Annotated in this window: 107 protein-coding genes (1 of these 107 only partly in view); 41 read left to right on the forward strand and 66 right to left on the reverse strand. The window is 61.1% G+C overall.

All coding sequences use genetic code 11. The features are described 5' to 3' along the window. From ACF8MC_RS21135 to fkpA, 9 genes are all read right to left on the reverse strand, one after another. Positions 1-347: GTP-binding protein (locus ACF8MC_RS21135; RefSeq protein ID WP_040232596.1), on the reverse strand; the 347-nt coding region annotated here is incomplete at its 3' end. A gap of 70 nt (positions 348-417) precedes the next feature. After that, a complete protein-coding gene (gene fusA, locus ACF8MC_RS21140; RefSeq protein WP_033636256.1) occupies positions 418-2,532 on the reverse strand; it encodes an elongation factor G in 2,115 nt (704 codons plus the stop codon). 93 nt (positions 2,533-2,625) lie between these two features. Then, positions 2,626-3,096, reverse strand: a complete 471-nt coding sequence (gene rpsG, locus ACF8MC_RS21145) for a 30S ribosomal protein S7 (RefSeq protein ID WP_004956203.1) — start codon at positions 3,094-3,096, stop codon at positions 2,626-2,628. A gap of 96 nt (positions 3,097-3,192) precedes the next feature. After that, positions 3,193-3,567 (reverse strand): 30S ribosomal protein S12, encoded by a 375-nt coding sequence (gene rpsL / locus ACF8MC_RS21150; protein WP_004930426.1) that lies wholly within the window; start codon positions 3,565-3,567, stop codon positions 3,193-3,195. Positions 3,568-3,710: 143 nt separating this feature from the next. Beyond that, positions 3,711-3,998, reverse strand: coding sequence for a sulfurtransferase complex subunit TusB (tusB, locus tag ACF8MC_RS21155; protein WP_033636257.1), 288 nt, complete (start codon positions 3,996-3,998; stop codon positions 3,711-3,713). A gap of 9 nt (positions 3,999-4,007) precedes the next feature. Continuing rightward, entirely contained in the window at positions 4,008-4,367 is a 360-nt protein-coding gene (gene tusC / locus ACF8MC_RS21160) for a sulfurtransferase complex subunit TusC (RefSeq protein WP_033636258.1), read from the reverse strand. 7 nt (positions 4,368-4,374) lie between these two features. Beyond that, positions 4,375-4,764 (reverse strand): sulfurtransferase complex subunit TusD, encoded by a 390-nt coding sequence (gene tusD / locus ACF8MC_RS21165; protein WP_049206072.1) that lies wholly within the window; start codon positions 4,762-4,764, stop codon positions 4,375-4,377. After that, positions 4,764-5,486 carry a transcriptional regulator gene (locus ACF8MC_RS21170; protein WP_004930418.1) on the reverse strand — a complete coding sequence of 241 codons (723 nt, stop codon included), beginning with the start codon at positions 5,484-5,486 and terminating at the stop codon, positions 4,764-4,766. The genes tusD and ACF8MC_RS21170 overlap by 1 nt, the downstream gene beginning before the upstream one ends. Before the next feature lie 373 nt (positions 5,487-5,859). Continuing rightward, the gene (gene fkpA / locus ACF8MC_RS21175) at positions 5,860-6,699 is read right to left on the reverse strand and encodes an FKBP-type peptidyl-prolyl cis-trans isomerase (RefSeq protein ID WP_016930330.1); all 840 of its coding nucleotides are present in this window, start codon (positions 6,697-6,699) and stop codon (positions 5,860-5,862) included. A 356-nt stretch (positions 6,700-7,055) separates the two neighbouring features. Here fkpA and ACF8MC_RS21180 point away from each other — a divergent pair, with 356 nt between their 5' ends. After that, positions 7,056-7,283 (forward strand): SlyX family protein, encoded by a 228-nt coding sequence (locus ACF8MC_RS21180; protein ID WP_004930414.1) that lies wholly within the window; start codon positions 7,056-7,058, stop codon positions 7,281-7,283. 15 nt (positions 7,284-7,298) lie between these two features. Here ACF8MC_RS21180 and ACF8MC_RS21185 read toward each other — a convergent pair whose 3' ends face one another. From ACF8MC_RS21185 to kefG, 7 genes are all read right to left on the reverse strand, one after another. Next, positions 7,299-8,471, reverse strand: coding sequence for a MalY/PatB family protein (locus ACF8MC_RS21185; RefSeq protein WP_164105695.1), 1,173 nt, complete (start codon positions 8,469-8,471; stop codon positions 7,299-7,301). Between the two features lies 1 nt (position 8,472). Further along, the gene (gene nhaC, locus ACF8MC_RS21190) at positions 8,473-9,912 is read right to left on the reverse strand and encodes a Na+/H+ antiporter NhaC (RefSeq protein ID WP_060439492.1); all 1,440 of its coding nucleotides are present in this window, start codon (positions 9,910-9,912) and stop codon (positions 8,473-8,475) included. Between the two features lie 122 nt (positions 9,913-10,034). Beyond that, positions 10,035-11,063: a LacI family DNA-binding transcriptional regulator gene (locus tag ACF8MC_RS21195; RefSeq protein WP_033654874.1), complete on the reverse strand. Its 1,029-nt coding sequence runs from the start codon at positions 11,061-11,063 to the stop codon at positions 10,035-10,037. Between the two features lie 92 nt (positions 11,064-11,155). Then, positions 11,156-11,743: a peptidylprolyl isomerase gene (slyD, locus tag ACF8MC_RS21200; protein WP_033654873.1), complete on the reverse strand. Its 588-nt coding sequence runs from the start codon at positions 11,741-11,743 to the stop codon at positions 11,156-11,158. A gap of 112 nt (positions 11,744-11,855) precedes the next feature. Then, complete coding sequence (locus tag ACF8MC_RS21205) at positions 11,856-12,059, reverse strand: YheV family putative zinc ribbon protein (RefSeq protein WP_015379274.1); 204 nt, start codon at positions 12,057-12,059, stop codon at positions 11,856-11,858. A gap of 14 nt (positions 12,060-12,073) precedes the next feature. Next, the gene (gene kefB, locus ACF8MC_RS21210) at positions 12,074-13,882 is read right to left on the reverse strand and encodes a glutathione-regulated potassium-efflux system protein KefB (protein WP_060423678.1); all 1,809 of its coding nucleotides are present in this window, start codon (positions 13,880-13,882) and stop codon (positions 12,074-12,076) included. Positions 13,883-13,884: 2 nt separating this feature from the next. Further along, the gene (gene kefG, locus ACF8MC_RS21215; protein WP_025159909.1) at positions 13,885-14,436 is read right to left on the reverse strand and encodes a glutathione-regulated potassium-efflux system ancillary protein KefG; all 552 of its coding nucleotides are present in this window, start codon (positions 14,434-14,436) and stop codon (positions 13,885-13,887) included. A gap of 129 nt (positions 14,437-14,565) precedes the next feature. On the opposite strand from kefG, the gene ACF8MC_RS21220 reads away from it, so the two are divergent. Then, complete coding sequence (locus ACF8MC_RS21220; RefSeq protein WP_033649301.1) at positions 14,566-16,479, forward strand: ABC transporter ATP-binding protein; 1,914 nt, start codon at positions 14,566-14,568, stop codon at positions 16,477-16,479. 3 nt (positions 16,480-16,482) lie between these two features. Here ACF8MC_RS21220 and tauD read toward each other — a convergent pair whose 3' ends face one another. The 6 genes from tauD to ACF8MC_RS21250 all read right to left on the reverse strand — a co-directional run bounded on the left by tauD (position 16,483) and on the right by ACF8MC_RS21250 (position 21,443). Beyond that, positions 16,483-17,331 (reverse strand): taurine dioxygenase, encoded by an 849-nt coding sequence (gene tauD / locus ACF8MC_RS21225; protein ID WP_033654872.1) that lies wholly within the window; start codon positions 17,329-17,331, stop codon positions 16,483-16,485. After that, entirely contained in the window at positions 17,328-18,164 is an 837-nt protein-coding gene (gene tauC / locus ACF8MC_RS21230; RefSeq protein ID WP_033631937.1) for a taurine ABC transporter permease TauC, read from the reverse strand. Before tauC ends, tauD begins: the two co-directional genes overlap by 4 nt. Beyond that, the gene (gene tauB, locus ACF8MC_RS21235; protein WP_041036970.1) at positions 18,161-18,928 is read right to left on the reverse strand and encodes a taurine ABC transporter ATP-binding subunit; all 768 of its coding nucleotides are present in this window, start codon (positions 18,926-18,928) and stop codon (positions 18,161-18,163) included. Before tauB ends, tauC begins: the two co-directional genes overlap by 4 nt. A gap of 9 nt (positions 18,929-18,937) precedes the next feature. Beyond that, entirely contained in the window at positions 18,938-19,933 is a 996-nt protein-coding gene (gene tauA, locus ACF8MC_RS21240) for a taurine ABC transporter substrate-binding protein (protein ID WP_033649304.1), read from the reverse strand. Positions 19,934-20,047: 114 nt separating this feature from the next. Continuing rightward, positions 20,048-20,830 (reverse strand): PhzF family phenazine biosynthesis protein, encoded by a 783-nt coding sequence (locus tag ACF8MC_RS21245; protein WP_033654869.1) that lies wholly within the window; start codon positions 20,828-20,830, stop codon positions 20,048-20,050. Positions 20,831-20,840: 10 nt separating this feature from the next. Continuing rightward, positions 20,841-21,443 carry a LysE family translocator gene (locus tag ACF8MC_RS21250; RefSeq protein WP_039569226.1) on the reverse strand — a complete coding sequence of 201 codons (603 nt, stop codon included), beginning with the start codon at positions 21,441-21,443 and terminating at the stop codon, positions 20,841-20,843. Positions 21,444-21,561: 118 nt separating this feature from the next. On the opposite strand from ACF8MC_RS21250, the gene ACF8MC_RS21255 reads away from it, so the two are divergent. The 3 genes from ACF8MC_RS21255 (at position 21,562) to ACF8MC_RS21265 (ending at position 23,793) form a co-directional block, all read left to right on the forward strand. Beyond that, positions 21,562-22,542, forward strand: coding sequence for a hydrolase (locus ACF8MC_RS21255; RefSeq protein ID WP_161765172.1), 981 nt, complete (start codon positions 21,562-21,564; stop codon positions 22,540-22,542). After that, entirely contained in the window at positions 22,539-22,772 is a 234-nt protein-coding gene (locus tag ACF8MC_RS21260) for a YheU family protein (RefSeq protein ID WP_004930376.1), read from the forward strand. The genes ACF8MC_RS21255 and ACF8MC_RS21260 overlap by 4 nt, the downstream gene beginning before the upstream one ends. 151 nt (positions 22,773-22,923) lie before the next feature. Next, positions 22,924-23,793 (forward strand): phosphoribulokinase, encoded by an 870-nt coding sequence (locus ACF8MC_RS21265; RefSeq protein WP_004930374.1) that lies wholly within the window; start codon positions 22,924-22,926, stop codon positions 23,791-23,793. A gap of 38 nt (positions 23,794-23,831) precedes the next feature. On the opposite strand, the gene ACF8MC_RS21270 is transcribed toward ACF8MC_RS21265, so the two are convergent. Beyond that, positions 23,832-24,239, reverse strand: a complete 408-nt coding sequence (locus ACF8MC_RS21270) for an OsmC family protein (RefSeq protein ID WP_033654867.1) — start codon at positions 24,237-24,239, stop codon at positions 23,832-23,834. 382 nt (positions 24,240-24,621) lie between these two features. Between ACF8MC_RS21270 and crp the strand changes: the two genes are divergently transcribed. Next, complete coding sequence (crp, locus tag ACF8MC_RS21275; RefSeq protein WP_004090925.1) at positions 24,622-25,254, forward strand: cAMP-activated global transcriptional regulator CRP; 633 nt, start codon at positions 24,622-24,624, stop codon at positions 25,252-25,254. 50 nt (positions 25,255-25,304) lie between these two features. Further along, positions 25,305-27,383 (forward strand): YccS/YhfK family putative transporter, encoded by a 2,079-nt coding sequence (locus tag ACF8MC_RS21280; RefSeq protein ID WP_164105696.1) that lies wholly within the window; start codon positions 25,305-25,307, stop codon positions 27,381-27,383. Between the two features lie 40 nt (positions 27,384-27,423). Here ACF8MC_RS21280 and ACF8MC_RS21285 read toward each other — a convergent pair whose 3' ends face one another. The 3 genes from ACF8MC_RS21285 to ACF8MC_RS21295 all read right to left on the reverse strand — a co-directional run bounded on the left by ACF8MC_RS21285 (position 27,424) and on the right by ACF8MC_RS21295 (position 30,947). Further along, positions 27,424-28,641: an aspartate aminotransferase family protein gene (locus ACF8MC_RS21285; protein WP_164105698.1), complete on the reverse strand. Its 1,218-nt coding sequence runs from the start codon at positions 28,639-28,641 to the stop codon at positions 27,424-27,426. 131 nt (positions 28,642-28,772) lie between these two features. Next, positions 28,773-29,348: an aminodeoxychorismate synthase component II gene (locus ACF8MC_RS21290; protein WP_161765167.1), complete on the reverse strand. Its 576-nt coding sequence runs from the start codon at positions 29,346-29,348 to the stop codon at positions 28,773-28,775. Positions 29,349-29,420: 72 nt separating this feature from the next. Beyond that, positions 29,421-30,947, reverse strand: coding sequence for a helicase HerA-like domain-containing protein (locus ACF8MC_RS21295; protein WP_039569209.1), 1,527 nt, complete (start codon positions 30,945-30,947; stop codon positions 29,421-29,423). A gap of 210 nt (positions 30,948-31,157) precedes the next feature. On the opposite strand from ACF8MC_RS21295, the gene ACF8MC_RS21300 reads away from it, so the two are divergent. Continuing rightward, the gene (locus tag ACF8MC_RS21300) at positions 31,158-31,427 is read left to right on the forward strand and encodes a hypothetical protein (RefSeq protein ID WP_033654862.1); all 270 of its coding nucleotides are present in this window, start codon (positions 31,158-31,160) and stop codon (positions 31,425-31,427) included. A gap of 17 nt (positions 31,428-31,444) precedes the next feature. Beyond that, positions 31,445-31,765 (forward strand): type II toxin-antitoxin system RelE/ParE family toxin, encoded by a 321-nt coding sequence (locus ACF8MC_RS21305; protein WP_239506372.1) that lies wholly within the window; start codon positions 31,445-31,447, stop codon positions 31,763-31,765. On the opposite strand, the gene btsR is transcribed toward ACF8MC_RS21305, so the two are convergent. The 3 genes from btsR to ppiA all read right to left on the reverse strand — a co-directional run bounded on the left by btsR (position 31,723) and on the right by ppiA (position 34,859). Further along, positions 31,723-32,448 (reverse strand): two-component system response regulator BtsR, encoded by a 726-nt coding sequence (gene btsR, locus ACF8MC_RS21310; protein WP_164105700.1) that lies wholly within the window; start codon positions 32,446-32,448, stop codon positions 31,723-31,725. The two genes, ACF8MC_RS21305 and btsR, sit on opposite strands and share 43 nt — an antisense overlap. Then, positions 32,448-34,133 carry a sensor histidine kinase gene (locus tag ACF8MC_RS21315; RefSeq protein ID WP_033636285.1) on the reverse strand — a complete coding sequence of 562 codons (1,686 nt, stop codon included), beginning with the start codon at positions 34,131-34,133 and terminating at the stop codon, positions 32,448-32,450. Before ACF8MC_RS21315 ends, btsR begins: the two co-directional genes overlap by 1 nt. 156 nt (positions 34,134-34,289) lie before the next feature. Beyond that, positions 34,290-34,859: a peptidylprolyl isomerase A gene (ppiA, locus tag ACF8MC_RS21320; protein WP_033636286.1), complete on the reverse strand. Its 570-nt coding sequence runs from the start codon at positions 34,857-34,859 to the stop codon at positions 34,290-34,292. 353 nt (positions 34,860-35,212) lie between these two features. Here ppiA and ACF8MC_RS21325 point away from each other — a divergent pair, with 353 nt between their 5' ends. From ACF8MC_RS21325 to tsgA, 4 genes are all read left to right on the forward strand, one after another. Next, positions 35,213-35,551 (forward strand): PTS lactose/cellobiose transporter subunit IIA, encoded by a 339-nt coding sequence (locus ACF8MC_RS21325; RefSeq protein WP_047571717.1) that lies wholly within the window; start codon positions 35,213-35,215, stop codon positions 35,549-35,551. Then, positions 35,548-36,855 (forward strand): 6-phospho-beta-glucosidase, encoded by a 1,308-nt coding sequence (locus ACF8MC_RS21330; RefSeq protein WP_164105702.1) that lies wholly within the window; start codon positions 35,548-35,550, stop codon positions 36,853-36,855. Before ACF8MC_RS21325 ends, ACF8MC_RS21330 begins: the two co-directional genes overlap by 4 nt. Before the next feature lie 73 nt (positions 36,856-36,928). Continuing rightward, the gene (locus ACF8MC_RS21335; protein ID WP_039569200.1) at positions 36,929-37,909 is read left to right on the forward strand and encodes a LacI family DNA-binding transcriptional regulator; all 981 of its coding nucleotides are present in this window, start codon (positions 36,929-36,931) and stop codon (positions 37,907-37,909) included. A 191-nt stretch (positions 37,910-38,100) separates the two neighbouring features. Continuing rightward, positions 38,101-39,285 carry an MFS transporter TsgA gene (tsgA, locus tag ACF8MC_RS21340; protein ID WP_033636290.1) on the forward strand — a complete coding sequence of 395 codons (1,185 nt, stop codon included), beginning with the start codon at positions 38,101-38,103 and terminating at the stop codon, positions 39,283-39,285. Between the two features lie 54 nt (positions 39,286-39,339). Here the strand turns inward: tsgA and ACF8MC_RS21345 are convergent, their stop codons facing one another. Then, a complete protein-coding gene (locus ACF8MC_RS21345) occupies positions 39,340-40,608 on the reverse strand; it encodes a cytosine deaminase (RefSeq protein WP_275429423.1) in 1,269 nt (422 codons plus the stop codon). Positions 40,609-40,911: 303 nt separating this feature from the next. Here ACF8MC_RS21345 and nirB point away from each other — a divergent pair, with 303 nt between their 5' ends. From nirB to cysG, 4 genes are read left to right on the forward strand one after another with little or no spacing between them, the layout of a single operon-like run. Beyond that, positions 40,912-43,461 (forward strand): nitrite reductase large subunit NirB, encoded by a 2,550-nt coding sequence (gene nirB, locus ACF8MC_RS21350; protein WP_164105706.1) that lies wholly within the window; start codon positions 40,912-40,914, stop codon positions 43,459-43,461. Beyond that, positions 43,458-43,784, forward strand: coding sequence for a nitrite reductase small subunit NirD (gene nirD, locus ACF8MC_RS21355; protein WP_038878129.1), 327 nt, complete (start codon positions 43,458-43,460; stop codon positions 43,782-43,784). The genes nirB and nirD overlap by 4 nt, the downstream gene beginning before the upstream one ends. A gap of 16 nt (positions 43,785-43,800) precedes the next feature. Next, positions 43,801-44,601, forward strand: coding sequence for a nitrite transporter NirC (nirC, locus tag ACF8MC_RS21360; protein ID WP_033636294.1), 801 nt, complete (start codon positions 43,801-43,803; stop codon positions 44,599-44,601). A gap of 50 nt (positions 44,602-44,651) precedes the next feature. Further along, a complete protein-coding gene (gene cysG / locus ACF8MC_RS21365) occupies positions 44,652-46,055 on the forward strand; it encodes a siroheme synthase CysG (RefSeq protein ID WP_033636295.1) in 1,404 nt (467 codons plus the stop codon). 51 nt (positions 46,056-46,106) lie between these two features. On the opposite strand, the gene trpS is transcribed toward cysG, so the two are convergent. The 12 genes from trpS to pilM form a co-directional block, all read right to left on the reverse strand. Continuing rightward, positions 46,107-47,114 (reverse strand): tryptophan--tRNA ligase, encoded by a 1,008-nt coding sequence (trpS, locus tag ACF8MC_RS21370; RefSeq protein ID WP_025304534.1) that lies wholly within the window; start codon positions 47,112-47,114, stop codon positions 46,107-46,109. A gap of 2 nt (positions 47,115-47,116) precedes the next feature. Next, positions 47,117-47,815 carry a phosphoglycolate phosphatase gene (locus ACF8MC_RS21375; protein WP_015379295.1) on the reverse strand — a complete coding sequence of 233 codons (699 nt, stop codon included), beginning with the start codon at positions 47,813-47,815 and terminating at the stop codon, positions 47,117-47,119. After that, positions 47,808-48,485, reverse strand: a complete 678-nt coding sequence (rpe, locus tag ACF8MC_RS21380) for a ribulose-phosphate 3-epimerase (RefSeq protein ID WP_004930320.1) — start codon at positions 48,483-48,485, stop codon at positions 47,808-47,810. Before rpe ends, ACF8MC_RS21375 begins: the two co-directional genes overlap by 8 nt. Before the next feature lie 51 nt (positions 48,486-48,536). Then, entirely contained in the window at positions 48,537-49,349 is an 813-nt protein-coding gene (gene dam / locus ACF8MC_RS21385) for an adenine-specific DNA-methyltransferase (protein ID WP_004930319.1), read from the reverse strand. Positions 49,350-49,433: 84 nt separating this feature from the next. After that, positions 49,434-50,444, reverse strand: coding sequence for an SPOR domain-containing protein (locus tag ACF8MC_RS21390; RefSeq protein WP_033636298.1), 1,011 nt, complete (start codon positions 50,442-50,444; stop codon positions 49,434-49,436). Positions 50,445-50,600: 156 nt separating this feature from the next. After that, a complete protein-coding gene (aroB, locus tag ACF8MC_RS21395) occupies positions 50,601-51,701 on the reverse strand; it encodes a 3-dehydroquinate synthase (RefSeq protein ID WP_033636299.1) in 1,101 nt (366 codons plus the stop codon). 106 nt (positions 51,702-51,807) lie between these two features. After that, positions 51,808-52,329, reverse strand: a complete 522-nt coding sequence (gene aroK / locus ACF8MC_RS21400) for a shikimate kinase AroK (protein ID WP_004391482.1) — start codon at positions 52,327-52,329, stop codon at positions 51,808-51,810. Positions 52,330-52,678: 349 nt separating this feature from the next. After that, positions 52,679-53,923 carry a DNA uptake porin HofQ gene (hofQ, locus tag ACF8MC_RS21405; protein ID WP_080298851.1) on the reverse strand — a complete coding sequence of 415 codons (1,245 nt, stop codon included), beginning with the start codon at positions 53,921-53,923 and terminating at the stop codon, positions 52,679-52,681. Continuing rightward, positions 53,920-54,282 carry a HofP DNA utilization family protein gene (locus tag ACF8MC_RS21410; RefSeq protein WP_039569179.1) on the reverse strand — a complete coding sequence of 121 codons (363 nt, stop codon included), beginning with the start codon at positions 54,280-54,282 and terminating at the stop codon, positions 53,920-53,922. Before ACF8MC_RS21410 ends, hofQ begins: the two co-directional genes overlap by 4 nt. Further along, the gene (locus ACF8MC_RS21415; protein WP_039569176.1) at positions 54,275-54,769 is read right to left on the reverse strand and encodes a hypothetical protein; all 495 of its coding nucleotides are present in this window, start codon (positions 54,767-54,769) and stop codon (positions 54,275-54,277) included. Before ACF8MC_RS21415 ends, ACF8MC_RS21410 begins: the two co-directional genes overlap by 8 nt. Then, on the reverse strand, positions 54,762-55,301 hold the full coding sequence (locus ACF8MC_RS21420) for a PilN domain-containing protein (protein WP_041037015.1): 540 nt from the start codon (positions 55,299-55,301) through the stop codon (positions 54,762-54,764). Before ACF8MC_RS21420 ends, ACF8MC_RS21415 begins: the two co-directional genes overlap by 8 nt. After that, positions 55,301-56,134 (reverse strand): type IV pilus biogenesis protein PilM, encoded by an 834-nt coding sequence (gene pilM / locus ACF8MC_RS21425; RefSeq protein ID WP_033649326.1) that lies wholly within the window; start codon positions 56,132-56,134, stop codon positions 55,301-55,303. The genes ACF8MC_RS21420 and pilM overlap by 1 nt, the downstream gene beginning before the upstream one ends. Positions 56,135-56,255: 121 nt before the next feature. Between pilM and mrcA the strand changes: the two genes are divergently transcribed. After that, positions 56,256-58,814 carry a peptidoglycan glycosyltransferase/peptidoglycan DD-transpeptidase MrcA gene (gene mrcA, locus ACF8MC_RS21430; protein ID WP_033654851.1) on the forward strand — a complete coding sequence of 853 codons (2,559 nt, stop codon included), beginning with the start codon at positions 56,256-56,258 and terminating at the stop codon, positions 58,812-58,814. Positions 58,815-58,865: 51 nt separating this feature from the next. On the opposite strand, the gene nudE is transcribed toward mrcA, so the two are convergent. Then, positions 58,866-59,420, reverse strand: coding sequence for an ADP compounds hydrolase NudE (gene nudE, locus ACF8MC_RS21435; RefSeq protein WP_033636306.1), 555 nt, complete (start codon positions 59,418-59,420; stop codon positions 58,866-58,868). 444 nt (positions 59,421-59,864) lie between these two features. Here nudE and ACF8MC_RS21440 point away from each other — a divergent pair, with 444 nt between their 5' ends. From ACF8MC_RS21440 to ACF8MC_RS21470, 7 genes are all read left to right on the forward strand, one after another. Continuing rightward, positions 59,865-62,000 (forward strand): intracellular growth attenuator family protein, encoded by a 2,136-nt coding sequence (locus ACF8MC_RS21440; protein ID WP_033649328.1) that lies wholly within the window; start codon positions 59,865-59,867, stop codon positions 61,998-62,000. 98 nt (positions 62,001-62,098) lie between these two features. Continuing rightward, on the forward strand, positions 62,099-62,779 hold the full coding sequence (gene yrfG, locus ACF8MC_RS21445; protein WP_033636308.1) for a GMP/IMP nucleotidase: 681 nt from the start codon (positions 62,099-62,101) through the stop codon (positions 62,777-62,779). Then, positions 62,776-63,183, forward strand: coding sequence for a ribosome-associated heat shock protein Hsp15 (gene hslR, locus ACF8MC_RS21450; protein WP_033636309.1), 408 nt, complete (start codon positions 62,776-62,778; stop codon positions 63,181-63,183). The genes yrfG and hslR overlap by 4 nt, the downstream gene beginning before the upstream one ends. Positions 63,184-63,208: 25 nt before the next feature. Continuing rightward, positions 63,209-64,087, forward strand: a complete 879-nt coding sequence (gene hslO, locus ACF8MC_RS21455; protein ID WP_033636310.1) for an Hsp33 family molecular chaperone HslO — start codon at positions 63,209-63,211, stop codon at positions 64,085-64,087. 195 nt (positions 64,088-64,282) lie between these two features. After that, a complete protein-coding gene (gene pckA / locus ACF8MC_RS21460) occupies positions 64,283-65,902 on the forward strand; it encodes a phosphoenolpyruvate carboxykinase (ATP) (protein WP_015379308.1) in 1,620 nt (539 codons plus the stop codon). Positions 65,903-66,028: 126 nt separating this feature from the next. Next, positions 66,029-66,292, forward strand: a complete 264-nt coding sequence (locus tag ACF8MC_RS21465; protein ID WP_004930730.1) for a plasmid stability protein — start codon at positions 66,029-66,031, stop codon at positions 66,290-66,292. Further along, on the forward strand, positions 66,289-66,768 hold the full coding sequence (locus ACF8MC_RS21470; RefSeq protein ID WP_033636311.1) for a type II toxin-antitoxin system VapC family toxin: 480 nt from the start codon (positions 66,289-66,291) through the stop codon (positions 66,766-66,768). The genes ACF8MC_RS21465 and ACF8MC_RS21470 overlap by 4 nt, the downstream gene beginning before the upstream one ends. A gap of 34 nt (positions 66,769-66,802) precedes the next feature. Here the strand turns inward: ACF8MC_RS21470 and envZ are convergent, their stop codons facing one another. The 4 genes from envZ to cbpA form a co-directional block, all read right to left on the reverse strand. Next, positions 66,803-68,173, reverse strand: a complete 1,371-nt coding sequence (gene envZ, locus ACF8MC_RS21475; protein WP_033636312.1) for a two-component system sensor histidine kinase EnvZ — start codon at positions 68,171-68,173, stop codon at positions 66,803-66,805. Beyond that, on the reverse strand, positions 68,170-68,889 hold the full coding sequence (ompR, locus tag ACF8MC_RS21480; protein WP_004709363.1) for a two-component system response regulator OmpR: 720 nt from the start codon (positions 68,887-68,889) through the stop codon (positions 68,170-68,172). Before ompR ends, envZ begins: the two co-directional genes overlap by 4 nt. Before the next feature lie 257 nt (positions 68,890-69,146). Beyond that, positions 69,147-69,452 (reverse strand): chaperone modulator CbpM, encoded by a 306-nt coding sequence (locus ACF8MC_RS21485; protein WP_033636313.1) that lies wholly within the window; start codon positions 69,450-69,452, stop codon positions 69,147-69,149. A gap of 5 nt (positions 69,453-69,457) precedes the next feature. Beyond that, the gene (gene cbpA / locus ACF8MC_RS21490; protein WP_033636314.1) at positions 69,458-70,420 is read right to left on the reverse strand and encodes a curved DNA-binding protein; all 963 of its coding nucleotides are present in this window, start codon (positions 70,418-70,420) and stop codon (positions 69,458-69,460) included. A gap of 230 nt (positions 70,421-70,650) precedes the next feature. On the opposite strand from cbpA, the gene greB reads away from it, so the two are divergent. The 5 genes from greB (at position 70,651) to ACF8MC_RS21515 (ending at position 77,076) form a co-directional block, all read left to right on the forward strand. Beyond that, positions 70,651-71,124 (forward strand): transcription elongation factor GreB, encoded by a 474-nt coding sequence (gene greB, locus ACF8MC_RS21495; protein WP_033636315.1) that lies wholly within the window; start codon positions 70,651-70,653, stop codon positions 71,122-71,124. 157 nt (positions 71,125-71,281) lie between these two features. Continuing rightward, positions 71,282-73,615 (forward strand): Tex family protein, encoded by a 2,334-nt coding sequence (locus tag ACF8MC_RS21500; protein ID WP_033649332.1) that lies wholly within the window; start codon positions 71,282-71,284, stop codon positions 73,613-73,615. A 609-nt stretch (positions 73,616-74,224) separates the two neighbouring features. Beyond that, positions 74,225-74,449, forward strand: coding sequence for a ferrous iron transporter A (feoA, locus tag ACF8MC_RS21505; RefSeq protein WP_025304553.1), 225 nt, complete (start codon positions 74,225-74,227; stop codon positions 74,447-74,449). A 72-nt stretch (positions 74,450-74,521) separates the two neighbouring features. Continuing rightward, on the forward strand, positions 74,522-76,837 hold the full coding sequence (gene feoB / locus ACF8MC_RS21510; protein WP_033655250.1) for a Fe(2+) transporter permease subunit FeoB: 2,316 nt from the start codon (positions 74,522-74,524) through the stop codon (positions 76,835-76,837). Beyond that, positions 76,837-77,076, forward strand: coding sequence for a FeoC-like transcriptional regulator (locus ACF8MC_RS21515; RefSeq protein WP_041037028.1), 240 nt, complete (start codon positions 76,837-76,839; stop codon positions 77,074-77,076). The genes feoB and ACF8MC_RS21515 overlap by 1 nt, the downstream gene beginning before the upstream one ends. 43 nt (positions 77,077-77,119) lie before the next feature. Here the strand turns inward: ACF8MC_RS21515 and ACF8MC_RS21520 are convergent, their stop codons facing one another. Both ACF8MC_RS21520 and bioH read right to left on the reverse strand, forming a co-directional pair. Further along, on the reverse strand, positions 77,120-77,404 hold the full coding sequence (locus ACF8MC_RS21520; protein WP_004930765.1) for a YdgH/BhsA/McbA-like domain containing protein: 285 nt from the start codon (positions 77,402-77,404) through the stop codon (positions 77,120-77,122). A gap of 270 nt (positions 77,405-77,674) precedes the next feature. Beyond that, a complete protein-coding gene (gene bioH, locus ACF8MC_RS21525; protein WP_039569141.1) occupies positions 77,675-78,445 on the reverse strand; it encodes a pimeloyl-ACP methyl ester esterase BioH in 771 nt (256 codons plus the stop codon). A 40-nt stretch (positions 78,446-78,485) separates the two neighbouring features. On the opposite strand from bioH, the gene gntX reads away from it, so the two are divergent. Further along, complete coding sequence (gene gntX / locus ACF8MC_RS21530) at positions 78,486-79,169, forward strand: DNA utilization protein GntX (protein WP_164105708.1); 684 nt, start codon at positions 78,486-78,488, stop codon at positions 79,167-79,169. Between the two features lie 58 nt (positions 79,170-79,227). Next, positions 79,228-79,803, forward strand: a complete 576-nt coding sequence (gene nfuA, locus ACF8MC_RS21535; RefSeq protein WP_004930777.1) for a Fe-S biogenesis protein NfuA — start codon at positions 79,228-79,230, stop codon at positions 79,801-79,803. A gap of 70 nt (positions 79,804-79,873) precedes the next feature. Here nfuA and malQ read toward each other — a convergent pair whose 3' ends face one another. Both malQ and malP read right to left on the reverse strand, forming a co-directional pair. After that, positions 79,874-81,964 (reverse strand): 4-alpha-glucanotransferase, encoded by a 2,091-nt coding sequence (gene malQ / locus ACF8MC_RS21540; RefSeq protein WP_060437058.1) that lies wholly within the window; start codon positions 81,962-81,964, stop codon positions 79,874-79,876. 9 nt (positions 81,965-81,973) lie between these two features. Further along, positions 81,974-84,379 carry a maltodextrin phosphorylase gene (gene malP, locus ACF8MC_RS21545; protein WP_164105710.1) on the reverse strand — a complete coding sequence of 802 codons (2,406 nt, stop codon included), beginning with the start codon at positions 84,377-84,379 and terminating at the stop codon, positions 81,974-81,976. Between the two features lie 460 nt (positions 84,380-84,839). On the opposite strand from malP, the gene malT reads away from it, so the two are divergent. Beyond that, a complete protein-coding gene (malT, locus tag ACF8MC_RS21550) occupies positions 84,840-87,554 on the forward strand; it encodes an HTH-type transcriptional regulator MalT (RefSeq protein WP_033649340.1) in 2,715 nt (904 codons plus the stop codon). A 3-nt stretch (positions 87,555-87,557) separates the two neighbouring features. Here malT and ACF8MC_RS21555 read toward each other — a convergent pair whose 3' ends face one another. The 6 genes from ACF8MC_RS21555 to ulaA are packed head-to-tail and all read right to left on the reverse strand — an operon-like array spanning position 87,558 to position 91,984. Then, the gene (locus ACF8MC_RS21555; RefSeq protein ID WP_033649394.1) at positions 87,558-88,244 is read right to left on the reverse strand and encodes an L-ribulose-5-phosphate 4-epimerase; all 687 of its coding nucleotides are present in this window, start codon (positions 88,242-88,244) and stop codon (positions 87,558-87,560) included. Further along, positions 88,195-89,103: an L-ribulose-5-phosphate 3-epimerase gene (locus ACF8MC_RS21560; protein WP_060443804.1), complete on the reverse strand. Its 909-nt coding sequence runs from the start codon at positions 89,101-89,103 to the stop codon at positions 88,195-88,197. Before ACF8MC_RS21560 ends, ACF8MC_RS21555 begins: the two co-directional genes overlap by 50 nt. Before the next feature lie 9 nt (positions 89,104-89,112). Beyond that, complete coding sequence (locus ACF8MC_RS21565; RefSeq protein WP_033649343.1) at positions 89,113-89,769, reverse strand: 3-keto-L-gulonate-6-phosphate decarboxylase UlaD; 657 nt, start codon at positions 89,767-89,769, stop codon at positions 89,113-89,115. A 16-nt stretch (positions 89,770-89,785) separates the two neighbouring features. Continuing rightward, positions 89,786-90,253, reverse strand: a complete 468-nt coding sequence (ulaC, locus tag ACF8MC_RS21570) for a PTS ascorbate transporter subunit IIA (RefSeq protein ID WP_033636326.1) — start codon at positions 90,251-90,253, stop codon at positions 89,786-89,788. A 10-nt stretch (positions 90,254-90,263) separates the two neighbouring features. Then, positions 90,264-90,572 carry a PTS ascorbate transporter subunit IIB gene (ulaB, locus tag ACF8MC_RS21575; RefSeq protein ID WP_033636327.1) on the reverse strand — a complete coding sequence of 103 codons (309 nt, stop codon included), beginning with the start codon at positions 90,570-90,572 and terminating at the stop codon, positions 90,264-90,266. A gap of 14 nt (positions 90,573-90,586) precedes the next feature. Further along, the gene (ulaA, locus tag ACF8MC_RS21580; RefSeq protein WP_060437061.1) at positions 90,587-91,984 is read right to left on the reverse strand and encodes a PTS ascorbate transporter subunit IIC; all 1,398 of its coding nucleotides are present in this window, start codon (positions 91,982-91,984) and stop codon (positions 90,587-90,589) included. Between the two features lie 354 nt (positions 91,985-92,338). On the opposite strand from ulaA, the gene ulaG reads away from it, so the two are divergent. The 6 genes from ulaG (at position 92,339) to glpD (ending at position 98,255) form a co-directional block, all read left to right on the forward strand. Next, positions 92,339-93,403 (forward strand): L-ascorbate 6-phosphate lactonase, encoded by a 1,065-nt coding sequence (ulaG, locus tag ACF8MC_RS21585; RefSeq protein ID WP_039569257.1) that lies wholly within the window; start codon positions 92,339-92,341, stop codon positions 93,401-93,403. A gap of 112 nt (positions 93,404-93,515) precedes the next feature. Further along, positions 93,516-94,271 (forward strand): HTH-type transcriptional regulator UlaR, encoded by a 756-nt coding sequence (gene ulaR, locus ACF8MC_RS21590; protein WP_033636329.1) that lies wholly within the window; start codon positions 93,516-93,518, stop codon positions 94,269-94,271. 84 nt (positions 94,272-94,355) lie between these two features. Continuing rightward, entirely contained in the window at positions 94,356-94,682 is a 327-nt protein-coding gene (gene glpE, locus ACF8MC_RS21595; RefSeq protein WP_019455180.1) for a thiosulfate sulfurtransferase GlpE, read from the forward strand. 171 nt (positions 94,683-94,853) lie between these two features. Continuing rightward, on the forward strand, positions 94,854-95,690 hold the full coding sequence (gene glpG / locus ACF8MC_RS21600; RefSeq protein ID WP_039569119.1) for a rhomboid family intramembrane serine protease GlpG: 837 nt from the start codon (positions 94,854-94,856) through the stop codon (positions 95,688-95,690). Between the two features lie 50 nt (positions 95,691-95,740). Further along, complete coding sequence (locus tag ACF8MC_RS21605) at positions 95,741-96,499, forward strand: DeoR/GlpR family transcriptional regulator (protein ID WP_004930797.1); 759 nt, start codon at positions 95,741-95,743, stop codon at positions 96,497-96,499. A gap of 247 nt (positions 96,500-96,746) precedes the next feature. After that, entirely contained in the window at positions 96,747-98,255 is a 1,509-nt protein-coding gene (gene glpD, locus ACF8MC_RS21610) for a glycerol-3-phosphate dehydrogenase (RefSeq protein WP_164105577.1), read from the forward strand. A gap of 62 nt (positions 98,256-98,317) precedes the next feature. Here the strand turns inward: glpD and glgP are convergent, their stop codons facing one another. From glgP to asd, 6 genes are all read right to left on the reverse strand, one after another. After that, on the reverse strand, positions 98,318-100,765 hold the full coding sequence (gene glgP, locus ACF8MC_RS21615; RefSeq protein ID WP_033636332.1) for a glycogen phosphorylase: 2,448 nt from the start codon (positions 100,763-100,765) through the stop codon (positions 98,318-98,320). Positions 100,766-100,906: 141 nt separating this feature from the next. Beyond that, complete coding sequence (gene glgA / locus ACF8MC_RS21620; RefSeq protein ID WP_164105579.1) at positions 100,907-102,337, reverse strand: glycogen synthase GlgA; 1,431 nt, start codon at positions 102,335-102,337, stop codon at positions 100,907-100,909. Positions 102,338-102,472: 135 nt separating this feature from the next. Next, positions 102,473-103,750, reverse strand: a complete 1,278-nt coding sequence (glgC, locus tag ACF8MC_RS21625; RefSeq protein ID WP_033636334.1) for a glucose-1-phosphate adenylyltransferase — start codon at positions 103,748-103,750, stop codon at positions 102,473-102,475. 15 nt (positions 103,751-103,765) lie between these two features. Beyond that, the gene (gene glgX / locus ACF8MC_RS21630) at positions 103,766-105,748 is read right to left on the reverse strand and encodes a glycogen debranching protein GlgX (protein WP_060420149.1); all 1,983 of its coding nucleotides are present in this window, start codon (positions 105,746-105,748) and stop codon (positions 103,766-103,768) included. Beyond that, entirely contained in the window at positions 105,745-107,931 is a 2,187-nt protein-coding gene (glgB, locus tag ACF8MC_RS21635) for a 1,4-alpha-glucan branching protein GlgB (protein ID WP_047570194.1), read from the reverse strand. Before glgB ends, glgX begins: the two co-directional genes overlap by 4 nt. Positions 107,932-108,373: 442 nt before the next feature. Next, complete coding sequence (gene asd / locus ACF8MC_RS21640; RefSeq protein WP_033636337.1) at positions 108,374-109,477, reverse strand: aspartate-semialdehyde dehydrogenase; 1,104 nt, start codon at positions 109,475-109,477, stop codon at positions 108,374-108,376. A gap of 193 nt (positions 109,478-109,670) precedes the next feature. On the opposite strand from asd, the gene ACF8MC_RS21645 reads away from it, so the two are divergent. Further along, positions 109,671-110,264, forward strand: coding sequence for a YhgN family NAAT transporter (locus ACF8MC_RS21645; RefSeq protein ID WP_033654449.1), 594 nt, complete (start codon positions 109,671-109,673; stop codon positions 110,262-110,264). 30 nt (positions 110,265-110,294) lie between these two features. On the opposite strand, the gene gntK is transcribed toward ACF8MC_RS21645, so the two are convergent. From gntK to gntR, 3 genes are all read right to left on the reverse strand, one after another. Beyond that, on the reverse strand, positions 110,295-110,822 hold the full coding sequence (gene gntK, locus ACF8MC_RS21650; protein WP_033636338.1) for a gluconokinase: 528 nt from the start codon (positions 110,820-110,822) through the stop codon (positions 110,295-110,297). Between the two features lie 101 nt (positions 110,823-110,923). After that, positions 110,924-112,240: a gluconate transporter gene (gene gntT, locus ACF8MC_RS21655; RefSeq protein WP_033636339.1), complete on the reverse strand. Its 1,317-nt coding sequence runs from the start codon at positions 112,238-112,240 to the stop codon at positions 110,924-110,926. Positions 112,241-112,580: 340 nt separating this feature from the next. Continuing rightward, positions 112,581-113,576 (reverse strand): gluconate operon transcriptional repressor GntR, encoded by a 996-nt coding sequence (gntR, locus tag ACF8MC_RS21660; RefSeq protein WP_004930833.1) that lies wholly within the window; start codon positions 113,574-113,576, stop codon positions 112,581-112,583. A gap of 224 nt (positions 113,577-113,800) precedes the next feature. On the opposite strand from gntR, the gene yhfZ reads away from it, so the two are divergent. Beyond that, positions 113,801-114,516: the 5' portion of a GntR family transcriptional regulator YhfZ gene (gene yhfZ / locus ACF8MC_RS21665; RefSeq protein WP_164105581.1), read on the forward strand. The gene runs 196 nt beyond the window's last position; the window shows 716 of its 912 coding nt (coding positions 1-716); it begins with the start codon at positions 113,801-113,803; its stop codon lies beyond the right edge, outside the window.

Consider the following 114,516-nt stretch of genomic DNA (forward strand, 5'->3'; position numbering starts at 1 on the left):
GTCTGAGGCATTGGGCCGTCAGTCGCAGCAACTACCAGGATCGCGCCGTCCATCTGAGCAGCACCGGTGATCATGTTTTTCACGTAGTCGGCGTGCCCTGGGCAGTCAACGTGCGCGTAGTGACGAGTCGGGGTGTCATACTCAACGTGAGAGGTGTTGATGGTGATACCACGAGCTTTTTCTTCTGGCGCGTTATCGATCTGATCGAAAGCACGTGCAGAACCGCCGTAGGTTTTAGCCAGAACGGTGGTGATCGCTGCAGTCAGGGTAGTTTTACCGTGGTCAACGTGGCCGATAGTACCAACGTTAACGTGCGGTTTTGTACGTTCAAATTTTTCTTTAGACACGGCTATATTCCTTACTATAGCGCTCTCCCCTTCTGGAGAGAGCACGGGACTTTGGTTTTAACCCTGCGGCTTATTTGCCACGGGCTTCGATTACGGCCTGAGCGACGTTGTTCGGTGCATCATCATACTTCAGGAATTCCATGGTGTATGATGCGCGACCTTTAGTCAGAGAACGCAGCTGAGTTGCGTAGCCGAACATTTCGGACAACGGTACTTCAGCGTGGATCTTAACGCCAGTCACTTCAGATTCCTGACCGCGCAGCATGCCGCGACGACGGCTCAAGTCACCGATAACGTCACCGGTGTTCTCTTCTGGAGTCTCAACTTCAACCTTCATGATAGGCTCAAGCAGAACTGGTTTCGCTTTCTTAAAGCCTTCTTTAAAGGCGATAGACGCGGCCAGTTTAAACGCCAGTTCAGAGGAGTCAACGTCGTGGTAAGAACCGAAGTGCAGACGAATACCCATGTCTACTACCGGGTAACCAGCCAACGGACCAGACTTCAGCTGCTCCTGGATGCCTTTATCAACGGCAGGGATGTATTCGCCAGGAATTACGCCGCCTTTGATGTCGTTGATGAACTCGTAACCTTTCGGGTTAGAGCCCGGCTCCAGTGGGTACATGTCGATCACAACGTGACCGTACTGACCGCGACCACCAGACTGCTTGGCGTGCTTACCTTCAACATCGGTAATCTTCGCGCGAATCGCTTCGCGGTAAGCTACCTGAGGTTTGCCCACGTTAGCTTCAACGTTGAATTCACGCTTCATGCGGTCAACGATGATGTCGAGGTGCAGTTCACCCATACCGGCGATGATGGTCTGGTTAGACTCTTCGTCAGTCCATACGCGGAATGACGGGTCTTCTTTAGCCAGACGGCCCAGAGCCAGACCCATTTTTTCCTGGTCAGCTTTGGTTTTCGGTTCAACGGCGATAGAGATTACCGGCTCAGGGAATTCCATACGCTCCAGGATGATTGGAGAGTCTGGATCACACAGGGTGTCCCCGGTGGTCACGTCTTTCAGACCGATCGCAGCGGCGATGTCGCCTGCGCGAACTTCTTTGATCTCTTCACGCTTGTTAGCGTGCATCTGAACGATACGGCCGAAACGCTCGCGCGCAGACTTAACGGAGTTCAGCACGGTGTCGCCGGAGTTAACAACGCCGGAGTACACGCGGAAGAAGGTCAAGTTACCCACGAACGGGTCGGTAGCGATTTTGAACGCCAGAGCAGAGAACGGCTCGTCATCACTTGCGTGACGCTCAGCCGGAGTGTCTTTACCGTCGTCCAGGATACCGTTGATCGCAGGAACGTCAGTTGGTGCCGGCAGGTATTCGATTACCGCATCCAGCATCGCCTGCACGCCTTTGTTCTTGAACGCAGAACCGCAGGTAACCAGGATGATTTCGTTGTTCAGCACGCGCTGACGCAGAGCAGTTTTGATTTCTTCCTCGGTCAGCTCTTCGCCGCCCAAGTATTTTTCCATCAGCTCTTCGGAAGCTTCCGCAGCGGACTCGATCAGGTTCTGGCGCCATTCTTCAGCCAGATCCATCATGTCAGCCGGGACGTCTTCGTATTCGAAGGTTACGCCTGCGTCTTCTTCGTTCCAGTTGATCGCCTTCATTTTCACCAGGTCGATAACGCCAGTGAATTTGTCTTCTGCGCCGATAGCCAGCTGCAGAGGAACAGGGTTGGCGCCCAGACGAGATTTGATCTGGCCTACAACTTTCAGGAAGTTAGCGCCCATACGGTCCATTTTGTTAACGAACGCGATACGTGGCACTTTGTATTTGTTAGCCTGACGCCATACGGTTTCAGACTGTGGCTGAACACCACCAACAGCACAGTAAACCATTACCGCGCCATCCAGCACACGCATGGAACGTTCTACTTCGATGGTGAAGTCAACGTGCCCTGGGGTGTCGATGATGTTTACGCGATGCGGTTCGAACTGCTTGGCCATACCAGACCAGAAGGCAGTAGTCGCTGCAGAAGTGATGGTAATACCACGCTCCTGCTCCTGTTCCATCCAGTCCATGGTGGCAGCGCCGTCATGAACTTCACCGATTTTGTGGTTTACACCGGTGTAGAACAGAATACGTTCGGTAGTGGTGGTTTTACCGGCGTCGATGTGAGCACTGATACCGATGTTGCGGTAGCGTGCAATGGGTGTTGTACGAGCCATTTGATTCCTCTATTCCTAGGGCGTTCAAGTTCAGTTAACCCAAGCGGGCCGATTTGACGCGCCCGCTTGGTTAGCATGACTACAGCCGGGTGATTACCAGCGGTAGTGGGCGAACGCCTTGTTGGCTTCGGCCATACGGTGAACGTCTTCACGCTTCTTAACAGCAGAACCTTTGTTCTCTGCTGCGTCAGACAGCTCGTTCGCCAGGCGCAGAGCCATGGATTTATCACCGCGTTTACGTGCAGCATCAACGATCCAACGCATTGCCAGAGCATTACGGCGAACCGGGCGGACTTCAACTGGTACCTGATAAGTAGAACCGCCAACGCGACGCGACTTAACTTCTACAGTCGGGCGAACGTTGTCGAGAGCGACTTCGAAAGCTTCCAGGTGATCTTTACCAGAACGCTGAGCCAGGGTCTCCAGCGCGGTATAGACGATTGCTTCTGCAGTAGATTTTTTACCGTCTACCATCAGGATATTTACAAATTTGGCCAGCAGCTCAGATCCGAACTTAGGATCTGGCAGGATTTTACGTTGGCCGATTACGCGACGACGTGGCATGGAAATACTCCGTTGTTAATTCAGGATTGTCCAAAACTCTACGAGTTTATTTTGACATTAAAGTTAAAACGTTTGGCCTTACTTAACGGAGAACCATTAAGCCTTTGGCTTCTTCACGCCGTACTTGGAACGAGCTTGCTTACGGTCTTTAACACCGGAGCAGTCAAGTGCACCACGGACGGTGTGGTAACGCACACCTGGCAGGTCTTTTACACGACCGCCACGGATCAGGATTACGGAGTGTTCCTGCAGGTTGTGGCCTTCGCCACCGATGTAGGAAGTCACTTCGAAACCGTTGGTCAAACGCACACGGCAAACTTTACGCAGTGCGGAGTTTGGTTTTTTCGGGGTAGTGGTGTATACGCGGGTGCATACGCCACGTTTCTGCGGGCAGGCTTCCAGCGCTGGAACGTTGCTTTTAGCAGCCTTCACAGAGCGTGGTTTGCGAACCAGCTGGTTAATTGTTGCCATTAAAAAAGCTCCTGGTTTTTGCTTCGTACTAGCTTCGTAAACATGTGATAAATCCCCTCGTATGCACTATTGGCAAAGTACGAGGACGCAGAATTTTAGGGCTGACCAGTATGGGTGTCAAGAAATATACAACATCACTCTCATTACCAGGCCATTTGGCTGCGGTGTTGTTCGGTTAATTCAACGAAGTGATTATAGCCGACGACAGTGATTTTGTGCGAAAAATGACCGACCAATCCCCGGGCTTCCAGGTCGTCCTGCAGCGCATAAAGGGATATGGGGGCGGCGAGCAGCGATTCAAGATGGGCGCTGCCGGCAAGGCCTGCAAGCACGCCGTCCTGCAGCAGCAGCAGCGCGTCACCCTCCGCCGTCAGGCGCAGCAGCGCAGGCAAGTCACATTGGTTTGGCGAGTGGCTCAGGGTATACAGCATCAGAGGATCCTAAAACGTCATCACGGCGTCGTAGCCGGCCAGTTCGCGGCGCAGTTCGTCCGGCGCCAGCACCTCGGCATCCAGCACCCAATCGGTCACCTGGCTCAGCCCACGCTCCTGCAGCGAAGCCTGGCACAGATAGCACCGCTCCACGTCATACAGCGGCAGCACGCCGAAGGTGGCGATGTAATTGCGCGCCAAAATCTTTTCCGGTTGCTGGCCCGGCAACAGCTGCAATACGCCGTCGCCGACAAAAAACACCCCCAAATCTTCACTGAGCGCCGACGTGGCGAGCAGCGCATCCAGCCCTTCCCTGCCGCCGGCGCCGCCGTGCGGCCCGTGGGTGAAAACAAAAGCGACTCGTTTCATCATATCCTCAGAACTGCACCAGACGGTCGCAACTCAGCGACGCTTCGGCCAGGGAACCCAGCCCGCTCAGGGTAAAGCCAGGCTGCAGGTTGGCGCTTGCCAGCCCCTGTTGCGCCGCCTCCTTCTCGTCGGTGACCCCACGGCGCAACGCGGCGGCTACGCAGACGTTGAGCGCTACGCCGTGTTGCTGCGCCAGTTGCGTCCAACCGCGCACCAGGTCGAACTCGTCGCTGGCGGGCGCGGTCAGCTGGTTGGCGTTCAGCACGCCCTCACGGTAGAAAAAGACGCTGGAAAGCCGGTGCCCTTTCGCCAACAAAGCCTGAGCGAACTGATAGGCGCTGCTGGCCTGCTGCGTGCCGTAAGCCGGGCCGGTGACCAACAGGCAATAATCGAGCATCAACGGTCGCTTCCCAACAGATCGCCGCTCTTGAACTGGCGGATGTACAGATACACGGTGTGTTTGGAGATGTTCAGGCGATCCGCCACCTGGTTGATCGCATCCTTGATGTCGAAGATGCCTTTCTCATAGAGGTTGAGCACCACCTGGCGGTTCTTGGCGTTATTGGACACCGAGCGGTCGGCGTTCACCTCTTCGATGGTGAACTCCAGCGTCTGCGCCACCAGATCGTCGACGGAAGACGCAAAATTCACCGACGACGGCACGTCCTGCGTGGCCGGCGGCATAAAGGTCTGCATGATCTGCGAAAACGGTACGTCGAGGTTCATGTTGATGCACAGCAAGCCGATCACCCGCTGCTCGCGATTGCGAATGGCGATGGTCACCGACTTCATCAACACGCCGCTCTTGGCGCGGGTAAAGTAGGCTTTCGACACGCTGCTGTCGTCGCCGGCCATGTCGTGCAGCATGCGCAGCGCCAGATCGGTGATCGGCGAGCCGATTTTACGCCCGGTATGTTCACCGTTGGCGATGCGTACCGCTGAGCTGTTCAGGTCTTCCAGCGCGTGCAGTACGATCTCGCAGTGGCCGCCGATCAACATCGCCAGCCCGTCGACCACCGCTTCATAGGATTTCAGGATTTCATGATCCGTTTGAGTAAACGGACGTTCATTCAGCAAATCAAGTTCGCTGGCTTCGCTGGATAAAAGCGAATTCGACATCGAAGATACCACCCTCATAGATCGCCTGTGCCAGGGGGCGCAGCTAAAACCGCTCGAACCGGATCGCTGCCGTCGTCGGCACGCCGCAGCGCGGCCGGCTGAGAGCGCCATCAAACGGCACGATGACATCCGCGGGCGAGGTGGCCGGGAACAATTTTAGGTACACGCCCTAAGGGGCAGACGCATGACTGATAAGTCAGAATTATTAGTCTAGCAAAGCGGCCGGAGCAAAGTCCTTGCGTTTGCGCGTGGTATTGACGTTAAGCCCGATGCCCGGCAGGCGTCAAGCGTTCAATGGAGAGAGAGGCGGCGGCTGCCGAAATGAAAACCGCCGCGGAGGGCATCCGCGGCGGTGGCAAACAAAGCGGCGATGTTATTTCGCTTTGGCGTCTGCTTTCGCGTCCGCCGGTTTTTCGGCTTTAGCGTCGGCTTTCGGCGCCGCTTTCACGTCCAGCAGCTCAACGTCGAAGACCAGCGTGGAGTTAGCCGGGATGCCCGGAACGCCGGTTTTGCCGTAGGCCAGCGCCGGTGGGATCACCAGCTTGATTTTGCCGCCTTTCTTGATGTGCTTCAGGCCTTCGGTCCAGCCTGGGATCACGCCGTCCAGACGGAACGACAGCGGCTCGCCGCGGGTGTAGGAGTTATCGAACTCGGTACCGTCGGTCAGGGTGCCTTTGTAGTTCACCACCACGGTGTCGCTGTCTTTCGGCGCTTCACCCGCGCCCGGCTTCTCTACCTGGTACAGCAGGCCGGATTCGGTTTTCTTCACGCCTTTTTCTTTAGCGAAGCTATCGCGGTACTTGGCGCCTTTGGTTTCGTTGTCCTTGGCGTCCTGCTCCATCTTCGCCTGAGCGGAAGCCTTCACGCGCGCTTCGAAGCCCTGCAGGGTCTTCTCGATGTCGGCGTCGTTCAGCTTGCTCTTGTTGGCGAACGCGTCCTGAACGCCGGCAATCAGCTGATCTTTGTCCAGCTTGATGCCCAGCTTCTCTTGCTCTTTCAGAGAGTTGTCCATGTAACGGCCGAGAGAGGCGCCCAGTGCGTAGGCCGCTTGCTCGTCGTCGTTTTTGAACTTGCCGGTGCTCGGTGCTGCTGCCGCGTCCGCTGGTTTAGCGGCTTCTGCCGGTTTGGCGGCATCGGCTGCCATGACCTGGGTCGCATTCAGAGCAAAAGCCATGGTGGTTGCCAGAAGCGTGACTTTAAACAAAGATTTCATCCATTTCTCCAGTGTCTGAAGCAATGCCCCAAACAATCATTAGGTAAGATAACCGGGCTACTATAGCTGCCTGAAACAAAACAAAACAGTCGCACAGGTAACCAATCGAGTCAAAGTGTGACTCCAGCTTTGCCAAGAAGTTTCCCCCTGCGTGCTACTCCCATGATAAATCAGATTTTTCTTGCGGAATATTCGGCCAGGCTCGCAAAAAACGGCAGATCGAGCGTGCAACTTTTCAGCACTTTACACTGTCGATCGCAACGTTGCGCGCCGTCTGGAGAAATAGCGCGAGCAAACCCGGCGCCAGCTGTTACCATAGCGCCGAATCAGGATTTTATCGCGTCAGAGGTAGCCTCATGCACAACGCCGACATTCAACGCCTGCTACAGCGGCTTGAAGAACTGGAAAGCCGCCAGGCCTTCCAAGAGCTCACCATCGAAGAGCTCAACCAGACCGTCATTCAGCATCAAATGGAAATGCTGAAGATGCGCGAACACCTGCGCATGTTGACCGACAAGCTGCGCTCGACCCAAACCTCAATGATCGCCTCGCAATCGGAAGAAACCCCTCCGCCGCACTATTGAGGGCTCGCTATGCGGTTATTTCAGGCGTGCCAACCCTTCGACGGCACGCTCGAGATACCGGCGCGGGCACCCCAGGTTGATGCGGATAAAACCGCGCCCCTGCGGGCCGAAACCGCTGCCCATCGACGGCGCCAGCTTCGCCACCGCCACCAGCGCCTGCTGCAAGTCTGTATCGCTCAAACCCAGCGAGCGGCAATCCAGCCAGGCGAGATAGGTCCCTTCAGCCTGGGTCATCGCGCACCAGGGCGCGGCGGCCGCCAGCGCCTGCTCAAACCAACGCCGATTCTCCGCCAGGTAGTCGAGCAGCTCATCAAGCCAGGCAGCGCCCCGTTGATAGGCCGCGGTCGCCGCCGTCATCGACAGCGCGTTGAATACATCCAGCCCGTGGGCGTTCAGCCGATCGACAAACGCCTGCCGAAGCCGGGCGTTGGGGATCAGGAAATTCGAAATGCGCAGCGAGGAAAGGCCGAACGTTTTGCTGGCGGACGTCGCCGCAATCACCCGCTCGCGATATTCCTCGCCCAGATGCAACACCGACGTAAACGTCTCGCCGGGCAGCAGCAGGTCGGCCCAAATTTCATCGGAGATCACCGTAACGTCGTGGGCGTGGCAGAGCGCCATGAGCCGCTCCAGTTCATCGCGGCGCCAGCAACGGCCGGTTGGATTGTGCGGGTTGCACAGCAATAACAGCGGCGGTTTACGCTGCGCCAGGCAGGCGGCCAGCTGGTCGAAATCGATCCGGTATCCCTGCGGGGTTTCCCGCAGCGGGTTTTCAATCACCTCTCTGCCGTTCATGGTGACTATCTTGGCGAACGAGCCATAATACGGCCCCTGCACCACCACCCCGTCCCCCGGCTTGCTGAGCAGTTGGATCAGCATCGCCAGCCCCGGCACCACCCCTTCAATCGACGTGAACCACTCGCGCCGCAGCGGCAAGCCGTGCCGCTTGGCAAACCAGTCGATCGCTGCCTCATAGTAAGCGTCGTCGCGTTCGCTGTAGCCAAAGACGCCGTGGTCCACCCGCTGATGCAGCGCCTGCTGCACCTCTGGCGGGCACGGAAAGTCGAAATCGGACACCCACATCGGCAACAGTTCGCTGCCGTCCAGTTGCAGATAGCGGTCGATGAAGTCCCACTTCACGGAGCCGGTGTTGTGGCGATCGATGATGGCGTTGAAATGACTCGTCATGTCAGGCTTCCTTACTCTGCAAGTCGTTCTGAGGTTGGAGTTTGGCGATACCGAAGCCGGTGAACCCATAAATCAGGGCGAACACCACCGCGGCATAACATTGGATCGCCCACGGCAGCAGATCGAGGGTGCTGACCCCCAGCGTGGTGGCCATGTAAATGCCGGCGGCCGTCCACGGGATCAGCGGTTCGATGACGGTGCCCGCATCTTCGACGGTGCGCGACAGATTTTTGTTGTCCAGCCCCATGCGTCGATAGGCCCCTTTGAACAGCTCCGCCGGAATCAGCAGCGCCAGCTTGCCGTCGCTGGTCGCGCCGGTCACCAGGATAGTGGTGGCAACGGTGGCGGCGATCAGCTGGCCGGTGGTGTGCACCACTTTCAGCAGCCGGCTGATGATCACCGTCAGCGCGCCGGTCAGCGTCAGAGCGCCGGCGAAGGAAAAGGCGCAGAACACCAGCAGGATCGTACTCATCATCGAGAACATGCCACCGCGGTTCAGCAGGCGCGGCACATCGGCGACGATACCCTCGACGTTGTGGCCCTGAGCGGCAAACATCGACAGATTGAAACCGTCCATCAACGCATTCAGCCCCTGCTGCAGGCTAAAACCCTGCAGCGCGACGCCGATGGCGATCGCCAGCGCGCAGGCGGCCAGCATGACGGGGATCACCGGCCGTTTGGTCACCGCGCCCCACAGCACCAGCACCGGCGGCAGGATCAGCAGCAGATTGAAGTGGTACAGCCCCTCGAGCGCGCCGACGATTTCGGTCACTTTTTCCGGCGTTGCCACGCTGCCCACCGCACCGGTGTGGCCGGCGATCAGGTACACCACGGCGGCCAGGATGAAGCTCGGCAACGTCGTGTACATCAGATGCTGGATATGGCTGTAGAGATCGGTATCCGCGACGATGGCCGCGAAGTTGGTCGAATCGGACAACGGCGAAATTTTGTCGCCGAAGTAAGCGCCGGACACCACCGCCCCGGCCGCGGCGGCCAGCGGCACGTCCAGACCGGCGGCCACGCCCATCAGCGCCACGCCCACGGTGCCGGCCGCTCCCCAAGAAGTGCCGGTGCACACCGAGATCACGCTGGTGATGAAGAATGCGGCGATCAGAATGTATTGCGGGCTGATCAGCTTCAGCCCCCAGTACACCATGTAAGGGATTGTGCCGCTGATCATCCAGGTGCCGATCAGGCCACCCACGCAGATCAGGATCAGGATAACCGGCATCGCCTTCGCCAGCTTGGCCACGATGGCCTCGATGATGTCGTCCCAGCGGTAGCCTTGCCACCAGGCCAAGGCGGCGGCGATGGCGGCGGAAACCAGCAGCAGCGGTTCAATGCGCAGGCCAAACTGACCATAGCCGATGATGAGCAGCAACAGCATGGCCACAATCGGCAGCGTCGCCAACCCAAGGTTGAGCGTTTTCTTATTATCCATATACGGCTCCTGTTGAAGATGGGGTACTGCAACAGCGTAATGGCTTCGATAATCGGAGGATGTGAGCGCAGGCAATCGGCCATGTAATCGGTTTCATGAGGTAGCGTTGTGTGAGCCGTCTCTCATTCGCCGCGCTTGCTTTGCGCATGCGCCTCACCGTCGGTTACGGAGTCTCGCAGGATAAGTTCGGCCGAAAAGCGGTTGTTCTGCGGCGCAACGTCGCTGCCGCTGTGGATCTGCAGCGCTAGGCGCGCAGCGCGTCGGGCCATTTTCTCGATCGGGTAATGCACGGTGGTCAACGAAGGATGGAGATATTTCGCCAGGGCAATGTCGTCAAAGCCGACGATCGACAGCGCCTGGGGCAGTTGAACTTGCCGTTGATGGCAGGTGCGCATCATGCCGGCGGCCATCACGTCGTTGAACGTCACTGCAGCGGTGAAGCGTTGGTCGCTGGCCAGAACGCGCTCGGCCGCCAGTTCGCCCCCTCGCTCGTTGAAGGGCACGCTGATGATCCAGCTGCCGGGCACCTCAATGCCGGCGGCGGCCATGGCCTGGCGGTAACCCGCTAGCCGCTGCGCGCGATCGTCGATCGGCAGATCCGCCGTCACGCAGGCAATTCTTCGATGCCCCTGGCGTATGAGCAGCTCGGTCGCCGTCTGCGCCGCATTGGCGTTGTCGAGCCAGATGCAACGGTTGGCGATGGCGGGCAGATAACGATTGATCAGCACCAGCGCGGGCGTATGGGCGGCGTAGCGCAGCAGCGCCTCCTCCCCCATGCGCGTGACGTGCGCCACGATGGCTTCACATCCCTGATTGATGAGAAAATCGAGGCCGCTTTTTTCCAGCTCGGCCTGATGCCCGCCGCTGCATAACATCAACCGCACGCCGGCCTGCCGCGTGATGTCTTCCACGCCCCGCGCCAGACGCGAGAAAAACGGATCGTCGAGATTGCCGGTCAGCAATCCCAGCATATTGCCGCTTCTTTTCGCCAGCGCCAGCGCGGCGGCGTTGCGGTGGTAGTTAAACTCGCGCATCGCTTTCTCGACGCGTTCGCGGGTCACCGGTTCAACGTAGGCGGTATTATTGATCACCCGGCTGACGGTGGCCGTGGAAACGCCGGCGCGCCGCGCCACGTCTTTCATGGTGGCCATGGCATGTCCTGTTGTGCCGTTCGGCGCCCGGTGCGCCGCGCATAAAAAAGGGCAGCCGATGGCCGCCCTCTTGTCTCGTCACTGCGATCTGCTTAGTGGCAGCCGCAGCCGCCGTTACCGCAACCGCCTTTACCGTGGTCGTGACCATGGTCGTGATCGTGGCTGTGGCCGTGACCGCCGCAGCAGCCGTCACCGTGTTCGTGGTGATGGTCGTGCTCGCCGTGTACGTGACCGTGCGCCAGTTCTTCTGCGGTCGCTTCGCGGATCGCGACAACTTCCACGTTGAAGTTCAGGTTTTGGCCGGCCAGCATGTGGTTGCCGTCAACCACCACGTGGTCGCCGTCAACTTCGGTGATTTCAACCGGTACCGGGCCCTGATCGGTGTCAGCCAGGAAACGCATGCCGACCTGCAGTTCATCAACGCCCATGAAGACGTCTTTCGGTACGCGCTGCACCAGGTTTTCGTCGTAGTTGCCGTACGCGTCGTTCGCGCCGACGTGAACGTCAAAACGATCGCCAACGTCGTGGCCTTCGAGTGCTTTTTCCAGACCTGCGATCAGAGAACCATGCCCGTGCAGATAGTCCAGCGGTGCGCTCACCGGAGACTCATCAACCAAAACACCGTCTTCTGTACGTACTTGGTAAGCCAGGCTGACCACCAAGTCTTTTGCTACTTTCATGATATCTCCTACCGTTGGCTACTAGGACGCGCACCGTTATCGGGATGCGCGCCTTTTCCGGACAGATTGTAACGGAAATCTGCCTCGCTGTACCCTCCGGGATAAAAAAACGCTACTTCGGCTGGAAAATGCCGATCACCTGCTCTTGCGGGCGAACGTGTTTTTCCACCTGTTGTTCGGTCTGGCGCTGATGGTGGCCGCACTTGACGCACTCCACCACCTCCACCTGATCCTCCCGCCATACCGCCAGCGTATCCATGGCGCTGCAGCTCGGGCACACCGCCCCGGCGATAAATCTCTTACGTGTTGCAGACATCGTTATGCTCCCGCTTATTCGTATTCGTCCCAGCCGTCGAACTGGCGACTTTCTTTTTGCATTTCGCGATGGAACAGCTCTTCCAGCTCGCGCCGCGCCTCTTTCACGCGGGAAATTTGCGCCACGTCGCCCTGATGCGGCGGCATCAGTTCACGCAGCATGCGCATATCCAGGCGGCGGAAATGCTGCTGGGCGCGGAAGGCCTGATGCGGGTGCATGCCCAACTCCATCAGCGCTTTGCGCCCCAGTTCCAGCGCGCTGGAGAAGGTCTCGCGGCTGAACTGCTTCACGCCCGCCTGCAGCAACTCATGCGCCTCCACGCGGCCGCGCGCCCGCGCCAGAATGCTCAGATTCGGGAAGTGCTGCTGGCACAGCCGCACGATCTCCATGGTGTCTTCCGGCTCATTGCAGGTGATCACGATCGACTTGGCCTTCTCGGCGCCCGCCGCGCGCAGCAGCTCCAGCTCGGTGGCGTCGCCGTAATAAACCTGGTAACCGTAACGCCGCAGCACGCCGACGGCGCTGACATCGCGCTCCAGTACGGTAATGCGCATTTTGTTGGCCATCAACAGGCGGCCGATCACCTGGCCGAAACGCCCGAAGCCGACGATGATCACCTGCGGATCGTCGTCCTCTACGTACGGCGTTTCCTCTTCTTCGCCCTTGGCGTTATAGCGACGCGCCAAAATGCGGTCGATGGCCTGCATCAGCAGCGGCGTGGTCATCATCGACAGCGTCACCACCACCAGCAGCAAGGAGAGTTGATCCGGCTGCAGCACCTTTTGCGCGCCCGCCGCAGAAAACAGCACGAAGGCGAACTCGCCGCCCTGGCTGAGCACCCCGGCGAACTGCAGGCGCACCGAACTGCGCAGGCCAAACAGACGCGACACCCCGTAGAGCACGCCGGATTTGATCGCCACCAGCGCCAGCACGCCGATCAACACCTCGGCCAGATTGGTGTAGAGCACGCCGATATTCAACACCATGCCCACCGAGATAAAGAACAGCCCCAGCAGCAGCCCTTTAAACGGCTCGATGGAAATCTCCAGTTCGTGGCGGTATTCGCTCTCCGCCAGCAGCACCCCGGCGATGAAGGTGCCGAGCGCCATCGACAGGCCAAGCGTCTCCATAAACAGCGCCGAGCCGAGCACCAGCAACAGCGCCGCGGCGGTGAAGATCTCGCGCACGCCGGAAGCGGCGATATAGCGGAACAGCGGCCGCAGCAGGAAGCGGCCGCCGATCAGCATGCCGCCGAACGCCGCCACCTTGAGCGCGATCTTCGCCCAGTCGTCGCTGGTTCCGCCGGCGCCGGCCAGAATGGGGATCAGCGCCAACGCCGGGATCACCGCCATATCCTGGAACAGCAGCACCGAGAAGCCGAGCTGCCCCCCTTCGTTGCGGTTCATGCCCTTCTCGCGCATCAGCTGCAGCGCCATGGCGGTGGAAGACATCGCCAGGCCGATACCGCCGATCACCGCCGCCTGCCAGGCGAAGTGCGTCAGATACAGCAACGCGCCCAGCACCGCCGCGGTGATCAACACCTGGCCGGCGCCGGCGCCGAAGATCGAGCGCCGCAGCTCCCACAGCTTGCTGGGGTTCAGCTCCAGGCCGATGATGAACATCAGGAACACCACGCCCAGCTCGGAGAAATGCAGGATCTCGTCGACGTCGCGAATGAAGCCCAATCCCCAGGGGCCGATGGCGATGCCGGCGATCAGATAGCCCAGCACCGCGCCGATCCCCAGGCGACGGGCGATCGGCACCGTCACCACCGCGGCGAACAGGAACAGCAAAATGGCGGTCAGTAAGGTCGATCCTTCCATCGTCACCGCCCTCCGTGCGGCAGCGGGTGGCTCAGCCACTCGCCGTAGGCGTCCGCATGGCTGCGCAGCACCTCCGGCTTCTGCCGCCGCGCCCAATAGACCACGAACGGCGTCAGCCAATGCATATGGCACATCCCGGCGGTCAACTCGAACGGCCGCAGGATATCTTCCATCGGATAGTGGTTATAACCGCCGGTGCGGTAGGCGCCTTCCGGCTCACCGGTGGTGATCACCGAGCGCCAGTATTTACCCGCCAGCGCATTGCCGCCCACCCCGCTGGCGAAGCCGCGCGACAGCACGCGATCCAGCCACTCCTTCAGCAGCGCCGGGCAGCTGTAAGTATACAGCGGGTGCTGAAACACGATGACCTGATGCTCACGCAGCAGCTGTTGTTCGTGATGGATATCGATAAAAAAATCGGGATAGTGCGCGTAGAGATCGTGCACGGTGACATGTTCCAACTGCTGCGCCGGTCGAAGCAAAACCCGGTTCGCCACCGAGTCATGAGATTCCGGATGGGCATACAGCAGCAAGACCTTGGGCGGCTGCGACATCATTCCCCTCCAAAGCGTCGTCAGGGTAGCGGTTTTCCGTTACCATGCATCGCAAAGACAAAAACAGCGCGCGGTGCGCGTTCTGTTACCTTAATGATAATTTAACATACTCTGAACATACGGCGCTTTATGATTGTATTCTCCTCGCTACAAATCCGACGCGGCATCCGCGTCCTGCTGGACAACGCCACGGCGACGGTTAATCCAGGTCAGAAGGTCGGCCTGGTGGGCAAAAACGGCTGCGGCAAATCCACGCTGCTGTCGCTGCTGAAGGGCGAGATCGCGGCGGATGGCGGCAGCTTTACCTTCCCCGGCAACTGGGCGCTGGCCTGGGTCAACCAGGAGACGCCGGCGCTGGACGTGCCGGCGATCGAGTATGTTATCGACGGCGACCGCGAGTTTCGCCAGCTCGAAGCCGAATTGCAGGCGGCCAACGACCGCAACGACGGCCACGCCATCGCTACCCTGCACGGCAAGCTGGACGCCATCGACGCCTGGACCATCCGTTCCCGCGCCGCCAGCCTGCTGCACGGCCTCGGCTTCTCCAACGAACAGCTGCAAAGCCCGGTGCGCGACTTTTCCGGCGGCTGGCGCATGCGCCTCAACCTGGCGCAGGCGCTGGTGTGCCGTTCCGATCTGCTGCTGCTCGACGAACCGACCAACCACCTGGATCTCGATGCGGTGATCTGGCTGGAGCGCTGGCTGAAAAGCTATCCCGGCACGCTGGTGCTGATCTCGCACGACCGCGACTTCCTCGATCCGATCGTCGACAAGATCCTGCATATCGAACAGCAGACGATCAATGAGTACACCGGCAACTATTCGTCGTTCGAACGCCAGCGCGCCACCAAGCTGGCGCAGCAACAGTCGCTGTATCAGCATCAGCAAGAGAAAGTGGCGCACCTGCAAAGCTATATCGACCGTTTCCGCGCGCAGGCCACCAAGGCCAAGCAGGCGCAGAGCCGCATCAAGATGCTGGAGCGCATGGAGCTGATCGCCCCGGCGCACGTCGACAACCCGTTCACCTTCAGCTTCCGTCCGCCGGAAAGCCTGCCGAACCCGCTGCTGCGCATGGACAAAGTCAGCGCCGGGTATGGCGATAAAGTGATCCTGAAGTCAATCAAGCTGAACCTGGTGCCCGGCTCGCGCATTGGCCTGCTCGGCCGCAACGGCGCCGGTAAATCCACGCTGATCAAACTGCTGGCCGGCACCCTGGAGCCGCTGAGCGGCGAGATTGGCCTGGCGAAAGGCATCAAGCTGGGTTACTTCGCCCAGCACCAGCTGGAATTCCTGCGCGCCGACGAATCGCCGCTGCAGCACCTGAGCCGCATCGCACCACGGGTGCTGGAACAGCAGCTGCGCGACTATCTGGGCGGCTTCGGTTTCCAGGGCGACAAGGTCAGCGAAGTGACCGAACGCTTCTCCGGCGGCGAGAAGGCGCGGCTGGTGCTGGCGCTGATCGTCTGGCAGCGCCCTAACCTGCTGCTGCTCGATGAACCGACCAACCACCTGGATCTCGACATGCGCCAGGCGCTGACCGAGGCGCTGATCGATTTCGAAGGCGCGTTGGTGGTGGTCTCGCACGACCGTCACCTGCTGCGCTCCACCACCGACGATCTGTACCTGGTGCACGACGGCCAGGTCGAGCCTTTCGAGGGCGATCTCGACGACTACCAGCAGTGGCTTGTCGACCTGCAGCGCCAGGAAAGCCAGCAGGACACGCCGGAAAAAGAGAGCGGCGGCAACAGCGCGCAGGCGCGCAAGGATCAAAAACGCCGCGAGGCGGAGTTCCGTACGCAGACCCAACCGCTGCGCAAGCAGATCGCCAAGCTGGAACAGCAGATGGAAAAACTGGGCGCCGAACTGGCGGCGGTGGAGGAACAGCTGGCGGATCCCGCGCTGTACGACATCAGCCGCAAGGCCGAGTTAACCGACTGCCTGCAAAAGCAAAGCCAGGCCAAATCCGCGCTGGAAGAGACGGAGATGACCTGGCTGGATGCGCAGGAACAGCTGGAGCAGTTAACGCAGGCGTTCGAAGCCTAAGCCTTAGGCCTTGTAAAAAGGCCTATCCCCCAGAATGGTCGCGCGGTGCATGATGCGCCGCTGCGGCAGATAATCCGCGTTGGCGTAGTGCTGCGTCACGCGGTTATCCCAGATCGCCACGTCATTTTCCTGCCAGCGCCAGCGCACCTGAAACTCCGGTTTGGTGATGTGAGCAAACAGGAAGTTCAGCAAAGCGTCGCTCTCTTTCGGCGCCAGATCGACGATCCGCGTGGTAAACCCTTCATTGACGAACAGCGCCTGCCGGCCGCTGACCGGGTGGGTGCGCACCACCGGATGCAGCAGCGGCGGGTTTTTCTGCACCGCCTGTTGCCAGCGCTGATGCTCCTCTACACTGCCGCGATGTTTGTGTTCCGGGAACGACTTGGTGAAGTCATGCTCCGCACGCAGCCCCGCCAACAGCGTTCTGAACGGCGCCGACAGCGCCTCGTAGGCCGCGATGCCGCTGGCCCACAGCGTATCGCCGCCGGTGGAAGGCAAGGTCTTGGCCGCCAGGATCGCCCCCAGCGGCGGGTTGTCGATAAAGGTCACGTCGGTGTGCCAGTTATCGTTGTCCGGCGGGTTGTCGTCGTGGGTATCGAGCACGATGATCTCTTCCACGTCGGTGGCGTGCGGATAGACCGGATGGATATGCAGATCGCCGAAGCGGCCGGCCAGATCGCGCTGCTGCAGCGGGGTGATCGGCTGATTGCGGAAGAACAGCACCTGATGCTTCAGCAAGGCGTGATAAAGCTGCTCAAACTGGCCGTCGCCCAGCGGCCGGGCCAACTCGACGTTTTCCACCAGCGCCCCGATGTAAGGCCCCAGCGGGGTGATATTCAGACGTTCGTTCATTGCTGTACTCCATGCCACGGGGTCAATCGGCGCTGCAGGGCACGCAGCCCCAGCTCCAGCCCAAATGCAATCACCGCAATCACGCCGATGCCGGCCAACACCACGTCGGTCGCCAGAAACTCACCGGCGGATTGCACCATAAATCCCAGGCCGCGCGTGGCGGCGATCAGTTCGGCGGCCACCAGCGTCGACCAGCCGACGCCCAGCCCGATGCGAATACCGGTCAGGATCTCCGGCAGCGCGCTCGGTAGCACCACGAAACGCAGCACCTGCCAACGCGTGGCGCCCAACGCCCGGGCGGCACGCACCCTCACCTGCGCCACGCTGCGCACGCCGGCCACGGCAGACAGCGTCACCGGCGCGAAGATCGCCAGATAAATCAGTAAGATCTTTGAGGTTTCGCCGATGCCGAACCAAATCACCATCAGCGGCAGATAGGCCAGCGGCGGCACCGGGCGATAGATTTCAATCAGCGGATCGAGAATGCCGCGCACCGTGTCGTTCAGCCCCATGGCGATGCCCACCGGGATGCCGACGATCACCGCCGCCAACAGCGCTACCAGAATGCGCCCCAGGCTGGCCGCCAGGTGTTGCCACAGCGTGGCGTCCATAAAGCCTTGCGGGCTGGCGATGGTGATCAGCTGGTGCAGCACCTGCTGCGGCGCCGGCAAAAACAGCGGGCTGATCAGCTGCAGCGCCGTCACGCCCCACCAGACGATCAACACCGTCAACAGCGTGGCGCCGCTCAGCCAAACGTTGCGCGGCACGCTGAAACGGCGCGCCGCTTTGCCCTGCGGCTGCGCCGCGGCCTTCAGAGTGGAATGCAGGCTCATAGCAAGGCCTCGCGCTGTTGGAAAACTTTGCCCAGCACGTATTCGCGCTGCGCGATAAATTCAGGATCGGACTTGATGGCGCGGCAGGCTTCGCCTTCGGCATAGCGTTGGCCGAAGTTCAGCGACAGCCGCTCCACCACCTGCCCCGGCCCCGGCGACAGCAGCAACAGCTCGCTGGCGAGGAACACCGCCTCTTCGATATCGTGGGTGATCAGCAGCACCTGTTTGCCGGTATCGCGCCAAATGGTCAGCAACAGCTCCTGCATTTGCTCGCGGGTGAACGCGTCCAGGGCGCCGAACGGCTCGTCCAACAACAACAGCCGCGGATCGGCGGCCAGGGCGCGGGCGATGCCGACGCGTTGGCGCATGCCGCCGGAAAGCTGCCAGATAAAGTGCTGTTCATAGCCCGCCAGCCCCACGCGCTGCAGCATCTGCTCCGCCACCTGGCGGCGCTGCGCCTTGCCGACGCCGGCCAGCTGCAGGCCGAACTCGACGTTGTCCACCACGTTGCGCCACGGCAGTAAACCCTCATGCTGGAACACCACGCCCCGTTCGGCGCTCGGGCCGTGAACGGGCGTTCCATCCAGCGTGATGCTGCCAGCTGAAGGCTCGATAAACCCGGCGATCAAATTCAGCAGCGTGGTCTTGCCGCAGCCCGACGGGCCGAGCACCACCACCAGTTGCCCGGCGGCAATCTGGAACGACACGTCACGCAGCGCGGGCCGCCCCTGATACTCTGCTGAAAGATGATTGACGTTTAGCATCCTGCTTCCTTACGACTGCGGCGCAGCCTGCACCTGTTTCACAAAACGGTCGGTCACGTAAGCGCTGTAGTCGCTGTCGACCTGCGGGATCTTGCCCTGCTGCTTGAGGAATTCGGCGGTATCGCGGATCGCCTTGTCCACCGGCTGGCCGAGCTGGGCAACCTGATCCGCCACCGGCAGATAACGGTTTCCCTTCACCAGCTCCGGCACCTGCGCTTCCGGCACCCCGCTCAGGCGCGCCAGCGTGCTGAGATGGCTCGGATCTTTCAGCCACTGCTCCGGCGCCGCCAGGTAGGCCTTTTGCGCCTGCAGGGCGCTGGCGGCAAAGGCGGTCACCACGTCGGGATGTTTCTCGGCAAAGTCTTTGCGCACCACCCACACGTCCAGCGTCGGCGAGCCCCATTCGCCCACCTGCGCGGAGTCGGTCAACACCTTGCCCTGTTTGGCCAGTTCGTTGACCACCGGCGCCCAGACGTAAGCGCCGTCGATGTCGCCGCGCTGCCAGGCGGCGGCGATGGCCGGCGGCTGCAGATTGAGGATCTTCACCTGCTCAGGCTTGATGCCCCAATGCTTGAGCGAGGCCAGCAGGCTGTAATGGGTGGTGGAGATAAACGGCACCGCAATGCGCTTGCCGATCAGATCCTGCGGGCTTTTGATGTCATTTTTCACCACCAGCGCTTCGGAGCTGCCGAGCTGCGAGGCGATGAGGAACACTTCGATGGGGAGTTTCTGGCTGGCGGCCACCGCCAGCGGGCTGGAGCCGATATTGCCGATCTGCACGTCGCCGGAGGCCAGCGCACGCAGCACGCTGGAGCCGCTGTCGAACTTACGCCAGTCGACGGTCGCGCCGGACCGTTTGGCGAAGCTGTTTTCCGCCTGCGCCACCTTGGCCGGCTCCGCCGACGTCTGGTACGCCACGGTCACGTCCACCGCGTAGGCGCTGGCTGCGCTGAGCGCCAGCGCCAACAGCGCCGCGTTGCGTAAGGAAAAGAGTTTGCCCGCCATGTTCCGCTCCGTTGATAAAAATCTGTTCAGTTGCTGACAGTTTTATCTGAGCGGTGACGGGCGATAAAAGAATAAAAAAGTCTTCTTTATTACCCTGCGTAATATAAACGCGGATTACAGCGCGATCGTCCCGTGCAGGAACACGTGAGCATAGCCGCCGAGCAGCGTACGATCCCCTTGCAGTTCGCAGAACAGTTCGCCGCCGCGTGCCGAGACCTGCTGCGCCTGCAGCCGATGGCGGCCGAGACGCGCCGTCCAGTAAGGCATCAGCGTGCAGTGCGCGGAGCCGGTAACCGGATCTTCACCGCCGTCGAGCGTGAAATAGCGCGAAACGAAGTCCACGGTGTCACCCGGCGCAGTGACGATCACCGCACGCCCGGCCAGCGCGATCAGCGCCGGGATGTCCGGCCGCAGCGCACGCACCTGCGCCTCGTTTTCCAGCACCACCATCAGCGCTTTCGCCTGCCACACCTCCTGCGGCTGCACGCCCAGCAGCGCCGCGAGGCCCGCCGGTTCAGCCACCTTCTGCGGCGGCCGAGCGGGGAAGTCGAGCACCAGCCGTTCCCCGTCCTGCGCATCGCGCTTGACGAACAGTTCGCCGCCGGCCGAGCGGAAGCGAATATCCTGCAGCGCCGGGTTAACCACGCTGAACATCACATGCGCCGCCGCCAGGGTGCCGTGGCCGCAGAGATCGACCTCGCGCTGCGGGGTAAACCAGCGGATGGCGGTCATGTCGCCGTCATCCCAGACAAAGCTGGTTTCCGGCAGGCCGATCTCGTTGGCGATCGCCTGCAGCCGCGCCGCCGGCAGCGGCTGTGTCAGCAGGCAAACCCCGGCCGGGTTGCCGCGCAGCCCTTCGCCGGTAAAGGCAACCACGTGATAATAATTTTCCGCCATCGTTCGCTCCTTAATGCCAGATCAGTAACACACAGGCTGCGGTCAACAACCCCATGGAAACGTTGAAGATAACCCAGGCCTTTTTGCTGCGCAGCAGGCGGCCGATCAGGGTGCCGAACGCCAGCCAGATAATGCCGGCGACGATGTTGACCGCCAAAATGCCCAACGCGATCGCCGCAATGGACCCGTTGTACTTATCGCCCGCCAGGCTGAAGCTGGCCACCGCCCCCAGCGCCATCAGCCAGGCTTTCGGGTTGAGGAACTGCAGCAGCCAGCCCTGATACAGCCGCACCGGCTGCGGCGGCGCCACGTCGGTTTCCAGTTTTTCATAGGCGGCGGTGGCGACTTTCCACGCCAGCCACAGCAGGTACAGGCTGCCGAGGATTTTCAGGATCAGGTGCAGCGACGGATAAACCAGGATCAGGCTGCCGACGCCGAAGGCCACCAGCAGCAAAATGCTTTGCATGCCGAGCATGATGCCGATCATCAGCCACAGCGAACGCATAAAGCCGAAGTTGGCGCCGGAAGTGGTCAGCAGCAGGTTATTGGGGCCGGGCGTGATGGCGGCGACCCACAGGAAGCCCAGCATCGAAAGGAATAAACTCGGTTCCATGGCACGGGTGCTCCTCACCCAAGGCGCTTTTTTGCAGTATCATTGTTAATTCTTGGTATTGAAGCTAACAGTGCGCTAGGGATCTCACAATAGCCGCCCACAACATTTTACTCAGCCTATGCCTAACACCTTTCGCCCTCTGACCGGGGCCAGTAACCCGCACCTGCAAACGCTGTTGCCGCGGTTGGTGCGCCGCCGCGTATTATTGAAACCGCATTGGCAGCGGCTGGAATTGCCCGACGGCGATTTCGTCGATCTCGCCTGGAGCGAGGATCCGGCGCAGGCGCGCGACAAACCGCGTGCGGTGCTGTTCCACGGCCTGGAGGGCAGCTTCTACAGCCCCTACGCGCATGGCCTGCTCAACGCCTGGCGCGAGCGCGGCTGGCTCGGCGTGGTGATGCACTTTCGCGGCTGCAGCGGCGTGCCCAATCGCAAGCAGCGCATCTACCACTCCGGTGAAACCGAAGACGCGCGCTTCTTCCTGCGCTGGCTGCGCGACCGCTACGGCGAGGTGCCGACCGCGGCGGTCGGCGTTTCGCTCGGCGGCAACATGCTGGCCTGCTATCTGGCGCAGCACGGCGCCGACAGCCTGCTGCAGGCGGCGGTGGTGGTCTCGGCGCCGCTGATGCTGGAGCCCTGCGCCTACCGCATGGAGCAAGGCTTTTCCCGCGTTTATCAGCGCTACCTGCTGGGGCAGCTGAAACAAAACGCCACCCGCAAGCTGTTGCACTACCCGGACACCCTGCCGCTCAAGCTGTCCCAACTCAACGGTCTGCGGCGCATCCGCGAATTCGACGACGCCATCACCTCGCGCATTCACGGCTTCAGTGACGCCACCGACTATTATCGCCGCTGCAGCGCCCTGCCGCTGTTGCCGGCTGTCCAAACGCCGCTGCTGATCATCCATGCGAAGGACGATCCCTTCATGACCCCTGAGGTGATCCCCGACGTCGCCGGCCTGCCGCGCAATATCGAATATCAGCTGACCGAGTTCGGCGGCCACGTCGGCTTCGTCGGCGGCACGCTGAAAAAACCATACATGTGGCTGGAGCATCGCATTCCGGCCTGGCTTTCCCCTTATCTGGACATCCCGACGTGATCATTCCCTGGCAAGAACTGGCAACCGACACCCTCAACAGCCTGATCGAATCTTTTGTACTGCGCGAAGGCACCGATTACGGCGAGCACGAACGCTCGCTGGAACAGAAGGTGGAGGACGTGCGCCGCCAGCTGAAAAACGGCGAAGTGGTGCTGGTGTGGTCGGAACTGCACGAGAGCGTCAACATCATGCCGCGCGGCCAGTTCCGCGCCGGGCAGGAAGAAATTTAGTGGCGCTCGGTTCTATGACTGACGGAAAAAATCAGGTAACAATGGGGCATTGCAAACCAGCGCGCGCCATTTTTTCCCGAGATAGAGAGCGTCAACAAGAGCCACAATAATCCCCTGACGCCGGCGCATTCAACACGGAGTGACAACCACCATGTCTGCCAAACATCCCGTTATCGCGGTGACCGGTTCCAGCGGCGCCGGCACCACCACCACCAGCGTGGCGTTCCGCAAAATATTCCAACAGCTCAACATCCGCGCCGCCGAGCTGGAGGGCGACAGCTTCCACCGCTACACCCGGCCGGAAATGGACGCGGCGATCCGCAAGGCGCGCGATCTGGGCAGACACATCAGCTATTTCGGCCCCGAGGCCAACGACTTCGGCCTGCTGCAGCAGAGCTTCATCGACTACGGCAAGAACGGCACCGGGCGCTCGCGCAAGTATCTGCACACCTACGACGAAGCGGTGCCCTACAATCAGGTGCCGGGCACCTTCACCCCGTGGGAACCGCTGCCGGCGCCGACCGACGTGCTGTTTTACGAGGGGCTGCACGGCGGCGTGGTCACCGAGCACCATGACGTGGCCAAGCACGTCGACCTGCTGGTCGGCGTGGTGCCGATCGTCAACCTGGAGTGGATCCAGAAACTGATCCGCGATACCGGCGAGCGCGGCCACTCCCGCGAAGCGGTAATGGATTCGGTAGTGCGTTCGATGGAAGACTACATCAACTACATCACGCCGCAGTTCTCGCGCACCCACATCAACTTCCAGCGCGTGCCGACGGTGGACACCTCCAACCCGTTCGCCGCCAAGGCGATTCCCTCACTGGACGAAAGCTTCGTGGTGATCCACTTCCGCGGGCTGGATCAAATTGACTTCCCCTATTTGCTGGCGATGCTGCAGGGCTCGTTTATCTCGCACATCAATACGTTAGTGGTGCCGGGCGGCAAGATGGGGCTGGCGATGGAACTGATCATGGCGCCGCTGGTGCAGCGGTTGCTGGAAGGCAAGAAGATCGAATAAACGCGTTGAGCGCGGCACCGGGCCGCGCTCCGCCTCGATTACGCCGCTTGGCGGATCTCGAAGCTGTGGGTCACCGTGGCGGCCTTGTTGAGCATCAGCGCCACCGAGCAGTACTTCTCCGCCGATAGGTTCACCGCACGCTCGACGATCTTGTCGGTCAGGTCCTGGCCGGTAACGATGAAATGCAGGTTGATATGGGTGAACAACCGCGGAGCTTCTTCGCGGCGCTCGGAGGTCAGCTTCACCTCGCAGTCGCGCACGTCGTTGCGCCCTTTTTGCAGGATGGACACCACGTCGATCGCGCTGCAGCCGCCCACCGACATCAGCACCATCTCCATCGGGCTGGGTGCTTTATCGCCGGCGTTGCCGTCCATCAGCACCTGGTGGCCGGAGGCCGATTCACCCAAAAACGTTAACCCTTCCACCCATTTAACTCTTGCCTGCATTCTGGTCACTCCGGTTGATTTCTTAAAATCAGAGTACGCTTTCGCATAGAAACAGGCAACGTAACCTGATGCTAATCATGCTGAAGCGAGACAACACGAGACACCCGCCTTACTCTGTGCTACAAACAGAGCCGCAATAAATCTTTCCGGGACACTGAATTTCAGGGAAACGCCCAGAGAAAGGCTCCTTTACCGGTATGTTAACAGAATGTAGCTTGCAGCGCTTACGGCAAGTTAATATGCTAGAGCGACAGCGTATTTTTATGACACGCCTCAAAACTTGCCGGTAGCCCTCGCTCATGACTGCGGCTACAGGCGGGTTTTACAGGGAACTCTGACCCCTGTGACACAAGGCAGCGATAACAACAGAGGATAACAGCGAATGGTTCTCGGCAAACCGCAAACAGACCCTACTCTCGAATGGTTCCTGTCTCATTGCCATATCCACAAATATCCATCGAAGAGTACGCTGATTCACCAAGGTGAAAAGGCCGAAACGCTTTACTACATCGTGAAAGGCTCCGTCGCGGTGCTGATCAAGGATGAAGAAGGTAAAGAGATGATCCTGTCCTACCTCAACCAGGGGGATTTCATCGGCGAGCTCGGATTGTTCGAAGAAGGCCAGGAGCGCAGCGCCTGGGTTCGCGCGAAAACCGCCTGTGAAGTGGCCGAAATTTCCTACAAGAAATTCCGCCAGCTGATCCAGGTGAACCCGGACATCCTGATGCGTCTGTCCGCCCAAATGGCGAGCCGCCTGCAGGTCACCTCCGAAAAAGTGGGCAACCTCGCCTTCCTGGACGTTACCGGCCGCATCGCGCAAACTCTGCTGAATCTGGCGAAGCAACCCGACGCCATGACTCACCCGGACGGCATGCAGATCAAGATCACCCGCCAGGAGATCGGCCAGATCGTCGGCTGCTCGCGCGAAACCGTTGGCCGTATTCTGAAAATGCTGGAAGATCAAAACCTGATTTCCGCCCACGGCAAAACCATTGTCGTCTACGGCACCCGTTAATCCCTGAAGAAACGGCGCAATCTGCGCCGTTTTTTTATCTGCTCTCTGCCATGTGGCGCCGCCTGATCTACCACCCGGAAATCAACTACGCACTGCGACAAACGCTGGTGTTGTGCCTGCCGGTGCTGTTCGGCCTGCTGATAGGCCAGCTGCAGCTCGGCCTGATGTTCTCTCTGGTGCCCGCCTGCTGCAATATCGCCGGTCTGGACACGCCGCATAAGCGCTTCTTTAAACGGCTGGTGGTTGGCGGCTCGCTGTTCGCCTTCAGCAGCGTGCTGCTGCAACAGGCACTGCTGTGGCACGTGCCGCTGCCGGCGCTGATGCTGGGCCTGGCGCTGCTGCTCGGCGTCACCGGTGAAATCAGCCCGCTGCACGCCCGGCTGTTGCCGGCGGCGCTGGTGGCCGCCATCTTCGCCCTCAGCACGGCCGGCACAGTACCCATCTGGCAGGCGCCGCTGCTGTACGCCATCGGCACCGTCTGGTACGGCTTATTCACCTGGTTGTGGTTTAAGCTGTGGAAAGAGCAGCCGATGCGCGAGACCCTGAGCCAGCTCTACCTGGAACTGGCGGACTATTTCGAAGCCAAATACTCGCTGCTGACCCAGCACACCGATCCGCAAACCGCGCTGCCGCCGCTGCTGGTGCGCCAGCAAAAGGTGATGGATCTGATCAGCCTGTTGTACCAACAGCTTAATTTCCTGCCGCACGCCAACAACCTCGAGCAAAAGCGCCTGCAGCGCGCCTTTCAGGTGGCGATGGACCTGCAGGAGCACATCACCGTCAGCCTGCATCTGCCGGAGGAGGTGCAAAAACTGGTGGAGCAGAGCCAGGCCGAAGCGATCATTCGCCGCAACGCTCAGGTGATCGCCGGCCGGCTGCGCGTAGTAGCGCACGATATTCTCTATCATCAACATTCGAAGCGCTTCTCCATGGCCCACGAGCTGGCGGCGCTGGAAAAAATGGCGGCGCAGCATCCCGATAACCCGGTCGGCCAGTTTTGTTATTACCACTTCAGCCGCATCGCCCGCCTGCTGCGCACCCAGCATCCGCTATACCGCCGCGACCTGATGCCCGGCCAGCACCGCCTGCCGTTTTGGCCGGCGCTGGCCAGCTATCTGTCGTTCAAGTCCACCGCCCTGCGCAACGCCGCGCGGCTGGGCGTGACGCTGGCAGTCGGCAGCAGCCTGGGTGCGGTGTTCAATCTGCCGAAGCCTTACTGGATCCTGCTCACCATCATGCTGGTGAGCCAAAACGGGTATAACGCCACCCGAGTGCGTATTCAGCACCGTGCGCTGGGCACGATTGCCGGGCTTTTGCTGGCGGCCGGGCAGCTGCAGCTGCAGCTGCCGGAAGGCGAAACGCTGAGCATCATGTTGGTGATCACGCTGCTGGCCTACCTGGTTTCGCGCAAGAACTACGGGCTGTCGGTGATTGGCTTTACGGTCACGGCGGTTTACACCCTGCAGCTGCTGGCGCTGAACGGCTCGCATTTCCTGGTGCCGCGCCTGATCGATACGCTGATCGGCTGCGTGCTGGCGTTCGGCGGCACCATTTGGCTGTGGCCGCAGTGGCAAAGCGGGCTGCTGCGCAAGAATGCCCATCAGGCGCTGGAGCACGATCAAACCGCGCTGCGGTTGATGCTGGAACAGCCGGAACCGGACGCCACCGCGTTGGCCTATACCCGCATGCAGGTCAACCAGGCGCACAATGCGCTATTCACCTCGCTCAATCAGGCGATGCAGGAGCCGGGGTTCGCGTCGGACTATCTGGCGGACATGCGGCTGTGGGTCACGCATAGCCAGTTCATCGTCGAGCACCTGAACGCCATGACCATTCTGGCGCGCGAACACTACATGCTGACGCCAAAACTGGCGGAAGCGTATCTGCAGGCCTGTGAAATCGCGCTGCAAAGCTGCCAACAGCGGTTGGAATACGACGGCCCGAGCAGCGGCAACAGCGGCATCATGCAGCAGCCGGATCTGCATCCGGAGATGCCCGTTACCGAGATGGAGCGCCATCTACGGCGCATTCTGTCGCACCTGAGCGTGATGCACACCATTTCTTCGCTGGCCTGGCGCCAGCGCCCGCACCACGGCATTTGGCTCAAGCGCAAACTGCGCGATCAATAAGGGCGCGGCATGCCGCGCCCCGTTATATGCCGCGCGGGCGTCAGGCGTTGACCACATCCTGCACCGCCAGCTCGAACAACGCCATGCCGGCCTCGATATCCTGCAGCTCCACCACCAGTGACGGCGCGAAACGAATCACGTTCGGCCCGGCGTTGAGGATCATCAACCCGCGCGCGGCGGCGGCGGTGAGGAAGTCGCGCGCTCTGCCGTGATAATGCGGCGTCAGCTCGGCGCCAATCAGCAACCCCATGCCGCGAATCGCGGTGAAAATACCGTATTTATCGCCGATATGCTGCAAAGCCTGCACATACAGCGCATGACGCTGCTCGATGCCGCTCAGCACCTCCGGCGTATTGATCACGTCCAGCGCCGCCTCCGCCACCGCGCAGGCCAGCGGGTTGCCGCCATAGGTGGTGCCGTGGGTGCCCACCTGCATCACCGACGCGATCTCTTCGGTAGTCAGCATGGCGCTGACCGGGAAACCGCCGCCCAGCGCCTTGGCGGTGGTGAGAATATCCGGCGTCACGCCATAATGCATATAGGCGAACAGTTTGCCGCTGCGCCCCATGCCGCTTTGCACTTCGTCGAACACCAGCAGCGCCTGATGTTGGTCGCACAGCTCGCGCACGCCTTTGAGGAAGCTGGCATCGACCGGCGTAATGCCGCCCTCGCCCTGAATCGGCTCCATCACCACCGCGCAGGTGTGGTCGTCCATCACCGCCTTCACCGCCGCCAAGTCGTTGAACGGCACGTGCACGATGTCGGCCGGCTTCGGCCCGAACCCGTCGGAATATTTGGCCTGCCCGCCCACCGACACGGTGAACAGCGTGCGGCCATGAAACGCGTTATAGAAGGCGATGATTTTGGTTTTGTAGGGGCTGTGGCGGGTGATGGCGTAATGACGCGCCAGTTTGAACGCCGCCTCGTTGGCCTCTGCGCCGGAGTTGGCGAAGAACACCCGATCGGCGAAGGTGGCGTCGATCAGTTTGCTCGCCAGGCGTAGCGCAGGCTCATTGGTGAAGACGTTGCTGGTATGCCACAGGGTTTCGCCCTGGCGTTTGAGCGCCTCGACCAGCGCCGGATGGCAGTGCCCCAGCGCCGTCACCGCGATGCCGCCGGAAAAATCGATGTACTCTTTTCCCTGTTGATCCCAGACCCGGCTGCCTTGGCCGCGCACCGGCACAAACTGGGCAGGTGCATAAACAGGCAGGATCACCTGGTCAAAGGTGCTGCGGCTCACTGCGGATTTTTCAGTCATTTTCGGCTCCACCCTGAAGGTTTTTCAGCGCTATCGTAATGTTAGATTGAAAACATAATCACGAAATATGCATAAAAAACCAATCAAGCGCAAACGCAAAACGCCTGGCGGGCGAAAAAAACGCATCGGGATTAACGCTGGAGGAAATTATCCAGCAGCTGGTGGCCCTGCTCGCTGAGCACGCTTTCCGGATGGAACTGCACGCCTTCCAGCGCCAAAGTGCGGTGGCGGATGCCCATGATCTCGTCGCGCACGCCGTCGCGTTCGCTCCAGGCGGTCACTTCAAAACAGTCCGGCAGCGTATCGGCCTTCAGCACCAGCGAGTGATAGCGGGTCACGGTCAGCGGATCGCTCAGGCCGCGAAACACGCCGACGCCCAGATGACGAATCGCCGAGGTTTTGCCGTGCATCACCGCGCGGGCGCGCACCACCTCGGCGCCGAACGCCTGCCCCAGCGCCTGGTGCCCCAGGCACACGCCGAGGATCGGCAGCTTGCCGGCGAAATAACGAATGGCGGCCAGCGAGATACCCGCTTCGTTCGGGGTGCAGGGGCCAGGGGAAATCACCAGATGCTGCGGCGCCAGCCGCTCGATATCGGCCAGCTGCAGCTCATCGTTGCGCTTCACCAGCACCTCCGCGCCCAATTCGCAGAAGTACTGGTAAAGGTTATAGGTAAAGGAGTCGTAGTTATCGATCAGCAGCAGCATGTTAGGTCCGGCAGAGAAAAATGCCGCCACAGTGTACTGATTTAACCCGCCGCTGCCGACGATAATTTCCGCTTACTTTTTACGGCCGCCGGTGATCGAGCCCAGCACGCCGCGCAGGATCTGGCGGCCGAGATCGCGCGCCATGCTCTTGGCAGCGGTCTGGACGATGCCGTCGCGCTTGCCGCCGCGCGGGCCGGTGGAACCGAACAGCAGCTCGTTCAAGCCGTCCATCAGGCCGCCACCCGCCTGCTGTTGTTGCTGTTGCGCCTGCGGTTGCTGCCCCTGCTGCGGGGTGCCGACGGTGGCAAAACCGCCCGACGACAGCTTCTCGTAGGCGGATTCGCGGTCGATCATATCCTCATAGCGGCCATACAGCGGCGACTTGTTGATCGCACTGTTCAGCCCTTCCGCGCCGAGCATGCCCATTTTGGATTCCGGCGCGATCACCATCGCCCGCTCCACAACGTTCGGCCGGCCCTTCTCGTCGAGGAATGACACCAGCGCTTCACCCACGCCCAGCTCGGTGATCGCCGTTTCGGCATCGAAGGCCGGGTTGGCGCGCAGGGTTTGCGCCGCCGTCTTCACCGCCTTCTGATCGCGCGGCGTGAAGGCGCGCAGCGCATGCTGCACGCGGTTACCCAGCTGGCCCAGCACGCTGTCCGGGATGTCCAGCGGGTTCTGGGTGACAAAGTAAATGCCGACGCCTTTGGAGCGGATCAGGCGCACCACCTGTTCGATCTTGGTCAGCAGCGCCGCCGGCGCGTCGTTGAACAGCAGGTGCGCCTCATCGAAGAAGAACACCAGCTTCGGCTGTTCAGGGTCGCCCACTTCCGGCAGGTGCTCGAACAGCTCAGCCAGCAGCCACAGCAGGAACACCGAATACAGCTTCGGCTGATTGATCAGCTTGTCCGCCGCCAGCAGGTTGATCACGCCGTGGCCGTTGGCGTCGGTTTTCATCAGATCGTTGATGTCGAGCATCGGCTCGCCGAAGAACTGGTCGGCGCCCTGCTCTTCCAGCGTCAGCAACCCGCGCTGAATGGCACCGATCGACGCGGCAGAGATATTGCCGTACTGGGTCTGGAATTGTTTGGCGTTGTCGCCGACGAACTGCAGCATGGTGCGCAGATCCTTCATGTCCAGCAACAGCAGCGCGTTGTCATCGGCGATCTTGAACACCAGCTGCAGCACGCCGCTTTGCACCTCGTTCAGATCCAACAAGCGCCCCAGCAGCAGCGGCCCGAGATCGGAAATCGTGGCGCGGATCGGGTGCCCCTTTTCACCGTAAATATCCCACGGGATAATGGTGCAGGCCTGCGGCTGCCAGTCGCTGACGCCGATCGCCGCCAGGCGCGCCTGCAGTTTCTCGGAAGGCACGCCCTCGGCGCCGATGCCGGACAGATCGCCCTTCACGTCCGCCAGGAACACCGGCACGCCGATGCGCGAGAACTGTTCGGCCATTTTCTGCAGCGTCACCGTCTTGCCGGTGCCGGTTGCCCCGGTGATCAGCCCGTGGCGGTTGGCCAACGCCGGCAAAATCACCAGATCCTGCTCCGGTTTTCCGTCTTTCATCGCTTTGGCGATAATCCGTGGTTCACTCATTTTCTGTTCCTTTGACGCTGACGCGGCGCGAAACGCGCCTGTGGATGCAATAAAGCTATAAGCGCCGCGTAACCCCGTCAAGGACAAACAAAATGGGTGCCGTCGGGGCCTGATGAATTCAGATTGCGCTTAGCGTCAAAGCGCCTTTGCTTGAACAATAAAGCACCAGTGCTATAGTGAGCATTACGCTGTATATACGAGGTAAATACCATGTCTGAATCTACCGTGGTAATCCGCGTGGATGAAGAGTTAAAAACCGCTTTCGCCAGCGCGGCAAAGGCCGCCGATCGCACGGCTTCGCAACTGCTGCGTGATTTCATGCGCGAGTTTGTCAGCCGCCAGGCGCAACAGGAAGAGTACAACCAGTGGTTAAAGGAAAAGGTCGAGGTAAGCCGCAAGGCGTTGCGTGAAGGCAAATTCGCCGACGATGAAGAGGTGGCCGCTTATTTCGCCGAACGCAGAGCCAAATCAACGCGATAAAACACAAAAGGACTTTTGTGAAACTGACATGGACGGAACCCGCCATCGCCGATCGTCTGGCGATTTATGAATGGTTGGAACTTAAAAATCCGGCCGCCGCCGCAGAAAATGATGCAAAAATCGCTGACGCGGCGGCACGCCTCGTGCATCATCCCGCCAGCGGGAAAACGGGGCGGATAGCGGTACGCGCGAGCTGGTCATCTCCCCGTCCTATTTGCTGGTCTATGAATGGGCGGCTCAACGCGTCATCGTATTGGCCATCGTGCATACTCGCCGTCGGTGGCCGCCGGCATAGTCACCCCCGCAGCCCCAGTTGCTCCTTCAGCGTCTTCAAATAGCGCCGGCTGACCGGCACCGGATCGCCTGCCGACATGATCATCTCCGCCGCGCCGCCCTCTTCGAAGCGGATCTCGCGCACCTGCTCCAGATTGACCAGATACTGCCGATGGCAGCGCACCAGCGGCGTACGGCTTTCCAGCGTGCGCAGCGTCAGCTCGGTGAAACACTCCATGCCGTCGCTGCGCACCACGAAGACCCCGCTCAGTTTGGAGCGGATCGCCAGCACTTCGTCGAAGCGCAGCAGATAGATGCGGCTGTGGCCGGTGCAGGGAATGTATTTCAGGTAACCGGCGCTCTCTTCCAGCGCCGCCATGTCCTGCGGCGCACTGCGCTGCCGCAGACGTTGCAGCGTCTTGCTCAGCCGCTTCGGCTCCGCCGGCTTCAGCAGATAGTCGAAGGCGTGCTCCTCGAATGCCTGCACCGCGTATTCGTCGTAGGCGGTCAGAAACACGATGTGCGGCATGCGGTTGGGATCCAGCATGCCGACCATTTCCAGCCCGCTGATGCGCGGCATCTGGATATCGAGAAACACCACGTCCGGCTGCAGCCGGTGGATCTGGCTGATGGCTTCAATGGCGTTGGCGCACTCGCCGATAATCGCGATCCCCGCTTCAGCTTCCAGCAGGTGGCGCAGGTTGTCGCGCGCGGAAGGTTCATCGTCAACAATCAGTGCGTTTAACATCAGGCGGCCCTCTCCATGGGAACATTGAGCGTAATGCGGGTGTAGGCGTCCGGTCGGCAATCCACCTGCACGCCATAGCCTTCGCCGTAGCGCACGCGAATGCGTTTATCCACCAGGTTCATCCCCAGCCCGCTGCAGTTCGGCTTCGGCTGGAACAGCCCGGCGTTGTCCGTCACCTGCAGCAGCAGATGCTCCCCTTCGCAGCAGGCGCCGATTTCGATGCGGCCCACGCCCAGCAGATGCGAGGTGCCATGCTTGATGGCGTTCTCGACGATCGGCTGCAGCGAGAACGCCGGCAGCCGCACCGCCAACAGCGCCTCCGGCAGCGATACCGCGATCTCCAGCCGATCGGCGAAGCGCGCTTTCTCGATCTGCAGGTAGGCGTTCACGTGTTCAATCTCGTCCGCCAGGCTGACTTCGTCATCCGAGCGTTTGAGGTTTTTACGAAAGAAGGTCGAGAGAGACTGCACCAGATCGCAGGCGCGTTCGCCATCGCGGCGGATCACCGCCACCAGGGTATTCAAGGCATTGAACAGGAAATGCGGATTGACCTGCGCATGCAGCAGCTTGATCTCCGACTGCGCCAGCAGCTGCTTGTGGCGCTCGTACTGTCCGGCCATGATCTGCGCCGACAGTAGGCTGGCGATGCCTTCGCCCAGCGTACGGTTGATGGTGCTGAACAGCTGGCTTTTCGGCTCATACAGCTTGATGGTGCCGATCACCCGCTGATTTTCGCCGCGCAGCGGGATCACCAGCGTCGATCCCAGCTTGCAGGCCGGATTGATCGAGCAGCAGTAAGAGAGCTGATTGCCGTCGGCGTACACCACCTCGTTGTTGTCGATGGCGCGATGCGAATGCACCGAGGCGATCGGCGTGCCCGGCAGGTGGTGGTCGTCGCCGATGCCGATAAACGCCAGCAGCTTGTCGCGATCGGTGATCGCCACCGCGCCGATGCCCAGCTCCTGATAGATCACCCGGGCGACCTTCATGCTGTTCTCCTGATCGAAGCCCTGCCGCAGGATGCCCTCGGTGCGCTCGGCGATCTTCAGCGCCTTGGAAGAGAAGGCGCTGGTGTATTTTTCGAACATCGCGCGCCGATCCAGCAGGATTTGCATGAACATCGCCGCACCGACGGTATTGGCGATCATCATCGGCAGCGCGATGTGCTCCACCAGCTGCAACGCTTCGTCGTAGGGGCGCGCCACCGCCAGGATGATCGCCATCTGCAGCACTTCCGCCACCAGCGCCACGCCGCCGACAAACAGCGGATTGAACAGCAGCTCGATGCGCCCGCGGCGCATGGCGATGCTGTGTACGATGCCGCCGACCAGGCCTTCCGACACCGTGGAGATCGCGCAGGCCACGTCGGTCATGCCGCCGAGCGTATACCGGTGCAGGCCGCCGGTCAGCCCGACCAGAAAGCCCACCGACGGCCCGCCCAGCAGACCGCCCAGGACCGCGCCTATCGCGCGGGTGTTGGCGATCGAATCCTGAATGTGCAGCCCGAAATAGGTGCCCATGATGCAGAACACCGAGAAGATCACGTAGCACAGCAGCTTGTGCGGCAGGCGGATGGTCACCTGCATCAGCGGGATGAACAGCGGGGTTTTGCTCAGCAGATAGGCGATAACGAGATAGACGCACATCTGCTGCAACAGCAACAGCACCTGGTTAAATTCATACATGGCAGCAACTCATCCAGAGACAACAAAGGGCGAACGCCGGATTTCCGGTCTGATTATTGTCTGCAGATTAGAGCATGAGGCGCGGGAGAAAACAGTGATGAAGGCAAGGCTTCGAGAGGAAGGAGCGACCGACCCCAACGGGATCGGCCAAAAAACTTACGGCAGCACCTTGGCCGACAGAATCACCACCGGTTTGGTCGGCACATTCTGGTAAGGGCCGACGTTGCCGGTCGGCACCTGGGCAATTTTGTCCACCACGTCCATGCCTTTCACCACTTTGCCGAACACCGCGTAGCCGAAGTCACGCTGGCCGTGATCCAGGAAGGCGTTATCCGCCACGTTCAGGAAGAACTGGCTGGTGGCGCTGTCCTTGTCGGCGGTGCGCGCCATCGAGATGGTGCCGCGCAGGTTGCGCAAGCCGTTGTCGGCTTCGTTCTTGATCGGCGCCTTGGTGGATTTTTGCTGCATGTCAGCGGTGAAACCGCCGCCCTGGATCATAAAGCCCGGGATCACGCGATGGAAAATGGTGTTGTTGTAGTACCCGCTGTTCACGTAATCGACGAAGTTCTGGGTGGAAACCGGTGCCTTCTGGCTGTCGAGCGCCAACTCGATATTCCCCGCCGAGGTCGTCAGCATGACGTGGGTCTCACCGGCGGCGAGTGCGGCTGGCGCCATCGCTGTGAGGGAACACAGCGCGACGAAGGTCACTAAAGTACGTTTGAACATTAACGGGTCCTTTCTCTGAGAGACAAACAACGGAAAAGCGCTTTGATTCTAAAGAGCTGTATCGGCAAGTACCAGCCATTTACCTATATTTACCCAATTACGGGACATATCCTAGGCGGCCCTGAATTTTGCTGCGGAAAGTATGAGCGCAGAAGGCTTTTTTGCCAACCGCATCACGCATTTTTTGCCCCGCGCCGCCCTGGGTTGATTTTTGCGATCTGCCTCCCAGTTTGCACACGCATTGCCGTTACTCTATATAAATGAGAGCGCTCTCATTATAAAAAGAGCGGATACTGAAGCATCCCACGGCGGCGTCGCCGCGCAACCCCTGGAGAAATGACGTGAGTGAACTGATGACTGAAGTCAGCCCCGAGTTTGAAAGCACCATCATGGAACTGCTGGTGTTCTCCGGCAGCGCGCGCAGCAATGCGTTGACGGCGCTGCGGCAAGCGCGCGCCGGCGACTTCGCCGCCGCGGCCAGGCACATGGCCGAGTCCAAAGAGTGGGTGAAGAAAGCACACCTGATCCAGACCGAGCTGATCGGCCTGGACGAAGGCTGCGGCAAACTGGCGATCAACCTGATCACCGTGCATGCGCAGGATCATCTGATGAACGCCATGGTGATCCAGGATCTGGCCGACGACATGATCGAGCTCTATCGCCGTCAGTCGCAGACGGAGGGCCGCCCATGAGCGCACTCAAAATCGCCGTGATCGGCGGCGGCAGCAGCTACACTCCCGAGCTGGTCGATGGGCTGATCCAGCGCATCGAGGAGCTGCCGGTCACCGAACTGGCGCTGGTGGACGTCGAACCGGGCCGGCAAAAAGTGGAAACCATCGCCGCCCTGACCCGCCGCATGCTGGCGCGCCACGGGCTGGAGCAGGTGAAGGTCAGCGTGCACTTTGCGCTGGACGACGCCATTCGCGGCGCCGCCTTCGTGCTGACCCAGTTCCGCGTCGGGCAACTGCCGGCGCGCGCCGCCGACGAACGGCTGGGCCTGAAATACCAGCTGCTCGGCCAGGAAACCACCGGCGTCGGCGGCTTCGCCAAGGCGCTGCGCACCATCCCGGTGATGCTGGACATCGCTCGCCGGGTGGAAAAACTGGCGCCGGACGCCTGGATCATCAACTTCACCAACCCGGCAGGCATCGTCACCGAGGCGGTGTCCCGCTTTACCAAAGCGAAGATCATCGGCCTGTGCAACGTGCCGATCAGCATGCATCACATGATCGCCAACATGCTGCAGGCGCCTTACGCCGACGTGCAGCTGCGCTTCGCCGGCCTGAACCACATGGTCTGGGTGCATCGGGTCACGCAGCAGGGGCGCGACGTCACCGCCAAGGTGATCGACATGCTGTGCGACGGCGCGGCGCTGACCATGAACAACATCAAGGAAGAGCCCTGGCAGCCGGACTTCCTGCGCGCGCTCGGCGCCATCCCCTGCCCCTACCACCGCTATTTTTACCAGACCCGCGAGATGCTGGCGGAAGAGATGGCCGCCGCCGGCGAGCGCGGCACCCGCGCCGAGCAGGTGATGCAGGTGGAGAAAGAGCTGTTCGAGCTGTATGCCGATCCGCAGCTGAACACGAAACCGGAGCAGCTCAGCTTCCGCGGCGGTTCTTTCTATTCCGAAGTTGCGCTGGAGCTGATTCGTGCTATCCATAATAATCTCGGCACGCAATTAGTGGTCAACACCGCAAACCGCGGCGCTATCCATGGCCTGCCGGACGATGCTGTGATAGAAATCAACTGTATCGTTGATGCTCAGGGCGCGCACCCGCTGACCTTCGGCCCGCTACCGGAGCCGATGCAGGCCCTGACGCAGCAGGTGAAAGCCTACGAACGCCTGACCATCGAGGCGGCGGTGCACGGCGATCGCCGCAGCGGGTTGCTGGCGCTGATCGCCAACCCGTTGGTGGGCAACGCCAACCTGGCGCAGCCGCTGCTGGAAGAGGTGTTGACGATAAACGCGCCGTATTTGCCGCAGTTCAGGTAAGCGGCTATACGCAGCCAGACAGGGGTTCGGCGCGCCGAACCCATTTTTTTAGCCGTAATTCAGGAGTGGGACGATGGTGACACTGGAAGATGTCGCAGCGCTGGCGGGCGTTTCGCGCGCCACCGTATCGCGCGTGGTGAACGGCGACAGCAACGTCAAGGCGCCGACCCGCGAGAAGGTTGAACGCGCCGTTGCCCAGCTCGGTTACACCCCCAACCCGGCGGCCCGCGCGCTCGCCTCCAGCCACAGCAATACCCTTGGGCTGGTCACCACCTCGTACCGCGGCGGCTTTTTCGGCGCGCTGATGGACTTCGTGCAGACCGAGGCCGAATCCCACGGCAAACAGCTGCTGGTGACCCAGGGCCGCAACAGCGCCGAAAACGAATGGCAGGCGGTGCAGCGGCTATTTAGCCTGCGCTGCGACGGCGTGATCCTGCACGTGCGTTTTCTCAGCGACGATCGGCTGCGCCAATTGGCGGCGGAGCAACGTGATTTCGTGTTGCTCGATCGTCTGGTGCCGGGGCTGGAAGACCGCTGCGTCACCTTCGATCACCCGCTCGCCAGCCGCATGGCGACGCAGCAGCTGCTCGATGCCGGGCACCGGCGCATCGCCTGCATCAGCGGCCCGCGTGAACGCCCGTCGAGCCGCCTGCGGCTGCAGGGGTTTGAAGAGGCGATGCAGGCGGCGAATATCGAGCCGGTGGCCTGCCTGGAGGGCGTCTACGATCTGGAAAGCGGTTACCGCTGCGCCGATCGGCTACTGCGGCAAGCCGCGCGGCCCAGCGCCATCTACTGCTGCAACGAAGAGATGGCGATCGGCGCGCTGCTGGCGATCAACGAACACCGCCTGCGGGTGCCGCAGGATATCTCCTTGATCTGCTACGACAGCGGCGAACGCGCGCCTTTCGTGCGCCCGGCGTTGAGCAGCGTACATTTTCCCATCAGCGAGATGGCCCAATACGCGGCGCGCAGGTTGATCGACCCCGCCACCCCGGCGCACCGGTTTGAGCCGACGATCGTCAACCGTGATTCCGTTGTGACGGTACGCAAATAGATCACAATAATGCGCACCAGCCCTTCATGGGTTACATCAAAAAATCGACAGCCATCACAAAAAATCCCGTTGTCTGTGCTAGGATCCGCCCCCTGGTGGCCTGATCGGGACTTTTTTCTGCGTTTGCCAGGAAAAGCCAGCGGCCTTATGCCAGCGTTAAAACCTCTAACAGACATATTCAGGCCTATACAATGAATGACAGTAACCGCATACGGCTTACCTGGATCAGCTTCTTTTCGTACGCGCTGACCGGTGCTTTAGTGATCGTCACAGGGATGGTGATGGGAAACATTGCAGAGTACTTTAACCTGCCGGTTTCCAGCATGAGCAACACCTTTACTTTCCTCAACGCCGGTATTTTGATTTCGATCTTCCTCAATGCCTGGCTGATGGAAATCATCCCGCTGAAGCGTCAGCTGATCTTCGGCTTTGTCCTGATGGTGCTGGCGGTCGCCGGGCTGATGCTCGGCAAGAGCCTGACCATGTTCTCGCTGTGCATGTTTATCCTCGGCGTGGTTAGCGGTATCACCATGTCGATCGGCACCTTCCTGATCACCCACATGTATGCCGGCCGCCAGCGCGGTTCGCGCCTGTTGTTCACCGACTCCTTCTTCAGCATGGCCGGGATGATCTTCCCGATCGTCGCCGCGATGCTGCTGGCCCGCCATATCGGCTGGTACTGGGTTTATGCCTGCATCGGCCTGCTGTACGTGGGGATCTTCGTGCTGACCCTGTGCTCCGAATTCCCGGTGCTGGGCAAGAAAGGCGCCGACGCCGGCCAGCCGGTCGAGAAAGAAAAATGGGGCATCGGCGTGCTGTTCCTGTCGATCGCCGCGCTGTGCTACATCCTCGGCCAGCTGGGCTTCATTCAGTGGGTGCCTGAGTACGCCACCAAGTCGTTCAACATGGACATCGGCCAGGCCGGTAAGCTGGTGAGCGACTTCTGGACCTCTTACATGGTCGGCATGTGGGTGTTCAGCTTCATCCTGCGCTTCTTCGATCTGCAGCGCATCGTGACCGTGCTGGCCGCACTGGCTACCGGCGCGATGTACCTGTTCGTCAGCACCGACAACCCGGAGCACCTGGGCTACTACATCATGGCTCTGGGCTTCGTTTCCAGCGCCATCTACACCACGCTGATCACCCTCGGCTCGCTGCAGACCAAGGTCTCCTCGCCGAAGCTGGTCAACTTTATCCTGACCTGCGGCACCATCGGCACCATGTTGACCTTCGTGGTTACCGGCCCGATCGTGGCGAAAGGCGGCGCGCACGCGGCGCTGACCACCGCCAACGGCCTGTACCTGGCGGTGTTCGTGATGTGTCTGCTGCTGGGCTTTGTGACCAAGCACCGCAGCCACGGTCACGTGACGCACTAACGTCTTCGCATCAAATACATCAAGGGCACCCGCAAGGTGCCCTTTTTTTGCGCCTTAGCGCCGGAAATCCACCGTCTCCTCCTGCTGCAAATGCAGCGTGGTTTCCGCCGGCCGCGTTTCGGCGATCACCGCCCCCTGGCGAATCGAATAACGCACCGGCGTCTGGCGGCGCACCGCGTCGAAGCCGCTTTCCGCCGGCAGGATCACCAGGTTGGCGCTGTTGCCGGCCGCCAGGCCGTAGTCGCTCAGGTTAAGGGTGCGCGCGCTGTGGTAGGTGATCAGCTTCAGCCCATCGTCGATCTGGCCATAGCCCATCAGCTGGCACACGTGCAGCCCCATATGCAGCACCTGCAGCATGTTGGCGGTGCCGAGCGGGTACCAGGGATCGAACACGTCGTCATGGCCGAAGCAGACGTTGATCTCCGCCTCCAGCATCTCCTTCACCCGCGTCACGCCACGCCGTTTCGGGTAGCTGTCGAAACGCCCCTGCAGGTGAATATTCACCAGCGGGTTGGCGACGAAGTTGATGCCGGACATTTTCAGCAGGCGGAACAGCCGCGAGGCGTAAGCGCCGTTGTAAGAGTGCATCGCCGTGGTGTGGCTGGCGGTGACTTTCGCCCCCATCTCCAGCTTCAGCGCCAGCGCCGCCACGGTCTCGACGAAGCGCGATTGTTCGTCGTCGATCTCATCGCAGTGCACATCCACCAGCCGATCGTATTTTTGCGCCAGCGCAAACGCCTTATGCAGCGACTCCACGCCGTACTCGCGGGTGAATTCGAAATGCGGAATGGCGCCCACCACGTCGGCCCCCAGCCGCAGCGCCTCTTCAAGCAGCGCTTCGCCGTTGGGGTAGGAAAGGATCCCCTCCTGCGGGAAGGCGACGATCTGCAGCGTCACCCAGGGCGCCACCTCCTGTTTCACCTCCAGCATGGCGCGCAGCGCGGTCAGCGTGGGATCGGAAACGTCGACGTGGGTGCGCACATACTGCACGCCGTTGGCGATCTGCCACTTGAGCGTTTGCCAGGCGCGCTGCTTGACGTCTTCATGGGTCAGCAGCGCTTTGCGTTCGGCCCAGCGCTCAATGCCCTCGAACAGCGTGCCGGACTGGTTCCAGGCCGGCTGACCGGCGGTTTGCGTGGTATCCAGGTGAATATGCGGTTCGACGAACGCCGGCAGCGCCAGCCCGCCCTGCGCATCCAACACGTCGCTGCGCCACTCCTGTCCTTCCGGCTGCGGCACCAGATGCGCGATGCGCCCCTGCTCAATCGCCAGTTGCCACAATCCTTCATGCCCGCTTAAACGCAGGTTATCGATAAACTTCAATGGACGTTTCGCCACCCTTCACCTCTGCCGTTGCGCTGGTTTTCTTCATCATACTGGCAGCGGATCGCGCTGACAAAGTCACCGTTGCCTGCCTACCCCCTGCGTTTACTCCCTGCGGGGTAGTTTGCATGCAAACTGACTCGCTTCAGCTAAAGGTGAATAAAATCCGCAACTTATCAAAAAACGTGAAAAATCATCCATATACCACATTAGAGGTATATGAGAGCGTGATTGATTTGCATCAATAAATTGCCCATTGGGAGAGATAAGGTAAGCCTAGGAAACCAGAATTTTGAGGCAATAATGAGCAGAGTCAAACTTGCCGTCGTCGGCAATGGCATGGTCGGCCACCGGTTCATCGAAGATCTGTTGGATAAAGCAGACAAAGACCAGTTCGAAATCACCGTATTTTGCGAAGAGCCGCGCATCGCTTACGATCGCGTGCACCTCTCTTCCTACTTCTCGCACCACACCGCCGAAGAGCTGTCGCTGGTACGCGAAGGCTTTTACGAAAAACACGGCGTGAAGGTGCTGGTCGGCGAGCGCGCCATCACCATCAATCGCGACGAGAAGGTCATCCACTCCAACACCGGCCGCACCGTCTATTACGACAAGCTGATCATGGCCACCGGTTCCTATCCGTGGATCCCGCCGATTAAAGGTTCGGATAGCCAGGACTGCTTCGTTTACCGCACCATCGAAGACCTGAACGCCATCGAAGCCTGCGCGCGCCGCAGCAAACGCGGTGCGGTGGTCGGCGGCGGGCTGTTGGGGCTGGAAGCCGCAGGCGCGCTGAAAAGCCTGGGGGTGGAAACGCACGTGATCGAGTTCGCCCCGATGCTGATGGCCGAACAGCTCGACCCGATGGGCGGTGACCAGCTGCGCCGCAAGATCGAGCGCATGGGCGTCAAGGTACACACCGGCAAAAATACCCAGGAGATCGTCAACGGCGGCGGCACCGCGCGCAAAACCATGCATTTCGCCGACGGCAGCCTGCTGGAAGTGGATTTCATCGTGTTCTCCACCGGCATCCGCGCCCAGGACAAGCTGGCGCGCCAGTGCGGGCTGGAGATTGGCCGCCGCGGCGGCATCGCCATCAACGACAGCTGCCAGACGTCGGATCCGGACGTCTACGCCATCGGTGAGTGCGCCGCCTGGCGCGATCGCACCTTCGGCCTGGTGGCGCCGGGTTACAAAATGGCGCAGGTGACCGTCGATCACCTGCTGGGCCGCGAGAACGGCTTCCAGGGCGCCGACATGAGCGCCAAGCTGAAGCTGCTGGGCGTGGACGTCGGCGGCATCGGCGATGCCCACGGCCGCACCGAGGGCGCCCGCAGCTACGTTTATCTGGATGAAAGCAAAGAAGTCTACAAACGCATCGTGGTCAGCGCCGACAACAAAACCCTGCTCGGCGCGGTGCTGGTGGGCGACACCAGCGACTACGGCAACCTGCTGCAGCTGGCGTTGAACGGCATCGAGCTGCCGGAAAACCCGGACGGCCTGATCCTGCCGGCCCATGCGGGCAGCAAACCGGCCATCGGCGTGGATTCGCTGCCGGAAAGCGCGCAGATCTGCTCCTGCTTCGACGTCAGCAAAGGCGACATCATCCAGGCGGTCAACAAAGGCTGCCATACCGTGGCGGCGCTGAAGGCCGAAACCAAGGCCGGCACCGGCTGCGGCGGCTGCATCCCGCTGCTCACCCAGGTGTTGAACGCCGAGCTGAGCAAGCAAGGCATCGAGGTCAACCATCACCTGTGCGAACACTTCGCCTATTCGCGCCAGGAGCTGTTCCACCTGATCCGCGTCGAAGGCATCAAGTCGTTCGAGTCGCTGCTGGCCAAATACGGTAAAGGCTACGGCTGCGAAGTGTGTAAGCCGACCGTCGGCTCGCTGCTGGCTTCTTGCTGGAACGAATACATCCTCAAGCCGCAGCATACGCCGCTGCAGGATACCAACGACAACTTCCTCGGCAATATCCAGAAAGACGGCACCTACTCGGTGATCCCGCGCTCCGCCGGCGGCGAAATCACCCCGGACGGCCTGCTGGCCATCGGCCAGATCGCCAAGGAGTACAACCTCTACACCAAAATGACCGGCTCGCAGCGCATCGGCATGTTCGGCGCGCAGAAAGACGACCTGCCGGCCATCTGGCGCAAGCTGCTCGCCGCCGGCTTTGAAACCGGCCACGCTTACGCCAAGGCGCTGCGCATGGCGAAAACCTGCGTCGGCAGCACCTGGTGCCGCTACGGCGTCGGCGACAGCGTCGGCTTCGGCGTCACGCTGGAGCATCGCTACAAAGGCATCCGCACCCCGCACAAAATGAAGTTCGGCGTCTCGGGCTGCACCCGTGAATGCGCCGAAGCGCAGGGCAAGGACGTCGGCATCATCGCCACCGAGAACGGCTGGAACCTGTATGTCTGCGGCAACGGCGGCATGAAACCGCGCCACGCCGATCTGCTGGCCGCCGACCTCGATCGCGAGACCCTGGTGCGCTACCTCGACCGCTTCATGATGTTCTATATCCGCACCGCCGATAAGCTGCAGCGCACCTCGGTGTGGCTGGAGAGCCTGGAAGGCGGCATCGATTACCTGCGCAAGGTGATCATCGACGACAAGCTCGGCATCAACGACCAGCTGGAAGCGGAGATCGCCCGCCTGCGCGATGCGGTGATCTGCGAGTGGAAAGAGACCGTCGAGCACCCGGAAACGCAGCTGCGCTTCGCCCACTTCGTCAACAGCCCGCTGCGCGATCCGAACGTGCAGGTGGTGGCCGAACGCGACCAGCACCGCCCGGCGCGCCCTGACGAGCGCATTCCCGTCACCCTGATCGATACCGAGGAGAGCCACGCATGAGCCAGTGGATTACCGTTTGTCCCGTCGCCGACATTCTGCCCGGCACCGGCGTGTGCGCCCTGATCGGCGATCGGCAGGTGGCGGTGTTCCGCCCCTATGCCGACGAGCAGGTGTTCGCCATCAGCAATATCGACCCGTTCGCCCAGGCCAGCGTGCTGTCGCGCGGCCTGATCGCCGAGCATCAGGGCGAACTGTGGGTCGCCAGCCCGCTGAAGAAACAGCATTTCCGCCTGTACGACGGCCACTGTCTGGAAGACGACAGCCGTTCCGTCGCCAGCTTCACCAGCCGGGTGGTCGACGGCATCGTGCAAGTCGCGGCATAACCTTTCGGGAGGCAACATGTTTACCGACACGATCAACAAATGCGCCGCCAACGCGGCGCGCATCGTCCGCCTGGCGAAGGAGAGCCCGCTCGGCTTTTGGATCAGCTCGGCGATGGCGGGCGCCTACGTCGGCCTCGGCATCATCCTGATCTTCACCCTCGGCAACCTGGTCGACCCAAGCGTGCGGCCGCTGGTGATGGGCGCCACCTTCGGCATCGCGCTGACGCTGGTGATCATCGCCGGTTCCGAGCTGTTCACCGGCCATACGATGTTCCTGACGCTCGGCGTCAAGGCCGGTACCATCCGCCAAAGCCAGATGTGGGCGGTGCTGCCGCAAACCTGGCTCGGCAACCTGCTCGGCTCGGTGCTGGTGGCGCTGATGTATTACTACGGCGGCGGCAGCCTGCTGCCGGTGGATACCAGTCTGGTGCACAGCGCCGCGCTGGCGAAAACCACCGCGCCGGCCGAGGTGCTGTTCTTCAAGGGCGTATTGTGCAACTGGCTGGTCTGCCTGGCGATTTGGATGGCGATCCGCGTCGAAGGCGCCGCCAAATTCATCGCCATCTGGTGGTGCCTGCTGGCCTTTATCGCCTCGGGTTACGAACACTCCGTCGCCAACATGACGCTGTTCGCCCTCTCCTGGTTCGGCAACCACAGCGAGGCCTACACCCTCGCCGGCATTGGCCACAACCTGCTGTGGGTGACGCTGGGCAACATCCTGTCCGGCTCGGTGCTGATGGGCCTGGGGTATTGGTACGCTACGCCTCGCGCCGAACGCCCGCAGGCGGCGAAAGCCGCCGCACGTCAGACCGCCTGAGTTTTCGGGGGCGCATTTCGCCCCCACACTGATTACCCCGAGGAGTGCCGATGGACTACCTGCCGATTTTCTGCCAACTGCAACATAAAGCCTGCCTGCTGGTGGGCGGCGGCGAGATCGCCGAACGCAAGGCGCGCCTGCTGCTGGACGCCGGCGCGGCGCTGACCGTCAACGCCCTGGCATTCAGCCCCCAGTTCCACCACTGGGCTGAGGAAGGCCTGCTGACGCTGGCCGAGGGCGAATTCAGCCCGGCCCTGCTGGCGGAAAAATGGCTGGTGATCGCCGCTACCGACCGGCTGGAAGTCAACGCACTGGTGTACCAGTGCGCCAACCAGCAGCGGGTGTTCTGCAACGTGGTGGACGATCCAAAACGCGCCAGCTTTATCATGCCGTCAATCATCGATCGTTCGCCGATCATGGTGGCGGTGTCCTCCGGCGGCAAAGCGCCGGTGCTGGCGCGGCTGCTGCGCGAGAAGCTGGAAGCGATGCTGCCGCAGCACCTCGGCAAGCTGGCCCAGCTGGGCGGCTCGCTGCGGCAGCGGGTAAAACAACGCTTCAGCAGCCTCGGCGCGCGCCGTCGCTTCTGGGAACGGTTATTCGCCCACGATCGGCTGGCGCAGTCGCTGGCCAACGACGACGCCGCGCTGGCCGAACGCCAGCTCGAGCAGCTGTTCAGCGAACGGCCGGAAGATCGCGGTGAAGTGGTGCTGGTGGGCGCCGGGCCGGGCGATGCCGGCTTGCTGACGCTGAAAGGGCTGCAGCAGATCCAGCAGGCCGACGTGGTGGTTTATGACCGGCTGGTCTCCGAAGAGATCATGACGCTGGTGCGCCGCGACGCCGAACGCATCTTCGTCGGCAAACGCGCCGGCCACCACTGCGTGCCGCAAGAGCAAATCAACCAAATCCTGCTGCAGCAGGCGCTGCAAGGCAAACGCGTGGTGCGCCTGAAGGGCGGCGATCCCTTTATCTTCGGCCGCGGCGGCGAAGAGCTGGAGACGCTGGCGGACGCCAACGTGCCGTTCTCGGTGGTGCCGGGCATCACCGCCGCCTCCGGCTGTTCCGCCTACAGCGGCATCCCGCTCACCCACCGCGACCATGCGCAGAGCGTGCGCCTGGTGACCGGCCACGCCAAGGCCGACGGCGGATTGGACTGGGCGACGCTGGCCGCCGGGCAGCAGACGCTGGTGTTCTATATGGGGCTAACGCAGGCAGCGGAGATCCAGCGCCAGCTGATCGCACACGGCTTGCCGGCCGCCACACCGGTAGCGCTGGTAGAAAACGGCACGTCCTGCCGCCAGCGGGTGATCGAAGGCGAGCTCGGCCAACTGGGCGCCTTGTCCCTGCAGGCCGCCAGCCCCAGCCTGATCATCGTCGGCAGCGTGGTCAGCCTGCGCAGCAAGCTCAATTGGTTCGCCAGCGAGGAACCGCCCGCCGGCCTGGCGCAAATGGCGTGATACCGACGTAAAAAAAGCGGCCTTTGGCCGCTTTTTCTATTCGCCCCGGCGTTACGCCTGCGGCGGTACGAAACCGACGGCCTGATAGACCTTCGCCAGGGTTTCCTGCGCGCGCGCGCGGGCCTTGGCGGCGCCGTCGCGCATCACCTGCTGCAGATAGGCTTCGTCGTTGCGGAAGCGGTGGTAGCGCTCCTGCAGCTCACCCAGCATGCCGGAGACGGCTTCCGCCACCGCGCCTTTCAGGTGGCCGTACATCTGGCCTTCGAACTCGGCTTCCAGCTGCGCGATGCTCTTGCCGGTCACGCCGGCGAGGATATCCAGCAGGTTGGAGACGCCCGCCTTGTTGACCACGTCGTAACGCACGACAGGCGGCTCTTCCGAGTCGGTCATTGCGCGTTTGATCTTCTTGGTCACCGCTTTCGGATCTTCCAGCAGGCCGATCACGTTGTTGCGGTTGTCGTCCGACTTGGACATCTTCTTGGTCGGCTCCTGCAGCGACATGACGCGCGCGCCGGATTTAGGAATGAACGGCTCCGGCACTTTGAACACGTCGCCGTACAGCGCGTTAAAACGCTGGCCTACGTCGCGGCTCAGTTCCAGGTGCTGTTTCTGGTCTTCGCCCACCGGCACCTGATTGGTTTGATACAGCAGGATATCGGCCGCCATCAGCACCGGATAGCTGAACAGCCCGGCGTTGATGTTCTCCGCGTAGCGCGCGGATTTGTCCTTGAACTGCGTCATGCGGCTCAGTTCGCCGAAATAGGTGTAACAGTTCAGCACCCAGCTCAGCTGCGTGTGCTCAGGCACGTGCGACTGCACGAAGATGGTGCTTTTTTCCGGATCGATACCGCAGGCCAGGTACAGCGCCAGCGTATCCAGCGTGGCCTTGCGCAGCTTCTCGGCGTCCTGGCGCACGGTGATGGCATGCAGATCGACGATGCAGTAGATGCAGTCGTAGTCGTCCTGCATCTGCACCCACTGCCGCAGCGCACCCATGTAGTTGCCGATGGTCAGTTCGCCGGACGGCTGCGCGCCGCTAAATACGATGGGCTTACTCATGTTTAAATTTCCTGATTCTCTAAAGATGACAGCCCAAGAGCGGGCAACAAATCGGCGAAGCGCTCCAACACCCGATCGGGGTGGCTCAGGGCGATCGATTCGCCGTAGTTATAACCGTAGGTAAAGCCGACGCTCGGGCAACCGGCACCCTGCGCGGCTTGAATATCGTTGCGGGAGTCGCCGACGAACAGCAGTTCATGCGCCCGCAGCCCAAGCTTGCCGAGCACCAGGTACAGCGGCGCCGGATGCGGTTTCTTTTCCGTCACGTCGTCGCCGCCGATCACCAGCGAGAAATAGTCGCCAATGCCCAGCGCCGCCAGCAGCGGTGCCACGAACGGCGTCGGCTTGTTGGTCACCAATGCCATCGGGTAACCGTGCGCGGCCAGTCGGGCCAGCGTCTCTTGCACCTGCGGGAACAGGCGGCTACCGCTGTCGACGGTCTGCGCGTAGAAATGGTCGAAGCGTTCACGCAGCCGGCTGCACTGCTCCGGCGTGCCTTCCGCTTCCGCCCAGCGCAGCGCGCGCTGCACCAGCACGTCGGCGCCGTTGCCGATCCAGGTGCCGACCCGTTCTTCACCCGCTTGCGGCAGGCCCGTCTCTTCCAGCGCCATATCGATGGCGGCCGCCAGACCCGGCGCGCTGTCGACCAGCGTGCCGTCCAGATCGAAGGCCAATGCGCGGATCGCGCCGAAATCAGCCATGGGTAACCTTTGCCAGCTCGCTGCGCATCTCGTCGATCACCTTGCGGTAGTCCGGCTGGCCAAAGATGGCGGAACCGGCGACGAACATATCGGCGCCCGCGGCGGCGATTTCGGCGATGTTGTCCACCTTCACCCCGCCGTCGACTTCCAGGCGGATATCGCGGCCGCTGTCGTCAATCAGCTTGCGCACCTGGCGCAGCTTGTCCAGAGTGCCGTGAATGAACGACTGGCCGCCGAAGCCCGGGTTAACCGACATCAGCAGGATCACGTCGATTTTATCCATCACGTAATCGAGGTAGCTCAGCGGCGTGGCCGGGTTGAACACCAGGCCGGCTTTACAGCCGTGCTCTTTGATCAGCTGAATGGTGCGATCGACATGCTCGGAAGCTTCGGGGTGGAAAGAGATATAAGACGCGCCGGCCTTGGCGAAATCAGGCACGATGCGATCCACCGGCTTGACCATCAGGTGCACGTCAATCGGCGCGGTAATGCCGTAGTTGCGCAGCGCTTCGCACACCATCGGGCCGATGGTCAGATTGGGCACGTAGTGGTTGTCCATCACGTCGAAGTGCACCACGTCGCCGCCTGCGGCCAGCACGTTGGCGGTATCTTCACCTAACCGGGCAAAATCTGCCGACAGAATGGACGGGGCAATCAAAAACTTTTTCATCCGCTTCTCCAAACGTAGGGTCGAGTTGTTATGCGCCGGGGTGCCCCCGGCTTAGCGATACAGCGCCAAAAGCTCGTTCACTTTGCTGCGGCCGAGAATGTTGCGGCTGATCGTGCGGCGCGCTTTCACCACATACAGCGCGGCATGCTGGTACCAGTCGCGCGTCAGCTCGGTATCGTGATTGGAGATCAATACCGGTACCTGGCTCTCTACCGAGAGCTGGTGCGCCAGATGCGCCAGGCTCTGCTGATCGGCGATGCTGAAGCTGTTGGTGTGGTAGGCGGTGAAATTCGCCGTCGCCGACAGCGGCGCATAAGGCGGATCGCAATACACCACGGCGCCGGCCACGGCCTTCGCCATGGTATCGCGGTAATGCTCGCAGACAAAAGTGGCATTGCGCGATTTTTCGGCAAACCAGTAGAGCTCTTCTTCCGGGAAGTACGGTTTCTTGTACCGGCCAAACGGCACGTTGAACTCGCCGCGCAGGTTATAGCGGCACAGGCCGTTATAGCAGTGGCGGTTCAGGTACAGAAACAGCAGCGCCCGGCGGTAAGGCTCGGTGCTAGTATTGAACTCTTCTCGCAGCAGGTAAAACTGATCCGAGTTATTGAATTCATCGGCGAAAAGCGTGCGGGCATCGCGCACGAAGTCATCCGTGCGCAGCTTAACGATGTTATACAGGTTGATAAGATCGCTATTGATGTCGGCGAGAATGTAGGCGTCGTAATCCGTATTCAGAAAGACGGATCCCGCACCCACGAAGGGCTCGATTAAGCAGTCTCCCGCCGGCAGATGGCGACGAATCTCATCTACCAGCGGGTATTTTCCACCAGCCCATTTTAAAAAAGCGCGGTTTTTCTTCATGCCGTCAATTAGCTACTTATACAATTCAGAGCGGCGGATTGTACTCTGTTTCAGACAGCACATCAGCGCACAAATTTAAATGATTTATTTTTTAAGATCTTGCTGCACTTGGTGTACAGGTCGGACCCACGGTTTTTTCGCCTGCACATCCGCCGGCAACGAAGCAATGGCGCGCTTCGCTTCTGCGGAAGACGCATAGTTGCCGCTTACCAGCACGTACCACGGTTTGCCGTCACGCTTGGTGGCGTACACCAGGTAGTTCTGCAGCTTCTGCTGTTTGGCGTAGGCGTTCAGCGTATCGGAACGCGAAGCGCTGCTCAGCTGCAAGGTATAGTGGCTGCCTGGCGCAGACTGCAGCGAACTGCCGCTGCTGGCGACCGCTCCCGCTTTCGCGGTAGAAGACGGCTTGGCAGGCGGCGTATACACCGTGGTCGGTGATTTATGCTGCGTCGCGCTCGGCTTGGCGGCGGTTTTCGCCGGCGTTTTATGCTGTTGCTGCGCGGTGCCCTGCACAGGGCGAGTCGTTTCGCGCGCCGCGGCGCCACTCATCACCGTCGCCGGTGCGGTCGGCAGCGTCGAGGCTGCGCCGGTCATGCCCTGGGTCGCGGCATCCACCTGCCCTTGCTGCTGCGACAGCGCATCCGCCATGTTGCCAGGCAGATCGACGCGCTGCTGCGCACCGCCCTGCTGAGGCTGAGTTTGCGCTTCGGTCGGCGTGCCGGAGATCGGCGGAACGCTGACGTTCTGCGGTTGCTGCGGCTGAGTCGCGCTCACGCCGTTGTTGTCATGGGTATCCGTGGTGCCGCCCGGCACGCCGTTATTGGCGGTGGTCAGCGACGAAGAACCGGACAGGTTGATATCGCGGGCCGCGCCGTTTTGCGCGCCGCTATCCTGAGCCGCTTCATGCTTGGTCGGCGCCTTCAAGGCGGAACCGATGCCGATAATCAGCAGCAACAGCACCAAAATGCCGATGCCGATCATCAAATGCTGGCGCGAAACGGCGAAGCGCGGCGCGGCGGCCGGCTTGCGCGAACGCGTAGGACGACGATCGCTGCTATCAGGTCTGAGATCGTCTTCCGGTTTAAACTCGTCCATCTGAAACCCTCCAACTAGAGGCAAAAGCCCACCACCGTAGACCTACCGTGGCACGGGCAGATTAACCCGATGATGGCAAAGCGACACCCGTCGTGCTCTGCTCACTGTATTAATATAGATGCAAATGGCGGCTAAGCCACTGTTACTTAGTCCGATTTAATTACGCTGCTGCTCAGGCAGGCAGGCGGCGATCGACGCCAACACCAGCTCATGCCCTACGCCGCCGCGCACTTCCGCCGCACCTATCGCGGTCGGCAGCACCAGACGCAATTCACCCGCCAGCACTTTCTTGTCGCGCAGCATGTGTGGCAGATAGGATTCCGGCGTCATTTCCTGCGGCCCGCAGACCGGCAAGCCGGCGCGCAGCAGCAGCGCTTTGATGCGTTCGATATCTTCAACCGAGAACTGGCCGAGACGGCGCGCGGTTTCCGCCGCCATCACCATGCCCGCAGCCACCGCTTCGCCGTGCAGCCATACGCCGTAGCCCATTTCGGCTTCGATGGCGTGGCCGTAAGTATGGCCCAGATTCAGCAAGGCGCGCAGGCCGCTTTCGCGTTCGTCGGCGGCCACGACCTCGGCCTTCAGCTCGCAGCAGCGGCGGATACAGTACGCCAACGCCTGCATATCCAGCGCCATCAGCGCATCGATGTTGTTTTCCAACCAGACGAAGAACTCGCGATCGAGGATGATCCCGTATTTGATGACTTCAGCCAGGCCGGAAGAGAGTTCACGCGTCGGCAACGTTTTCAGGCAATCCAGATCAACCACCACCGAAGCGGGTTGATAGAAAGCGCCGATCATATTTTTGCCGAGCGGGTGGTTGACGGCGGTTTTGCCGCCTACGGAGGAGTCCACCTGCGACAACAGCGTGGTGGGAACCTGAATAAAGCGCACGCCGCGTTGGTAGCACGCGGCGGCGAAGCCGGTCAGATCGCCGACCACGCCCCCGCCGAGGGCGATCAGCGTGGTATCGCGCCCGTGCGGTTTTTCAAGCAGCGCCGAAAACACCTGCTCCAACACCGCCAGAGATTTGTACTGTTCACCATCGGGAAGGATCACCTGATCCACCACGACGCCCCCCTGCTCCAGCACCTGCCGGACACGCTCCAGATAAAGCGGCGCCAGGGTCTGGTTGGTGACCAACATCGCTTGCTCACCCGCCTTCAACGGCATAAAAGAAGCCGGATCGTTAAACAATCCGGCGGCGATGGTAATCGGGTAGCTGCGCTCCCCAAGCGTTACAGTAATTCTCTCCATGTCGCGCTCAGTTCTCTGTATGGTGCGGCGGTGGTTGATCCCCGCAACAGCGGGGAACACAAATCAGTTTTCCGCATTGGCCGACGGCGAACGCGAAAATCGGCAATCAGTTGCTTTCCAGCATGTTGATGATCTGGTTGGCAACCACTTTAGCGCTCTGATCGTCGGTGCGGATGGTGACATCGGCAATCTCTTCATACAACGGATTGCGCTCTTTCGCCAAGGCTTCCAGCACTTCACGCGGCGGAGAATCAACCTGCAGCAGCGGGCGTTTTTTATCACGCTGGGTACGAGCCAGCTGCTTCTCGATCGTGGTTTCCAGATAGACCACCACGCCGCGCGCGGACAGACGGTTGCGCGTTTCGCGCGACTTCACCGAACCGCCGCCGGTCGCCAACACAATCCCTTGTTTTTCCGTCAGTTCATTAATGACTTTTTCTTCACGATCGCGGAAACCTTCTTCCCCTTCCACGTCGAATACCCAGCCCACGTCAGCTCCGGTACGTCGCTCAATTTCTTGATCGGAGTCGAAGAACTCCATATTGAGTTGCTGAGCTAACTGACGGCCAATAGTGCTTTTGCCGGCACCCATAGGCCCAACCAGAAAGATATTGCGTTTCTCTGCCATGTTTTTCGGTATTACTAAGACAATTCGTTAATGTTAACCCGCCCCGCCAATCAAATCAGCGGCGGGACCTAAACTGAAACCTCATGAGCGATAGTGCGAGATCAGACGAAAAATTATCTCAACACTCTTGGTAGTTTGGCAACCGAATAAATCGCAATCCACGCCGCGGGAGGGAAACCATATGTTTTTAACGGCGTCTTGACGCTAACAAAAAACCTCGGTGCTCAATTCGGTAACCCTTGTAAGCTAAATCGGCCGCAGCGTCAAACGCAGATCCCCCCAAGGGGATAAAAAAGTGTATCTGCTCATCAACTTTAGGAGATTTGCCGCCCGGCCGACAGGCAGCCGCTTATCCCTTAATCAGGGTCGGCGTAATGAAGATCACCAGCTCGCGTTTTTTCTGTTGCGCGCCGCTTTGCCGGAACAAGCCCCCCAGCAGTGGTGCATCGCCCAATCCCGGCACCTTGTCCGCCGTCTTGCCGCTATGCCGTTGAAAAATACCACCGAGCACCAGGGTTTCGCCGTTTTTCACCGTGATCTGCGTCTTAATCTCCTGTTTATCGATGGTCAGGGCTTCCCCCGCGCCCCGGCTGATGGCGCGCCCCGGCATATTTTGGCTGATGTGCAGCGTCAGCGTGATGCGTCCGTCCGGCAACACCTTGGGCGTCACCTCCATGCCCAGCACCGCCTCTTTGAACTCGATCGCGGTCGCACCGCTGGCGCCGCTCGACACTTCGTAAGGGATCTCGGTTCCCTGTTTGATACTGGCGGTTTGCAGATGCGCCGTCAGCAGGCGCGGGCTGGCGATGATCTCCACCTGATTTTCCTGCTCCAGCGCCGTCAGCTCGAGGCTCAGCAAACGCCCGCTGATGCGCGCCAGGTGGAAACCGGCGTTCACCGCGCTGCGCTCCAGCGGCAGGTTGACGCCGAGATTGCCCGGCCGCAGCGGCCGCGTCGGCCTGTCGTCGGGCGCCAATCCCCAACGCACGCCGAGTTCACGCAGGCTTTCGCTGTTGATGGTCACGATATGCGCCGCCAGCTGCACCTGTGCCAGCGGCGCGTCCATTTCCGTCACCCGTTTTTTCAACTGCGCCAGGATTGGCGCGGTGTCGCGCAGCAGCAGCGTATTGGTGCGCTTATCCGCCAGCACGCTGCCACGCTCGCTGAGCAAGGCGCCGCGTTGGGCATTGAGGCTTTCGGCAATCTCCGCCGCATCGCCGTTTTGTAACGTCAGGGTGAGGCTGTGCAGCGGTTGCCGCTGCGCCAGCGCTTCTCGCTGCTGTTTTTTTTCCTGCGCGTCCGGCTCCGGGGCGATCAGCATCACGCTCCCCTCCCGCGTCATCGTCAGCTTGCCCATACGCAGAGTCAGCGCCAGCGCCTGAGGCCAGGGCACATTCTCCAGCCGCAGCGTCAGGTTGCCGCTCACGCCGGGCGCGGCGATCAGGTTCATCTGCCGATAATCCGCCAGCGCCTGCAGGATGACCGTCACCGGCGCATCCTGAAACTCCAGGGAAACCCGCTGCTTATCCTGCGCCTGCGCGGCGCCGAGCGCCAGGCACCACAGCGCCACGCCCAATCCAGCGCGTCCTTTCATGGTTTGCCATCCTTGTTGTTGTCCATCATCAGCGAGATGTCGCCCTGGCTCGCCGGGCAATCCGGTTCGGCCGCCAGCGCCGTTAACGTCAGGCTGCGCGCCTGCACCTGCGTCACCTGCCAGCGCTCGGCCAGCACCCGCTGCTGCGGCCGCAGGCGTAGCCATTGCCCCGCCGGCGTCACCACCCAGCCATAGCGCAGCGCCGGGTGCCCGATGACGCCTTTCAGTCGCCAGCCCGCCGGCGATGCCTCCGTTTGGGCACAAGCAGGCAGCGGAGGCGGCGCAAACGGATCGCGCGGCTCAGCGCATAAGGCCCACGGCCATAGCAGCCACCACCAACGGCCAGGTCTTTTACTCATCGGCCTGCTCCTCGGCGGCATCCTGTAAAACCAACCGCGCCGTCATGCCCTGCGGCGGTGTCTCCACGCTCAGCTGCTGGAGGCGCAAATCGGCGGGCAGCGCCTCCAGCAGCACCAGCAAACCGGCGTAGTCAATGCGCAAGCTCAGCGTTTGCCGCGGCGGTTTTTCCTGCCGCTGCCAGCGCAACAGGGCGCCCCCCGCTCGTTGCAGCACGCTCGCCAGATCGCCGGTGGCGATCGGCGCAAGCGGCGCCGCCGGGATAGCGGTTTGCGGCACCTCATCCAGTTGGCGTTGCACCATGGCGATCTGTTGCAACAGGCGCTGTTGCCGCTCCGCCGCGCTTTCCCGCTGACGCCATTCGTCTTGCAGCATCCAGCCGCCGCCCAACAGCGCCAACGCGCCGATGCCCAGCCCTTGCGCCACCAGCAATAGCCAACCCGGCAAGCTCAGCCAGAAGCGCAGCCCGGATGACAAACGGCTATCCATCACGCCCCCAGCGCGCCGCCAGGTGAAAGGAGTACAGGCCGTCTTCGCGTTGCGCCACCTCAGCCAAACGCAGCCGTGGCAACGCAGGCATCCCCGCCAGCCGTCGTTCGAACTGCGTGATGGCCGCAGGAGAGCGGCTCAATCCACGCAGCCGCAGGCCGTTCGCCGCATCGCTGTCCAGCGCCGTGAGCCACAGCGGGGGAGGAACGCTAGAGGACAATTGCTGCAGCAGCTGCAAATAACACCGGTTATGTTGGGCGTTGCTCGCCTGCCGTTCGGCGCGGACGCTGTGCAACGCTCGCTGCGCCCGCTCTTGCTGCTGCTGGCGGACGAGCAACGTCAATGCCGCCAGCTCTTCACCCAGCATCGCCAGCCGCGCCTGCCGCTGCGCCTGTTGATGCCGCAGCTGGCCGGCGATCAGGAACAGTGCCAGCAGCAGCGCCGCTACCTGCAACAGCAGCACGCCCAGCCAGAAATAGCCGCGCCGCCGCTCGCGGCGCTGGCGCCAGGGCAGAAAGTTGACCTGATACATCAGCGATCCTCCTCGCGCAGCGCCAGACCACCGGCCAACGCGAACGCCGAAGGATGCGCAGGCAACGGCGGACGCAGCTGCGTGAAGGCGCTGAGCGGCGACCAACCAAGGCAACCGGCGGGCAAGGCTCCCGCCAGCACGCCGCCGGCATAGACCGGCCGATCGTCGCCCACCGGCATCTGGGCTTGCAGCGCCCGCAGCGCCTGCGCGTCATCGTCGCCCGGCGCCAGACCAAAAGCGAACGCGCCGTCGGCCGGCGCCACCCACAGCCATTCTCGTTCGAGACGGTGCATCAGCCCCGCAGCGGGCGGCACGCCTGCCGCCGTCGCCATCATGCGCAGCGCACAGGGGGTGATATCGACCGCTTGCGGATGCAGGCCAGCCTGACGCAGACAATGCAGCCACTGCTGCAGCTCCTGCCGCCTCGCAGCGGTCAACAGCAGCGCCACCTCATCCGCCGGCGCGGCGCGATAGTCGAGCACCAACGTCTGGCCGTCGAGCGGGAACTGCTTCAAACCGTGGCCACCGATATAGTCGCTGCGTTCCGGCTCGCGCAGCCGCGCGTCCGGCTGCGTCATGCGCTGCTGTAACACGCGTTGCGCCGGCAGAGCAATGCGTAAGGAAATATGTCGCGGCAGCTGGACGCGCCATTGCCGCAGCGCCCGGATCAGGAATTCGGAAGGTTGCAGGCAGCCATCGCGCAAAACCGCCTGCGGCAGCGCCTGCTGCCACCAGTGGCGCAACTGCCAGCCGTTGCGGCGGCGTTGAGCCGCCACCGCCCGCACGCAGTCGATTTGTATATCCAGCCCTACCTGCCATGCTTGAGGGAACATGTTTCGCAAGCCTCCATAACATCAGATGATAAAAGAACATATCCATGTCGCAGGCTTGCCTTTATACTACCGCGCGGTTGTTTATAAACTGCCCAAATGACTTAGAAATGGGAAATCTCAGGTGAAGTTCGTAAAGTATTTTCTAATCCTTGCAGTATGTTGCATCGTGCTGGGAGCAGCCTCGATTTTTGGCTTGTACAAATATGTCGAGCCACAGCTGCCCGACGTCGCAACGCTGAAAGATGTGCGGCTGCAGATACCGATGCAGGTCTACAGCGCCGATGGCGAACTGATCGCCCAATACGGCGAGAAGCGCCGCATTCCGCTGAAACTGGATCAAATTCCGCCGGTGATGGTGCACGCATTCATCGCCACCGAAGACAGCCGCTTCTATGATCACCACGGCGTCGATCCGGTCGGCATCTTCCGCGCCGCCTCCATCGCGCTGGTCTCCGGCCACGCTTCACAGGGGGCCAGTACCATTACCCAACAGCTGGCGCGTAACTTCTTCTTAAGCCCGGAACGCACCCTGATGCGTAAAATCAAGGAAGCTTTCCTGGCGGTGCGCATCGAGCAGATGCTCACCAAAGATGAAATCCTTGAGCTGTATCTGAACAAGATCTATCTGGGTTACCGCGCCTACGGCGTGGGCGCCGCCGCGCAGGTCTATTTCGGCAAAGACGTCAGCCAGCTGACCCTGAGCGAAATGGCGACCATCGCCGGCCTGCCGAAAGCGCCGTCCACCTTCAACCCGCTCTATTCGCACGATCGCGCCGTTGCCCGTCGCAACGTGGTGCTATCGCGCATGCTGGACGAACACTACATCACGCAGGCGCAGTACGATCAGGCGCGTTCCGAAGATCTGGTCGCCAATTACCATGCGCCGGAAATCAGCTTCTCCGCGCCGTATCTCTCCGAGATGGTGCGTCAGGAGATGATCAAGCGCTACGGTGAAAACGCCTATACCGACGGTTACAAGGTTTACACCACCGTCACCAAACGGCTGCAGCTGGCGGCGCAGGAATCGGTGCGCAACAACGTGCTGGCCTATGACATGCGCCACGGCTATCGCGGCCCGTCCAACGTGTTGTGGAAAGTCGGCGAAGCGGCCTGGGATCGCAAACAGATTGTCGATTCGCTGAAAAACCTGCCGAACTACGGCCCGCTGGCGCCGGCGGTGATTACCGCCGCCAACCCGCAGGAAGCGACGGCGATGCTGGCCGACGGCAGCAGCATTGCCCTGCCGATGGCGACCATGCGCTGGGCGCGGCCATATCGCTCAGACACTCAGCAAGGCCCAACGCCGAAACGCGTCACCGACGTGGTGCAGGCCGGCCAGCAGGTGTGGGTGCGCAAAGTGAACGACGCCTGGTGGCTGTCGCAGGTGCCGGACGTCAACTCGGCGCTGGTCTCGATCAACCCGAACGACGGCGCGGTGAAAGCGCTGGTCGGCGGTTTCGATTTCAACCAGAGCAAATTCAACCGCGTCACGCAGGCACTGCGCCAGGTAGGTTCGAACATCAAACCGTTCCTGTACACCGCCGCGATGGATAAAGGCCTGACGCTGGCCACCATCCTGAACGACTTGCCGATCACCCGTTGGGATGCCGGCGCCGGCACCGACTGGCGGCCGAAGAACTCGCCGCCGACCTACGACGGCCCGATTCGTCTGCGGCAGGGGCTGGGGCAATCGAAGAACGTTGTGATGGTGCGCGCGATGCGCGCGATGGGCGTCGACTACGCGGCGGAATATCTGCAGCGCTTCGGCTTCCCGGCGCAGAATATCGTGCATACCGAATCGCTGGCGCTGGGTTCCGCCTCCTTCACCCCGATGCAGCTGGTGCGCGGCTACGCGGTGCTGGCGAACGGCGGTTACCTGGTCGATCCGTACTTCATCACCAAAATTGAAGACGACAACGGCAATACGGTGTTCGAAGCCAAACCGAAAGTGGTGTGCAGCAGCTGCAACCTGCCGGTGATCTACGGCGACACCCACCGCTCGGCGGTGCTGTCCGACGACAACATCGAAAACGTCGCCACCTCGCAGGAAGGCAACAACAGCACGGTGCCGATGCCGCAGCTGGAGCAGGTCACCCCGGCTCAGGTACAGCAGGACGGCGATCAACAGTATGCGCCGCACGTCATCAGCACACAGCTGGCCTTCTTGATCCACGATGCGCTGAACAGCAATATCTTCGGCGAACCGGGTTGGATGGGTACCGCCTGGCGCGCCGGGCGCGATCTGAAGCGTCATGATATCGGCGGCAAAACCGGTACCACCAACAGTTCCAAGGACGCCTGGTTCTCCGGCTATGGCCCGGATACCGTGACCTCGGTGTGGATCGGTTTCGACGATCACCGCCGCGATCTGGGCCGGTCGACGGTATCCGGCGCCATCCCGGATCAAATTTCCGGCGGTGAAGGCGGTGCCAAGAGCGCCCAGCCGGCGTGGGACGACTTCATGAAGACCGCGCTGGAAGGCATCCCGGAGCAGAAAGTCACGCCGCCGCCGGGCATCATCAGCGTCACCATCGACAAGAGCAGCGGCAAGCTCTCTGGCGGTGGCGGCGGCAGCCGTTCCGAGTACTTCATCGAAGGAACGCAGCCGACGGACTACCCATCGCGCGATACCGGCACCACGTTGACCGATCCGGGCGGTGAAAGCCACGAGCTGTTCTGATCGAAAAGGGCCAGAGAAATCTGGCCCTTTTTTTGTTCGGCGCGAAGCGTATCAGCGCGATGCGCGCAAAAACGCCTCGGAGAGGAACAGCGCGCTGACGTTGCGCGCCTCACGGAAATCCGGTTCCGCCAGCAGCGCCATCATGTTGGCGATCGGCCAGCGCACCTGCGGCAGGGGCTCTGGTTCATCCCCTTCCAGGCTCTGCGGATAGAGATCGTGCGCCAGCACGATATTCATTTTGCTGGAAAAGTAGGATGGCGCCATCGTCAGCTTGCTGAGAAAATCAAAGCGCTTCGCGCCGAATCCCACCTCTTCCATCAGCTCGCGGTTGGCCGCCTCCAGCACGCCCTCACCGGGATCAATCAGCCCTTTCGGGAACCCCAGCTCATAGGATTCGGTGCCCACCGCATATTCGCGGATCAGCAGCAGATCATCGCCAATCACCGGCACGATCATCACCGCTTCGCGATCCGAAGGCCGCATGCGCTCATACACCCGCCGAACCCCGTTGCTGAATTCCAAATCGACCGACTCGACGTTGAACAAACGCGAACGCGCGACCGTTTCCACTTTCAGAATTTTAGGTTTTTGCAGGTGTTTATCCATGATTGCCTCAAAAAGGTTACCCAGACGTGGACGGGGCAACCGAAATAATGATTGGCGTAACGCACGGCTCGTAGGCGCTCAAACGCTGACCAAATTCGATCCTGATCACATTGTGCGTTAAGGGCAAGCTCCGCCGCAACGCGCATGAGCAGTAATTTACTTTCTTTTAACAAGCGTAGCCAGCGGCCGGCGATTTTCCGTACTGATTCAGCAAACAGCGTGCAAGAAAATAGGATAATGCCGATATCGACGGCAGAGGCCGGTTGCTAGTATCACGCAGGCAAGAATCAGTGATAAAATGGCCTTGCGTCATGAAGGAATGAGATCCAGAGCGAGAATCTGTTTGTTCCCTCATTAGTTCTGGGTGCCTCCTGGCGGTTTACTCCGTATAATATTCAGCTTTTCATCAGGTTGGCGAAATTCACGGTGTGAGATGGGGATTGCATGAGCACAATAGTGTTGATATTGGCCTTAGTGCTTGTCTGTCTGATTGCCGCCGGTCTGTACCTGTGGTTCAAGGCCCGCAACCCGTCGGCGCTGGCGCACGCGCTGCCGTTTATCAAACCAGCCCACCGCAAGCTGACCGACGAAGAGCGCGCCGCGGTCGAATTCTACCTCAATCAGCAAAACAAGCTGAGCAACAAACTGTTGCCCGGCGGCGGCGCTACGCTGCCCGCGGCCAAGCTGGCGCTCACCCCGCAAAGCGATAACGTTTATCCCGTCACGCACGCCATCACTCGCTACGGGCTGGCCAGCGACGATCCCAATAAATGGCGCTATTACCTCGACGCTGAAGAGGTGCATCTGCCGCCGTTCTGGGAGCCGTATATCACCGCCGACAACCATGTGGAAGTGATCAGAACCCAGACGCTGCCGCTGGTGATTTCGCTCAACGGGCACTCGCTGAAAGATCATATCCACGACCGGCCGCAGCCGCCGGTGGTGACCGCCGCGCCGACCAAAAACGCGTCCATCCGCAAGGAGGAGAGCGAGCATGTCGAGCTGGTCAATATTCGCAAGGAAACGCCGGAAGAGCATGCGCTGAACCGGCCGAACGGCATCCGTGAAGCCGTTATCATCTCCGTTGCGCTGCTGCTGCTGTTCTTCAGCCTGATAAGCCCGGTGCTGGTGATCCCCTGGATGATTTTCGTGGCGGTGCTGATGATCGCCTGGGGATGCTGGAATCTGTTCCGTCGCCCGGCCTCACGCGAGCTGAAGGAGATCCACTGTCTGCGCGGTACGCCGAAGCGCTGGGGCCTGTTCGGCGAATCCGGCCAGGGGCAGATCAGCAACATTTCGCTCGGCATCATCGATCTTATCTACCCGCCGCATTGGCAGCCTTACCTGACGCAGGACCTGGGCAAGACCACCGACGTGGACGTCTACCTCAATCGGCAGGTGGTGCGCCAGGGGCGCTTCCTCTCGCTGCATGACGAAGTGAAGAACTTCCCGCTGCAGCAGTGGGGCCGCAACGCGGTGCTGGTCGCCAGCTCGGCGCTGGTGCTGCTGTTGCTGCTGATCTATATCCCGCTCAACCTGCCGCTGACCCTCAGCATGGCCTGGCTGCAGGGCGCGCAAAAAGTGGAAGTGACCAGCGTACAGGCGCTGGAGGCCACGCCGCTGCGCATCGGCGACACGCTGAAAGTGCGCGGCAGCGGCATGTGCTATGTGCCGCCGCCGGCCAACGGTGGCGGCGCCGCCAATTTCGCGCCGTTCGACTGCTCCGGCATCTATTGGAACAACGCCGCCCCGCTGCCGCAGCCGGAATCGGAAGTCATAGACAAAGCGACGGCCCTGCTGGCTACGGTCAACAGCCAGCTGCATCCGAGCGGCGCCGATCAGAAGGTCAACCCGCAGTTGGCCAGCGCCATCGAGAAATCCGGCATGATCCTGTTGGATGACTTCTCTGATATCGTTCTGAAAACACAGGATTTGTGTCAGGCAGAAAATGACTGCGTGCGGTTGAAAAACGCCCTGGTCAACCTGGGTAATGCCAAAAACTGGAGCGGCCTGGTGAAACGCGCCAGATCCGGCGCGCTGCAAGGCGTCAACGTGCTGCTGCGCCCGGTGAGTGCCGAATCGCTGGACAGCCTGACCAAAGTGGCCACGTCGTCGTTCATCTTCAATGAAACGCGTCTGGCCGCCGCGGCGCTCAACAGCCCGCCGCCGGGCGGTTTCCTGATCCGCAGCGACGAAGGCCGCCAGTTGGTCAGCCACCCGCAATCCTCGGCGCCGCAGAGCGAATACAACGCCCTCGACCAGTGGAATGAGCTGCAGCGCCTTTCCACCCTGCTGCTGCATACCCCGTTCCAGGCGCAGGGGGTGATCACCAGCCTCAGCGTCGACGCCAACGGCACCCGCCACGTGGCGCTGCACAGCGAACCGGACATGATCACCCTGTGGCGCTACCTCGGTACCAGCCTGCTGTTGCTGGCGGTGGTCATCAGCCTGGGCTATAACGCCTGGCGGCTGGTGCAGCGTCGGCGCATCAATCAGCACCGCGTCGCCGATATCCAGCGTTACTACGACAGCTGCTTCAATCCGCAGCTCAATCCGATGTCGATGCGGCCGATGGCCTGAACCTGGCGTCGGGGCCTCCGCCCTGTCATCTGCTTATGCTACGCTAACGCTATTATTCTCATCTGCGGACCGCCCGTCGGTCCGCCCGTGGAGTTTTTATGGTTCCCGAGTTTGATTGGCCGCAGATCGATACCGTGCTGCTGGATATGGACGGCACCTTGCTGGATCTGGAGTTCGACAGCCACTTTTGGCTCAGCCTGGTGCCGCAGGCGCTGAGCGAAAGGCGCGCCATTCCGTTCGACGAAGCCCGCAATATCATTGAGCGGGAATATCAGGCGGTGCAGCACACCATGAACTGGTATTGCTTCGATTACTGGAGCGAGCGGTTGGATCTGGATATCTACCGCATGACCAGCGAAGTGGGCAGCCGCGCCCGGCTGCGCGAAGACACCGAGCCGTTTTTACAGGCGCTGCGCGACGCCGGCCTGCAAACCATTTTGCTGACCAATGCGCATCCGCACAGCCTGGCGGTGAAAATCGAGCATACCGGCCTCGATCGGCACCTTGATTTATTGTTTTCCACCCACACATTTGGTTATCCGAAAGAAGATCAGCGTCTGTGGCAGGCGGTGCAGCAGCACACCGGATTCAATCCGCAGCGCACGCTGTTCGTCGACGACGGCGAGCCGATCCTCGACGCGGCGCGCGCTTTCGGCATTCGTTACTGCCTGGGCGTGCAAAACCCGGACTCCAGCACGGCGGAAAAAAGCTTCCAGCGCCATCCGTCGATGCGCGACTATCGCCTGCTGATACCGGCGCTGGCCAAGGGGGAAGCATGAAGGAAAAAGCGACGCGCGACGACGCGGTCCGGCTGGACAAGTGGCTGTGGGCCGCACGCTTCTACAAGACCCGCGCGCTGGCGCGCGAAATGATCGACGGCGGCAAGGTGCATTACAACGGCCAGCGCGGCAAGCCGAGCAAGATTGTCGAACTCAACGCCGAGCTCAAGCTGCGGCAGGGTAACGAAGAACGAACCGTGATCGTGCTGGCGCTGAGCAGCCAACGCCGCGGCGCCGGCGAGGCGCAGCAAATGTATCAGGAAACCGAAGCCAGCATCGCCAACCGCGAAAAAATGGCGCTGGCGCGCAAGATGAACGCGTTGACCATGCCGCATCCGGACCGCCGTCCGGACAAAAAGGAGCGGCGCGACCTGATGAAATTTAAATTTGGTGAGCCGGAATAACCCCTCACCGCAATGAGAGAAGATTATGTCCAACCATGACCAATTGCACCGTTACCTGTTTGAAAACTACGCGGTGCGCGGCGAGCTGGTTACCGTCAGCGAAACCTATCAGCAGATCCTGAATAATCACGACTACCCGGCGCCGGTGCAAAAGCTGCTGGGCGAGCTGCTGGTCGCCACCAGTCTGCTGACCGCGACCCTGAAGTTCGACGGCGACATCACCGTGCAGCTGCAGGGCGACGGCCCGCTGAAGCTGGCGGTGATCAACGGCAACAACCGCCAGGAGATGCGCGGCGTTGCGCGCACCCAGGCGCCTATCGCCGACGACAGCACCCTGCATCAGATGATCGGCAACGGCGTCATGGTCATCACCATTTCCCCGACGGAAGGCGAGCGCTATCAGGGCGTGGTCGGCCTGGAAGGTGAAACCCTGGCCGAGTGCCTGGAAGCCTACTTCCGCCAGTCCGAACAGCTGCCAACCCGCCTGTTCATCCGCACCGGCGAAGCGGAAGGCCACGCCGCGGCGGCCGGTATGCTGCTGCAGGTGCTGCCGGCGCAGGACGGCAACCTCGATGATTTCGATCATCTGGTGCAACTGACCAACACGGTAAAAAGCGAAGAGCTGTTCGGCCTGCCGGCCAACGAAGTGCTGTACCGCCTGTATCACCAGGAAGAAGTCACCCTGTACGAACCGCAGGACGTGCAGTTCCGTTGCACCTGTTCACGCCAGCGTTGCGCCGACGCACTGCTGACCCTGCCGACCGACGAAGTGGCGGACATGCTGGAGCAGGACGGCAATATCGACATGCACTGCGACTACTGTGGCAGCCACTATGTCTTTGACCCGGTTGATGTTGCCGCCTTGTATGCGGGTAATACCGGAGAAAGCGACAGGTTACACTAAGTTATACCCCCTTCGGCGGGCGCGCCCGGCGCCCGCCAACGCCCGCCGTTTGCACGTTTGCTTTTTTCCGTGTGCTATCTCTCAGATCGTAACGAAATACCGCCTAAAACGTTAAATATTTGATACCCATCGCTGTTACGCACCGTTAGATCCCTACAATTGCCGCCAGAAATTCTGTGACCAAGGAGTAGTAACATGCGCGTTAAAGGTATAACCCCTCAGGATCTGGCCGCTTACGGCATTCACGACGTTAGCGAAATCGTTCACAACCCGAGCTATGAACTGCTGTTTAAGGAAGAAACAGACCCATCTCTGGAAGGTTTTGAGCGTGGGGTAGTCACCAAGCTGGGTGCCGTCTCCGTCGATACCGGCATCTTCACCGGCCGCTCGCCGAAAGACAAATACATCGTCCGCGACGACATCACCCGCGATACCGTGTGGTGGGCCGATCAGGGCAAAGGCAAAAACGACAACAAACCCCTCAGCCCGGAAGTGTGGGCCGATCTGAAACACCTGGTCACCGAACAGCTTTCCGGCAAGCGCCTGTTCGTGGTGGATACCTTCTGCGGCGCCAACGCCGACTCGCGCCTGAAAGTGCGCTTCATCACCGAGGTGGCCTGGCAGGCGCACTTCGTGAAAAACATGTTCATCCGCCCGAGCGACGAAGAGCTGGCTGACTTCGAGCCGGACTTCGTGGTGATGAACGGCGCCAAATGCACCAACCCGAACTGGCAGCAGCAAGGCTTGAACTCGGAGAACTTCGTCGCCTTCAACCTGACCGAGCGCATGCAGCTGATCGGCGGCACCTGGTACGGCGGCGAAATGAAGAAAGGCATGTTCTCGATGATGAACTACCTGCTGCCGCTGAAAGGCATCGCCTCGATGCACTGCTCGGCCAACGTGGGCGAGAAAGGCGACGTGGCTGTGTTCTTCGGCCTGTCCGGCACCGGCAAAACCACCCTCTCCACCGACCCTAAGCGTCAGCTGATCGGCGATGACGAGCACGGCTGGGACGACGACGGCGTGTTCAACTTCGAAGGCGGCTGCTACGCCAAGACCATCAAGCTGTCTGAAGAAGCCGAGCCGGACATCTACCACGCCATCAAACGCGACGCGCTGCTGGAAAACGTCACCGTGCTGGCCGACGGCAGCATCGACTTCAACGACGGTTCGAAAACCGAGAACACCCGCGTTTCTTACCCGATCTACCATATCCAGAACATCGTCAAGCCGGTGTCCAAGGCGGGTCACGCCACCAAGGTGATCTTCCTGACCGCCGACGCTTTCGGCGTGCTGCCGCCAGTATCGCGCCTGACCGCCAACCAGACTCAGTACCACTTCCTGTCCGGCTTCACCGCCAAACTGGCCGGCACCGAGCGCGGCGTCACCGAACCGACGCCAACCTTCTCCGCCTGCTTCGGCGCCGCGTTCCTGTCGCTGCACCCGACGCAGTACGCCGAAGTGCTGGTGAAACGCATGCAGGCCGCCGGCGCCCAGGCTTATCTGGTCAACACCGGCTGGAACGGTACCGGCAAGCGCATCTCGATCAAAGATACGCGCGGCATCATCGACGCCATCCTGAGCGGTGAAATCGACAAGGCGGAAACCGTCACCCTGCCGATCTTCGATCTGGCGATGCCGACCGCGCTGCCGGGCGTGAACCCGGAAATCCTCGATCCGCGCAATACCTACGCCAGCCTCGAGCAGTGGCAGGAAAAAGCGCAGGATCTGGCCGAGCGCTTCATCACCAACTTCGACAAATACACCGACACACCTGCGGGCGCCGCGCTGGTCAGCGCCGGCCCTAAGCTGTAATTCGGTAGCGTTACCTCTTCAGCTAAGGCGCGGATCCCGCGCCTTTTTTTATTTTCAGCGATTGCTTTTTAACCAGCAAGGCGAGAAAATAAGTCAATGCAATCATTGATAGCAAAGGAGGTTTCAATGGCTACTATCACCGTCAGAAATCTGGACGACGAAATCAAAGAGCTGCTGCGTATTTCAGCGGCGAAAAACGGCCATTCCATGGAAGAGGAAGCGCGCATGATCCTGAAACAGGCGCTGGTGAAAAAGCCGCCGCGCTATGGATTGGGTACCTGGATGCATCAGCACTTCGCCGAATTCGGCGGCGTTGAACTGGAGATCCCACCGCGTGACGCCGTGCCACCACGCATCGTCACCTTTGATGATGAAGATGACAACGCATGATCATTCTCGACACCAACGTCATTTCAGAAACGCTGCGCCCCAGCCCGTACTACAACGTCATTAACTGGCTAAATGAAAAGGACAATGACGATCTCTATCTAAGCGCCATTGTCCTGGCCGAACTGTTCAGCGGCGTCGCCTGCATGCCTGACGGCAAGCGCCAGCGGGATCTCAAGCTCAAATTGGCGGACGCTCTTGAATTGAAGTTCGAGGGGCAGATATTGCCGTTTGATGGGCTGTGCGCGATGCAATACGCGGAATTGACGGCAAGGAATCGGCTGCTGGGTAAAGCGATGAGCGTGCCGGATGCCCAAATCGCCGCCACCTGCCTGCATTACGGCGCCGCCCTGGCTACCCGCAATACCAAAGACTTCCTCCACTGCGGCATCGAGTTAATCGATCCGTGGCAGGCGCCGACCGGCCGTCGGTTGCATGAGGATGCGGCGGAATACTACGTGATGAGCAGGAAGTCCTGACGGGGCCGCAACGACGCGGCCCGCGCCAAGCGCGTCAGGCGTTTTCCCTGGCGGTTTGATGGCCGTTGGCCGACTCTTTTTTCTCCATCGGCAACGGAATATACGCGCGGATCAAGAGCCCGCCGCGTTCGCTGGTGCCGATTTCCAACTCACCGTCGTGCGCATCGATAATACGCTGCACGATCGCCAGCCCCAGACCGGTGCCGCTGGTGCTGCGCGCGCTGTCACCGCGGACGAACGGCTGCAGCAGGTGCTTCAACTCTTCCGGCTTGATGCCCGGGCCGTCGTCTTCCACCTGGAACCAGCCGCGCTGCAGCTCGCGGCCGCTGCTGACCTTGATCCAGCCGTTGCCGTAACGCGCCGCGTTCACCACCATGTTCACCGCCGCCCTCTTAATCGACAGCGGGTGCACGTTCATCATCAGCTCACCCGGCGACAGCGCGGTTTCAATCACCCGCTCATAGCCGCTTTCCGCCGCGACCACCTCGCCCAAAATGGCGTTCAGATCGCTGCTTTCGGTCGGCATCTCCTGCCCGGTGCGCAGATAATCGATGAACTGCTCGATGATGGCGTTGCACTCTTCGATGTCTTTATTGATCGACTCGGCCAGATAGCCGTCTTCGGCGCTCATCATCTCCGTCGCCAGCCGGATACGCGTCAACGGCGTGCGCAGATCGTGGCTGACCCCGGCCATCAGCAAGGTGCGGTCATCCGCCAGCTGCTTGACGCCCGACGCCATCTGATTGAATGCGCGAGTCACCGACCGCACTTCGGAAGCGCCATACTCGCGCAGCGGCGGCGGAATAATCCCCTTGCCCACCTGCAGCGCCGCATGTTCCAGCTCCACCAGCGGGCGGTTTTGAATGCGGATAAACAGCCAGGCGCCGCCGATCGCCAGCAGCATGATCGCCAGCGTATAGCGGAACAGCGGAGAGAAGTCGCCCTGGTGGATTTCCGTCAGCGGCACGCGCACCCAGATATCGGGCTGCAGCCAGGTTTTCAGCCACACCACCGGGGAGTTCTTGTTCACCTCCACCCGCACATCGGTCGGCCCGCCGAGCTGCTGCGCCATCTGCTGGCTGAGGAACTGGTAGTGCTGCGCCCAGCGCAGGCCGCTCTCCTCCGCCGCCGAGTTGGTGTAGAGAGAGATGCCCAGTTCGCGGTAAATCTCGCGGCGGAACGCCGGCGGCACTTCCAGCAGCGTGCCGTCCTCCAGCTGCAGCCGATCGGTCATCAGCATACGCACTTCGTAGGCCAATACCTTGTTGAACTGCTGCAGGCTGGGCAGGATGGCGAAGTTCAGCACCACCAGATAGGTCGTCACCAGGCTGACGAACAGCAGGGTGACGATCAACAACAGGGTTCGGGCAAACGAGCTACGCGGTGAAAAGCGCAATCGCCTCATGCCTTGCTGCCGTCCGGGACGAACACGTAGCCGAGACCCCAAACGGTCTGGATATAACGCGGATGCGCCGGATCTTCTTCCACCATGCGGCGCAGGCGAGAGATCTGCACGTCGATGGAGCGCTCCATGGCGCTGTATTCGCGGCCACGCGCCAGGTTCATCAGCTTATCGCGCGACAGCGGTTCACGCGGGTGGCTGACCAGCGCCTTCAGTACCGCGAACTCGCCGCTGGTCAACGGCATCGGTTCGTCTTCGCGGAACATCTCGCGGGTGCCGAGGTTCAGTTTGAATTTGCCGAACGCGATCACCGCTTCTTCCTGCGAAGGCGCGCCCGGCAGCTCGTTAGCCTGGCGGCGCAGCACTGCACGAATGCGAGCCAACAGCTCACGCGGGTTAAACGGTTTAGGAATGTAGTCGTCGGCGCCGATTTCCAGCCCGACGATGCGATCGACCTCTTCACCTTTGGCGGTGACCATAATGATCGGCATCGGGTTGCTCTGGCTGCGCAGGCGGCGGCAGATGGACAGGCCGTCTTCGCCCGGCAACATCAGATCGAGCACCATCAAATGGAAGGATTCACGGGTCAGCAAGCGATCCATTTGCTCAGCGTTGGCAACGCTGCGAACCTGGAAGCCCTGCTCGGTTAAATAACGTTCCAAAAGTGCGCGCAGGCGCATGTCATCATCGACAACCAGGATCTTATGATTCTCTTGCATGGTATTACTCCCAAAGGCTTTATTGCCTGACTCGAATATTGTTAGAAAACCTTGCCATTTGAGACAGCGTTTAATGGTATGTATTCTAGACGAAATTGTTACAAAGCTTATTCTTTTCCCCATTTATCAACAATTTTCAGTGAATGTCGACGGGGGTTCGTCAAAATATCGCCCTTTATCAGCGCAATGTGGGGCCGCGGCCCAATTTTACGCAATTTCGCCACCGGCAAACCGCACGGTGGCGTTTTGACGGCGAGTCAGGAAGTCTGCAGGAAACGCGCCAACTGCCGGCGCAGCTGCCGGTTCTCTTGCTGCAGCGCCTCAACCCGATCGAGCAACGTCAGCGCCATGGCGATCCCCGGCCAATCCAGATCCAGCTCGGCCCGCAGCCTGCGCGCACGCTGCAGATGGCTCAGCGCCGGGTAGTCGAACTCCCAGCTCGGCTGCGCCGGCTCCAGCGGCACGATCACGCCCAGGCCAACGATCTCGACCAGCTCATCCTCTGAAATCTCCACCCGTTGGCACAGTTCCACCACGGTGAAAGTGATCTCTTTCTTCATCATGTGCTTTACTCCCATTCCGCGCGCGGGTTGAACGCCGCCTGTTCAGCCAGTTCTCGCCACAGGGCGCTGGCCTTCTCGTTCGGCTTCGGCGGCATCACCACCTTGAGAATGACATACAGGTCACCGGGCTCTTTCTTGCCCGCCAGCCCCTTGCCCTTGACCCGCAGCCGTTTGCCGCTCTGGCTACCGGCCGGCACGGTCAACGCGATTTTTCCGGTCAGCGTCGGCACCTCAATGCTGGCGCCGAGCGCCGCCTCCCACGGGGCGAGCGGCGCCACGATGCTCAGGTTGTGGCCGTCAATCTCGAACAGCGGGTGCGGCGCGAGGCGGATGACCAGATACAGATCGCCGTTCTGGCCGCCGCCCACGCCGGCCACGCCCTGCCCCTTGAGGCGAATGCGCTCGCCGTCGCCCACCCCGGCCGGGATTTTCACGTTCAGCGTTTTGCTGGCTTCGCTCACCTGCCGCCCCAGCTCGTCGTACACCGGCAGCTTGTAGGAGATCTCGCGGCTTTGGCCATGCAGCGTTTCCTCGAGGAACAGCGGCACCTCCATCTCCAGATCCTGGCCGCGGAAGCCATGCCCGCCGTGCGAGTGCGAAGCGGAGCGATGCCCGCCCGCCGCACGCCCGCCGAACATGCTTTCGAAGAAATCGGAGAAGTCTTGCGCGTCGGCACCGCCGCCGTGCCATGAAGCGCTCTGCTGATAGCCGCCGCGATCGCCGCGCGCCTGGCGGCCAAAGTTCGGATCGTTGCGGTGCAGCCGGATCTGATCGTACTCGGCGCGGCGCTCTTCGTCCTTCAGCACCTCATAGGCTTCGGCCAGCTCCTTGAATTTGCTCTCGGCGTCTTCTTCGGTGCTCACGTCAGGGTGATATTTACGCGCCAGCCGGCGGTAGGCCGTTTTGATGGTTTTCAGATCGGCGTTGGGCTCAACGCCCATCGTTGCGTAGTAATCTTTAAATTCCATGCGGTAATACCTTCAATGTGTTGGGTTGTGCGCCAAAATTCCTTGTCTCTCTCGCCAGATATCCTCCTTTCGTCACATTCCTTTTCCGCTATCGCTAAGCATACTCCCGATTGTTAAAAGCTGCGCAAACTGAATAACAACCGTGCGGCAACGCGCAGGCCCGCGCGCCATTTCTAAAGCCCCCCGCATTCACGTACACTGTGGCGGTGGCCCCATAAAGATAAATCACCATGAGAACTCAACTGATAACCCGTGAAGGGTATGACAAGCTCAAACAAGAGCTGGATTACCTCTGGCGCGAAGAACGCCCCGAGGTGACCAAGAAAGTGACCTGGGCCGCCAGCCTGGGCGACAGAAGCGAAAACGCCGACTACCAGTACAACAAGAAGCGGCTGCGCGAGATCGACCGCCGCGTCCGCTATCTGACCAAATGCCTGGAGCAATTGAAGATCGTCGATTACTCCCCGCAGCAGGAAGGCAAGGTGTTCTTCGGCGCCTGGGTGGAGGTGGAGAACGACGACGGCGAGACCAAACGCTTTCGCATCGTCGGTTACGACGAGATCTTCGGCCGCAAGGATTACATCTCCATCGACGCGCCGATGGCGCGCGCCCTGCTGAAAAAAGAGGTCGGCGACGTCGCCACCGTCAATACGCCGCTGGGCGAGGCGCAGTGGTACGTTAACGAGATAGACTACCCGAAGTAAGCTTTCAGCTTTTTCCGAACCGCCGCCAACGCCGCCGCCTGCGCAGTTCTCCACGTGGCGGCCGCGCGGCGGCGGCCCGCTCCACTGGCATTTTCCCCGATCAATCCGTATAACTGTCCCCTGTTTATTCACCGTTCTCAATACAGATACCAGACCTATGAATGACCCACTGAGCCGCATTATTGCAACAGAACTGCAGGCCAGGCCGGAGCAAGTCGACTCCGCCATCCGTCTGCTGGATGAAGGTAATACCGTGCCCTTTATTGCACGCTATCGTAAGGAAGTCACCGGGGGCCTGGACGACACCCAACTGCGCCAGCTGGAAACCCGCCTGGGTTATCTGCGTGAACTGGAAGATCGTCGTCAGACCATCCTGAAGTCGATCGATGAACAGGGCAAACTGACCGAACAACTGGCGGGGGCGATCAACGCCACGCTGAGCAAGACCGAACTCGAAGACCTCTATCTGCCGTACAAACCGAAGCGCCGCACCCGCGGCCAGATCGCCATCGAGGCCGGTCTGGAACCGCTGGCGGACGCACTGTGGCAGGATCCGCAACAGCAGCCGGAACAGTTGGCTGAACGCTACGTCGACGCCGACAAGGGCGTGGCGGACGTCAAAGCCGCCCTCGACGGCGCGCGCTATATCCTGATGGAGCGCTTCGCCGAAGATGCCTCGCTGCTGGCCAAGGTGCGCGACTACCTGTGGAAAAACGCCCATCTGGTGTCCAAAGTGGTCGAGGGCAAGGAAGAAGAAGGCGCCAAGTTCCGCGACTATTTCGATCACCACGAACCGATTTCCCAGGTGCCTTCGCACCGCGCGCTGGCGATGTTCCGCGGCCGCAACGAAGGTGTGCTGCAGCTGGCGCTGAACGCCGATCCGCAGTTTGAGGAAGCGCCGCGCGAAAGCCAGGCGGAGCTGATCATCATCAATCACCTCAACCTGCGCCTGAACAACGCCCCGGCCGACGCCTGGCGCAAGGCGGTGGTCAACTGGACCTGGCGCATCAAGGTGTTGCTGCACCTGGAAACCGAGCTGATGGGCACGGTGCGCGAGCGCGCGGAAGATGAAGCGATCAACGTTTTCGCCCGCAACATGCACGATCTGCTGATGGCCGCGCCGGCCGGCATGCGCGCCACCATGGGCCTCGATCCGGGCCTGCGCACCGGGGTGAAAGTCGCCGTGGTCGACGCGACCGGCAAGCTGGTCGCCACCGACACCGTCTACCCGCACACCGGGCAAGCGGCCAAAGCCGCCGCCATCGTCGCGGCGCTGTGCATCAAACATAACGTGGAGCTGGTGGCCATCGGCAACGGCACCGCTTCGCGTGAAACCGAGCGTTTCTATCTCGACCTGCAAAAGCAATTCGGCGAGGTCCGGGCGCAGAAAGTGATCGTCAGCGAAGCGGGCGCGTCGGTGTATTCCGCGTCAGAACTGGCGGCGCAGGAGTTCCCGGATCTCGACGTGTCGCTGCGCGGCGCGGTGTCCATCGCCCGTCGTCTGCAGGATCCGCTGGCGGAGCTGGTGAAAATCGACCCGAAATCCATCGGCGTCGGCCAGTATCAGCACGACGTCAGCCAGAGCCAGCTGGCGAAGAAGCTGGACTCGGTGGTGGAAGACTGCGTGAACGCCGTCGGCGTCGATCTGAACACCGCGTCGGTGCCGTTGCTGACCCGCGTGGCCGGCCTGACGCGCATGATGGCGCAGAACATCGTCAACTGGCGCGACGAGAACGGCCGCTTCAGCAACCGTGAGCAACTGCTGAAAGTCAGCCGCCTGGGGCCGAAGGCCTTCGAACAGTGCGCCGGCTTCCTGCGCATCAACCACGGCGACAACCCGCTGGATGCTTCCACCGTTCACCCGGAAGCCTACCCGGTGGTGCAGCGCATCCTGGCCGCCACCGAGCAGGCGCTGCAGGACCTGATGGGCAACGCCTCGGCGGTGCGCAGCCTGAAAGCGGTCGACTTCACCGACGACAAGTTCGGCGTGCCGACGGTCACCGACATCCTGAAAGAGCTGGAGAAGCCGGGCCGCGATCCACGTCCGGAGTTCAAAACCGCCACCTTCGCCGAAGGGGTGGAAACCCTCAACGATCTGCAGGTGGGCATGATCCTGGAAGGGTCGGTCACCAACGTCACCAACTTCGGCGCCTTCGTGGATATCGGCGTGCATCAGGATGGCCTGGTGCACATCTCCTCGCTGGCGGACAAGTTCGTTGAAGATCCGCACACCGTGGTGAAGGCCGGCGACATCGTCAAAGTGAAGGTGATGGAAGTCGATCTGCAGCGTAAACGCATCGCGCTGAGCATGCGCCTGGATGAGCAGCCGGGCGAAGGTTCACCGCGCCGCGGCGGCAACGCGCCTGCACAGACGCGCGACCACGCCAACCGTTCGGCGGGCGGCAACAAGGCCAAACCGCGCAACGCGGCGCCGGCCGGCAACAGCGCCATGGGCGACGCGCTGGCGGCGGCATTCGGCAAGAAACGCTAAGTCAGATCCAACAGGGGGCGGAGCCTGCTCCGCCCCTTTCTGATGAATAAAACTTGCGGCATTTCTTGACCCGCCTCAATAAACCGTCATCTTTTTATTTCCCGCGCCTGCGTGACCACCCTCCCATTATTCAGGCAACAACAATCCCTTCTGCAGCCATTTATTAACAACTTCGTTAACACGCATTTTTCATCTCGCGAATTGTGAGAGAAACACAAATGGTTACCGCTCGCATTACGGCGGAATAATGTTATCGAATTGCCTTTCGGTGGAAATAAATAAAGGGGAAAAACCATCTATATTTGCAAACAAGAAAACTCGGCTACAAATACGTAACTGATTTAACTCGCCATTCTCATTTGTTCCCCAGCGCAACCGGTGGTAAAACGTCGTTAATCAAGACAACGCCATCAAAAACTGTCGACGCCATAATAATTGGTTACAATACCCTTACTTTTTGTATTGAACGCGATAATGATAATTACTATTATTTGCGCTCACTTTATTGCATGACCTTATGGATGAATACCGCCGACGGCGTGGCATTTTCGCCGGCAACGTCCAATTATCATCAGCCCGATGCTCATCGGCACCCGGAAGGTTAATCACATGCAGCTCCAACCTAAACGCACGTATAAGATTGTCGGCTTTTCCGGTGAAATTGCGCCGGCCTACCGCCAGAAACTGTTATCGCTCGGCATGCTGCCCGGCTCTTCGTTCGACGTGGTGCGCGTCGCACCGCTGGGCGATCCGATAGAAATTAAAACTCGCCGCGTCAGCCTGGTGCTGCGCAGGAAGGATCTGGCGCTGCTGCAGCTCGACGGCCAGCCTTGAGCCGACGCGCTCTCCGTTTGCCGACGCGCCTTTGCGCCGGCGCTGTTCTCCTTGAAGACGACACGCTGAACTATGAAAAAACTCACCATCGGCTTAATCGGTAACCCGAACTCCGGCAAAACCACGCTGTTCAACCAGCTGACCGGCGCACGCCAACGGGTCGGCAACTGGGCGGGCGTGACGGTCGAACGCAAAGAAGGCCATTTCACCACCCCGCAGTCCGACGTACGGCTGGTCGATTTGCCCGGCACCTACTCCCTGACCACCATTTCAGAGCAAACCTCGCTCGACGAGCAGATCGCCTGCCACTACATTTTGAGCGGCGACGCCGATCTGCTGATCAACGTGGTCGACGCCTCCAACCTGGAGCGCAACCTCTACCTGACGCTGCAGCTGCTGGAGCTGGGCATTCCCTGCATCGTGGCGCTGAACATGCTCGACATCGCCAAAAGTCAGCATATCGATATCGACGTCGCCGCGCTGTCGGCGCGCCTCGGCTGCCCGGTAGTGCCGATGATCTCCACCCGCGCCGACGGCATCGGCGTGCTGAAACAGATGATCGACAATCATCACATCAACGAACAGCAGGCGCTGGTGAACTACCCACCGCTGTTGCTGAAAGCGGTCGCCACGCTGAGCGACGCCATGCCGCAAACGCTGCCGGCGGTGCAGCGCCGCTGGCTGGCATTGCAAATGCTGGAAGGCGACATCTACAGTCACCGGCTGGCCGGCCCCGCCGTCGCGCTGTTGCCTGCGGCTGCCCAGGCGTTGCAACAGCAGCAGCAGGAAGACCCGGCGCTGGTGATCGCCGACGCGCGCTACCAGTCCATCGCCGCCCTGTGCGATGAGGTCAGCAACTCGCAGCAGGCGATGCCCAACCGTCTGACCGAGCTGCTGGATAAGGTGATCCTCAACCGCTGGCTGGGCGTGCCGATCTTCCTGCTGGTGATGTACCTGATGTTCCTGCTGGCGATCAACATCGGCGGCGCGCTGCAGCCGATCTTCGATATCGGCTCGGCAGCGATCTTCATTCAGGGCATTCAGTGGCTCGGCTACACCCTGCACTTCCCCGACTGGCTGACCGTTTTCCTGGCGCAGGGCGTCGGCGGCGGCATCAATACCGTGCTGCCGCTGGTGCCGCAGATCGGCATGATGTACCTGTTTCTGTCGTTCCTGGAGGATTCCGGCTACATGGCGCGCGCGGCGTTCGTGATGGATCGCCTGATGCAGGCGCTCGGGCTGCCGGGCAAATCCTTCGTGCCGCTGATCGTCGGCTTCGGCTGCAATGTGCCGTCCATCATGGGCGCCCGGACGCTGGACGCCCAGCGCGAGCGCCTGATCACCATCATGATGGCGCCGTTCATGTCCTGCGGCGCCCGTCTGGCGATCTTCGCGGTGTTCGCCGCCGCCTTCTTCGGCCAGGACGGCGCCGGGGTGGTGTTCTCGCTGTACATGCTCGGCATTGCGGTGGCGATCCTTACCGGCCTGGTGCTCAAATACACCCTCATGCGCGGCGAAGCCTCGCCGTTCGTGATGGAGCTGCCGGTCTACCATGTGCCGCACCTGAAAAGCCTGCTGCTGCAAACCTGGCAGCGGCTGAAAGGCTTCGTGCTGCGCGCCGGCAAGGTGATCGTGGTGGCCAGCATATTCATCGGCGGCCTGAACAGCTTCTCGTTCAGCGGCAAGACGGTCGACAACATCAACGACTCCGCGCTGGCCTCGGTCTCCAGGGTGCTGACGCCGCTGCTGCAGCCGATGGGCGTCCACAGCGATAACTGGCAGGCCACCGTCGGGCTGGTGACCGGTGCGATGGCGAAAGAAGTGGTGGTCGGCACGCTGAATACGCTGTACACCGCCGAGCGCATCAACAAAGAGGCGTTCGACGCCGCCAACTTCAACCTGCTCGATGAACTGGGCGGCGCGCTGCACGAAACCTGGGACGGCCTGAAAAATACCTTCAGCCTGAGCGTGCTCTCCAACCCGATCGAAGCCAGCAAGGGCGACGGCGAGATGGGCGTCGGCTCAATGGGCGTGATGAGCAGCAAATTCGGCTCCGGCATCTCCGCCTACAGCTACCTGATCTTCGTTCTGCTGTATGTGCCTTGCGTCTCGGTGATGGGCGCCATCGCCCGTGAATCGAGCCGCGGCTGGATGACCTTCTCTATTCTGTGGGGGCTGAACGTGGCCTACTCGCTGGCGACGCTGTTCTATCAGGCGGCCACCTTCAACCAACACCCGCAGTACAGCCTGACGGCGATCCTGGCAGTGGTGCTGGTGAATCTGCTGGTGCTGTTCGGCCTGCGCCGGGCGCGCAGCCGCGTCACGGTGCGCCTGGGCAACGCCACGCCGGCGGCCTGTTGCCAGAGCGCCAAAGGGAGCTGTCACTGATGGCCGGGCTGCTGCAGGTGCGCGATGCGCTGGCGCTGCGCGGCAGCGCCCAGGCGCAGCAGCTCAGCCACTCGCTGGCGACGCCGCTGCCGCTGGTGCAGGCGATGCTGGATCGATTGACGGCGATGGGAAAAGTGGAACGCATCGAACAGGATGACGGCGCCTGTCTGAGCGGCAGTTGCAAAAGCTGCCCGCAGGGGGAGGGGTGCAGCACGGTGTTCTACCGGCTGAAGGCCTGACGATCAGGGGCGCCATGACGGGCGCCCCTTTGCCGTTCAAGGCTTATTGCTTGTCTTTGTAAACTTCGGCGATGGCGCTGAATTTACCGTGTTCGCGGCCTGCCAGGATCACGTAGTATTGACCGCCCTTTTCGTCAGCCAGTTTGGACAGCTCTTCCTTGGCATCCATCGGTGACGTGGTTTCCGCCGTCGTGGTGACGGTGCCGATCTTCTCGTATTTACCCGGGTTCTTATCCAGATCTTCCTTGGTCAGCAGGGTTGCCGCCATGGAGCCGAAAGACACCGAACCCAGCACTGCCGCTGCAATAATCATCTTCAATGATTTCATGACACTAACCTCTCAATGGATAATTTATCTGTTATGAAAGCCGTCAAGAATCCATGCGTAGTACCGCAGGCTGCCGCGACATCCTCAGGCCTCGTTGCTTTCCCTGACGGGGCCTGTTTCCCAGAGACGAAACGCCAAAATGAAAAGCGCCGCACGCGGTCTTTTCATTTTGCAGCCAACGCATTGACTCACTAAGTATCGAACAGCTTTGTCTTTTATCCACCCGGCGGCGTTTTTTTTAGCGCCCTATCGTGCGATTTCCCACCGGATTCAATGTGCTGCAATAAACGCTTCGATCATCGTCACAAATTCATCGGGATGAGAGATAAACGGCGCATGGGCGGCTTTGGCCACGATCTGCGACGCAGAATGCGGCCAGGCGGCATCGAGCAGCTCGGCGACCTTGCGCGGCACCAGCCCGTCCAGATAGCCGTAGATCCGCAGCAGCGGCAGATTCAACTCCGCCAGCGGTACGCGCAGATCGGCGGTGCGCAGGATCTCCAGCCCGCCGTTCAACACCTCGACGCTCGGGGTCGGTTGGCTGAGCACCACCGCCTTCAGCTGGCGCGCATCCTGACGCGCGCTCTCGGTGCCCAGCGTCTGCAGCGCCAGAAAACGCTCGACGGTGCGCTGGAAATCCAGGCTCAGCTGATGCTGGAAACCGCTCAGCACGTCCGGGCGGATCCCCGGCCACTCATCGCGGGCGGCAAAGCACGGCGAGGAGGCCACGGTGATCAGCCCCTTGACCCGCTCGGGCTGCATCAGCGCCGCCTGGCTGGCCACCAGTCCGCCGAGCGACCAGCCTAGCCACCAGGCCTGCGGCGGGGCGGCCGCCAGCACGATTTCCGTCATCTGCGCCAGCGACAACGCGCCGAACCCCTGGCTGCGGCCATAACCCGGCAGATCGACCAGGTGCAGGCGAAAATGCGGCGCCAGTCGCGCCTGAATGCAACTCCACACTTCGGCGTTCAAGCCCCAGCCGTGCAGCAGCACAAGATCGCGTTCGCCCTCACCTATTGTTTGCCAGTACAGCGCTGTCATTGGTTATTGTCCTTTCATGCTTATCCGTCTCGGAGGCTCTATGCTATCAATCCGCAGCCGCTGTTGGCTATGCCGACAGCCGTTGAGCCTGATGCGTCATGGCATCTGCAGCTGCTGCCTGCGCCATCTGCCGGCCCACCCGCCGTGTTGCCCGCGCTGCGGATTGCCCGCCGGGGAAACGCAAATGCCCTGCGGCCGCTGCCTGCAACGGCCGCCGCCCTGGCAGCGGCTGGTGTTCGTCGGCGACTACGTTGCGCCCCTCAGCCGACTGGTAAAGAGGTTCAAGTTTCACCGCGCGCCCGAGCTGGCGCCGACGCTGGCACGCCTGATGCTATTGCGGTGGCAGCAGGCGCGCAGAGAGCAGAATCTGAACAGACCCGACCTGATTTTAGCGGTACCCTTGCATACATCACGCTGTTGGCGCCGTGGTTATAACCAGAGCGATCTGCTGGCCCGGCCGCTGGCGCGCTGGCTGGGCTGCGCCTATCGGCCCGCCGCTTTGCGCCGGGTGCGCAAGACAGCCCTGCAACAGCGGCTGAGCGCCGGAGCGCGCAAGCGCAATTTGCAGCGCGCTTTCATCTGCACGGTGCCGGTCGCCGGCCGGCATATCGCCCTGGTGGATGACGTGGTGACCACCGGCAGCACCGTCGCGGAGATCGCGGCGCTGTTGCGGCGGCAAGGCGCCGCCTCGGTGCAGATATGGTGCGTTTGCCGCACGTTGTAGTGCCACGGCAATGGGCGTATTATAACCGACTATAGAAGTCAACTATTGAGCTAATGCTATGATCCGTATAACAGATGCTGCACAGGAACACTTTGCCAAACTGCTGGCAAATCAAGAAGAAGGCACCCAAATCCGCGTATTCGTGATCAACCCGGGCACGCCGACGGCCGAATGCGGTGTCTCTTATTGCCCGCCGGACGCGGTAGAAGCGACGGATACCGAACTGAAGTTCGACAAACTGTCCGCCTATGTCGATGAGCTGAGCGCGCCGTATCTGGAAGACGCCGAAATCGACTTCGTGACCGACCAGCTGGGCTCTCAGCTGACGCTGAAAGCGCCAAACGCCAAGATGCGCAAGGTCGATGACGACGCGCCGCTGATGGAGCGCGTGGAATACGTGCTGCAGTCGCAGATCAACCCACAGCTGGCGGGCCACGGCGGCCGCGTGACGCTGATGGAGATCACCGACGACAACATGGCGATCCTGCAGTTCGGCGGCGGCTGTAACGGCTGTTCGATGGTCGACGTCACGCTGAAAGAAGGCATCGAGAAAGAGCTGCTGCAGAAATTCCCGGAGCTGAAAGGCGTGCGCGATTTGACCGAGCACCAGCGCGGCGAGCACTCCTATTACTGATCCCCGGCGCTCGCGCCGCGGTGGATAACACAATGCCGGAAGGGGGGAACCCGTTCCGGCATTGTCGTTTTCAGCCCACCGACACCTTGCGCCGCCGTTTGTCCAAATCCTTCAGCAACCGGTTTATCCGCGGATCGGCGAACATCTCCTCCAGCGTTTCGGTCAGCTTGCGCCGCCAGTTAGGGTATTGATCGCTGGTGCCGGGAATATTGACCGGATCGGCCATGTCCAGCCAGTCTTCCGGCTGCAGGCCGAGCAGGGCGCTGGCGCTGTCGGCGACATAGCGCTGCAGCCCGCGGTTAAGCAGCGGGCTCATGCCGAGCAGCGCCGCCTTCTTGCCCACCTTCTGCGGCACGCAGCCATAGCGATGCAACCCGTCCAGCAGCCCCTGCTTGGCGCGTTCCCGATCGGCGAACAGCGCCCGCAGGATCTCCGCATCCGGGTAAAGGCCCAGCCGGTTGCCGAGCGTCAGATCGTCGCTTTGCCAGTAGCCGCGCAGCGTCGGCAGATCGTGGGTGGTGATGGTCGCCATCGCCTGCACCGGATAGGCCTGCGGCGCGCGGAAATGGTGTTCGCCGTCGCTTTCGAAATACAGCACTTTGTAGGAATAGACGCCGCTGTCGCGCAGCTTGCCGACGATCTCCACCGGCACGGTGCCGAGATCCTCGCCGATCACCATGCAGCGGTGGCGCTGGCTTTCCAGCGCCAGCACCGCCAGCAGATCGTCCACCGGGTATTTGACGTAGGCGCCGCGATCGGCGGTTTCGCCATACGGGATCCACCACAGCCGCAGCAGCGCCATGACGTGATCGATGCGCAGCGCGCCACAGCTGGTCATGTTGGCGCGCAAAAGATCGATGAACGGCTGATAACCGCGCGCCGCCATCACGTGCGGATCCATCGGCGGCAACCCCCAGTTTTGCCCCAGCGGCCCCAGGATGTCCGGCGGCGCGCCGACCGACGCTTTCAGGCAATACAGTTCGCGGTCACACCAGGTTTCCGCCCCGCCTTCCGCCACCCCGACCGCCAGATCGCGATACAGGCCAATCGGCATCTGCTGCTGCCGGCTCTGTTCGAAACACTGCGCGAACTGCGTGGCCGCCAGCCACTGCAGCCACAGGTAAAAGCGGACCGCGTCCTGATGCTCATCGCAGAACTGCCGCACCGCTTCGCTCTGCCCACGCCGATAGCGCTCGGGCCAGGCCGGCCAGCCCCACTGGCTGGCATCCGTGGCCGCCAGATGGGCGTGCAGCGCGTCGAACGCCGCCTGCTGATACAGGCTGTCGCCGCCCTCAGTCACGAACCGTTCGAACGCCTGACGCTGCGCGTCGTTCGGCTTGCGCGCCTGAAACAGCGGGAACGCCAGCTTCAGCCCCGCCAGCTTCAGCTGCATCACGGCGGTGTAATCCACCCACTCCGCGGCGCGCGCCTTGGCCAGCTGCTTCTGCGTCGCCGGCTTCTGCCACCAGCGCTGAGCCGCGTCGCTGCGTTGGAAATCCTCCACCGCGTTGACGTCGATATACGCCAGATTCAGCCAGCGGCGCGACGAGGGGCTGTAGGGGCTGGCGCTCTCCGGGTTGGCCGGATACAGCGCATGGATCGGATTGAGGCCGACGAAAGCGCCGCCGCGTTCCCCCACCTGCTCCACCATCAGGCGCAGATCGCCGAAATCGCCGATGCCCCAGTTGCGATCGGAACGCAGCGTATACAGCTGAACGCAGGCGCCCCACAGCTTCTTGCCGGTCAGCAAGGCGTTCGGCTCGAAGCAGCGCCTCGGCGCGACGATCACTCGGCATGACCACTGCCGCGCGCCCTGGCTCAGCGTCAATTGGTGGTAGCCCGCCGGCAAATCGCCCGGCAGCGTCAGGGTCTTGCGCGCGCCGACGCGCCCCTGCAGGCATTCGCCGTCTTCACGCTGCAGCGCCCACAGGTACTCGCCTTCGCCCGCCGGGGTCAACGCCAACGGCGCGCCCTGATAGAACACCTTGACCGCCGGTAACGGCGACGCCGCCCCTTCCTGCGCGGCTTCGGCCCGATTCATGGCCGCCAGCAGCTTGCGCTTGGTCTCCGGTTCAATCGCCTGCCGCTTGCCGTGGGCATTGATGAAATCGGCGGCGATCCCCGCCTGTGCCGCCGCCTGATCGATACGCTTGCGATCCATTCGTTCTCCTTAACGTTTGGCTTGCCAGATGCGCTGCTGGTAATCGCGGATCGAACGATCCGAGCTGAACATGCCGACGCGCGCGGTGTTAAGGATAGTCCGCCGCGTCCATTCGTCCCGATCGCGGTACAGTTCATCGACCCGGCTTTGCGCCTGGCAATACGAGGCGAAGTCCGCCAACACCAGATAAGGATCGCCGCCCTCCAGCAGGCTGTGCAGCATCATGTCGAACGCGTGCTTGTCGCCGTGGCTGAACACGCCGCTCGCCAGCTCATCCAAAATCGCCTTCAGGTGCTTGTCCTTTTTGCGGTAGCTGAGCGGATCGTAGCCCTTCGCCAGTATCGCCTTCACCTGCTCCACGGTATTGCCGAAGATAAAGATATTGTCTTCGCCCACCTGCTCGGCGATTTCGACGTTGGCGCCGTCCAGCGTGCCGACCGTCAGCGCGCCGTTCAGCGCCAGCTTCATATTGCCGGTGCCGGAGGCCTCTTTGCCAGCGGTGGAGATCTGCTCGGAGATATCCGCCGCCGGGATCATCAGTTCGGCCACCGACACGCGGTAGTCGGGAATGAACGCCACTTTCAGGCGGTCTTTCACCAGCGGATCGTTATTGATCTTCTCGGCCGCCTGGTTGATCGCGTAAATGATGTTCTTCGCCAGGTAGTAGCCCGGCGCCGCCTTGGCGCCGAACAGGAAGACGCGCGGCACGATGTCCAGATTCGGGTTGTCGCGCAGCTGGCGATACAGCGACAGGATGTGCAGCAGGTTCAGGTGCTGGCGTTTGTACTCGTGCAGACGCTTGATCTGCACGTCGAAAATCGCGTCCGGGTCGAGCGTCAACCCCATCACGCCGTGCACGTAATGGGCCAGCGCCACCTTGTTGTCGCGTTTGATCTGCTGATAACGCTGGCGGAACGCCGCGTCGTCGGCGAATTTTTCCAGCCCGCGCAACGCGTCGAGATCGTTCGCCCATTCCACCTTCAGCGTCTCGTCGATCAGGCCCGACAGCGCCGGGTTGCACTGTTTCAGCCAGCGGCGCGGCGTGATGCCGTTGGTGACGTTATGGAATTTGTTCGGCCACAGCTGGTGATATTCCGGGAACAGATCCTTCACCACCAGATCCGAGTGCAGCTGCGCCACGCCGTTGACCGCAAAGCCGCTGACCACGCACAGGTTGGCCATGCGCACCTGCTTGTTGTGGTGAACCGCCAGTTTGGCCCACACCGCCTCGTCGCCCGGCCAGTGCTTATCCACCCGCTTTTTGAACCTGGCGTTGATCTGTTTGATGATGGAGAAATGGCGCGGCAGCAGGCTGCGCACCAGTTTTTCATCCCAGCACTCCAGCGCTTCCGGCATCAGGGTGTGGTTGGTATAGGCGAAAGTGTTGCTGGTGATCGCCCAGGCCGCCTCCCACTCCAGCTGGTGCTCGTCCAGCAGAATGCGCAGCATTTCCGGAATGGCGATGGTCGGGTGGGTGTCGTTCAGCTGGATCACTTCGTACTTCGGCAGCTCTTCAATCTTGCGGCCGGCCTGATGGTGCTTACGCAAAATGTCCGCCACCGAGCAGGCGCACTGGAAATACTGCTGCATCAGGCGCAGGCGCTTGCCGGCCTGATGGTTGTCGTTCGGGTAGAGCACCTTGGTCAGCTTGTCGGCTTCTACGCCCTGCTTCTCCGCCTGCAGGAATTTGCCGTCGTTGAAATCGCTCAGGTTGAACGGATGCTGATGGGTCGCCTGCCACAGGCGCAGCGGCTGCGCCACGCCGTTGCGATACCCCAGCACCGGCAAATCCCAGGCTTCGCCGCGCAGGGTGAAGGCCGGACGCCACAGTTCGCGGCCGTCGGCCTGCTTTTCCAGCTTGCCGCCGATGCCCACGTCCACCGCCAGCGCGGCGTTGTGGCGGAACCACGGGTAGCTCTCGCGCTGCCAGTTATCCGGCGCCTCTTGCTGCTGCCCACCCTGGAACGACTGACGGAACAGCCCGTACTGGTAGTTCAGCCCATACCCGGTGGCCGGTTGCTCCACCGTCGCCATCGAGTCAAGGAAACAGGCCGCCAGCCGCCCCAGCCCGCCGTTGCCCAGCGCCGGATCGGTTTCCTGCTCCAGCAGATCCGCCAGCTTGACGTTCTGCTCCGCCAGCGCCTGCTCGACGGTGTCGTACCAGCCCAGGTTGATCAGGTTGTTCGCCGTCAGCCGGCCGATCAGAAACTCCATCGAGATGTAGTTCACGTGGCGCAGCGGTTTGGCGCTTTTGCGCGGCGCCGGCTGTGCGGCCAGCTGCTCGGCCAGCGCCGCACTGACGGCTTCCCACCATTGATGTTGCGTCATCTGCTGTGCGGAACTGAGGCCGAACCGTTGCCACTGACGGGCAAGCGCCGCCAGAAAAGCATCCTTCTTGAGCGTAGGCTGTGACATAAGGAAAACTCTCTATCCAGTAAGTGGGTCAAATTGCCGCTATCGTGCCGGTGAGAAAGCCTGACGGCATCATCCCGCCTGGGGATTAGCTGGGGAGGAGGATTGGGGCGTAGCTGGAATTGTGATCTCAGGCACTGTTTGACTCCCTTGCAACGATGCAAAAAAGCCCGCCAACGCGTGCGGCGAGCACTGAGAACGTTAGCCATGACGTTAGCACAAGTATTCGCACTGCTGAAGTTTTGTGCATGGCCGGAAATGCGATCTGCAACCGCAACGCCGCGCGCCGACGCCAAACGTAAAAAAGTGTGATCGATAGCAACTTAACTCCAAGCCGATGCGGAAGCTTGTTGCAATACGTTTAGGGTTGGCAGAAATTAGGGGGAGCTATTAATTACGAACCATAAAATAATTAGCACCTCTCCAATCCCGGCGGGAACCGCGATTTATACCCTGGAATACTATGCTGATCCCATCAAAACTGAGCCGCCCGGTACGGCTGCAAAATACCGTGATCCGCGATCGCCTGCTGGCCAAACTGGCCAGCGCGGGCAACTATCGCCTGACACTGGTCAATTGCCCGGCGGGATACGGAAAAACCACGCTGATCGCCCAATGGGCGGCCGGCAAGGCCGATCTGGGCTGGTATTCGCTGGACGAGAGCGACAACCAACCGGAGCGCTTCGCCAGCTACCTGATCGCCGCGCTGCAGCAGGCCAGCGGCGGCCGCTGCGTCAAGAGCGAGGCGCTGAGCCAGAAACACCAGTACGCCAGCCTGTCGGCGCTGTTCGCCCAGCTGTTTATCGAGCTGGCCGACTGGCACCAGCCGCTGTACCTGGTGATCGACGACTACCATCTGATCACCAACGACGCCATTCACGAAGCCATGCGCTTCTTCCTGCGCCATCAGCCGGAAAACCTGACGCTGATCCTGCTCTCGCGCACCCTGCCGCCGCTCGGCATCGCCAATCTGCGGGTGCGCGATCAGCTGCTGGAAATGGGCACGCAGCAGCTAGCGTTTACCCATCAGGAAGCCAAACAATTCTTCGACTGCCGCCTGGCGGCGCCGATGGAACAGCAGGACAGCAGCCGCCTGTGCGACGAAGTCGAAGGCTGGGCCACCGCGCTGCAGCTGATCGCGCTGTCGGCCCGCCAGTCTGCCTCGTCGGCTCAGCTGTCGGCCAAGCGGCTGGCGGGGCTGAACGCCAGCCACCTGTCCGACTATCTGGTGGACGAAGTGCTGGATCACGTCGATGCCGAGGCGCGCGCCTTCCTGCTGCGCTGTTCGGTGCTGCGCTCGATGAACGACGCGCTGATCGTGCGGCTGACCGGCGAAGACAACGGCCAGCAGCGGCTGGAGGAGCTGGAGCGCCAGGGGCTGTTTATCCATCGCATGGACGACACCGGCGAATGGTTCAACTTCCATCCGCTGTTCGCTTCTTTCCTGCGCCAGCGTTGCCAGTGGGAGCTGGCGCTGGAGCTGCCGGGGTTGCACCGCGCCGCCGCCGAGGGCTGGCTGGCGCTGGGGTATCCGGCGGAGGCCATTCACCATGCGCTGGCGGCCAGCGACGTCAGCATGCTGCGCGATATCCTGCTGCAACACGCCTGGTCGCTGTTCCACCACAGCGAACTGGCCTTGCTGGAGGAGTGCCTCAACGCGCTGCCTTATGAGCGCCTGATCCAAAATCCCAAGCTGGCGCTGCTGCAGGCCTGGCTGGCGCAGAGCCAGCACCGCTACGGCGAGGTCAACACCCTGCTGGAGCGCGCCGAGCGCACCATGCGCGAGCAGAAAATCGAGATAGACCAAACGCTGCACGCCGAGTTCGACGCCTTGCGCGCCCAGGTGGCAATCAACGCCGGCAAACCGGAAGAGGCCGAGCGGCTGGCGACCGAAGCGTTGAAATTCCTGCCGCTGTCCAGCTATTACAGCCGCATCGTCGCCACCTCGGTGACCGGCGAAGTGCACCACTGCAAGGGCGAACTGGCGCGCGCGCTGCCGATGATGCAGCAAACCGAGCAGATGGCGCGTCGTCATCAGGCCAACCATTACGCGCTCTGGGCGCTGCTGCAGCAGAGCGAAATCCTCATCGCCCAGGGCTTCCTGCAGGCCGCTTACGAAACCCAGGACAAGGCGTTCGAACTGATCCGCGAGCAACACCTGGAACAGCTGCCGATGCACGAGTTCCTGCTGCGTATTCGCGCGCAGATCCTGTGGTCGTGGTCGCGGCTGGACGAGGCGGAAGACGCGGCGCGCACCGGGCTGAAAATCCTGGCGAACTACCAGCCGCAACAGCAGCTGCAGTGCATCGCCATGCTGGCCAAATGCTCGCTGGCGCGCGGCGATCTGGACAACGCCAATACCCATCTGCAGCGCTGCGAAACCCTGCTGCACGGCGCCCACTACCATCGCGACTGGCTGACCAACACCGACAAGTCGCGGGTGATCCACTGGCAGATGACCGGCGACACCGCCGCCGCCGCCCAATGGCTGCGCCACACCGAAAAGCCCGGCATGGCGGACAACCACTTCACGCAGGGCCAGTGGCGCAACATCGCGCGGGTGCAGATCCTGCTCGGCCAGTATGAAGAGGCCGGCGTGGTGCTGGATGAGCTGAACGAAAACGCCCGCCGCCTGCGGCTGGTGAGCGATCTCAACCGCAACCTGCTGCTCAGCAACCAGCTCTACTGGCTGCAAGAGCGCAAGGGCGAAGCGCAGCAGGCGCTGATCGAAGCGCTGTCGCTGGCCAACCGCACCGGCTTTATCAGCCACTTCGTCATCGAGGGCGAAGCGATGGCGCAGCAGCTGCGCCAGCTGATCCAGCTCAACACGCTGCCGGAGCTGGAACAGCATCGCGCCCAGCGCATCCTGCGCGACATCAACCAGCATCATCGGCACAAGTTCGCGCATTTTGACGAGAACTTCGTCGATAAGCTGCTGACCCATCCGCAGGTGCCGGAGCTGATCCGCACCAGCCCGCTCACCCAGCGCGAATGGCAGGTGCTGGGGCTGATCTATTCCGGCTACAGCAACGACCAGATCGCCGGCGAGTTGGACGTGGCAGCCACCACCATCAAGACGCACATCCGCAACCTGTATCAGAAACTGGGCGTGGCCCATCGCCAGGAAGCGGTGCAGCAAGCGCAGCAGCTGTTGAAGATGATGGGGTACGGCGCCTGAGAGTCAGCGCTGGCCGTAATAGGCGCCGGCGCCATGTTTGCGGCTGAAATGCTTTTCCAGCAGATAGTCATCGATCCGTTTCAGGCCGGGGTTAATATCCCGGCTGATCCACGCCATTTTCGCCACCTCCTCCAACACCACGGCGTTATGCACCGCCTCATCCGGCGTCCTTCCCCAACTGAACGGGCCATGCTGATACGCCAGGATGCCGGGAATGTGCAGCGGTTCACGCCCTTTCAGGGTTTCGATAATCACCCGACCGGTGTTCAGCTCATATTCCCGCGCCACCTCTTCCGCCGTCAGCCCACGGGTACAAGGAATGTCGCCGGAAAAATAGTCGGCGTGGGTGGTGCCGAGCGCCGGTATCGCTTCACCCGCCTGCGCCCAGGCGGTGGCATGGGTAGAGTGCGTATGCACCACACCGCCGAGTTGGGGGAACGCCCGATACAGCGCCAAATGCGTCGGCGTATCGGACGAAGGCCGCAGTTGCCCCTCGACAACCTCACCTCGCGCATTCACCACCACCATATCCTCAGCCCGCATCGTTTCATAAGGTACGCCGCTGGGTTTGATCACCACCAGCCCACTGGCCCGATCGATGCCGCTGACATTGCCCCAGGTATAGGTCACCAGCCCGTGCTCAGGCAACGCCATATTGGCTCGGTACACCTGACTTTTCAGTTGATCCAGCATGCTCCCCCCTTATTTCCAACCCGGCCTCGACCATGCGTTCAACCACCCAGGCTCGCGCCTCCCGCACCGCCCGCAGCGGATCGTCCGCTTTCTCGCTCCACATCTCGAGCAGATAGGGGCCGCGATAGCCGCTCTGCAACAGCGTTTCGAAACAGCGCACGAAATCGACCACGCCCTCGCCGAACGGCACATTCTTAAACTCCCCCGGCCGCGTATCCTTAACGTGTACCGCCACGATATGTCCGCGCCCGGCCATGAGCTCCATCGGCACATCGTTGTCCCAGGCAGACAAGTTGCCGATGTCCGGGTACAGCTGAAACCACGGGTTATTCAGGTAGTGGGCATAGCCCAGCGCCTTGCTGATCGAGTTCATCAGCGGATAGTCCATGATTTCCATCGCCAGCATGACCTGCGCACGGCTGGCCATCTCCACCGCCTGCGCCAATCCGGCACGGAACCGGGCGCGGGTCTGTGCAGTTGACTGCTGGTAATAAACGTCATACCCGGCCAGTTGGATCACCCGGATACCGGTATCCTGCGCCAGCCGAATAGCTTTTCGCACGATCTCCAGTCCCCGGTCGCGCGTGGTGTCGTCTGCACTGCCCAACGGAAAACGCCGGTGGGCGCTGAGGCATAAAGAAGGGACGCGCACACCGCTCGCCGCAACGGCGCTAACCAAGGCGAGCCGCTGTTCAGCGCTCCAGTCCAGCCGCGCCAGGCGGCCGTCACTTTCATCGATCGACATTTCAACGAAATCGAATCCCAACTCACCCGCCAGTTGCAGGCGCGTCAGCCAGTCCTCGCCCGGCGGCAACGCTTTCTCATAGATGCCCAACGGCACGGATTTGTGCAACATAACCGCTCCTCAGCCCCACAGCTGGGCAATGACGGATTTAAATTCCCGCGCCGCCGCGACCGGATCGGCGGCATCGCGAATGCTGCGTCCGGCGATAAAGACATGGATGGGAATGCCCTGGAACAGAGGCAAATCCTCCAGCGCCAGTCCGCCGGTGACCGTCACCTTAAAACCCATCTCGCTCAGGCGACGCACCGCGCGGATATCGTCTTCGCTCCATGCGACCCCTGCGGCCTGCGCATCGCGGCTGCGGTGGTACACCACCTGACCCATTCCCGCTTCACGCCACGCCTGCGCCTGTTCCCAGGTCCAGAACCCCGTCAGTTCGATCTGCACGTCGCCACCGAACTCATGCGCTACCTGCAGGGCGCCCTTGACCGTATTGATGTCGGCACAGCAGATCACCGTGATCCAATCGGCATGCGCCTCGAAGCACATTCGCGCCAAAATCTGACCCGCATCGGCGATTTTTGCGTCCGCCAACACGATGCGATCCGGATACAGCGCTTTCAGATCGCGTACGGCGCGCACGCCTTCCGCCACGCACAAAATAGTGCCGACTTCGATGATGTCGACTTCGGCCGCGATCAGGCGAGTCGTATCGTAAGCCGCGGCCATGGACAGGTTATCCAGCGCCACCTGCAACATCGGTAACTGCGTGTTCATTGTTTGTCTCCTTCAATCAATTCGCCGCCGTAGACGTTTTGTCGATCAACGCCAATACCTCGCTCGCGTGGCGACAGGCCCGCAAGCGATCGAAGTTCGCCTCATCTTCAAACAGATTCACCACTTGCATGATCCCCACCTCCTGATGCGTTTTGGCGTCCACCGCCGCCAGGGTGATCAAGATGTCTATCGGATCGTTGTCCTCATCGCCGAAACACACCGGCGTTTTCAAGGTGACCAAGGCGAAGCCGGTTTTCAGCACCCCTTCCTCCGGCCGGCCGTGCGGCATCGCCAGGCCCGGCGCCAGCACGAAGTAAGGGCCGTGCCGTTCGACGCCGGCCAAAATGGCGTCGAAATAGCGCGGTTCCACCACCCCGGCAGCCACCAGCAAATCGACGCCCAACCGCACCGCCTGCCGCCAGTCAGCAGCCTCCGCCTGCAGTTGGATGGCGTTGTTTTGCGCCAACGAATCGCTCAGCTTCATCACTCGCTCCTTACTGCTTCAAATCTTGCGGAAAATGCGTGCCGATAACTTCCATCAGCTTCGGGCCGAAGTCCGCCGCCGAGAGCATATTGCGCACCCCAACCACATATTTGTTGCCGCTCACGACGATTTCGTCGGCGACATGGGTGGAAGCAATGATGATGTCGGCCCCGTTCAACTCGGATTTGTATTCCCCCACCGCACAGCTGTTGACCGAATGATTCACACCTTGCTGCGTTAAAAATTGGTCGACTTTCATTTTCATGATCATGGAACTGCCTTGCCCGCAACCGCATACCGCCAGGATTCGTACCGTCATAATCTGCACTCCTATTAACGTGACGCCGGTTCAACCGATTGTTTTTCAGCATCTTCTTCCGCACGCAGGGTGCGTCCGGCGAAGAACATGTACAGCAGGGCGATAACGATCACCACCCCCATAAACCACAGGCCCAGACTCAGCCCCTGCATCAGCGGCGGCGCCAGAATCGACCAGTCCGCCATGCCCATCCAGGCGCTTAGCCCGGTCAGTTTGATGGCCCACACGCAGCCGAAGATCTCTATCATTCCCATCACCAGACAGATCTTCATCGCCGCGCGCCAGCCGCCGAAGTGGTTAGCGAATACGCCGATGGTGGCGTTAGAAAAGAACATGGGAATGAAACCGGGAATGATCATGATGGAAGAGCCGAGCGCCAACAGTATGCCGACGGCGATCAGTTGGCCGATGGTGCCCCACATAAAACCCCACACCACGGCGTTGGGCGCGAAGCTATAAATGGCGGCGCAGTCGATGGCCAGTACCGCGCCGGGGATCAGACGTTGGGATATACCGTTAAAGGCCTCGGTCAATTCGGCGACGAACATGCGCACGCCCTGCACGATGATGAAAATCGCCACCGCGAACATCAGCCCGGTTTGCAGGATATAAATGCTCCAGTGGGTTTTACCGGCCATCGCCTGCAGAGTGTCCAAGCCGAACGAGCACAGAATGATGCCGAAAAACAGCGTCATCACGATGGCGGTGGACACGATGTTGTCATGGAAAATGTTCAGCCACCCGGGCAGCTTCAGATCTTCCACGCTGTCCTCTTTTTTACCGAGATACGGTGCGGCCTTGTAGGCCAGCCACGAAGCGAACTGCTGTTGATGCCCGATCGAGAAACCGCTGTTTTCCGTTACCGCCTGCGTCGGTTTGAACATCATGTTGGAGGTGATGCCCCAGTACAGTGAAGCCAATAGCGCGCTGCACAATACCGTCGTCCACATGCCGTAACCCAGAATGTAGAAAAATACCGCGATCAGCCCGACCTGCTGAAACATGATGTGGCCGGTGAGCATGATGGTACGAATCCCGGTAATACGCCGCAGCAGTACGTAGATAATGTTCAGCGCCAATGCCAGCAATACCGCGTAGCCGACCCAGCTGTAGGCGTCCCCCATACGTTCGATGGTGGCCATCATCGAAGCATAGGTGTCCGAAATAGCCCCGTTGATGCCGTATACCTCGGACAACTTCGCCACAACCGGTTTGAACGTGCCGGTCAGGATGCCGGAGCCGGCCTGCAATAACATGAAACCGATAATGGTCTTGATGGTGCCTTTGATGATGACCGCCGCGCTTTTGCGCAGCAACGTGTAACCCAGCAGTGTAACCAGCCCCAGCAGCAGCGGCGCATTGGTCATCACCTGGTTAAAAAAGACGGTGAAGATGGTGTAAAGGGTTTCCATACGGCTCTCCCGGAAAGGTTGGCGTGCAGGTAACGCTTTCACCATATCAATCACCAACAATCACAAAAAGATCATAAATGATTATTTGTGAACAACCTCGCAAGATAAAAATCAATTCCACTAACATTCAATGAATTAGGCAACACTCATTTTATTAACCATTGAATTTAATAGCAGTAACCAGGAGGAGCATAAGCGCCATGGGCAGTGTCGCACGCGAATAAGGCGGCGTTGACGGGAGTTAAGATCGTTGTCAGCTGAAAAAAACGATGCTAGATTCAATCAAAACAAGTCACATAAAATCCTAATGTGATTACTTATGATTTTATCATCACCGACAATGAGGAAAAACCCATGAGTAAAGTCAACGACATCACCCGCGAGTCCTGGATATTGAACACCTTTCCCGAATGGGGCACTTGGCTGAACGAAGAGATAGAGCAGGAGAAAGTCGCGCCCGGCACCTTCGCCATGTGGTGGCTGGGCTGCACCGGCATCTGGCTCAAGTCTGAAGAAGGCGCCAACCTGTGCGTCGATTTTTGGTGCGGCACCGGCAAGCAGAGCCACGCCAACCCGCTGATGAAAACCGGCCACCAAATGCAGCGCATGGCCGGGGTGCGGAAACTGCAGCCGAACCTGCGCACCACCCCATTCGTACTCGACCCGTTCGCCATCACCCAGCTCGACGCCGTGCTGGCCACGCACGATCACAACGACCATATCGATGTGAACGTCGCGGCGGCCGTGTTGCAGAACTGTCCCGAATCCGTCCCGTTTATCGGGCCGAAAAGCTGCGTGGATATCTGGATCGGCTGGGGCGTGCCGCCGGCGCGCTGCATCACCGTCAAACCTGGCGACGTGATAAAAATCAAAGACGTCGAAATTCATGCGCTGGATGCTTTCGATCGCACGGCGCTGATCACATTACCGGTGGAACAAAAGGCCGCGGGCGTACTGCCGGACGGCATGGATCTGCGTGCGGTCAACTACCTGTTCAAAACGCCGGGCGGCAACCTTTATCACAGCGGCGATTCTCACTACTCCAACTATTACGCCAAGCACGGCAACGATCACCACATTGATGTCGCCCTCGGCTCCTATGGCGAGAACCCACGCGGCATTACCGACAAGATGACCAGCGCCGACATCTTGCGCATGGCGGAATCGTTGAACGCCAAGGTCGTGATCCCCTTCCACCACGATATTTGGTCGAATTTCCAGGCAGACCCGCAGGAGATCCGCGTGTTGTGGGACATGAAAAAAGATCGGCTCAAGTACGGTTTCAAACCCTTTATCTGGCAGGTTGGCGGCAAGTTCATCTGGCCGCAGGACAAAGACAATCTGGAATATCACTATCCGCGCGGGTTCGATGATTGTTTCACCCAGGAACCCGACCTGCCCTTCAAGTCTTTCTTGTAATCAACCGGTGTTGCATACTGATGCGCGCTTTTGAACGGCAATGATTCAAATCGTCAAACGGCGCGCATATAATCGAAGGCAACGACGTTCTTCTCACCCTGATGGAGCCCGCATGACAGAGTCCCAACGCCACAATGCCATTCTCGATCTCTTGCATCGCAAGGGGCAAATCTCCGTGGCGGACGTGATCGCGGCGTTTGACATCTCTCCGGCCACCGCGCGCCGGGACATCAACAAACTGAATGAAATTGGCAAATTGCGCAAAGTGCGCAATGGCGCCGAAGCCACGCAAACCCCGCGCCCGGCCTGGACGCCGCTCAACATCCACCAGACCCAGCATCTCGACGAAAAAATGCGCATCGCGGCAGCGGCGGCGCAACTCTGTCAGCCGGGCGAAAGCGTGGTGATCAACTGCGGTTCCACCGCATTTCTGCTGGGGCGTGAAATTTGCGGCAAGCCGGTTCAGGTGATTACCAACTACCTGCCGCTGGCCAACTACCTGATCGAACAGGACCATGACAGCGTGGTGATCATGGGTGGCCAGTACAACAAGACTCAGTCGATTACCCTGGCGCCTCAGGACGGCGACGCGACGCTGTACGCCGGGCACTGGATGTTCACCAGCGGTATCGGCCTTACCGCCGAGGGTTTGTATAAAACGGATATGCTGACCGCCATGGCGGAGCAAAAGATGCTCAACTACGTCGGTAAACTGGTGGTGCTGGTCGACAGCAGCAAAGTCGGCCAACGCGCCGGCATGCTGTTCAGCCGCACCGAGCAAATCGCCATGGTGATCACCGGCCGCGCCGCCAATCCGGCGATCGTTGAACAACTGCGTCAACAGGGCGTTGAAGTGCTGCTGGTGTGACAAAACCACACCCTTGCTCTGGTCTTAAACGCCGCAGAGTTGGTTACAATAGCGGCGTCCCCCAATTACGAGGCAGTCAGCAGTATGGAACAGTTCGAAGCGATCAACGTTGAGCAAGCGTACGCCCGCTGGAAAGAGGGCAGCGCCGCCCTGGTCGACATCCGCGATCCGCAAAGTTTTGAAGCCGGGCATACGCCGGGCGCCTTTCACCTCACCAACGCCACCCTGTCGGCCTTTATGCAGCAAAACGACTTCGAGCGGCCGGTAATGGTGATGTGCTACCACGGCAACAGCAGCCGCAGCGCGGCGCAGTACCTGCTGCACCAGGGGTTCGACGCGGTCTACAGCATCGACGGCGGCTTCGAGGCCTGGGCCCGCCAGTATCCGCAAGACGTGGAAACCTCTGCCTGATTCCCTCCGCCCGCCGTGCATCGGCGGGCTTCCTCTTCGATTTTGTGCGCGTTTTCGCGGGTTTTTCGCAGATCCGTTTGCCAGCGCTCAGGATTTCGACGTTATAATCGGCCGTCAGGGTCGCCGGCGGGCAAGCCGCGGCCAAAATCATTCACTTACGACGGAAGAGCAATGGTTAGAGTAATCGCCGTATCCAACCCGCGCCTGGCGCTGGCCTTTGTCGACTATATGGCGACCCAGGGCATCCGGCTTGAGCTGCGCAACAGCGGCGAGGCGGCGGAAATCTGGCTGGCCGACGACGTTCACCTCGAGCAGGTGCAACACGAGCTGCAGCAGTTTCTGACCGATCCGCTCAACCGCCGTTATCAGGCCGCCAGTTGGCAGACCGGCCATACCGACGCCGGCCTGCACTATCAGAGCGAATCCTATCTGCACACCCTGCGCAGCAAGGCCGGGCCGCTGACGCTCGGCGTGATGGTGCTGTGCATCGCGGTCTATATTCTGATGCAGGCGCTGGGCGACGACACCGTGATGTACTGGCTCTCCTGGCCGCAAAACAGCAGCCAATACACGCAGCTGTGGCGCTGGGTCAGCCATGCGTTCCTGCACTTCTCCCTGCTGCATATTCTGTTTAACCTGATGTGGTGGTGGTATCTCGGCGGCCAGATGGAAAAACGCCTCGGCGCCGGCAAGCTGTTCGTGCTGGCGGTGGTGTCGGCCTTCTTCAGCGGCTGGGCGCAATCGCTGTTCAGCGGCGCGCTGTTCGGCGGGCTGTCGGGCGTGGTTTATGCGCTGATGGGCTATGTGTGGCTAACGGGTGAACGGGCGCCGGAGCGCGGCCTGATGCTGCCACGCGGCCTGATGGCGTTCTCGGTGCTGTGGCTGGTGGCCGGATATTTCGATATTTTAGGAATGTCGATCGCCAACGCGGCACACGTAGCCGGTTTAGTGTTAGGGTTATTGATGGCATTTTGGGATACGCGCCATCGCGCACACAACGAACAATAACAGCCGGGAGCTGTGCCCAGCGGGCATAGCGGGCGTTTTAGGGGATTATCGTGAAGCAAACACAGCGTCATGACGCAATTATCGAGCTGGTGCGCCTGCAGGGTTACGTCAGCACGGAAGAGCTGGTCGAACATTTTGACGTCAGCCCGCAAACGATTCGCCGCGATTTGAATGACCTGGCCGACCAGAACAAGATCCAGCGTCACCACGGCGGCGCGGCGCTGCCTTCCAGCTCGGTCAACGCTGCCTATAACGATCGCAAGGTGATGTGGTCGGAAGAGAAGGCCCGCATCGCGCAGCGCGTCGCCAGCCAGATCCCGGACGGCGCCACGCTGTTCATCGATATCGGCACCACGCCGGAAGCGGTGGCCCACGCGCTGATGAACCACAAGAACCTGCGCGTGGTCACCAACAACCTCAACGTCGCCACCCTGCTGACCGCCAAGGAAGACTTCCGTCTGATCCTGGCCGGCGGCGAAGTGCGCACCCGCGACGGCGGCATCATGGGCGAAGCCACCCTGGACTTTATCTCCCAATTCCGCCTCGATTACGGCATTCTCGGCATCAGCGGCATCGATATGGACGGCTCGCTGCTCGAATTCGACTATCACGAAGTGCGCACCAAACGCGCGATTATCGAAAATTCCCGCTGCGTGATGCTGGTCACCGACCACTCCAAATTCGGCCGCAACGCCATGGTCAACCTGGGCAACATGAATCTGATCGACTACCTGTTTACCGACCAGTTGCCGCCGCCGAGCGTGATGAAAATCATCGAGCAGTACGACGTGCAGCTGGAGCTGTGCTGATCCGCCGTTAACCCGCGGGGCGCGCCGCCGCCCCGTTTCCCACCCCCGACGCCCCCTTTTCGACAGCCGTTTGCCCGCCCGCTCCATATCCTTATCATTTATGTGCCTATCATCACCAAACTGTTACCTTTATCACGCCTAAATGTTTTTGTTTGGTTAAGTCTTGGCTTGCTTGTTGGTTTTTGATTACAATCATGAGCGAAAACGAACATGAAAGAGCTATTTCGAACATCTGGAGGAAGATGACGTGGAAACCAAAGACTTGATCGTTATCGGTGGCGGCATCAACGGTGCCGGCATCGCGGCGGATGCTGCCGGGCGCGGGCTGTCGGTACTGCTACTGGAAGCGCAAGACTTGGCCTGTGCTACGTCTTCCGCCAGTTCCAAACTGATCCACGGTGGCCTGCGCTACCTGGAACACTACGAATTCCGTTTGGTGAGCGAAGCGCTGGCCGAACGTGAAGTGCTGCTGAAGCTGGCGCCGCACATCGCGTTCCCAATGCGTTTCCGCCTGCCGCACCAGCCGCACCTGCGCCCGACCTGGATGATCCGTATCGGCCTGTTCCTGTACGATCACCTGGGCAAACGCACCAGCCTGCCGGGCAGCAAGGGCTTGCGCTTTGGACCAGAGTCGGTGCTGAAGCCTGAATTGAAGCGCGGTTTCGAATATTCCGACTGCTGGGTCGACGATGCTCGCCTGGTGGTGCTGAACGCGCAGGAAGTGGAAAAACGCGGCGGCGAAGTGCGCACCCGCACCAAAGTGACCCGCGCATGGCGTGAAAACGGCATGTGGATGGTGGAAGCGGTCGATATCGACAGCGGCAAAACCTTCACCTGGCGCGCCAAAGGCCTGGTGAACGCCACCGGCCCGTGGGTGAAAAACTTCTTCGACGACGGCCTGAAGCTGAAATCGCCTTACGGCATCCGCCTGATCAAAGGCAGCCACATCGTGGTGCCGCGCGTACACGATCAGCCGCAGTCTTACATTCTGCAGAACGAAGACCACCGCATCGTGTTCGTGATCCCGTGGAATGACGAGTTCTCCATCATCGGCACCACCGACGTGGAGTACAAAGGCGATCCGAAGGACGTGAAGATCGACGAGAACGAAATCGCTTATCTGCTGAAAGTGTACAACGATCACTTCAAGAAGCAGCTGGGCCGCGACGACATCGTCTGGACTTACTCCGGCGTGCGTCCGCTGTGCGACGACGAATCCGATTCGCCGCAGGCGATCACCCGCGATTACACGCTGGACGTGCACGACGAACAAGGCAAGGCGCCGCTGCTGTCGGTCTTCGGCGGCAAGCTGACCACCTACCGCAAGCTGGCCGAGCACGCGATGGAAAAACTGGCCCACTACTACCCAGGCTGCGGCCCGGCGTGGACCAAAAACGCCACGCTGCCGGGCGGTGACATCGGCGGCGATCGCGACGGCTACGCAGCCAAATTGCGCCGCGCCCACGGCTGGCTGCCGGAAGCGCTGGCGCGCCGCTATGCCCGCACCTACGGTAGCCAGAGCGAGCTGATCCTGGCCGGCGCCAACGGCCTCGCCGATCTGGGCGAAGATTTCGGCCACGGTCTGTATGAAGCCGAACTGCGCTACCTGACCGAGAAAGAGTGGGTCGTAGAGCTGGCCGACGCCATCTGGCGCCGCACCAAGCTGGGCATGTGGCTGGACGAAGCGCAACAGGCGCGAGTGCAAGCCTGGCTGGCGGAACACGCGAAAACGAAAACGCTGTCTCTGGCTTCCTAAGCCACAGCGTAACGAAAAAGGGCCGGTTATCCGGCCCTTTTCTTTGCTCTTCCTCGCACGCTTTACAGCTTCACCGGCTGAATGTGCCAGATTTCATCCGCATATTCCTGAATGGTGCGATCGGAGGAGAAGTAGCCCATGTTGGCGATATTCAGCACCGCGCGCCGCGTCCACTCGTCCTGATTGAGATACACCTCGTCCACCTTGTCCTGCGTGTCCACATAGCTGCGGTAATCCGCCAGCAGCTGATAGTGATCGCCGAGGTTGACCAGCGAGTCGAACAAATTGCCATAGCGTTTCGGCTCTTCCGGGCTGAACACGCCGGTGGCGATCTGCGTCAGCGCCTGATGCAGCTCCGGGTCTTGCTCATAGTACTGCCGCGGGTTGTAACCGTTGCGGCGCAGTTCCTCGACCTGCTCGGCGGTATTGCCGAAGATAAAGATATTCTCCTCCCCCACGTGCTCGCGCATCTCGACGTTGGCGCCGTCCAGCGTACCGATGGTCAGCGCGCCGTTCAGCGCGAATTTCATGTTGCTGGTGCCCGAGGCCTCGGTGCCCGCCAGCGAGATCTGTTCGGACAGATCCGCCGCCGGGATAATGATCTGCGCCAGGCTGACGCCGTAGTTCGGAATGAACACCACCTTCAGCTGGGTATGCACGCGCGGATCGTTGTTGATCACTTTGGCCACGTCGTTGATCAAGCGGATGATCTGTTTGGCGGCATAGTAGGCCGAGGCCGCCTTGCCGGCGAAGATCACCACCCGCGGCACGCGCTCGATCTCCGGATCGTCCAGCAGACGGTTATACAGCGTGATGACGTGCAGCACGTTGAGCAACTGCCGTTTGTACTCGTGGATGCGCTTGATCTGCACGTCGAACAGCGCATCCGGGTTGACCACCACGTTGAGCGTTTTGGCGATGTACAGCGCCAGCCGCTCCTTGTTCTGCCGCTTGGCGCGCTGCACCGCCTGCAGGAAACTCGGGTAATCGACGTTGGCTTTGATCTCGCTCAGCTGGCTGAGATCGGTGCGCCAGGTTTGGCCGATGCAGTCGTCCAACACCGCCGCCAGCGGCGGGTTGGCCAGCGCCAGCCAACGGCGCGGCGTCACCCCGTTGGTTTTGTTGCAGAAACGATTGGGGAACAGCCGGGCGAAGTCGGCGAACAGCGACTGCACCATCAGCTCGGAATGCAGAGCGGAAACGCCGTTGACCTTGTGGCTGGCCACCACCGCCAGCCACGCCATGCGCACCCGGCGGCCGTTGGTTTCGTCGATGATCGAGACCCGCGCCAGCAGGTCGTTGTCGCCCGGCGCCACTTCCTGCACCATCTTGAGGAAGTGATCGTTGATTTCGAAAATCAGCTGCAGGTGGCGCGGCAAGATGCGGCCAATCATGTCCAGCGGCCAGGTCTCCAGCGCCTCGCTCATCAGCGTGTGGTTGGTGTAAGAAAACACCTGCTCCACCACTTCCCAGGCGTCGAGCCACTTGAATTTGTGCTCGTCGATCAGCCGGTGCATCAGCTCGGGAATCGACAAGACCGGGTGAGTGTCGTTGAGGTGAATGGCGATCTTGTCCGCCAGGTTGTCGAAGGTTTTGTGCATCAGCCAATGGCGGTTGAGGATGTCCTGCACCGTCGCCGACACCAGGAAATACTCCTGCCGCAGCCGCAGCTCACGCCCGGAGGAGGTCGAGTCGTCCGGATACAGCACGCGCGACACGTTCTCCGAGTGGTTTTTATCCTCCACCGCGGCGAAATAATCGCCCTGGTTGAACTTGCCGAGGTTGATCTCGTTACTGGCCTGCGCGCCCCACAGCCGCAGGGTGTTGGTGGCATCGGTGTCGAAACCGGGGATCACCTGATCGTAGGCGATGGCCACGACCTCTTCGGTCTCCAGCCAGCGCGCCTTGGCGCCCTCCTGCTGCACGCGGCCGCCGAAGCGCACCTTGTAGCGGGTGTTGTGACGCGGAAACTCCCACGGATTGCCGTACTCCAGCCAGTAGTCCGGCGACTCCATCTGTTGGCCGTTGACGATGTTCTGCTTGAACATGCCGTACTCGTAGCGAATGCCGTAGCCGCGCCCCGGCAGCGCCAGCGTCGCCAGCGAATCGAGGAAGCAGGCCGCCAGGCGGCCCAGACCGCCGTTGCCGAGGCCAGGGTCGTTCTCTTCTTCCAGCAGTTCACCCAGGCTCAACCCCATTTCGTTCAGCGCGTTGTCGATATCCTGATAGATGCCCATCGACAGCAGCGCGTTCGACAGGGTGCGGCCGATCAGAAACTCCATCGACAGGTAATACACCTGCCGCACGTCCTGCGACAGCTGGGCGCGGTTGGAACGCAGCCAGCGTTCAACCATGCGATCGCGCACCGCGAACAGCACGGCGTTCAGCCAGTCGTGCCGGTTGGCGATGGCCGGATCCTTGCCGACGATAAACATCAGCTTATAGGCGATGGAGTGTTTCAGCGCTTCCACACTGACCGTAGGTGAGGTGTAACTAAACGGTGAAGTCATGGCTTTTTAATCCCTTGTAGGGAGCCCAGCCATTCGCCGCGGAATAGCGGGCTCCGCTGAACATGGACGCGGCACGCCGCGCCCCGACAATCAACCCAAACGGCTGCCCGCCGCGCGTCAACCCGAGACGCGAAACGCGGGCTACAAACGTTGATAAAGCGATAAATACTCTTTCGCCGCCACCGGCCAGCCGAAGTCCACGCTCATGGCGTGGCGCTGAACGTGGCGCCAGTGTTTCGGCCGGCTCCACAACACCATGGCGCGGCGGATGGCGTTGCCCAGCGCGACGGCGTCGCAATCGTCGAACACGAAGCCGCTGGCGGTGCCGTCGGCCAGGTTCTCCAGCGCGCAGTCCACCACCGTGTCCGCCAGCCCGCCGGTGCGGCGCACCAGCGGCAGCGTGCCGTATTTCAGGCCGTAGAGCTGCGTCAGGCCGCAGGGCTCGAAGCGGCTCGGCACCAGAATCACGTCGGCGCCGCCGATGATGCGGTGGGAGAAGGATTCGTGATAGCCGATCTGCACCCCAACCTGCTCGGGATAATCGGCGGCGGCGGCCAGAAACTCCTGTTGCAGCACCGCATCGCCGGCGCCCAGCAGCGCCAGCTGCCCGCCCTGCGCCAGCAGCTCAGGCAGTGCCTGCAGCACCAGATCCAGGCCTTTTTGGCTGGTCAATCGGCTCACCACCGCGAACACCGGCAGCGATTCATCCACCTTCAGCCCCATGGCCTTTTGCAGATGCAGCTTGTTTTTGACCTTGCTTTTCAGATCGTCGGCGTCGTAGCGGGCGCTCAGCCGCGGGTCGCGGGCCGGATCCCAAATGTTGTCGTCCACCCCGTTGAGGATGCCGCTCAGCCTGCCCTGCCGCTGCCGCTCCTGCAGCAGCCCCTCCATGCCGTAGCCGAACTCCGGCCGGGTGATCTCGCGCGCATAGGTCGGGCTGACGGCGGTCACGTGGTCGGCATAAAACAGCCCGGCCTTGAGGAACGACATCTGGCCGTAGAACTCCAGGCCATAAACATCGTAAAACGACGCCGGCAGCCACAGCTCGGTCACGTGATGGGCAGAGAACAGCCCTTGATAGGCCAGGTTGTGCACCGTAAACACAGAGCGCGCCGGGTGGCCGTTGGCGGCCAGATAGGCGCAGCTCAGGCCGGCGTGCCAGTCGTGGGCATGCACCAGCTGCGGCCGCCAATAGCGATCCAGCCCCTTGGCCAGCTCGCAGGCCATCCAGCCCAGCAGCGCAAAGCGGCGGTGGTTGTCGGGATAGGCGTACATGGACTGATCGTGGTACGGGCTGCCCGGCCGGTCATACAGCCAGGGCGCATCGATGAGATAGATGCCCACGCCATGGTAGGTGCCGTAACGCAGGCCGATCCGGCCGGCGAACGAGTCGATTTCCGCCACCAGCGAGGTGTCGGGGATGCCGTTGCGTACGTCAGGGAAAGCGGGCAATAGCACCCGAACATCGGCGCCTTCGGCGATTTGCGCCGCCGGCAGCGCGCCAACCACGTCTGCGAGTCCGCCCGTTTTCAGCAGGGGGAACATTTCAGAACATACGTGTAAGACCTGCATTATCACTCCTGAAAGTCGGCCGAAGGCCTCTGGATAAGAAATAAAGCAGGCTTGCCGCTGTTATGCGTGCCGCGTTGCGCAAGCCATCGAACCGTTCATCAGGCGGCAGGCTATCGTTCTGCCGCCCACGTTAACTCACAATTTTGACAACATTTCGCGCGTCACCAGCACGATGCCGCCTTCCGAGCGATAAAAACGCTTGCTGTCCTCATCGGCGTTTTCCCCGATCACCATGCCTTCCGGAATGTGGCAGGCGCGGTCGATGATGCAGCGCCGCAGGCGGCAGGAACGGCCGACGTTCACGTCCGGCAACAATACGGTAGAGTCGATGGTGCAGAACGAGTTCACTCGCACGCGCGGGAACAGCACCGAATGCACCACCACCGAGCCCGAGACGATACAGCCGCCGGACACCAGCGAGTTCATGGTCATGCCGTGGCTGCCGGAGCGATCCTGCACGAACTTGGCCGGCGGCAGCGGTTCCATGTGGGTGCGGATCGGCCAGGCGCGGTCGTACATGTCCAGCTCCGGCGTCACCGACGCCAGATCGAGGTTGGCGCGCCAGTAGGCGTCCAGCGTGCCCACGTCGCGCCAGTACGGCGGCAGATCGGGGTTGGAGGTCACGCAGGACAAGGTAAACGGATGCGCCCACGCCGCCTGCTGCGCGGTGATTTTCGGGATCAGATCCTTGCCGAAATCGTGGCTGGAGCCGGGGGTCGACATATCCTCTTCCAGCAGCTGAAACAGGTAGGCGGCATTAAAAATATAGATGCCCATGCTGGCCAGCGACATATCCGGGTTGCCCGGCATCGCCGGCGGGTTGGCGGGCTTTTCCAGAAACTCGATGATGCGGTCGCTTTCATCCACCTTCATCACGCCGAATTCGCCGGCTTCGCTGCGCGGCACCGGCAGGCAGGCCACGGTGCACTGGGCGCCCTTCTCGACGTGGTCTATCAGCATGCGCGAGTAATCCATCTTGTAGATATGGTCGCCCGCCAGGATCACCACGTATTCGGCCTCATAGCGGCGGATGATGTCCAGGTTCTGGTACACCGCGTCGGCGGTGCCTTTGTACCAATGCTCGGTGCTGAGGCGCTGCTGGGCCGGCAGCAGATCGACGAACTCGTTCATTTCCTCGTTGAGAAACGACCAGCCGCGCTGAATGTGCTGCACCAGCGTGTGCGACTGGTATTGGGTGATCACGCCGATGCGGCGAATGCCGGAGTTCAAGCAGTTCGACAGGGCGAAATCGATGATGCGGAATTTGCCGCCAAAGTGGACGGCGGGCTTGGCGCGGGTGGAGGTCAAATCTTTCAGGCGCGAGCCGCGGCCGCCGGCCAGGATCAGCGCTACGGATTTAATCGGCAGCTGGCGCGCCAACATCAGGGGGTCTTTATTTTCAAACCTAACCATAGCGGACTCCTTTTATTATTTCCGTACCAGAACGCAAAGCGAGCGCGCGGCCTGGTGCCAGGCGGGTAACACCGCCCGTGAGTCTTCCTGAGTGAACGGGGCGACAACCTGCCAATCGCCTTCCGGCAACCTCATCTCCACCGTTTGCGGCGTGGCGTTGACCAGCAGCAGCCAGCGCTGCGACAGCAGGATCTGCATGAGCAGATCGCCTTGCTCCCACTGCTGCGCGTCGAGCGGCTGCCCTTGCGCGTTCAGCCACTGCACGCTGCCGTCGTCCTGCTGCCACCAGCGGTCCTGTTGCAACGCGGGGATCTGGCGGCGCAGCGCGATCAGCGCCGCGACGTAATCGGTCAGCGCGTCATCCGCCGTGGCCCAATCGAGCCAGGTGATGGCGTTGTCCTGACAATAGGCGTTGTTGTTCCCCTGCTGGCTGTGTCCCTGTTCATCGCCGGCCAGCAGCATCGGCGTTCCCTGGGACAGCAACAGCGTGGCGAGCATCGCCCGCTGGCTGGCCCTGCGGCGTTGCACAATGGCGTCGTCGGCGACCAGGCCTTCCACGCCGTGGTTGTTGCTGAAATTGCGATCGCTGCCGTCACGGTTGCCTTCGCCGTTCGGCTGGTTGTGTTTCTCGTTGAAGCTGACCACGTCCTGCAGGGTAAAACCGTCATGGGCGGTCAGCATGTTGACGGTGGCGTAAGGCGCCCGCCCACGCTGGTTGTACAGATCGCTGGAGGCGGCGAAACGCCGGGCAAACTGGCCGAGCGACACGCCGCTCTGCAGCCAGAAACGGCGCATGTCGTCGCGATAATGGTCGTTCCATTCGGCGAAGCGGCCGGGGAACGCCCCCACCTGATAGCCGCCGGGGCCAACGTCCCAGGGTTCGGCGATCAGCTTGCAGCGCGACAGCACATCGTCCGCCAGCATCGCCTGGAACAGCGGCGCATCGCGATCGAACCCCGGCGTGCGGCCGAGCACGCTGCCCAGATCGAAGCGGAAACCGTCGACGTGGCACTCCCGTACCCAAAAACGCAGGCAATCCATCACCCAGGCCACGCCCTGCGGCTGATCCAATCGCAGGGTGTTGCCGCAGCCGGTGTCGTTGACATAGTCACCCTCCGGCGTCAGCCAGTAGTAGCTCTGGTTATCGATGCCGCTCAGCGACAGCATCGGCCCGTCCCTGTCCAGCTCGGCGCTGTGGTTGAACACCACGTCTAGGATCACCTCAATGCCGGCTTGGTGCAGCGCCTTGACCGCATCGCGAAATTCGTTCAGCGGCGTGCCGTCGGTGCTCAGGCTGGCGTAGCGGTTGTCCGGCGCATAGGGCGCCAGCACGTTATAGCCCCAGTAGTTGATCAGCCCCAGCCGCTGCAGCCGCGGTTCGGAGGTATGTTGCTGCACCGGCAGCAGTTCCAGCGCGGTGATGCCAAGGCGTTTGAAGTGGGCGATCATCACCGGGTGCCCCAGCGCGGCAAAGCTGCCGCGCAGCGCCGGCGGGATCTTCGGGTGCAGCAGCGTCAGGCCGCGCACGTGCGCTTCGTAAATCACCGTCTGCCCCCAGGGCGTGGCGGGCGGGCGATCGTCCTGCCAGTCGTACTGTTCGTCCACCACCACGCATTTCGGCATCAGCTCGGCGCTGTCGTGCGGATCAGGCTGTTCGTAACCGCCGTGCAGGTGCGGGTGATCCGCCACCGGCCCCTCCACCGCGCGCGCGGCCGGATCGAGCGCCAGCTTGTTGGGGTTGAAACGCTGCCCGTTCGCCGGGTCGAACGGGCCGTAGACCCGGTAACCGTAACGTTGCCCCGGTCTGCCGCCCGGCAAGTAGCCATGCCAGATATCGCCGCTGCGCGCCGGCAGCGGCAGGCGCACTTCGCGCTGCTGGCCGTCGAACAGGCACAGCTCCACCCGCTCGGCGTGCGCCGAGTACAGGGTAAAGTTGATGCCTTCGCCGTCGTAATGGGCGCCCAGCGGCGCGGCGAGGCCGGCCGTCAGCTCCGTCATGGCGCCTCCCGCAGCAGATAAATGGTCGCCAGCGGCGGCAGCGTCACGCAGATGGAAAAGTCGCGGCCATGGCTACCGACCGCTTCGGAAGAGACCCGCCCCTGATTGCCGGCGTTGCTGCCGTGATAGTGGTGCGAATCGGTATTGAGGATCTCGCGATAGTCGCCGGCGCGTGAGAGGCCGATGCGGTAGCGGTAGCGCGGCACCGGGGTAAAGTTGCTGATGGCGATCAGCTCATTGCCCTGCGAATCGTAGCGCGCGAACGCGAACACCGAGTTGTCGTGATCGTCGACCACCAGCCACTCGAAGCCGTCCGGGCGGTAGTCGCGCTCGTACAGCGGCGCCTGCTGCCGGTAGCAGTGGTTCAGATCGCGCACCAGCCGCTGCACGCCGTTGTGCCAGTTATCCAGCCCTTCCAGCAAATGCCAGTCGAGGCTGGTATCGAAATTCCACTCGCGCCCCTGCGCGAACTCGCAGCCCATAAACAGCAGCTTTTTGCCCGGATGCGCCCACATAAACCCGTAGTAGGCGCGCAGGTTGGCGAACTTTTGCCAGGCGTCGCCCGGCATGCGGTCGAGGATCGATTTTTTGCCGTGCACCACTTCATCGTGCGAGATAGGCAACACGAAGTTCTCGGTGTAGGCGTACAGCATGCCGAAGGTCATCTGGTTGTGGTGATACTTGCGGTGCACCGGATCGCACTTCATGTAATTGAGCGTGTCGTGCATCCAGCCGAGGTTCCACTTGTAGTGGAACCCCAGGCCGTTGGCGTCCGGCGGCAGGGTGACGCCGGGATAGTCGGTGGACTCCTCCGCCAATGTCACCGCGCCCGGCTGCGCCTGGCCGATAGTCTGGTTGGTATAACGCAGGAAGGCGATCGCCTCCAGGTTCTCGTTGCCGCCGTAGTAATTCGGCACCCACTCGCCGTCGGCGCGGCTGTAGTCGCGATAGATCATCGACGCCACTGCATCGACCCGCAGCGCGTCGATACCGAAACGCTCCAGCCAATACAGCGCGTTGCCCGCCAGGTAGTTGCGCACCTCGTGGCGGCCGTAGTTGTAGATCAGCGTATTCCAGTCCTGGTGGTAGCCTTCGCGCGGATCGGCGTATTCGTACAGCGCGGTGCCGTCAAAATTCGCCAAGCCGTAGGCGTCGCTCGGGAAATGCCCCGGCACCCAGTCGAGGATCACGTTGATGCCCGCCTCATGCGCCGCCGCCACGAACGCCCGGAAATCGGCCGGCGTGCCGAAGCGCCGGGTCGGTGCATACAGCCCCAGCGGCTGGTAGCCCCAACTGCCGTCGAACGGATGCTCGTTGATCGGCAGCAGCTCGATATGGGTAAATCCCATGTCCTTCACATAGTCGATAAGCTGCACCGCCAGCTCGCCGTAGCTGAGCCAGAAATGGTTGTCGGTGTGGCGGCGCCATGAGCCGAGATGCACCTCGTAGATGGCGATCGGCTGGTCAAAATCGTTGGCGCGGCGGCGCGCCTGCGTCGACGGCACCACCTCCGGCAGCGGCGCCACCAGCGAGGCGGTGTCCGGGCGCATCTGCGCCTCGAAGGCGTAAGGATCGGCTTTCAACTGGGTATTGCCGTAGCAATCGACGATTTCATATTTGTACAGCTGGCCGGCCCGCACGCCGGGCAGGAACAGCTCCCAGATGCCGTTTTCACGCCGCAGACGCATCGGATGGCGGCGGCCGTCCCAGAAGTTGAACTCCCCCACCACCGAGACGCGCTGGGCGTTGGGCGCCCAAACGGCAAAGCTGACGCCGTCGACGTCATCCAACGTGGCGAGGTGAGCTCCCAGGCGTTCATAGGGGCGCAGGTGCGTGCCCTCGGCCAATAGCCAGCTGTCGATGTCCTGCAGCAGCGGGCCGAACCGATAGGGATCGTCGACGGTCTGTTGGTGATCGCGCCAGCTGACCTGCAGCTGATAGCGGAAAGGATTTTTGCGCCGCGGCACCACGGCACTGAAGAAGCCGCGCGGATCGTCGCAGTTCAACTGCACCAGCCGCCGGCCGGTTTGCTGTTCCACCAGCCAGACAGCGCCGGCGTCCGGCAGCAGCGCGCGCACCTGCAGACCGTTATCGGTCGCATGCATGCCAAGCAGAGCAAAGGGGTCGGCGTAATGGCCGGAGATGATCTGATCAATCACGTCACGATCGGGAAGTACAGGCATAGTCTTCTTCCTTAGATTAACAGCATGATCTAAGCACGGCTTGTTGGTTATTCCTTGGCCGTTTTGGTCATCATGCAATGCATTCGGTATCCAAAGCGTGATTGCGGTCGGTTATTGACCAATCTTTACTCTGCCGACCTGAATTTCGCTCTTTATGCTTATTTTTTGAAATATTTCAGTCATGGTGAAAAATTGTTCGCCCATGCGTTAAGCATAGCCAATGTCTGTTAAAAACTGCTCAGCATTGCTCAGGAAAATTCTTCATTAAGAAAACTGCCAGCCTGGCGGCGCCGGCATGCGGCGGCCGACGAGGAGATATGCGGGGTACAGCTCATTGAAGCAGGGCTTGCGATGACGTTGCCCGACGCGGACGCGGCGAACAAAAAAGTGGAAAATAAGGCTTTAGGGGGCTGAAAGTAGCCAGCCCCCAGGAAGTGCGGGTTTACAGCAGAATACGCAGCATGCGGCGCAGCGGCTCGGCCGCGCCCCACAGCAGCTGGTCGCCCACGGTGAACGCCGACAGGTACTCCGGCCCCATATTCAGCTTGCGCAGACGGCCGACCGGCGTATTCAGCGTGCCGGTCACCGCCGCCGGCGTCAGTTCGCGCATGGTCAGCTCACGGTCATTCGGGATCACGCGCACCCAGTCGTTGTGCGTCGCCAGCATCTGCTCGATTTCCGGCAGCGACACGTCTTTTTTCAGCTTCAGGGTGAACGCCTGACTGTGGCAGCGCAGCGCGCCGACGCGCACGCACAGACCATCGACCGGGATCACGCTGCCGGTGTTCAGAATCTTGTTGGTTTCCGCCTGGCCTTTCCACTCTTCGCGGCTCTGGCCGTTGTCGAGCTGCTTGTCGATCCACGGGATCAGGCTGCCGGCCAGCGGCACGCCGAAGTTATCGGTCGGCAGTTTGCCGCTGCGGGTGGCCTCGGTCACCTTACGCTCGATATCCAGAATGGCGGAAGCCGGATCCTGCAGCTCCTTCGCCACGTCGGCATGCAGCATGCCCATCTGGGTCAGCAGTTCGCGCATGTGGCGCGCGCCGCCGCCGGAGGCCGCCTGATAAGTGGCGACCGACGCCCACTCCACCAGATCGTTGGCGAACAGGCCGCCGAGCGACATCAGCATCAGGCTGACGGTGCAGTTGCCGCCGACGAAGGTTTTGATGCCGTTGTCCAGGCCCTGCTGAATCACCGCGTGGTTGACCGGATCCAGGATGATGATGGCGTCGTCCTGCATGCGCAGCGAAGAGGCCGCGTCGATCCAGTACCCCTGCCAACCGCTGGCGCGCAGCTTAGGATACACTTCGTTGGTATAATCGCCGCCCTGACAGGTAATAATGATATCGAGCGCGCTCAGCGCGTCGATATCATACGCATCCTGCAGCGTGCCCTGCTGGCCGCCGAAGGCCGGCGCGGCGGAACCGTGCTGCGAGGTGGAGAAGAAGACCGGGCGAATGGCGTCGAAATCGCGCTCTTCCGTCATGCGTTGCATGAGAACCGAGCCGACCATTCCGCGCCAACCGATGAAACCAACGTTTTTCATAATATCTGTGTCCCGCCCGGATAAGGGCTTATGTAGGTGATAACGAGTTGTGTGCAATATCTCCTCACCTTACAAAATGTCGGCGCGGGCGCAAAGTGAATTTATTCGATGGCTGGGGATTTCTCAGCAATCCTTCTTATAGGCAAGGACGCGGCCGGAAAGGCCGAGGCGTTTTCCCGATCACGAGGTCACCATGACAGAGATGATTTCCGCTACGGTATTGCTGTTTTTAATTATGGATCCGCTGGGCAACCTGCCGATTTTCATGTCGGTGCTCAAGCATCTGGAACCGCGCCGCCGCCGGGTAGTGCTGATCCGCGAGCTGCTGATCGCCCTGCTGCTGATGCTGATCTTCCTGTTCGCCGGCGAGAAAATTCTGGCGTTCCTCAACCTGCGCACCGAAACCGTCTCCATTTCCGGCGGCATCATTCTGTTTCTGATCGCCATCAAGATGATTTTCCCCACGCAGGAGGGGAACAGCTCCGGGCTGTCCGCCGGCGAAGAACCCTTCCTGGTGCCGCTGGCGATCCCTCTGGTGGCCGGGCCGTCGATTCTGGCGGCGCTGATGCTGCTGTCGCACCAGTATCCGCATCAGCTGCCCCATCTGGTGGCGGCGCTGTTGATCGCCTGGGGCCTCTCTGCGGCCATTTTGCTGATGTCGAACCTGTTCCTGCGCCTGCTGGGCAGCAAAGGCGTCAGCGCGCTGGAACGGTTGATGGGGCTGATTCTGGTGATGCTGTCGACCCAGATGTTCCTGGACGGCATACGGGCTTACATGAAGCTGTAGGCGCCTGGCGGCGCCGACGACGGCCCGCGCTCAGCGGGCGGTGATGCGGTTGATGCAGGCGAGCGTGTCGGCGACCACGCCGTCCAGCGGCTGGTTGATGTCGATCGCCTGCACATCCGGCTCCTGCTCGCCCGGCTCTTCCAGCGTGGCGAACTGCGAAACCAGCATCTGCGGTTTGAAGAAGTGGCCCTTGCGCTGTTTCAGGCGCTCCTCAATCACCGTCTTGTCCCCTTTCAGGTAGAGGAAATGCAGGTTGCGATTGCCTTCGCGCAGGCGGTCGCGATAGCTTTTTTTCAGCGCCGAACACACCAGCAGCGACACCGGATTGGTGCGTTGCATGGCGAAGATGGCGTCGTTCAAGGCCGCCAGCCACGGGGCGCGATCGTTGTCGTCCAGCGCGTGCCCGGCGGCCATTTTGTTGATGTTGGCGCGCGGGTGCAGGTAATCGCCGTCCAGCATGGCGGCATCGGCCTCGTGGGCGACGGCGCTGGCCACGGCGGATTTGCCGCTGCCGGATACGCCCATCAGGATAAATACGTGATTCTGCGGATTACTCATTGTGTCATGCCCTTATGGGAACTGGCGCGAGCGCGCCAAATGCGTCCCGACTGATAAAGATACTCTGGAACGCCGACGCCCCGCAGGGCGTCGGATAAAGATTATACGACCGTCGCCAGCAGCAGGCAGCCCACCAGGCCGCACACCGAGATGATGGTTTCCAGCACCGACCAGGATTTGATGGTTTCCATGATGCTCAGGTTGAAGTACTCCTTGAACAGCCAGAAGCCCGGATCGTTAACGTGCGAGAAGATAACGCTGCCGGAACCGACCGCAATCACCATCAGCTCAGGGCTGACGCCGGTGGTGGCGATCAGCGGGGCGACGATGCCGCCGGCGGTGATCGCCGCCACGGTGGCGGAACCCAGCGCCAGACGCAGCGCGGCGGCGATCGACCAGGCCATCAGAATCGGCGAAACGTTGCTGCCTTCCATCAGGCCGGCGATGTACTGCTCGACGCCGCTGTCCACCAGCACCTGCTTGAAGGCGCCGCCGCCGCCGATGATCAACAGCATCATGGCGATGATTTTAATCGAATCGGTGATGGTGCCCATCACTTCATCCATGGTGCGGCCGCGGTTCAGGCCGAAGGTGAAGATAGCGATCAGCACGGCGATCAGGGTCGCCATCACCGGGTCGCCGAAGAACTCGGCGAAACGCAGCAGGCTGTGGCCCTTCGGCAACACCATTTCAGCGACCGCGCGCAGCGCCATCAGGATCACCGGCACCAGCGACGTGGCGACGCTGACGCCAAAGCTCGGCATCTCCGCTTCGGTAAAGGTTTTCGGGTTGTACAGGCCTTCCGGCACCGGCTTGTCGATGCCTTTCAGGAAGCGGGCATAAACCGGGCCGGCCAGGATCACCGTCGGGATCGCCAGCAGCGTGCCGTACAGCAGGGTTTTACCCATATCGGCATGGAAGATGGTGGCGATGGCGGTCGGGCCCGGGTGCGGCGGCAGGAAGCCGTGGGTCACCGACAGCGCGGCGGCCATCGGCACGCCGACGTACAGCAGCGGGATGCGCGCGGAGGCGGCGATGGTGAACACCAGCGGCAGCAGCAGCACGAAGCCCACTTCGTAGAACAGCGCGAAGCCGACGGTGAAGCCGGTCAGCACCACCGCCCATTGAATGTGTTTTCTGCCGAACTTGTCGATCAGCGTGGTGGCGATGCGCTGCGCGCCGCCGCAGTCCGCCAGCAGCTTGCCGAGCATGGCGCCGAAGCCCATGATCAGCGCCAGGCTGCCCAACGTGCCGCCCACGCCGGCCTTGATGGAGCCGATGACTTTATCGACCGGCATACCCTGTGCGATCCCGACCGCCAGGGCAACCAGCACCAGAGAGATAAAGCCGTTCAGCTTGAAGCGGATCATCAGCAGCAGCAGCAGCGCTACGCCGCCTGCAACAATCACTAATGGCATAATTTTTCTCCAACCTTTTATCGCGACTCTCTTTACGATAGGCGTAAAGCGTGCGGTTGTTTTATTTTTAGGCTCTTTCCCGGTGTTTAAGAAGAGCTGTAGGTGTTGTTGAGTCAGAGGTTCAGTCTTGCAGCAAGATGACCGCACACTCGTTGTTACCGGTATCATGATACCGGTAACAACATGAGCGCCGGAACCGGGTAAGCGGCTAAAATTCGCGTTCTGGGACAGAGATCAAACTTATGCCGGCAACGAGCGGCGGGCTTACAGGCGGGATAACCCGCGCGCCTCAGGGCGCGCTGCAAAAAGAAAGGGTGTTAAAACAGAACGTTAAAATGGCTCAGATACTGCCGCCGGGGATCACGGTGAAACCGACGTCCACCATGCGCGGGCACACCGTTTCGCCGCGCAGCCGGGCCAGCAAGCGCTCGGCGCCGATCTGCCCCATGCGTTCGCGCGGCGTCAGCACGCTGGCCAACTTCGGCACCATCACCTGGCCGATATCATGGCCGTGGAAACCGGCGATCGCCATGTCCTGCGGGATCGACAGCCCCTGCCGCTGGCACTCGAAGGCCGCGCCGATCGCCAGGTCGTCGTTGGTGCAGAAGATACTGTCGATCTGCGGGTAGTCGCGCTGCGCCTGGCGCAGCAGCTCGCCGCCGGCGGAATAGGAGGAAGAGCGTGCGGTCATGATGCTGTACGGCTCCAGGCCGGATTCGCGCATCGCCTGCTCATACCCCTGCTGTTTGATGATGGTACGTTCATCCTGTCGGGCGCCGAAATAGACCACGTGACGGTGGCCGTGCGCGATGATCTGCTGGGTCATCTGGCGCGCCGCCTCGAAGTTGTTGAAGCCCACCGCCAGATCGATGCACGGCGAGACGCAGTCCATCAGCTCCACCACCGGAATGCCCGCCACCTCGATCATTTTCAGGGTGCGTGGCGTGTGATGGCGCTCAGACAGGATCAGGCCGTCGATATTGTAAGAAAGCAGCGAGGTCAGACGCTCTTCTTCACGCTCCGGCAGGTAGCCATAGTGCGCCAGCATGGTCTGGTAGTTGTGCGCGTCGGTGACGCTTTCGATGCCGCGCAGCACTTCGGCGAACACCTGGTTGGTCAACGACGGCAACAGCACGCCAATCGCCCGGCTGGTGGCGTTGGAGAGGATGTCCGGCGCGCGGTTGGGGATGTAACCCAGCTCATCCAGCGCGACGGCGATTTTTTGCTGCAGGGCGGCAGAAACCTGGTCGGGATTGCGCAGATAACGGCTCACCGTCATCTTGGTCACGCCCACCTTGTCCGCCACATCCTGGAGTACCGGCCGTTTTTTCTTCATTATCAATGAACTGACTAACCGTGAATGGGCAGTCATTTTAGCAAAAAAAACGGCGGGCCGATATTGTCGGTTATGCGACGGCCAACAGAACTCACAGATTCTCCGCGCCAAGCGGAAACCGATAACCGCTACGTGCACTTCATCACACATTCGCCGTAATTTTTGGATCTCTCCACGCTTTTGGTGTATCCCTGACATAAATCTTCACTTAAATGAATATTTAAATGAGCCGCAGTCAATTTATAAAAAAAGAAGGGTTATCGCTGAGCTGTCTGGCGATGTACTTGCTGGGATGCCAACCGGGGGAGCGATTAAAAACGATTGGCGAACTGGCCCACGACAACGCCCTGTCCATCGGTTTGATGCAGGCGGCGCTCAAGACACTGGAAAACGCAGGCTGCATAACCGTACAACGCAGCGGGCGCAACGGCAGCTTCTTAACCCATGTGGACTATAGGTCGCTGCTGGATTACGCCAACATTTCCCGCGTTGTTTGCGCCATGCCGTTACCCTATACCCGCGAGTACGAGGGGCTCGCCAGCGGATTGAAGCGCGAGTTTTCCGACGTACCGTTCTACTTCGCACATATGCGGGGAGCGGATATTCGCGTGGAATGTTTGCGCAATGGCATTTATGACCTGGCGGTCGTCTCGCGTCTGGCCGCCGAAGAGTATGTAAGCCGGCCGGAAAACGGGGTGAAGATCGCGGCGACGCTTGGAGAGCATTCTTGGGTATCGCATCAAATCATTCGCCGCCGCGGGGATCACGGCGCGGTGCGCAGAGTCGGCGTGGACTGCCGTTCGATGGACCAAAAGCTGCTGACGGATATGATTTATGACCCGGCGGCGGTCGCACGGGTGGAAATTCCTTACCACGACTGCCTGAGCCGGCTCGAAAACGGCACCATCGATGCCGTCGTCTGGAACGTCGAGAACCGCCG

Origin of the sequence: Serratia sp. LACPHL-BACT-2024-00286, from assembly GCF_043109535.1 — a bacterium.
Lineage (GTDB): Bacteria > Pseudomonadota > Gammaproteobacteria > Enterobacterales > Enterobacteriaceae > Serratia > Serratia sarumanii.

Coding starts and splice junctions, on each gene's coding strand:
- fusA (WP_033636256.1), bottom strand. CDS start 2,532: ATGGCTCGTACAACACCCATTGCACGCTACCGCAACATCGGTATCAGT.
- rpsG (WP_004956203.1), bottom strand. CDS start 3,096: ATGCCACGTCGTCGCGTAATCGGCCAACGTAAAATCCTGCCAGATCCT.
- rpsL (WP_004930426.1), bottom strand. CDS start 3,567: ATGGCAACAATTAACCAGCTGGTTCGCAAACCACGCTCTGTGAAGGCT.
- tusB (WP_033636257.1), bottom strand. CDS start 3,998: ATGCTGTATACCCTGAGCCACTCGCCAAACCAATGTGACTTGCCTGCG.
- tusC (WP_033636258.1), bottom strand. CDS start 4,367: ATGAAACGAGTCGCTTTTGTTTTCACCCACGGGCCGCACGGCGGCGCC.
- tusD (WP_049206072.1), bottom strand. CDS start 4,764: ATGCTCGATTATTGCCTGTTGGTCACCGGCCCGGCTTACGGCACGCAG.
- ACF8MC_RS21170 (WP_004930418.1), bottom strand. CDS start 5,486: ATGTCGAATTCGCTTTTATCCAGCGAAGCCAGCGAACTTGATTTGCTG.
- fkpA (WP_016930330.1), bottom strand. CDS start 6,699: ATGAAATCTTTGTTTAAAGTCACGCTTCTGGCAACCACCATGGCTTTT.
- ACF8MC_RS21180 (WP_004930414.1), top strand. CDS start 7,056: ATGCACAACGCCGACATTCAACGCCTGCTACAGCGGCTTGAAGAACTG.
- ACF8MC_RS21185 (WP_164105695.1), bottom strand. CDS start 8,471: ATGACGAGTCATTTCAACGCCATCATCGATCGCCACAACACCGGCTCC.
- nhaC (WP_060439492.1), bottom strand. CDS start 9,912: ATGGATAATAAGAAAACGCTCAACCTTGGGTTGGCGACGCTGCCGATT.
- ACF8MC_RS21195 (WP_033654874.1), bottom strand. CDS start 11,063: ATGGCCACCATGAAAGACGTGGCGCGGCGCGCCGGCGTTTCCACGGCC.
- slyD (WP_033654873.1), bottom strand. CDS start 11,743: ATGAAAGTAGCAAAAGACTTGGTGGTCAGCCTGGCTTACCAAGTACGT.
- ACF8MC_RS21205 (WP_015379274.1), bottom strand. CDS start 12,059: ATGTCTGCAACACGTAAGAGATTTATCGCCGGGGCGGTGTGCCCGAGC.
- kefB (WP_060423678.1), bottom strand. CDS start 13,882: ATGGAAGGATCGACCTTACTGACCGCCATTTTGCTGTTCCTGTTCGCC.
- kefG (WP_025159909.1), bottom strand. CDS start 14,436: ATGTCGCAGCCGCCCAAGGTCTTGCTGCTGTATGCCCATCCGGAATCT.
- ACF8MC_RS21220 (WP_033649301.1), top strand. CDS start 14,566: ATGATTGTATTCTCCTCGCTACAAATCCGACGCGGCATCCGCGTCCTG.
- tauD (WP_033654872.1), bottom strand. CDS start 17,331: ATGAACGAACGTCTGAATATCACCCCGCTGGGGCCTTACATCGGGGCG.
- tauC (WP_033631937.1), bottom strand. CDS start 18,164: ATGAGCCTGCATTCCACTCTGAAGGCCGCGGCGCAGCCGCAGGGCAAA.
- tauB (WP_041036970.1), bottom strand. CDS start 18,928: ATGCTAAACGTCAATCATCTTTCAGCAGAGTATCAGGGGCGGCCCGCG.
- tauA (WP_033649304.1), bottom strand. CDS start 19,933: ATGGCGGGCAAACTCTTTTCCTTACGCAACGCGGCGCTGTTGGCGCTG.
- ACF8MC_RS21245 (WP_033654869.1), bottom strand. CDS start 20,830: ATGGCGGAAAATTATTATCACGTGGTTGCCTTTACCGGCGAAGGGCTG.
- ACF8MC_RS21250 (WP_039569226.1), bottom strand. CDS start 21,443: ATGGAACCGAGTTTATTCCTTTCGATGCTGGGCTTCCTGTGGGTCGCC.
- ACF8MC_RS21255 (WP_161765172.1), top strand. CDS start 21,562: ATGCCTAACACCTTTCGCCCTCTGACCGGGGCCAGTAACCCGCACCTG.
- ACF8MC_RS21265 (WP_004930374.1), top strand. CDS start 22,924: ATGTCTGCCAAACATCCCGTTATCGCGGTGACCGGTTCCAGCGGCGCC.
- ACF8MC_RS21270 (WP_033654867.1), bottom strand. CDS start 24,239: ATGCAGGCAAGAGTTAAATGGGTGGAAGGGTTAACGTTTTTGGGTGAA.
- crp (WP_004090925.1), top strand. CDS start 24,622: ATGGTTCTCGGCAAACCGCAAACAGACCCTACTCTCGAATGGTTCCTG.
- ACF8MC_RS21280 (WP_164105696.1), top strand. CDS start 25,305: ATGTGGCGCCGCCTGATCTACCACCCGGAAATCAACTACGCACTGCGA.
- ACF8MC_RS21285 (WP_164105698.1), bottom strand. CDS start 28,641: ATGACTGAAAAATCCGCAGTGAGCCGCAGCACCTTTGACCAGGTGATC.
- ACF8MC_RS21290 (WP_161765167.1), bottom strand. CDS start 29,348: ATGCTGCTGCTGATCGATAACTACGACTCCTTTACCTATAACCTTTAC.
- ACF8MC_RS21295 (WP_039569209.1), bottom strand. CDS start 30,947: ATGAGTGAACCACGGATTATCGCCAAAGCGATGAAAGACGGAAAACCG.
- ACF8MC_RS21300 (WP_033654862.1), top strand. CDS start 31,158: ATGTCTGAATCTACCGTGGTAATCCGCGTGGATGAAGAGTTAAAAACC.
- btsR (WP_164105700.1), bottom strand. CDS start 32,448: ATGTTAAACGCACTGATTGTTGACGATGAACCTTCCGCGCGCGACAAC.
- ACF8MC_RS21315 (WP_033636285.1), bottom strand. CDS start 34,133: ATGTATGAATTTAACCAGGTGCTGTTGCTGTTGCAGCAGATGTGCGTC.
- ppiA (WP_033636286.1), bottom strand. CDS start 34,859: ATGTTCAAACGTACTTTAGTGACCTTCGTCGCGCTGTGTTCCCTCACA.
- ACF8MC_RS21325 (WP_047571717.1), top strand. CDS start 35,213: ATGACTGAAGTCAGCCCCGAGTTTGAAAGCACCATCATGGAACTGCTG.
- ACF8MC_RS21330 (WP_164105702.1), top strand. CDS start 35,548: ATGAGCGCACTCAAAATCGCCGTGATCGGCGGCGGCAGCAGCTACACT.
- ACF8MC_RS21335 (WP_039569200.1), top strand. CDS start 36,929: ATGGTGACACTGGAAGATGTCGCAGCGCTGGCGGGCGTTTCGCGCGCC.
- tsgA (WP_033636290.1), top strand. CDS start 38,101: ATGAATGACAGTAACCGCATACGGCTTACCTGGATCAGCTTCTTTTCG.
- nirB (WP_164105706.1), top strand. CDS start 40,912: ATGAGCAGAGTCAAACTTGCCGTCGTCGGCAATGGCATGGTCGGCCAC.
- nirD (WP_038878129.1), top strand. CDS start 43,458: ATGAGCCAGTGGATTACCGTTTGTCCCGTCGCCGACATTCTGCCCGGC.
- nirC (WP_033636294.1), top strand. CDS start 43,801: ATGTTTACCGACACGATCAACAAATGCGCCGCCAACGCGGCGCGCATC.
- cysG (WP_033636295.1), top strand. CDS start 44,652: ATGGACTACCTGCCGATTTTCTGCCAACTGCAACATAAAGCCTGCCTG.
- trpS (WP_025304534.1), bottom strand. CDS start 47,114: ATGAGTAAGCCCATCGTATTTAGCGGCGCGCAGCCGTCCGGCGAACTG.
- ACF8MC_RS21375 (WP_015379295.1), bottom strand. CDS start 47,815: ATGGCTGATTTCGGCGCGATCCGCGCATTGGCCTTCGATCTGGACGGC.
- rpe (WP_004930320.1), bottom strand. CDS start 48,485: ATGAAAAAGTTTTTGATTGCCCCGTCCATTCTGTCGGCAGATTTTGCC.
- dam (WP_004930319.1), bottom strand. CDS start 49,349: ATGAAGAAAAACCGCGCTTTTTTAAAATGGGCTGGTGGAAAATACCCG.
- ACF8MC_RS21390 (WP_033636298.1), bottom strand. CDS start 50,444: ATGGACGAGTTTAAACCGGAAGACGATCTCAGACCTGATAGCAGCGAT.
- aroB (WP_033636299.1), bottom strand. CDS start 51,701: ATGGAGAGAATTACTGTAACGCTTGGGGAGCGCAGCTACCCGATTACC.
- aroK (WP_004391482.1), bottom strand. CDS start 52,329: ATGGCAGAGAAACGCAATATCTTTCTGGTTGGGCCTATGGGTGCCGGC.
- hofQ (WP_080298851.1), bottom strand. CDS start 53,923: ATGAAAGGACGCGCTGGATTGGGCGTGGCGCTGTGGTGCCTGGCGCTC.
- ACF8MC_RS21410 (WP_039569179.1), bottom strand. CDS start 54,282: ATGAGTAAAAGACCTGGCCGTTGGTGGTGGCTGCTATGGCCGTGGGCC.
- ACF8MC_RS21415 (WP_039569176.1), bottom strand. CDS start 54,769: ATGGATAGCCGTTTGTCATCCGGGCTGCGCTTCTGGCTGAGCTTGCCG.
- ACF8MC_RS21420 (WP_041037015.1), bottom strand. CDS start 55,301: ATGTATCAGGTCAACTTTCTGCCCTGGCGCCAGCGCCGCGAGCGGCGG.
- pilM (WP_033649326.1), bottom strand. CDS start 56,134: ATGTTCCCTCAAGCATGGCAGGTAGGGCTGGATATACAAATCGACTGC.
- nudE (WP_033636306.1), bottom strand. CDS start 59,420: ATGGATAAACACCTGCAAAAACCTAAAATTCTGAAAGTGGAAACGGTC.
- ACF8MC_RS21440 (WP_033649328.1), top strand. CDS start 59,865: ATGAGCACAATAGTGTTGATATTGGCCTTAGTGCTTGTCTGTCTGATT.
- yrfG (WP_033636308.1), top strand. CDS start 62,099: ATGGTTCCCGAGTTTGATTGGCCGCAGATCGATACCGTGCTGCTGGAT.
- hslR (WP_033636309.1), top strand. CDS start 62,776: ATGAAGGAAAAAGCGACGCGCGACGACGCGGTCCGGCTGGACAAGTGG.
- hslO (WP_033636310.1), top strand. CDS start 63,209: ATGTCCAACCATGACCAATTGCACCGTTACCTGTTTGAAAACTACGCG.
- pckA (WP_015379308.1), top strand. CDS start 64,283: ATGCGCGTTAAAGGTATAACCCCTCAGGATCTGGCCGCTTACGGCATT.
- ACF8MC_RS21465 (WP_004930730.1), top strand. CDS start 66,029: ATGGCTACTATCACCGTCAGAAATCTGGACGACGAAATCAAAGAGCTG.
- ACF8MC_RS21470 (WP_033636311.1), top strand. CDS start 66,289: ATGATCATTCTCGACACCAACGTCATTTCAGAAACGCTGCGCCCCAGC.
- envZ (WP_033636312.1), bottom strand. CDS start 68,173: ATGAGGCGATTGCGCTTTTCACCGCGTAGCTCGTTTGCCCGAACCCTG.
- ompR (WP_004709363.1), bottom strand. CDS start 68,889: ATGCAAGAGAATCATAAGATCCTGGTTGTCGATGATGACATGCGCCTG.
- ACF8MC_RS21485 (WP_033636313.1), bottom strand. CDS start 69,452: ATGATGAAGAAAGAGATCACTTTCACCGTGGTGGAACTGTGCCAACGG.
- cbpA (WP_033636314.1), bottom strand. CDS start 70,420: ATGGAATTTAAAGATTACTACGCAACGATGGGCGTTGAGCCCAACGCC.
- greB (WP_033636315.1), top strand. CDS start 70,651: ATGAGAACTCAACTGATAACCCGTGAAGGGTATGACAAGCTCAAACAA.
- ACF8MC_RS21500 (WP_033649332.1), top strand. CDS start 71,282: ATGAATGACCCACTGAGCCGCATTATTGCAACAGAACTGCAGGCCAGG.
- feoA (WP_025304553.1), top strand. CDS start 74,225: ATGCAGCTCCAACCTAAACGCACGTATAAGATTGTCGGCTTTTCCGGT.
- feoB (WP_033655250.1), top strand. CDS start 74,522: ATGAAAAAACTCACCATCGGCTTAATCGGTAACCCGAACTCCGGCAAA.
- ACF8MC_RS21515 (WP_041037028.1), top strand. CDS start 76,837: ATGGCCGGGCTGCTGCAGGTGCGCGATGCGCTGGCGCTGCGCGGCAGC.
- ACF8MC_RS21520 (WP_004930765.1), bottom strand. CDS start 77,404: ATGAAATCATTGAAGATGATTATTGCAGCGGCAGTGCTGGGTTCGGTG.
- bioH (WP_039569141.1), bottom strand. CDS start 78,445: ATGACAGCGCTGTACTGGCAAACAATAGGTGAGGGCGAACGCGATCTT.
- gntX (WP_164105708.1), top strand. CDS start 78,486: ATGCTATCAATCCGCAGCCGCTGTTGGCTATGCCGACAGCCGTTGAGC.
- nfuA (WP_004930777.1), top strand. CDS start 79,228: ATGATCCGTATAACAGATGCTGCACAGGAACACTTTGCCAAACTGCTG.
- malQ (WP_060437058.1), bottom strand. CDS start 81,964: ATGGATCGCAAGCGTATCGATCAGGCGGCGGCACAGGCGGGGATCGCC.
- malP (WP_164105710.1), bottom strand. CDS start 84,379: ATGTCACAGCCTACGCTCAAGAAGGATGCTTTTCTGGCGGCGCTTGCC.
- malT (WP_033649340.1), top strand. CDS start 84,840: ATGCTGATCCCATCAAAACTGAGCCGCCCGGTACGGCTGCAAAATACC.
- ACF8MC_RS21560 (WP_060443804.1), bottom strand. CDS start 89,103: ATGTTGCACAAATCCGTGCCGTTGGGCATCTATGAGAAAGCGTTGCCG.
- ACF8MC_RS21565 (WP_033649343.1), bottom strand. CDS start 89,769: ATGAACACGCAGTTACCGATGTTGCAGGTGGCGCTGGATAACCTGTCC.
- ulaC (WP_033636326.1), bottom strand. CDS start 90,253: ATGAAGCTGAGCGATTCGTTGGCGCAAAACAACGCCATCCAACTGCAG.
- ulaB (WP_033636327.1), bottom strand. CDS start 90,572: ATGACGGTACGAATCCTGGCGGTATGCGGTTGCGGGCAAGGCAGTTCC.
- ulaA (WP_060437061.1), bottom strand. CDS start 91,984: ATGGAAACCCTTTACACCATCTTCACCGTCTTTTTTAACCAGGTGATG.
- ulaG (WP_039569257.1), top strand. CDS start 92,339: ATGAGTAAAGTCAACGACATCACCCGCGAGTCCTGGATATTGAACACC.
- ulaR (WP_033636329.1), top strand. CDS start 93,516: ATGACAGAGTCCCAACGCCACAATGCCATTCTCGATCTCTTGCATCGC.
- glpE (WP_019455180.1), top strand. CDS start 94,356: ATGGAACAGTTCGAAGCGATCAACGTTGAGCAAGCGTACGCCCGCTGG.
- glpG (WP_039569119.1), top strand. CDS start 94,854: ATGGTTAGAGTAATCGCCGTATCCAACCCGCGCCTGGCGCTGGCCTTT.
- glgP (WP_033636332.1), bottom strand. CDS start 100,765: ATGACTTCACCGTTTAGTTACACCTCACCTACGGTCAGTGTGGAAGCG.
- glgA (WP_164105579.1), bottom strand. CDS start 102,337: ATGCAGGTCTTACACGTATGTTCTGAAATGTTCCCCCTGCTGAAAACG.
- glgC (WP_033636334.1), bottom strand. CDS start 103,750: ATGGTTAGGTTTGAAAATAAAGACCCCCTGATGTTGGCGCGCCAGCTG.
- glgX (WP_060420149.1), bottom strand. CDS start 105,748: ATGACGGAGCTGACGGCCGGCCTCGCCGCGCCGCTGGGCGCCCATTAC.
- glgB (WP_047570194.1), bottom strand. CDS start 107,931: ATGCCTGTACTTCCCGATCGTGACGTGATTGATCAGATCATCTCCGGC.
- asd (WP_033636337.1), bottom strand. CDS start 109,477: ATGAAAAACGTTGGTTTCATCGGTTGGCGCGGAATGGTCGGCTCGGTT.
- ACF8MC_RS21645 (WP_033654449.1), top strand. CDS start 109,671: ATGACAGAGATGATTTCCGCTACGGTATTGCTGTTTTTAATTATGGAT.
- gntK (WP_033636338.1), bottom strand. CDS start 110,822: ATGAGTAATCCGCAGAATCACGTATTTATCCTGATGGGCGTATCCGGC.
- gntT (WP_033636339.1), bottom strand. CDS start 112,240: ATGCCATTAGTGATTGTTGCAGGCGGCGTAGCGCTGCTGCTGCTGCTG.
- gntR (WP_004930833.1), bottom strand. CDS start 113,576: ATGAAGAAAAAACGGCCGGTACTCCAGGATGTGGCGGACAAGGTGGGC.